The sequence below is a fragment of the Marinobacter sp. NSM genome (assembly GCF_052380025.1).
Lineage (GTDB): Bacteria > Pseudomonadota > Gammaproteobacteria > Pseudomonadales > Oleiphilaceae > Marinobacter.
The window spans coordinates 510,709-626,051 of record NZ_JBQTCK010000002.1 but is presented as its reverse complement, the minus strand read 5'-3'; the positions used below and the strand labels follow the sequence as shown (position 1 = coordinate 626,051).

Annotated in this window: 92 protein-coding genes, 1 tRNA gene and 1 riboswitch (2 of these 94 only partly in view); of the genes, 26 read left to right on the top strand and 67 right to left on the bottom strand. The window is 58.4% G+C overall.

Annotated elements, in window-relative coordinates:
* From ACTZWX_RS06890 to ACTZWX_RS06875, 4 genes are all read right to left on the bottom strand, one after another.
* Positions 1 to 130, bottom strand: the 5' portion of a protein-coding gene (locus tag ACTZWX_RS06890) for a CLCA_X family protein (protein WP_444713284.1). The gene continues 674 nt to the left of window position 1, outside the view; only the first 130 of its 804 coding nucleotides appear in the window; its start codon is at positions 128 to 130; its stop codon lies beyond the left edge, outside the window.
* Between the two features lie 44 nt (positions 131 to 174).
* Entirely contained in the window at positions 175 to 1,179 is a 1,005-nt protein-coding gene (locus ACTZWX_RS06885) for a 2-hydroxyacid dehydrogenase (RefSeq protein WP_444713283.1), read from the bottom strand.
* A gap of 130 nt (positions 1,180 to 1,309) precedes the next feature.
* Positions 1,310 to 2,491 (bottom strand): ribonucleotide-diphosphate reductase subunit beta, encoded by a 1,182-nt coding sequence (locus tag ACTZWX_RS06880; RefSeq protein WP_444713426.1) that lies wholly within the window; start codon positions 2,489 to 2,491, stop codon positions 1,310 to 1,312.
* Positions 2,492 to 2,574: 83 nt separating this feature from the next.
* The gene (locus tag ACTZWX_RS06875) at positions 2,575 to 5,331 is read right to left on the bottom strand and encodes a ribonucleoside-diphosphate reductase subunit alpha (RefSeq protein WP_444713282.1); all 2,757 of its coding nucleotides are present in this window, start codon (positions 5,329 to 5,331) and stop codon (positions 2,575 to 2,577) included.
* 190 nt (positions 5,332 to 5,521) lie between these two features.
* A riboswitch (cobalamin riboswitch) is annotated at positions 5,522 to 5,719 on the bottom strand.
* Between the two features lie 179 nt (positions 5,720 to 5,898).
* On the opposite strand from ACTZWX_RS06875, the gene ACTZWX_RS06870 reads away from it, so the two are divergent.
* Positions 5,899 to 6,561 (top strand): DUF3047 domain-containing protein, encoded by a 663-nt coding sequence (locus tag ACTZWX_RS06870; protein ID WP_416376927.1) that lies wholly within the window; start codon positions 5,899 to 5,901, stop codon positions 6,559 to 6,561.
* Positions 6,562 to 6,621: 60 nt separating this feature from the next.
* Here the strand turns inward: ACTZWX_RS06870 and ACTZWX_RS06865 are convergent, their stop codons facing one another.
* The 9 genes from ACTZWX_RS06865 to urtA form a co-directional block, all read right to left on the bottom strand.
* Positions 6,622 to 6,975 carry an FmdB family zinc ribbon protein gene (locus tag ACTZWX_RS06865; protein WP_444713281.1) on the bottom strand — a complete coding sequence of 118 codons (354 nt, stop codon included), beginning with the start codon at positions 6,973 to 6,975 and terminating at the stop codon, positions 6,622 to 6,624.
* 5 nt (positions 6,976 to 6,980) lie between these two features.
* Positions 6,981 to 8,213 (bottom strand): formamidase, encoded by a 1,233-nt coding sequence (fmdA, locus tag ACTZWX_RS06860; protein ID WP_444713280.1) that lies wholly within the window; start codon positions 8,211 to 8,213, stop codon positions 6,981 to 6,983.
* 101 nt (positions 8,214 to 8,314) lie between these two features.
* Positions 8,315 to 9,358, bottom strand: coding sequence for an AAA family ATPase (locus ACTZWX_RS06855; protein WP_444713279.1), 1,044 nt, complete (start codon positions 9,356 to 9,358; stop codon positions 8,315 to 8,317).
* A 15-nt stretch (positions 9,359 to 9,373) separates the two neighbouring features.
* Entirely contained in the window at positions 9,374 to 10,420 is a 1,047-nt protein-coding gene (locus ACTZWX_RS06850; RefSeq protein ID WP_444713278.1) for an aliphatic amidase, read from the bottom strand.
* A 173-nt stretch (positions 10,421 to 10,593) separates the two neighbouring features.
* Positions 10,594 to 11,283 (bottom strand): urea ABC transporter ATP-binding subunit UrtE, encoded by a 690-nt coding sequence (gene urtE / locus ACTZWX_RS06845; RefSeq protein ID WP_444713277.1) that lies wholly within the window; start codon positions 11,281 to 11,283, stop codon positions 10,594 to 10,596.
* Between the two features lie 2 nt (positions 11,284 to 11,285).
* Positions 11,286 to 12,044 (bottom strand): urea ABC transporter ATP-binding protein UrtD, encoded by a 759-nt coding sequence (gene urtD, locus ACTZWX_RS06840; RefSeq protein WP_068351485.1) that lies wholly within the window; start codon positions 12,042 to 12,044, stop codon positions 11,286 to 11,288.
* On the bottom strand, positions 12,044 to 13,255 hold the full coding sequence (gene urtC / locus ACTZWX_RS06835) for an urea ABC transporter permease subunit UrtC (protein ID WP_444713276.1): 1,212 nt from the start codon (positions 13,253 to 13,255) through the stop codon (positions 12,044 to 12,046). The genes urtD and urtC overlap by 1 nt, the downstream gene beginning before the upstream one ends.
* A 9-nt stretch (positions 13,256 to 13,264) precedes the next feature.
* A complete protein-coding gene (gene urtB / locus ACTZWX_RS06830) occupies positions 13,265 to 14,191 on the bottom strand; it encodes an urea ABC transporter permease subunit UrtB (protein WP_058090885.1) in 927 nt (308 codons plus the stop codon).
* An 80-nt stretch (positions 14,192 to 14,271) separates the two neighbouring features.
* Positions 14,272 to 15,540, bottom strand: a complete 1,269-nt coding sequence (gene urtA / locus ACTZWX_RS06825; protein ID WP_106694616.1) for an urea ABC transporter substrate-binding protein — start codon at positions 15,538 to 15,540, stop codon at positions 14,272 to 14,274.
* A 310-nt stretch (positions 15,541 to 15,850) separates the two neighbouring features.
* Between urtA and ACTZWX_RS06820 the strand changes: the two genes are divergently transcribed.
* Positions 15,851 to 19,234 (top strand): hybrid sensor histidine kinase/response regulator, encoded by a 3,384-nt coding sequence (locus ACTZWX_RS06820; protein ID WP_444713275.1) that lies wholly within the window; start codon positions 15,851 to 15,853, stop codon positions 19,232 to 19,234.
* Entirely contained in the window at positions 19,221 to 20,126 is a 906-nt protein-coding gene (locus ACTZWX_RS06815) for a response regulator (RefSeq protein WP_444713274.1), read from the top strand. The genes ACTZWX_RS06820 and ACTZWX_RS06815 overlap by 14 nt, the downstream gene beginning before the upstream one ends.
* A 17-nt stretch (positions 20,127 to 20,143) precedes the next feature.
* Here ACTZWX_RS06815 and ACTZWX_RS06810 read toward each other — a convergent pair whose 3' ends face one another.
* Both ACTZWX_RS06810 and nhaB read right to left on the bottom strand, forming a co-directional pair.
* Entirely contained in the window at positions 20,144 to 20,980 is an 837-nt protein-coding gene (locus ACTZWX_RS06810) for a substrate-binding periplasmic protein (RefSeq protein ID WP_444713273.1), read from the bottom strand.
* 83 nt (positions 20,981 to 21,063) lie between these two features.
* The gene (nhaB, locus tag ACTZWX_RS06805) at positions 21,064 to 22,569 is read right to left on the bottom strand and encodes a sodium/proton antiporter NhaB (protein ID WP_444713272.1); all 1,506 of its coding nucleotides are present in this window, start codon (positions 22,567 to 22,569) and stop codon (positions 21,064 to 21,066) included.
* A 388-nt stretch (positions 22,570 to 22,957) separates the two neighbouring features.
* On the opposite strand from nhaB, the gene ACTZWX_RS06800 reads away from it, so the two are divergent.
* Positions 22,958 to 25,033 (top strand): TonB-dependent siderophore receptor, encoded by a 2,076-nt coding sequence (locus tag ACTZWX_RS06800; protein ID WP_444713271.1) that lies wholly within the window; start codon positions 22,958 to 22,960, stop codon positions 25,031 to 25,033.
* A 30-nt stretch (positions 25,034 to 25,063) separates the two neighbouring features.
* Here the strand turns inward: ACTZWX_RS06800 and glmS are convergent, their stop codons facing one another.
* From glmS to ACTZWX_RS06720, 16 genes are all read right to left on the bottom strand, one after another.
* Entirely contained in the window at positions 25,064 to 26,896 is a 1,833-nt protein-coding gene (gene glmS, locus ACTZWX_RS06795; RefSeq protein ID WP_444713270.1) for a glutamine--fructose-6-phosphate transaminase (isomerizing), read from the bottom strand.
* A 30-nt stretch (positions 26,897 to 26,926) separates the two neighbouring features.
* A complete protein-coding gene (glmU, locus tag ACTZWX_RS06790) occupies positions 26,927 to 28,291 on the bottom strand; it encodes a bifunctional UDP-N-acetylglucosamine diphosphorylase/glucosamine-1-phosphate N-acetyltransferase GlmU (RefSeq protein ID WP_444713269.1) in 1,365 nt (454 codons plus the stop codon).
* Between the two features lie 150 nt (positions 28,292 to 28,441).
* Complete coding sequence (locus tag ACTZWX_RS06785; protein ID WP_061333192.1) at positions 28,442 to 28,864, bottom strand: F0F1 ATP synthase subunit epsilon; 423 nt, start codon at positions 28,862 to 28,864, stop codon at positions 28,442 to 28,444.
* Positions 28,865 to 28,902: 38 nt separating this feature from the next.
* Positions 28,903 to 30,297 (bottom strand): F0F1 ATP synthase subunit beta, encoded by a 1,395-nt coding sequence (gene atpD, locus ACTZWX_RS06780; protein ID WP_444713268.1) that lies wholly within the window; start codon positions 30,295 to 30,297, stop codon positions 28,903 to 28,905.
* 54 nt (positions 30,298 to 30,351) lie between these two features.
* Positions 30,352 to 31,212 (bottom strand): F0F1 ATP synthase subunit gamma, encoded by an 861-nt coding sequence (gene atpG / locus ACTZWX_RS06775; protein ID WP_444713267.1) that lies wholly within the window; start codon positions 31,210 to 31,212, stop codon positions 30,352 to 30,354.
* A 70-nt stretch (positions 31,213 to 31,282) separates the two neighbouring features.
* A complete protein-coding gene (atpA, locus tag ACTZWX_RS06770) occupies positions 31,283 to 32,827 on the bottom strand; it encodes a F0F1 ATP synthase subunit alpha (protein ID WP_058090903.1) in 1,545 nt (514 codons plus the stop codon).
* Positions 32,828 to 32,855: 28 nt separating this feature from the next.
* Positions 32,856 to 33,392, bottom strand: coding sequence for a F0F1 ATP synthase subunit delta (locus ACTZWX_RS06765; protein WP_444713266.1), 537 nt, complete (start codon positions 33,390 to 33,392; stop codon positions 32,856 to 32,858).
* 12 nt (positions 33,393 to 33,404) lie between these two features.
* On the bottom strand, positions 33,405 to 33,875 hold the full coding sequence (locus tag ACTZWX_RS06760; protein WP_058090905.1) for a F0F1 ATP synthase subunit B: 471 nt from the start codon (positions 33,873 to 33,875) through the stop codon (positions 33,405 to 33,407).
* A gap of 96 nt (positions 33,876 to 33,971) precedes the next feature.
* Positions 33,972 to 34,199, bottom strand: coding sequence for a F0F1 ATP synthase subunit C (gene atpE / locus ACTZWX_RS06755; protein ID WP_058090906.1), 228 nt, complete (start codon positions 34,197 to 34,199; stop codon positions 33,972 to 33,974).
* Between the two features lie 85 nt (positions 34,200 to 34,284).
* A complete protein-coding gene (atpB, locus tag ACTZWX_RS06750; RefSeq protein WP_444713265.1) occupies positions 34,285 to 35,154 on the bottom strand; it encodes a F0F1 ATP synthase subunit A in 870 nt (289 codons plus the stop codon).
* Between the two features lie 18 nt (positions 35,155 to 35,172).
* Positions 35,173 to 35,580 (bottom strand): ATP synthase subunit I, encoded by a 408-nt coding sequence (locus tag ACTZWX_RS06745; RefSeq protein WP_444713264.1) that lies wholly within the window; start codon positions 35,578 to 35,580, stop codon positions 35,173 to 35,175.
* 203 nt (positions 35,581 to 35,783) lie between these two features.
* The gene (locus ACTZWX_RS06740; protein ID WP_058090954.1) at positions 35,784 to 36,659 is read right to left on the bottom strand and encodes a ParB/RepB/Spo0J family partition protein; all 876 of its coding nucleotides are present in this window, start codon (positions 36,657 to 36,659) and stop codon (positions 35,784 to 35,786) included.
* Positions 36,660 to 36,719: 60 nt separating this feature from the next.
* Entirely contained in the window at positions 36,720 to 37,514 is a 795-nt protein-coding gene (locus ACTZWX_RS06735; protein ID WP_444713263.1) for a ParA family protein, read from the bottom strand.
* Between the two features lie 31 nt (positions 37,515 to 37,545).
* Complete coding sequence (gene rsmG / locus ACTZWX_RS06730) at positions 37,546 to 38,181, bottom strand: 16S rRNA (guanine(527)-N(7))-methyltransferase RsmG (protein ID WP_152439537.1); 636 nt, start codon at positions 38,179 to 38,181, stop codon at positions 37,546 to 37,548.
* 1 nt (position 38,182) lies between these two features.
* Positions 38,183 to 40,069: a tRNA uridine-5-carboxymethylaminomethyl(34) synthesis enzyme MnmG gene (gene mnmG / locus ACTZWX_RS06725; RefSeq protein WP_444713262.1), complete on the bottom strand. Its 1,887-nt coding sequence runs from the start codon at positions 40,067 to 40,069 to the stop codon at positions 38,183 to 38,185.
* Positions 40,070 to 40,419: 350 nt separating this feature from the next.
* Positions 40,420 to 41,715, bottom strand: coding sequence for an MFS transporter (locus ACTZWX_RS06720; RefSeq protein WP_152439539.1), 1,296 nt, complete (start codon positions 41,713 to 41,715; stop codon positions 40,420 to 40,422).
* 222 nt (positions 41,716 to 41,937) lie between these two features.
* On the opposite strand from ACTZWX_RS06720, the gene ACTZWX_RS06715 reads away from it, so the two are divergent.
* The gene (locus tag ACTZWX_RS06715; RefSeq protein ID WP_444713261.1) at positions 41,938 to 43,203 is read left to right on the top strand and encodes an EAL domain-containing protein; all 1,266 of its coding nucleotides are present in this window, start codon (positions 41,938 to 41,940) and stop codon (positions 43,201 to 43,203) included.
* A gap of 15 nt (positions 43,204 to 43,218) precedes the next feature.
* Here ACTZWX_RS06715 and ACTZWX_RS06710 read toward each other — a convergent pair whose 3' ends face one another.
* From ACTZWX_RS06710 to ACTZWX_RS06700, 3 genes are read right to left on the bottom strand one after another with little or no spacing between them, the layout of a single operon-like run.
* Positions 43,219 to 46,365 carry an efflux RND transporter permease subunit gene (locus ACTZWX_RS06710; RefSeq protein ID WP_444713260.1) on the bottom strand — a complete coding sequence of 1,049 codons (3,147 nt, stop codon included), beginning with the start codon at positions 46,363 to 46,365 and terminating at the stop codon, positions 43,219 to 43,221.
* A 3-nt stretch (positions 46,366 to 46,368) separates the two neighbouring features.
* On the bottom strand, positions 46,369 to 47,463 hold the full coding sequence (locus ACTZWX_RS06705) for an efflux RND transporter periplasmic adaptor subunit (protein ID WP_444713259.1): 1,095 nt from the start codon (positions 47,461 to 47,463) through the stop codon (positions 46,369 to 46,371).
* 29 nt (positions 47,464 to 47,492) lie between these two features.
* The gene (locus tag ACTZWX_RS06700) at positions 47,493 to 48,008 is read right to left on the bottom strand and encodes a DUF3833 domain-containing protein (RefSeq protein ID WP_228704025.1); all 516 of its coding nucleotides are present in this window, start codon (positions 48,006 to 48,008) and stop codon (positions 47,493 to 47,495) included.
* Positions 48,009 to 48,306: 298 nt separating this feature from the next.
* On the opposite strand from ACTZWX_RS06700, the gene ACTZWX_RS06695 reads away from it, so the two are divergent.
* Entirely contained in the window at positions 48,307 to 50,127 is a 1,821-nt protein-coding gene (locus ACTZWX_RS06695) for an acyl-CoA dehydrogenase C-terminal domain-containing protein (protein ID WP_342631485.1), read from the top strand.
* A 68-nt stretch (positions 50,128 to 50,195) separates the two neighbouring features.
* Here ACTZWX_RS06695 and ACTZWX_RS06690 read toward each other — a convergent pair whose 3' ends face one another.
* From ACTZWX_RS06690 to rpmH, 7 genes are all read right to left on the bottom strand, one after another.
* Positions 50,196 to 50,945: a substrate-binding periplasmic protein gene (locus ACTZWX_RS06690; protein ID WP_444713258.1), complete on the bottom strand. Its 750-nt coding sequence runs from the start codon at positions 50,943 to 50,945 to the stop codon at positions 50,196 to 50,198.
* Positions 50,946 to 51,127: 182 nt separating this feature from the next.
* Positions 51,128 to 53,320, bottom strand: coding sequence for a TonB-dependent receptor domain-containing protein (locus ACTZWX_RS06685; protein ID WP_444713257.1), 2,193 nt, complete (start codon positions 53,318 to 53,320; stop codon positions 51,128 to 51,130).
* A gap of 119 nt (positions 53,321 to 53,439) precedes the next feature.
* On the bottom strand, positions 53,440 to 54,810 hold the full coding sequence (gene mnmE, locus ACTZWX_RS06680) for a tRNA uridine-5-carboxymethylaminomethyl(34) synthesis GTPase MnmE (protein WP_342631488.1): 1,371 nt from the start codon (positions 54,808 to 54,810) through the stop codon (positions 53,440 to 53,442).
* Positions 54,811 to 54,883: 73 nt separating this feature from the next.
* The gene (yidC, locus tag ACTZWX_RS06675; RefSeq protein WP_444713256.1) at positions 54,884 to 56,578 is read right to left on the bottom strand and encodes a membrane protein insertase YidC; all 1,695 of its coding nucleotides are present in this window, start codon (positions 56,576 to 56,578) and stop codon (positions 54,884 to 54,886) included.
* Positions 56,579 to 56,583: 5 nt separating this feature from the next.
* The gene (yidD, locus tag ACTZWX_RS06670; RefSeq protein ID WP_152439547.1) at positions 56,584 to 56,838 is read right to left on the bottom strand and encodes a membrane protein insertion efficiency factor YidD; all 255 of its coding nucleotides are present in this window, start codon (positions 56,836 to 56,838) and stop codon (positions 56,584 to 56,586) included.
* A complete protein-coding gene (gene rnpA / locus ACTZWX_RS06665; protein WP_072675874.1) occupies positions 56,838 to 57,236 on the bottom strand; it encodes a ribonuclease P protein component in 399 nt (132 codons plus the stop codon). The genes yidD and rnpA overlap by 1 nt, the downstream gene beginning before the upstream one ends.
* A 15-nt stretch (positions 57,237 to 57,251) precedes the next feature.
* Positions 57,252 to 57,386: a 50S ribosomal protein L34 gene (gene rpmH, locus ACTZWX_RS06660; protein WP_008172542.1), complete on the bottom strand. Its 135-nt coding sequence runs from the start codon at positions 57,384 to 57,386 to the stop codon at positions 57,252 to 57,254.
* A gap of 654 nt (positions 57,387 to 58,040) precedes the next feature.
* On the opposite strand from rpmH, the gene dnaA reads away from it, so the two are divergent.
* From dnaA to gyrB, 5 genes are all read left to right on the top strand, one after another.
* On the top strand, positions 58,041 to 59,495 hold the full coding sequence (gene dnaA, locus ACTZWX_RS06655) for a chromosomal replication initiator protein DnaA (RefSeq protein ID WP_374814451.1): 1,455 nt from the start codon (positions 58,041 to 58,043) through the stop codon (positions 59,493 to 59,495).
* 53 nt (positions 59,496 to 59,548) lie between these two features.
* Positions 59,549 to 60,652, top strand: coding sequence for a DNA polymerase III subunit beta (gene dnaN / locus ACTZWX_RS06650; RefSeq protein ID WP_230713292.1), 1,104 nt, complete (start codon positions 59,549 to 59,551; stop codon positions 60,650 to 60,652).
* A gap of 18 nt (positions 60,653 to 60,670) precedes the next feature.
* Positions 60,671 to 61,942, top strand: a complete 1,272-nt coding sequence (locus tag ACTZWX_RS06645) for an ABC1 kinase family protein (RefSeq protein WP_444713255.1) — start codon at positions 60,671 to 60,673, stop codon at positions 61,940 to 61,942.
* A gap of 98 nt (positions 61,943 to 62,040) precedes the next feature.
* The gene (gene recF / locus ACTZWX_RS06640; protein WP_444713254.1) at positions 62,041 to 63,183 is read left to right on the top strand and encodes a DNA replication/repair protein RecF; all 1,143 of its coding nucleotides are present in this window, start codon (positions 62,041 to 62,043) and stop codon (positions 63,181 to 63,183) included.
* Between the two features lie 67 nt (positions 63,184 to 63,250).
* Positions 63,251 to 65,665: a DNA topoisomerase (ATP-hydrolyzing) subunit B gene (gene gyrB / locus ACTZWX_RS06635; RefSeq protein ID WP_152436929.1), complete on the top strand. Its 2,415-nt coding sequence runs from the start codon at positions 63,251 to 63,253 to the stop codon at positions 65,663 to 65,665.
* Positions 65,666 to 65,754: 89 nt separating this feature from the next.
* On the opposite strand, the gene ACTZWX_RS06630 is transcribed toward gyrB, so the two are convergent.
* The 3 genes from ACTZWX_RS06630 to ACTZWX_RS06620 form a co-directional block, all read right to left on the bottom strand.
* A complete protein-coding gene (locus tag ACTZWX_RS06630; RefSeq protein ID WP_444713253.1) occupies positions 65,755 to 66,516 on the bottom strand; it encodes a VC0807 family protein in 762 nt (253 codons plus the stop codon).
* A gap of 116 nt (positions 66,517 to 66,632) precedes the next feature.
* Positions 66,633 to 67,910 (bottom strand): 4-aminobutyrate--2-oxoglutarate transaminase, encoded by a 1,278-nt coding sequence (gene gabT / locus ACTZWX_RS06625; RefSeq protein ID WP_444713252.1) that lies wholly within the window; start codon positions 67,908 to 67,910, stop codon positions 66,633 to 66,635.
* An 88-nt stretch (positions 67,911 to 67,998) separates the two neighbouring features.
* Positions 67,999 to 69,759, bottom strand: coding sequence for an ABC transporter transmembrane domain-containing protein (locus tag ACTZWX_RS06620; RefSeq protein ID WP_444713251.1), 1,761 nt, complete (start codon positions 69,757 to 69,759; stop codon positions 67,999 to 68,001).
* Positions 69,760 to 69,982: 223 nt separating this feature from the next.
* Between ACTZWX_RS06620 and ACTZWX_RS06615 the strand changes: the two genes are divergently transcribed.
* Positions 69,983 to 71,779: an ABCB family ABC transporter ATP-binding protein/permease gene (locus ACTZWX_RS06615; protein WP_444713250.1), complete on the top strand. Its 1,797-nt coding sequence runs from the start codon at positions 69,983 to 69,985 to the stop codon at positions 71,777 to 71,779.
* Positions 71,780 to 71,930: 151 nt separating this feature from the next.
* On the opposite strand, the gene recD is transcribed toward ACTZWX_RS06615, so the two are convergent.
* The 4 genes from recD to ACTZWX_RS06595 all read right to left on the bottom strand — a co-directional run bounded on the left by recD (position 71,931) and on the right by ACTZWX_RS06595 (position 81,963).
* Complete coding sequence (recD, locus tag ACTZWX_RS06610) at positions 71,931 to 74,183, bottom strand: exodeoxyribonuclease V subunit alpha (RefSeq protein ID WP_444713249.1); 2,253 nt, start codon at positions 74,181 to 74,183, stop codon at positions 71,931 to 71,933.
* Positions 74,180 to 77,905: an exodeoxyribonuclease V subunit beta gene (gene recB / locus ACTZWX_RS06605; protein ID WP_444713248.1), complete on the bottom strand. Its 3,726-nt coding sequence runs from the start codon at positions 77,903 to 77,905 to the stop codon at positions 74,180 to 74,182. The genes recD and recB overlap by 4 nt, the downstream gene beginning before the upstream one ends.
* Entirely contained in the window at positions 77,902 to 81,495 is a 3,594-nt protein-coding gene (recC, locus tag ACTZWX_RS06600; RefSeq protein WP_444713247.1) for an exodeoxyribonuclease V subunit gamma, read from the bottom strand. The genes recB and recC overlap by 4 nt, the downstream gene beginning before the upstream one ends.
* A gap of 177 nt (positions 81,496 to 81,672) precedes the next feature.
* Complete coding sequence (locus tag ACTZWX_RS06595; RefSeq protein WP_444713246.1) at positions 81,673 to 81,963, bottom strand: DUF6482 family protein; 291 nt, start codon at positions 81,961 to 81,963, stop codon at positions 81,673 to 81,675.
* A 149-nt stretch (positions 81,964 to 82,112) separates the two neighbouring features.
* Here ACTZWX_RS06595 and ACTZWX_RS06590 point away from each other — a divergent pair, with 149 nt between their 5' ends.
* The gene (locus ACTZWX_RS06590; RefSeq protein ID WP_444713245.1) at positions 82,113 to 82,553 is read left to right on the top strand and encodes a DUF4864 domain-containing protein; all 441 of its coding nucleotides are present in this window, start codon (positions 82,113 to 82,115) and stop codon (positions 82,551 to 82,553) included.
* Positions 82,554 to 82,558: 5 nt separating this feature from the next.
* Here the strand turns inward: ACTZWX_RS06590 and ACTZWX_RS06585 are convergent, their stop codons facing one another.
* Positions 82,559 to 82,786: a hypothetical protein gene (locus ACTZWX_RS06585; RefSeq protein ID WP_444713244.1), complete on the bottom strand. Its 228-nt coding sequence runs from the start codon at positions 82,784 to 82,786 to the stop codon at positions 82,559 to 82,561.
* 16 nt (positions 82,787 to 82,802) lie between these two features.
* On the bottom strand, positions 82,803 to 83,273 hold the full coding sequence (locus ACTZWX_RS06580) for a hypothetical protein (RefSeq protein WP_444713243.1): 471 nt from the start codon (positions 83,271 to 83,273) through the stop codon (positions 82,803 to 82,805).
* Between the two features lie 102 nt (positions 83,274 to 83,375).
* On the opposite strand from ACTZWX_RS06580, the gene ACTZWX_RS06575 reads away from it, so the two are divergent.
* The 3 genes from ACTZWX_RS06575 to ACTZWX_RS06565 all read left to right on the top strand — a co-directional run bounded on the left by ACTZWX_RS06575 (position 83,376) and on the right by ACTZWX_RS06565 (position 87,858).
* Positions 83,376 to 85,088 carry a VRR-NUC domain-containing protein gene (locus ACTZWX_RS06575; protein WP_444713242.1) on the top strand — a complete coding sequence of 571 codons (1,713 nt, stop codon included), beginning with the start codon at positions 83,376 to 83,378 and terminating at the stop codon, positions 85,086 to 85,088.
* Positions 85,085 to 87,343, top strand: coding sequence for a helicase C-terminal domain-containing protein (locus ACTZWX_RS06570; protein WP_444713241.1), 2,259 nt, complete (start codon positions 85,085 to 85,087; stop codon positions 87,341 to 87,343). The genes ACTZWX_RS06575 and ACTZWX_RS06570 overlap by 4 nt, the downstream gene beginning before the upstream one ends.
* Positions 87,344 to 87,465: 122 nt before the next feature.
* Positions 87,466 to 87,858 (top strand): globin domain-containing protein, encoded by a 393-nt coding sequence (locus ACTZWX_RS06565; protein ID WP_152436942.1) that lies wholly within the window; start codon positions 87,466 to 87,468, stop codon positions 87,856 to 87,858.
* Between the two features lie 46 nt (positions 87,859 to 87,904).
* Here ACTZWX_RS06565 and ACTZWX_RS06560 read toward each other — a convergent pair whose 3' ends face one another.
* Positions 87,905 to 88,276 carry a VOC family protein gene (locus ACTZWX_RS06560; protein ID WP_354447008.1) on the bottom strand — a complete coding sequence of 124 codons (372 nt, stop codon included), beginning with the start codon at positions 88,274 to 88,276 and terminating at the stop codon, positions 87,905 to 87,907.
* Between the two features lie 136 nt (positions 88,277 to 88,412).
* Between ACTZWX_RS06560 and ACTZWX_RS06555 the strand changes: the two genes are divergently transcribed.
* Positions 88,413 to 88,925 carry a lipocalin family protein gene (locus ACTZWX_RS06555; RefSeq protein WP_444713240.1) on the top strand — a complete coding sequence of 171 codons (513 nt, stop codon included), beginning with the start codon at positions 88,413 to 88,415 and terminating at the stop codon, positions 88,923 to 88,925.
* 9 nt (positions 88,926 to 88,934) lie between these two features.
* On the opposite strand, the gene ACTZWX_RS06550 is transcribed toward ACTZWX_RS06555, so the two are convergent.
* The 10 genes from ACTZWX_RS06550 to def all read right to left on the bottom strand — a co-directional run bounded on the left by ACTZWX_RS06550 (position 88,935) and on the right by def (position 100,538).
* Entirely contained in the window at positions 88,935 to 91,145 is a 2,211-nt protein-coding gene (locus ACTZWX_RS06550) for a DNA/RNA helicase domain-containing protein (RefSeq protein WP_444713239.1), read from the bottom strand.
* Positions 91,142 to 91,462: a nucleotide pyrophosphohydrolase gene (locus tag ACTZWX_RS06545; protein WP_141066713.1), complete on the bottom strand. Its 321-nt coding sequence runs from the start codon at positions 91,460 to 91,462 to the stop codon at positions 91,142 to 91,144. Before ACTZWX_RS06545 ends, ACTZWX_RS06550 begins: the two co-directional genes overlap by 4 nt.
* Positions 91,463 to 91,585: 123 nt before the next feature.
* Positions 91,586 to 92,620 carry a Fic family protein gene (locus ACTZWX_RS06540; RefSeq protein ID WP_444713238.1) on the bottom strand — a complete coding sequence of 345 codons (1,035 nt, stop codon included), beginning with the start codon at positions 92,618 to 92,620 and terminating at the stop codon, positions 91,586 to 91,588.
* Positions 92,621 to 92,905: 285 nt separating this feature from the next.
* A tRNA-Pro gene (locus ACTZWX_RS06535) sits at positions 92,906 to 92,982 on the bottom strand.
* Positions 92,983 to 93,069: 87 nt separating this feature from the next.
* Positions 93,070 to 95,151 (bottom strand): glycine--tRNA ligase subunit beta, encoded by a 2,082-nt coding sequence (gene glyS, locus ACTZWX_RS06530; RefSeq protein WP_444713237.1) that lies wholly within the window; start codon positions 95,149 to 95,151, stop codon positions 93,070 to 93,072.
* 2 nt (positions 95,152 to 95,153) lie between these two features.
* On the bottom strand, positions 95,154 to 96,176 hold the full coding sequence (glyQ, locus tag ACTZWX_RS06525; RefSeq protein ID WP_444713236.1) for a glycine--tRNA ligase subunit alpha: 1,023 nt from the start codon (positions 96,174 to 96,176) through the stop codon (positions 95,154 to 95,156).
* 135 nt (positions 96,177 to 96,311) lie between these two features.
* The gene (gene trkA / locus ACTZWX_RS06520; protein ID WP_061331400.1) at positions 96,312 to 97,715 is read right to left on the bottom strand and encodes a Trk system potassium transporter TrkA; all 1,404 of its coding nucleotides are present in this window, start codon (positions 97,713 to 97,715) and stop codon (positions 96,312 to 96,314) included.
* Positions 97,712 to 99,013: a 16S rRNA (cytosine(967)-C(5))-methyltransferase RsmB gene (rsmB, locus tag ACTZWX_RS06515; RefSeq protein ID WP_444713235.1), complete on the bottom strand. Its 1,302-nt coding sequence runs from the start codon at positions 99,011 to 99,013 to the stop codon at positions 97,712 to 97,714. Before rsmB ends, trkA begins: the two co-directional genes overlap by 4 nt.
* A gap of 2 nt (positions 99,014 to 99,015) precedes the next feature.
* On the bottom strand, positions 99,016 to 99,951 hold the full coding sequence (fmt, locus tag ACTZWX_RS06510; RefSeq protein WP_444713234.1) for a methionyl-tRNA formyltransferase: 936 nt from the start codon (positions 99,949 to 99,951) through the stop codon (positions 99,016 to 99,018).
* 80 nt (positions 99,952 to 100,031) lie between these two features.
* Positions 100,032 to 100,538, bottom strand: coding sequence for a peptide deformylase (gene def, locus ACTZWX_RS06505; protein ID WP_152436951.1), 507 nt, complete (start codon positions 100,536 to 100,538; stop codon positions 100,032 to 100,034).
* A gap of 296 nt (positions 100,539 to 100,834) precedes the next feature.
* On the opposite strand from def, the gene ACTZWX_RS06500 reads away from it, so the two are divergent.
* From ACTZWX_RS06500 to ACTZWX_RS06465, 8 genes are all read left to right on the top strand, one after another.
* A complete protein-coding gene (locus ACTZWX_RS06500; RefSeq protein WP_444713233.1) occupies positions 100,835 to 101,851 on the top strand; it encodes a LysM peptidoglycan-binding domain-containing protein in 1,017 nt (338 codons plus the stop codon).
* 84 nt (positions 101,852 to 101,935) lie between these two features.
* The gene (gene dprA, locus ACTZWX_RS06495) at positions 101,936 to 103,081 is read left to right on the top strand and encodes a DNA-processing protein DprA (protein ID WP_072675836.1); all 1,146 of its coding nucleotides are present in this window, start codon (positions 101,936 to 101,938) and stop codon (positions 103,079 to 103,081) included.
* Between the two features lie 45 nt (positions 103,082 to 103,126).
* On the top strand, positions 103,127 to 103,699 hold the full coding sequence (locus ACTZWX_RS06490) for an L-threonylcarbamoyladenylate synthase (protein WP_444713232.1): 573 nt from the start codon (positions 103,127 to 103,129) through the stop codon (positions 103,697 to 103,699).
* Between the two features lie 8 nt (positions 103,700 to 103,707).
* On the top strand, positions 103,708 to 104,637 hold the full coding sequence (gene hemF / locus ACTZWX_RS06485; RefSeq protein WP_444713231.1) for an oxygen-dependent coproporphyrinogen oxidase: 930 nt from the start codon (positions 103,708 to 103,710) through the stop codon (positions 104,635 to 104,637).
* Entirely contained in the window at positions 104,627 to 105,454 is an 828-nt protein-coding gene (gene aroE, locus ACTZWX_RS06480; RefSeq protein WP_319636661.1) for a shikimate dehydrogenase, read from the top strand. Before hemF ends, aroE begins: the two co-directional genes overlap by 11 nt.
* Positions 105,455 to 105,489: 35 nt before the next feature.
* The gene (locus tag ACTZWX_RS06475) at positions 105,490 to 106,263 is read left to right on the top strand and encodes a motility protein A (RefSeq protein ID WP_072675832.1); all 774 of its coding nucleotides are present in this window, start codon (positions 105,490 to 105,492) and stop codon (positions 106,261 to 106,263) included.
* 3 nt (positions 106,264 to 106,266) lie between these two features.
* Positions 106,267 to 107,100 (top strand): flagellar motor protein MotB, encoded by an 834-nt coding sequence (locus ACTZWX_RS06470; RefSeq protein WP_444713230.1) that lies wholly within the window; start codon positions 106,267 to 106,269, stop codon positions 107,098 to 107,100.
* Between the two features lie 109 nt (positions 107,101 to 107,209).
* Entirely contained in the window at positions 107,210 to 107,527 is a 318-nt protein-coding gene (locus ACTZWX_RS06465; RefSeq protein WP_072675830.1) for a PA4642 family protein, read from the top strand.
* A gap of 20 nt (positions 107,528 to 107,547) precedes the next feature.
* Here the strand turns inward: ACTZWX_RS06465 and ACTZWX_RS06460 are convergent, their stop codons facing one another.
* The 6 genes from ACTZWX_RS06460 to ACTZWX_RS06435 all read right to left on the bottom strand — a co-directional run bounded on the left by ACTZWX_RS06460 (position 107,548) and on the right by ACTZWX_RS06435 (position 114,231).
* Positions 107,548 to 108,003, bottom strand: a complete 456-nt coding sequence (locus ACTZWX_RS06460; RefSeq protein WP_152436957.1) for an Hsp20/alpha crystallin family protein — start codon at positions 108,001 to 108,003, stop codon at positions 107,548 to 107,550.
* A gap of 155 nt (positions 108,004 to 108,158) precedes the next feature.
* Positions 108,159 to 109,727 carry a sulfatase gene (locus ACTZWX_RS06455; protein WP_444713229.1) on the bottom strand — a complete coding sequence of 523 codons (1,569 nt, stop codon included), beginning with the start codon at positions 109,725 to 109,727 and terminating at the stop codon, positions 108,159 to 108,161.
* Positions 109,727 to 111,304, bottom strand: coding sequence for a glucan biosynthesis protein (locus ACTZWX_RS06450; RefSeq protein ID WP_444713228.1), 1,578 nt, complete (start codon positions 111,302 to 111,304; stop codon positions 109,727 to 109,729). Before ACTZWX_RS06450 ends, ACTZWX_RS06455 begins: the two co-directional genes overlap by 1 nt.
* Complete coding sequence (mdoH, locus tag ACTZWX_RS06445; RefSeq protein ID WP_444713227.1) at positions 111,283 to 113,391, bottom strand: glucans biosynthesis glucosyltransferase MdoH; 2,109 nt, start codon at positions 113,389 to 113,391, stop codon at positions 111,283 to 111,285. The genes ACTZWX_RS06450 and mdoH overlap by 22 nt, the downstream gene beginning before the upstream one ends.
* The gene (locus tag ACTZWX_RS06440) at positions 113,384 to 113,629 is read right to left on the bottom strand and encodes a hypothetical protein (RefSeq protein ID WP_444713226.1); all 246 of its coding nucleotides are present in this window, start codon (positions 113,627 to 113,629) and stop codon (positions 113,384 to 113,386) included. Before ACTZWX_RS06440 ends, mdoH begins: the two co-directional genes overlap by 8 nt.
* Before the next feature lie 62 nt (positions 113,630 to 113,691).
* Positions 113,692 to 114,231, bottom strand: a complete 540-nt coding sequence (locus ACTZWX_RS06435) for a gamma carbonic anhydrase family protein (RefSeq protein ID WP_444713225.1) — start codon at positions 114,229 to 114,231, stop codon at positions 113,692 to 113,694.
* A 282-nt stretch (positions 114,232 to 114,513) separates the two neighbouring features.
* On the opposite strand from ACTZWX_RS06435, the gene prlC reads away from it, so the two are divergent.
* On the top strand, positions 114,514 to 115,343 hold the 5' end (the start) of the coding sequence (gene prlC, locus ACTZWX_RS06430; protein WP_444713224.1) for an oligopeptidase A. It continues 1,216 nt past the right edge of the window; only the first 830 of its 2,046 coding nucleotides appear in the window; its start codon is at positions 114,514 to 114,516; its stop codon lies off the right edge, out of view.

Genomic DNA, 115,343 nt, shown 5'->3' with positions numbered 1-115,343 from the left:
GCTTTTCCGGTTCGGTTACCCAGCGGCCGATCTCCACGGTTCGGAACTGGAAGCGGCGGCGTACATCAAGGAAGGTAACAGGCGCCCCGGCACGATGGTCGGGGCCCGTTCGATAAAACTGTCTGGACATGGTCGGATTGTACGAGTACGCGGCCCGCTTGTCTCAGTGCGCCGTTAACCGGCGGGTGCGGTTACCCGGTTTTCGCACTGCCCCGTGCGTGCCAGTTCCGTGAGGTTGCCCAGAGTCGTTCGGGCAATGCTCTCCAGGGCGTTGCGGGTGAAGAAGGCTTGGTGGCCGGTGATCACTACGTTGGGGAAGGTCAGCAAGCGCGCAAACACGTCGTCTTTCAGAACGATGTTGGACAGGTCTTCGAAAAACAGGTCGCCTTCTTCCTCATATACATCCAGGCCCAGGTAGCCAATCTGTCCGGATTTAAGGCCCTCGATGATCGCGGCGGTATCGACCATGGCGCCCCGGCTGGTGTTGATCAGCATCACGCCTGGTTTCATCTTGGCCACGGCATCCGCGTTGATCAGGTGGTGGGTGTCGGGGGTTAACGGGCAATGCAGGCTGACAATATCGGCCTGGCTGAACAGGTCGTCCAGTGCCACGTATTCACCGCCCAGTTGTTGGGCTTCCGGGTTGGCATGAAGGTCGTAGCAGAGCACACGGCAGCCAAAGCCACGCATGATGCGCACTACCTCCAGGCCTATCTGGCCGGTACCCACCACGCCCACGGTTCGCCCTCGCAGGTCGAAGCCCAGCAAACCATCCAGCGCAAAGTTACCATCGCGGATGCGATGATAGGCCCGGTGAATCTGCCGGTTGAGCGTCAGGATCAGGGCAACGGTGTGTTCGGCCACGGCATAGGGTGAGTAAGCCGGCACTCGCACCACGCTGATCCCCAGGCGCTCGGCGGCTTTCAGGTCTACGTTATTGAAGCCGGCGCAGCGCAGGGCGACTGCACGGATGCCGCCTTCGGACAACTGCTCCAGCACCTCGCCGTCCAACTGGTCGTTCACGAACACACACACCGCATCAAAGCCTTTGGCGAGCGCTGCCGTGGTTGTATTCAACCGGGGTTCCAGAAACACCAGTTCATGTTCTTGGCTGTCCCGGCTGGCCTGCCCAAGGAATTGCTCGTCGTAGGGTTTGGTGCTGAAAACAGCCACTTTCATGGGCTTGGCCTCTTACTGAAAAACGCCCGGTTTCGGGCGTTCTGTGCGGTAGGAGTGTGCTGTCATTACACTCCCACCTGTGCCATAGATCAACCTCTGGCCACCCGTTGGCGCCGGTGCTCTGGCGCTGTTACCACTCCAGCTGCGCCCCGGTCTGGTATTCAATCACACGGGTTTCAAAGAAGTTCTTCTCTTTGCGCATGGTGGCCTGCTCATCCAGCCAGGGGGAGACGTTCTTGGCGCCCGGGAAAGGTTCTTCCAGGCCTACGGTTCTGGCGCGGCGGTTAGCCACGAAGCGGAATTGTTCGCTGTGGTATTCCGCCGAGTAGCCGAGGATGGGGTCACGCAGGATGTAGTTGGCGTAGGCCATTTCAGCGGCTTCGGATTCGTCCCACATGTCGCGGACGGCTTTGGGGTCGAAGCTGATGTTTTCTTCCTCCAGAATCTGGTTGACCACTTTCAGGCCGAAGGAGAAGTGCATGGCTTCGTCCCGCAGGATGTACTGCAGTTGCTCCCCGGTGCCACGCATCAGGCCCCGGCGTTGCAGGGCGAAGATGGGGCTGAAGCCGTTGTAGAACCAGCAGCCCTCAAATACAGCAGCGAAGAACAGGTAAGACATGATGAATTCCTGCAGGTCATCCGGGTTGCGCAGGTTCATGTCGGAGCGCATGACGGCGTCCAGCCGTCGGTTGGCAACCTGGATCTTGCCATTGATTTCCGGCACCACCCGGTAGCGGTTGTAGATTTCGCTCTGGTCTAGGTTGAGGGTTTCAATGCAGTGCTGGTAAGTCCAGGTGTGCAGGGCTTCTTCATACACCTGGCGGGCCTGGTAGATTTGCAGCTCCGGCGCGCTCATTTTCTCCATCACGGCCAGGCCGATGTTGCGCATGGCGAGGATGTCGGAGGTGGTGAGGTAGGCCAGTACGTTTTCGTACACGTGCTTTTCCGCCGGGCTCAGGCGGTGGTGGTAGTCGTGGACGTCCTGGGCCATGTTGACGTCCAGCGGGGTCCAGTGGTTTTTGTTGGCGTTCATGAAGTATTCCCAGGCCCAGGGGTACTTGAACGGTGCCAACTGGTTGATGTCGGTTTCGCCGTTGATGACGCGCTTGTCGTCTACGTTGACTGGCGCCGGGCCGGCGGTGGCAGCCGGCTTGTTTTCGGATTTTGGTTCGTCGTCCCAATCTAGCATTTGTCTTACCTCGGAGTTCTTGGTCGCTTGGCCTGCTTTGCTTGGTGGTGGAACCGGTCTGGTCTGGCTTCCCAAAAACCGCCCGTGAACCCATCCCTGGGGGGCTTGGCTGTAGCCATCCATGGCTACAGACATTTTTGGGAAGCCAGACCAGCCCGGTTCTTCAGGCTGTGGAGTAATCGCTGCTTATTCGGCAAAGCCTATAGTTACTGACAGGCTTCGCAGTCTGGCTCGTCGATGCTGCACACTTGCGGCTGGGGTGCAGCCACCGGGGCGCTTTTTTCGGCGCCGGTAGCACCCAGGGAGCGCAGGTAGTAGGTGGTTTTCAACCCGCGCTCCCAGGCCAACTGGTACAGAGCATCCAGTTTCTTGCCGCTGGGTTCGGCCATGTACAGGTTCAGGCTCTGGGCCTGGTCGAGCCATTTCTGGCGTCTTGCGGCGGCTTCTACCAGCCATCTTGGGTCGATTTCGAAGGCGGTGGCGTAGCGGGCTTTCAGTACCGGTGGGATGCGGTCGATCTGTTGCACGCTGCCGTCGAAGTATTTGAGGTCGTTGACCATGACGTTGTCCCACAGGCCTTCGGCTTTGAGGTCGCGCACCAGGGAGGGATTGACCACGGTGAATTCGCCAGAGAGGTTCGATTTCACGAACAGGTTCTGGTACGCCGGTTCAATGGACTGAGACACACCGACGATGTTGGAGATGGTGGCGGTGGGGGCGATGGCCATGACGTTGCTGTTGCGCATGCCGTGTTTGGCAATCAGCTCGCGCACCGGGGTCCAGTCCAGGCGGCTGTTGGTGTTGAGCGACAGGTCCCCTTCCCGGCGGTTCTCCTTTAACAGGTTGATGGAATCGATGGGCAGGATGCCTTGCTGCCAGAGGGAGCCTTCGTAAGTTTCATAGGCACCCCGTTCGCCGGCCAGGGTGGCGGAGGCGCGGATGGCGAAGTAGCTGAGTTGTTCCATGGCCACATCGGCAAACTCGACCGCTTCCGGGCTGGTGTAGGGCAGGCCCAGTTGGTAGAGGGCATCCTGGAAGCCCATCAGGCCCAGGCCCACGGGGCGGTGTTTGAGGTTCGAGTTCTTCGCCTGGGGTACGGCGTAGAAGTTGATGTCGATGACGTTGTCGAGCATGCGCACGGCGGTGGTCACGGTGCGTTCAAGGCGTTGTACGTCCAGCTCACCGTTGTGAATGTGGGCAGCCAGGTTGACCGAGCCCAGGTTGCATACCGCGATTTCGTCGGCGCTGGTGTTCAGGGTGATTTCAGTACACAGGTTGGAGCTGTGCACCACGCCCTGGTGCTGCTGCGGTGAGCGCAGGTTGCACGGGTCTTTGAAGGTGATCCAGGGGTGGCCGGTTTCAAACAGCACGGTGAGCATTTTGCGCCACAGCTGTTTGGCGGGGAGTTTTTTGAACAGTTTGATCTTGCCCTGCTCCGCCAGCGCTTCGTAATGCTCGTAGCGTTCCCGGAAGGCGTTGCCGTAAAGGTCGTGCAGGTCTGGCGCATCGCTGGGGGAAAACAGGGTCCAGTCCCGGTCTTCGCGCATGCGTTCAATCAGCAAATCCGGCACCCAGTTGGCGGTGTTCATGTCGTGGGTGCGGCGGCGTTCGTCGCCGGTGTTTTTGCGCAACTCCAGGAATTCTTCGATGTCCAGGTGCCAGCTTTCCAGGTAGGCACACACGGCGCCTTTGCGCTTGCCGCCCTGGTTCACCGCCACGGCGGTGTCGTTGACCACTTTCAGGAAGGGCACTACGCCCTGGCTCTGGCCGTTGGTGCCTTTGATGTGGGAGCCCAATGCCCGCACCGGGGTCCAGTCGTTGCCCAGGCCGCCAGCCCATTTACTCAACAGGGCGTTGTCTCTGATGGCACCGTAAATGCCTTCCAGGTCATCGCCGACGGTGGTCAGGTAACAGGACGACAACTGGGAATGGCGGGTGCCACTGTTGAACAGCGTGGGTGTGCTGGCCATGTAATCGAAAGATGACAACAGGTTGTAGAATTCGATGGCGCGGGCATTGGGGTCGTCTTCCCGCAGGGCCAGGCCCATGGCGACGCGCATGAAGAATACCTGGGGCAGTTCCAGGCGCGCCTTGTTCCAGTGCAGGAAGTAGCGGTCGTAAAGTGTTTGCAGGCCGAGGAAACCGAACTGGTGGTCGCGCTCGGGGATGATCGCCGCACCCAGGCGTTCCAGGTCAAAAGCGGCCAGGGCTTCGTCCAGCAATTCGTAGCGGATACCGGCGTGGATGAACGCGCTCAGGGCCTGTGGATAAACCTCTGCCAGCGGCTGGTTGCGGGGCAAGTCCAGGGCCTCGGCGGCTTCCAGGCGCAGCTGCTCCAGCAACAGGCGGGCGGTGACGGCGCTGTAGTCCGGTTCCTGCTCGATACGGCCACGGGCGGTCATCACCAGGGCAGAGAGCACTTCGGTTTCTGCAATGCCGTCGTACAGGTTGCGCAGGGCTTCGTCGACCAGGGATTCGCCGTCAATGCCGTCCAGGCCGGTGGCGGCCTGTTCTACCTGCAGCTTCATCAGGCCCAGGTCCAGCGGCGCCACGCTGCCGTCGGCTTTTTTCACGGTCAGGTGCGGGTGCGCTTCCATGGGCTCTTCGATGGCGCGCTTGCGGGCGTGCTCTTCCCGGTAGAGCACGTAAGCCCGGGCCACCTTTTGCTCTTCGGCACGCATCAGGGCCAGTTCCACCTGGTCCTGGATGTCTTCAATATGCACTTTGCCACCGGCTTTCAGGCGCCGGCTGATGGCTTGCACCACCTGTTCGGTTACCCGGTGCACGGCATCGTTGATGCGGGCCGAACCGGCGGCTTTGTCGCCTTCCACGGCCAGGAACGCTTTGGTCACAGCCACACCAATTTTGGCGGGATTGAATCCAACCAGGGTGCCGTTGCGTTTAATAACTTGAAGGGATTGGGTATCGGCGGCCGGGGCTTCGGCCAGAGCGGTGGCAGACATGGGGCTTCTCCTTGTGCACGCGTTGTTAGTGCAACCTTCGCGTTCACAGGAGAAAAGGCACTCTGGCCACGGACGACACGGACTTTCACGGACAAAAAATGGGGCTGCCATCTTTTGAATATTTGTAGTCCGTGGGTATCCGTGTCGTCCGTGGCCAATAATCCTTACCTGCTCACCTTGAAACGCGAAGGTGCAGTGTCTATCCCTGGCAGGTCTTCGGACTCAGGGGCGTGAACCTGTTGGTTCGGCCTTGCGTGGCGACTTCCCGGCGCTTGCCAGTGTCTTGATGCCACGCTCGTTCCCCAATACCGCTGCGCGTCAGTTCCGGATTCTCACCGGATTCCCGACTACCTTTACGAGTGAAGTGATCAGAGAATGATCACAACATATGGTAGTCAACCAAGGATTTGGTCACTATATACGGACTAATAGCCACTGACAAGGCACTTTATTGCAGGCCCGCTGTCTGCCACTACAGTGGCCCGAAAACAAAAGGACAAGTCTATGAAGCGTTCATCACTGGCAGGCACTGCATGGGTGTTGGCTCTGCTATTGGTCAGCCCGGCGATGATGGCACAAGCGCCTTTACTGCAACCCTTCTCCACCATGAGTTCATTATCTGATGGTTGGGAACCTCTGGAATTTCCCAGAATCGACCGGCACACGCGCTACGAGCTGGTCACGGACGACGGTGTTCAGGTGGTCAAGGCGACTGCTGATAACAGCGCCTCCGGCCTGATTGCCCGATTGTCGTTAGAACCCGGCGAATCGCTGATTCTGCGCTGGCAATGGAAGGTGTCCAATGTGTTCGACCAGGGTGATGCCCGGAAAAAGTCCGGCGACGACTACCCGGCGCGAATCTACGTGGCCTTTGAATTTCAGCCCGACAAAGCAGGCTTCTTTGAACGGGCCAAGCGCAAAACCGTGGAGGTCATGTTTGGCGAGTCCCTGCCGGGTAATGCCCTGAACTACATCTGGGCCAACCGGCTACCAGAGCAATCCATTGTCGCCAATGCCTTCACCGACCAGACCATGATGGTGGCGGTCAATTCCGGCCCGGAGCAAACCGGTGAGTGGGTCACCGTGGAGCGGGATATTGTGGCGGATTACCGGGAAGCGTTCGGGGAGAACCCCCCGCGCATTGTTGGCGTGGCCATTATGTCAGATGCGGATAATACCGGTGAACGGGCAACAGCGTGGTATCGGGATCTGGTGCTTGAGCAGCCCTGAATTGTGGATCGAAAAAAGGCCCCGTATCGGGGCCAAACACGTGAAACGTCGAACCGGTTGTCAGTGGCTGATCATCCACGGCCGCATTGAGGGAAACATTTTCTTACCGTCCGCGGTGTAGAACAGCATGGATTTGCCCGGCTTCGGTGAGCCACAACCACAACTTCGGCTGTGTTCCTTGTCGTGTGCCCTGCGATCGGCAGTCGAAAACATTGGTTCGTGTTTCGAGCGCTCGTTCCGGTCCTGAGCCGATCGTTTGGCCGGGTCCATGGCGGCAATCTCCGGGGGCAGCAATATGACTCGGGGTGACAGCGCCTGACAGGTCGGGCACTCCGCCGGCTTGGCACAGTCTTCCATGGTGGCCAGCTGGTGGAACAACCCGTGTTCCCGACATTTGTAGTCATACACAGGCATGTTGGTTACTCCTTGTCTTTCGACAGAGGCACGTCCATGCCGCCACTGACTTTCTTCTGTGGGCCATCCGCTGACGGGTTGATGTCGAAATCAAAGATGCCGGTTGGCAGCCAGAGCGTTGCACAGGCGTTGGGAATATCAACCACACCGCTGATATGCCCCTCCACCGGCGCACACCCAAGGATCGCGTAAGCCTGTGCCTTGCTGTAGCCGAACTTGGTCATGTATTCGATGGCATTCAGGCAGGCCTGGCGATAGGCCACATGCACGTCCAGATAGTGCTGGCCGCCCTCTTCATCCACCGAGATGCCCTCAAAGATCACATAATCGTCGTAGCGGGGCTTGATGGGGCTGGGCTTGAACACCGGGTTCTTGATGCCGTATTTTCGCACGCCGTCTTTGATCAGGTTCACCCGCAAGTGGATCCAGCCGGCCATTTCGATGGCCCCACAGAACGTAATCTCACCATCCCCCTGGCTGAAGTGCAGGTCGCCCACAGACAGTCCCGCGCCGTCTACGTAAACCGGGAAATACACTTTGGAGCCACGGGAAAGATCCTTGATGTCGCAGTTGCCGCCATGCTCCCTCGGTGGCACGGTTCGCGCGGCCTCAGCGCCAGCCGCCTTGGCCTCGTCCCCTCTCATCTGGCCCATGTGGGCCGTTTCACCGTTAGGCAGAGTAGCCAACTCCGGCACACGGTCAGGGTCCGTTGCTACCAGGCCCGCTTCCCGCTTATTCCATGTATCCAGAAGTTCCTTGGAAGGCAGGCAACCAATCAGCCCTGGATGTATCAACCCGGCAAACTCCACGTTAGGAATGTGCCGTGACTTGGTGAACATGCCGTTGAAGTCCCAGATTGATTTCTGGGCTTCGGGGAAATGTTCCGTCAGAAAGCCACCGCCGTTCTGCTTGGAGAAGAAACCGTTGAAGCCCCACTGGCTCTCCTCAAACGTACCTATGTCCAGAATGTCGACTTCCAGCAGGTCACCCGGCTCTGCGCCTTCGACGCCAATGGGGCCCGACAGGAAATGCACCTGGCTGAGGTCTACATCACGCACGTCGTCGGCGCTGTCGTTGTTCTTGATCTGGCCGCCGGTCCAGTCGTAACACTCCACGATAAAATCGTCACCGGGTTTAACGGTGGCCACCAACGGAATATCCGGGTGCCAGCGGTTGTGGACTTTGTCGTTCTCGTAGGCCGATTTATTCAGATCGATCTTGATGATGGTTTCAGCCATAGCGGGCGCTCCTGTACATTGGCTTGTCTGTTTGAATAACGCCTCTACTATCGGCTGCACGGCATGCCGGGGGTATTCGCCAAATACCCCCGGCGCCTACGTCATTCGACGTATTGGCGAACCTTTATCTCGCCGTTTTCAATGTCTGCGGCGAACTGCTCCGCCTCAGGATGGGCCAGCAACGCCCGCGCAACCGCCGGCTCCAGACGCTGGCGAAATGCCCGTAACATCTCCCGTGCGCCATAACGGCTGTCGTAGCCTCGGCAGAGCTCCCGGCGCAGATTCTCGGACAGAGTCAGTTCTGCATTTTTGCGGGCCAGGCGCTTGTTCAGCCCCGCCAACTCGATATCCAGCAGCGCGTCCAGCCAGTTGTCGGTGAGGGTGTTGTAGTTCAGGATCTGATCAATCCGGTTAAGAAACTCCGGATCAAAATGGCGCCGAAGCGCAGCATCCCGAATGGTTTCGCCAGAGCCGGGTGACAGCCCCAGCCATCGGCGCCAGCCTCGCTGATAGCGGTGATGGTGAGCCTCCGCATCCAATGCGCCGGCGTTACTGGTCATGAAGATCAGGGTATTGCGGAAGTCGATTTCCCGATTGCCGGAGGGGAATACCAACCGGCCAGTATCCAGCACATTCAACAGGGTACGGACTACTTCCTTGCTGGCCTTTTCAATCTCGTCGAACAACACGATGCCGGGCTTGCTGAACGAGCCCTGAACCTTGTCCAGATCGAACAGGCTATGGCCTTCCTTGCTGCCCACGTAACCTGGCGGTGCGCCGGTGAGCGCCGCCGAATAATGTTCCTGTGCCAGGGTATTCATATCGATGCGGCACAGGCCATCGCGGTGGCCATGAATGGCCTCGGCAATCAGCCTTACGGTTTCGGTTTTGCCCACACCGGTCGGGCCAAGAAACAGGTGCACCGCCAGCGGCCGGTTGTCCTCACCGATGTCGGCTTTTACCCGCACCAGCATCGACTCCATCGCCGTGAGCGCCTCATCCTGGCCCACAATGTTTGCTCGCAAACGGGCCATCACAACCTCAGGCTCGAAGCGAAACCGGGAAGCACGAACCGGGCCTGAAGCGGCCCGGTTCTTGTCGTTGGTCTCCCGGTTGGCTTCCAGCCGTTCGTTGATAAACGGCATATGTGCCTCCCGGGCTTAAGCCCCTGCGGATTTTTCCTTGCCGTCAAACGGCAGCTCGCCCACCGGGCACTCAGCCGTGCCCACGGTTTTGCGGGTCATGGCTTCGACATTCTCCTGCGCCTTCTGCGCATCCATCACCCAGGTGCGGTAAAACTCAAACGGGCAATCGGCAATGCCCTTGTCGCCATCGCCGGAGGCATGCACGCCGGTGTAACCCCGATGCAGCAGCTTGAACAGATGGTTCTGGGACTGATCGTTCTGGCGGGCATCGCGAATCTGACTGACCGAGAGCTGGGCATACTGAATGCCCATGTCTTCCTCACCGCACTCGCCAAGAGTACGGCCATCAAACCCGATGATCGCGGAATGGCCAAAGTAGGAATACACACCATCAAAACCACTGGCGTTGGCCACAGCCACATAGCAGTTATTGGCCCAGGCCATGCTCTTGGCCATCATGATCTGCTGCTCCTTGGCCGGGTACATATAGCCCTGGCAGCGCACAATCAGCTCCGCACCCTTCATGGCACAATCCCGCCAGATCTCCGGATAGTTGCCATCGTCACAGATGATCATACTGATCTTCATCCCCTTGGGCCCCTCAGTCACATAGGTGGTGTCGCCAGGGTACCAGCCCTCAATCGGACACCAGGGAATGCACTTGCGGTACTTCTGAACAATCTCGCCTTCATTGTTGATCAACACCAGCGTGTTGTAAGGCGCCTTGTTGGGGTGATCCTCATGCCGCTCCCCGGTCAGGGAAAACACCCCCCAGGTATTGGCCTCACGACACGCCGCCGAGAAAATCGCCGTCTCGTCACCTGGGATGGCTGCAGCGGTGTCCATCATCTCGTCGTTGTCGTACATGATCCCCATGGTGCTGTATTCCGGAAACACCACCAGATCCATCCCCGGCAGCCCCACCTTCATACCTTTGATCATGTCCGCAATCTTACGCGCGTTGTCCAGCACCTCGGCCTTGCTGTGCAGCCGAGGCATCTTGTAGTTCACCACCGCCACACCGACGGTATCGTTACTGCTGGAAATATCACCGTGTCTCATTCTGCTTGCTCCTCACCGCATAGCGGTTGTCACCCATGTCCGGGCCGATGGGGCGGGGGCAGCCTTCCGAAACCGTATGCGCCAGGGATGGCGCATCCGAGCCTACATGGACGTATTCACGGCGTGTTTCGGAAGGCTGCCCCCGCCTCAGCGGCTTGCACCAAACCCCAGAATTAAACGGCCAGATAACTGGCAATCTTGTCCTGATCCGCCTCCTCCCGAAGCTCCTCGTGAACAATCTCCCCCTTCTCGATCACCAGAATCCGGTCCGCCGCATCCATCACAAAACTCAACACCTGCTCCGACACCACAATCGACAACCCTCGCTCATCGCGAATCCGCCGAAGAGTCTTGGCAATGTCCTTGATGATGTTGGGCTGAATACCCTCGGTTGGTTCATCCAGCAGCAACACCTTGGGCCGGGTGGCCAGCGCCCGGGCGATCGCCAGCTGTTGCTGCTGTCCACCAGACAGGTTGCCACCCCGGCGATGCAGCATTTCCTTCAGCACCGGAAACAGCTCGTAAAGATCCTCGGGGATCTTCTTCTCCCCGACAGCAGCCAGGCCGGTCTCAATGTTCTCCTTCACGGTCAGAGTCGGAAAAATCATCCGGCCCTGGGGTACAAAGCCGATCCCTGCCCTCACCCGCTGGAAACTCTTAAGGTTGGAAAGATCCGCACCATCCAGCTGGAGCTGCCCACCTCTGGTCGGCGTCATACCCACCAGGGACTTCATCAACGTGGTCTTGCCCATACCATTGCGGCCAACCACGGCAACGATCTCATTCCTGCCAATCTCAAGGTCTAGGTTCTCAATGATGTTGCTCTGGCCGTAGGCCACCGAATGTTGTTTGACGCTCAGCATGATCAATGCCCCAGGTAGACTTCGATGACTTTCGGGTCCGACTTCACGTGCTCGATGGACCCCTCCGACAACACCTTGCCCTGGTGCATCACCGTTACCCGGTCAGCAATGTCACCCACAAACTGCATATCGTGTTCGATCACCAGAACCGTGTGTTCATGGGTAATCACTTTCAGTAATTCGGCAGTTTTCTTGCGCTCCACCACCGACATGCCCGCTACGGGTTCATCCAACATGATCAGCTTCGGCTTCTGAATCAGCAGCATGCCGATTTCAAGCCACTGCTTCTGACCATGACTGAGCAGAGACGCCGGCTGCTCAAGCATGTCTTCAAGAAAAATGGTCCGGGCAACCGCTTCAATTTCCTCTACCACCGCAAGATCCCGCTTGAACGCCAGGGCGCCCATCACCGAGTGGCCCTGCGGATAAGACACTTCGAGATTCTCGAACACGGTGAGGTCCTCGAACACCGAGGGGGTCTGGAATTTACGCCCAACCCCAGAATGCACAATCTGGTGCTCTTTCATCTTTGTCAGCTCCCGCCCCTGGAAGCGAATGGAGCCTGACGTGGCCCGGGTTTTCCCGCAGATCAGGTCCAGCACCGTGGTTTTACCGGCGCCATTGGGGCCGATGATCACCCGGATTTCGTTTGGGTCCAGGTAGAAGGACAGGTCGTCTACCGCTTTAAAGCCGTCGAACGATACCGTCAGTCCCTCTACCGCCAACAAAAAGTCCTTACTTTTGCTTTTGGCTGCTTTCATCAGGATTTCTCCGGGCTGTACTGGTCAATCATCGAGTCGTAATTACTGGCCTTATCCTCCAGATCCTTGATGTTGGCGGGCGCGGTTGCAGCGACGTTTCGGCCCTCAACAGAGCCTCGCTTTCGCCGAAACAACCGGTCTTCCAGGGGCATGACATAGGTCTGATAAAGACCGGCGAGGCCGTTCGGGAAGGCCAGAACAACACCGATGAACAGCGCACCCATGGCGAAGGGCCAGAGCTCCGGGAAGGATTCGGAAAAACCGCTCTTGGCGGCATTCACCAGCAGTGCGCCGTAGACCGCACCAAGGATGGATAGACGGCCACCCAGTGCGCAGAAGATCACCATCTCGATGGATGCCACGATGCCGATGAACGAGGGCGACATGAAGCCGACGCTCAAGGTAAACAGCGCGCCGCCGATGCCGGCAAAAGCCGCCGCCAGGCAAAACACGAAGATTTTGAAGGCGGCAACGTCGTAGCCGGAAAATCTGACGCGATTTTCCTGGGTACTCATCGCCACCAGGATTCGCCCGAGTTTGCGCTTCTGGATCAGGCGGGCAGCGAACAGACAGACGAACAACAGCGCAACCGTTACGAAGTAGAGGGCCGTTTTTGCTTCATCGGTGCGTATGTCCCAACCCATCAGGGTTCTCAGGTCGGTGATGCCGTTGATGCCGCCGGTGTAACCCTGCTGACCAATGATCAGGATGGTCAGGATGGCCGCGATGGCCTGGGTGATGATGGCAAAGTAGACCCCGCCCACACGCCGGGTGAACATGGCAACGCCGATAATGAAGGCCAGCAGAACCGGCACACCGATCACGGCAATCAGGGTGAAGGCAAAACTGTTGAACGGCTCCCAGAACCAGGGCAAAGCGGTAATCTGGTTCCAGTCCATGAAGTCCGGGATGCCGGGCGTTGACTGTATGGCCGTTGCTTCCGGCGTTGAGGCCTCAAGCTTGAGGTACATCGCCATGCAGTAGCCGCCAAGCCCGAAAAAAACGCCCTGTCCCAGGCTGAGAATGCCTGCTTTACCCCAACACATCACCAGGCCAATGGCCACAAAGGCGTAGGTCAGGTACTTGCCGACCATATTCAATCGGAAGGCATCGAGCATGACCGGCAAAACAACCACCAGTAACAGCGCCAACGCCAGGTAGTACAGCCCCTCTCGGGAGGTAAACCATTTAACAACGGGTGAGTCTTTCATGACGGTCTCCTAGCGACGAATCTTCAGGGCCATGAGTCCTTCCGGGCGCAGCATGAGAATGCCGACAACCACCAGAAGCGTAAGTACCTTGGCCATCGAACCACTCAGGAAGAACTCGAGGGTGGACTGGGCCTGGGAGATGCCAAACGCAGACACAATGGTTCCAATCAGGCTCTGTGCACCGCCAAAGACCACCACCAGGAAGGTGTCCACGATGTAGGCCTGGCCGGAGGACGGACCGGTGGAACCGATCATGGTGAAAGCCGCGCCGGCGATACCCGCAATCCCGCAGCCCAGGGCAAACGTGGCCCTGTCGACACCGGCACTGTTGATGCCCACGGCTTCGGCCATGGGCCGGTTCTGGACCACGGCCCTAACCTTTTTGCCCCAACCGGACCGGTACATCAGGAAGTAAACGGCTATGGCGATGGACAGCGCGATGATCATCACAAACAGCCCGTTGATGGGCAGATCAACCATGTCGGTGACCTGGATTGATCCCATCATCCAGTCTGGCAGCGTGACCCCCACTTCCCTGGCGCCGAAAATCGTGCGGTAGGCTTGCTGGAGAATCAGGCTCAGGCCCCAGGTCGCCAACAGCGTATCCAGCGGCCGCCTGTACAGATGCCTGACCATGGCCCATTCGATAAAGGCCCCCAGCGCCGCGCACACCAGAAAGGCGAAGAGCATGGCGACGAAAAAATAGCCCCCGAACAGACCCGGCAGATAACTCTGAAACGCACTGGAGGTCAGGTAGGTGGTATAGGCACCGAGGATCATGAACTCCCCGTGGGCCATATTGATCACCCCCATCTGACCAAAAATGATCGCCAGGCCGAGTGCCATCAGCACGAACACTGAGAACAGGGACAGCCCGGCGAACCCCTGCATGGCAAATATCGACATCAATTCACTGGTGGTGTAGCCATCAAACATGACCCTTACTCCCTAGAGATAACGCACCCAACCGTTTGGAAAACCGGCGGCCGGCGCCCCTTGGCACCGGCCAGCCGTGCTTACTGGTAACCTTCCGGGAAAGGATCTGGCTCCATCAGGTCTTCTGTTTCGTAGACCACTTTGTACTGGCCATTGCGCTGGGCGTTGCCGATACGGGTCTTGGACCAGAGGTGATGGTTTTCGTGGATACGTACATAACCTTCGGGGGCTTTGGTGAACTCAATGCCCGGTGAGGCTTCACGCACTTTGTCGACATCGAAAGAGCCGGCCTTCTCGACCGCCATCTTCCACAGCCAGGGGCCAAGGTAGGCAGCCTGGGTAACATCACCGATGACCATGTCATCACCCCAGGCTTCTTTGAACGCGGCCACAAATTCCTGGTTGTTGGGGTTATCCAGGCTCTGGAAGTACTTCATGGAGGCATAGATGCCCTCCACGTTTTCACCACCGATGCCCCGGATTTCGTCTTCGGTTACAGAGATGGTCAGCAACAGCGGGCTTTCCTTGGTGAAATCAATACCAGCGGCTTTCATCTGCTTGTAGAAGGCAACGTTGGAGCCGCCCACAACCGACGCAAAAATAACATCGGGCTTACGCAACTTGATCTTGTTGATGACCGAGTTGAACTGGGTATGACCCAGCGGGTAATACTCCTCGCCGACTACCTTCAATCCCAGCTTGTCGATGTGTTTGCGAGCGATTTTGTTGGAGGTGCGAGGCCAGATGTAGTCCGAACCCAGCAGGTAGAAGGTTTTGGCGCCCTTCTCTTCAACCGCCCAATCGATACTGGCCAGGATTTGCTGAGTGGCTTCCTGCCCGGTGTAGATCACGTTCGGTGATTGCTCCAGGCCCTCGTAGAACGTGGGGTAGTACAGCATGCCATTGAACTGTTCGATTACCGGCAGGATGGCTTTCCGGGAAGCGGAGGTCCAGGCACCAAAAATGGCCGCGACATTGTCTTGGCGCAGCAGCTTGCGGGATTTCTCCGCGAAGGTGGGCCAGTCACTGGCGCCGTCTTCCTGCACGAACTCGATCTGCCGGCCCAGCACACCGCCAGAGGCGTTGATCTGTTCAATGGCCAGTTTCTCGGCCTGTACTGAACCGATTTCACTGATCGCCATGGTGCCGGTGATGGAGTGCAGTATGCCAACCTTGACGGTGTCGTCTGTCACCGCAAGCCCGGTGGTATTCACCTCGGAGGTGGGGGGTGTGGCCGCCTGTGCCGATGTAGCTAGCATCATGGATGCTGCCAGCGTCATGAGCTTCTTGCGAAGCCCGGTTCCCTTGCCGAATGACCGCCCGTTGGCGGTTGAATCTGTCGTGCCCATGGTTATTCCTCGCAGTGTTGGTATGCCGGTACCGCACTTCAACAAACGAAGCACAGCGCCCACGACACACATTCTGCTCAGGCACTGACACAGAGCCCATTCGGCAATCACCCCAGCGGCCTACGTCATTTGACGCATTCCTGTCACAGGCTCAGCAGGCTAAAACGCGAATACGAAAGCAATAATGTCAGGCGCGATTCCTTATCCGCACCATCACATGGCATGGATCTTGTTCCAGCTGTCAAAGACGGTGCTGCCAACCCGGTAGTTGCACCAAAAAGTCGCGCTCTGTACCAGAAGGCAAGGCACTATGGCCGCAAGACAGAATATTTTTCGGGTCCGGCGACGTTACAACCAGTGGGTTGCCAACCAGACCCTGGAGGACTACGCGCTTCGCTTCACCGCCAAGAGTGCCCGCCGTTGGTCGGCTGCCAGGGTCAGTCATACCGCCCTGGGTGCCATATCCTTTCTGGCCATGGAAGCGATCGGCGGTGCCATTACACTGCACTACGGCTTCGACAATGCCGTTGCGGCCATCCTGGCGGTCAGCCTAGTGATCTTTCTGACCGCCATACCCATCAGCTACTACGCAGCCCGATATGGCGTCGACATTGACCTGCTCACCCGTGGCGCCGGCTTCGGCTACATTGGCTCCACCATTACCTCGTTGATCTACGCCAGCTTCACCTTCATCTTTTTTGCCATCGAAGCGGCCATCATGGCCATGGCGCTGGAAATGCTCTTCGGCATTCCTCTGGTGCTGGGCTACCTGATCTGTTCGGTGGTGATCATTCCCTTGGTTACCCATGGCATAACCACCATCAGCCGGTTCCAGGTCTGGACTCAGCCCGCCTTTATCGTGCTGCAACTGTTGCCCTTTATTTTCATCATTTTTGCCGATGCGTCATCGGTCAGTGACTGGACCCAGTTTGGCGGTGTCGGTGTATCGGAAGGTCAGGGTTTCAATGTGCTCATGTTTGGCGCTGCCGCCGCCGTGGTTTTCTCGCTGATTGCCCAGATTGGCGAGCAGGTTGATTACCTGCGTTTTATTCCCGAGCCCCAGACGCCAAAGGATAAACGCCGCTGGTGGATAGCGGTGATGGCCGGTGGTCCTGGCTGGATTGTGATCGGGATGATAAAAATCCTGGCAGGCTCTTTTTTGACCGTATTGGCACTGAATCAGGGCATTCCCGCCAGCGAAGCCGCCGACCCTACCCACATGTACCTGGTCGCGTTCAGTTACGTGACCCATTCCCCGGAAATCTCCCTGGCGTTCGCGGGTATTTTCGTCATTCTGTGTCAGATCAAGATCAACGTAACCAACGCCTACGCCGGCTCCATTGCCTGGTCGAATTTCTTCTCCCGGCTCACCCACAGCCACCCCGGCCGCGTGGTCTGGCTGGTGTTCAATGTGGCTATCGCGCTGCTGGTGATGGAACTGGGGGTGTACCGGGCACTGGAAGAGACGCTGGGGTTCTACGGCATCGTCGCCATTGCCTGGGTAGGTGCTCTGGTGGCCGATCTGGTGATCAACAAACCGCTTGGGCTAAGCCCCGCCCACATCGAGTTCAAACGGGCACACCTTTACGATATCAATCCGGTGGGTGTCGGGGCGATGATCACCGCCTCCCTGGTAGGTGTTGTCTGCCACTCCGGCGCGATTGGCCTTTATGCCCAGGCACTCTCGCATTTCATCGCCCTGGCGGTCGCCCTGGTCATGGCCCCGGTTATTGCCTGGCGAACCGGCGGCCGTTTCTATACCGCGCGCCCATTCACACCGATCGCTACCGATCACCAGCTGGTGCAGTGCAGCATCTGCGAGCACGGCTTTGAGCCGGAAGACGTAACCCACTGCCCCGCTTACGCGGGCACCATCTGTTCCCTGTGTTGCTCACTCGACGCACGATGCGACGATGTCTGCAAACCCGGCGGGGGCTATAAGGAACAGCTTCAGCTGTTCCTGGGCAAATTCGTTCCCGATTATCTGCTGGTCCGCCTGCGATCACGCCTCGGTCATTTTCTGAGTTTGTTGCTATTGATCAACGGCTTGTCGGGCCTGCTGCTATCTCTGATCTATTTCAAGACCCCAGTCGCGACGAGCGCGGAAGGCATCCTGCTGTCGGTAACGCTCTGGAAGGTCTTTTTCATTCTGGTCATCGTGACCGGTGTGATTTGTTGGCTGTTCGTTCTGGCCCACGAGAGCCGGGTGGTCGCAGAAGAGGAATCCCGGCGCCAAACCCGATTGCTGACCGAAGAAATTGTCGCGCACGAGAGAACCGATCAGGCACTGCAGCAGGCCAAGGAACAGGCCGATGCGGCCAACCTGGCGAAAAGCCGTTACCTCACGGGCATCAGCCATGAGTTGCGCTCTCCGCTCAATGCCATTCTGGGTTATGCCCAACTGATGGCGAACGACGACGACATCCCCGCCCACCGCAAGGAAGCGCTGGGTGTGATTCATCGTAACGGCGAACACCTTGCCGATCTGATCGAAGGTCTGCTGGATATCTCCAAAATCGAGGCCGGACGGCTGGACTTGCACCGGGACCAGGTGCGGATTGAAGTTCTGATGGAGCAGTTGGTCACGATGTTCCGTTTGCAGGCCGAAGAAAAAGGACTGGCCTTTGAATACCATTGCCCGTTGCCACTTCCTGAGCGGGTAACCGCCGATGAGAAACGTCTACGCCAGATCCTGATCAATCTGCTGTCGAATGCCATCAAATACACGGATCACGGCCGGGTGTGCCTGACACTCCGCTATCGGAGCCAGGTGGCAGAATTCACCGTGCAGGATACCGGTGAAGGCATTGCCGAAGCCGACATCGAACGGATCTTCCGTCCGTTCGAGCGGGTTCGTTCCGCGGGGCAGAGCCGGATAGGAACAGGGTTGGGGCTGACCATTACCCGCTTGCTGACCGAAATCATGGGGGGAGACATATCGGTTACCAGCACCCCCGGAAAAGGCAGCACCTTCAAGGTCAGCCTGATGCTATCCAGCCTGCACGATGTTACTCCCCGCTCCATAACCGCACCTGCCCGTCGGATCTACGGCTACCACGGCACCCGGCGTAAAGTTCTCATCGTGGATGATGACCTTTCCCACCGCCAGGTCATTCGAGCCATGCTGTCGCCTCTTGGGTTTGACGTTGGCGACATGGGGAATTCCCTGTTGGTCTCACAACAGGTCAGCAGCGACCGGCCGGATCTGATCCTGCTTGATGTATCCATGCCTGGGCTTAACGGTTGGGAGATCCTTCAACAACTCAGAGATGCCCAACACCACATGCCAGTCATCATGATCTCCGCCGACGCCAACGAAGGCCAGCACTCACCGGGTTCACCCAACCTGCATGATGGCTACATCATCAAGCCGGTTCGCCTGAATCTGCTGCTGGATACTATCGGCAAAGTGCTAAACATAGCATGGCGCTTCACACCCAGCCCGGACCCGCTCGCTGCACTTGAGCCTCCGGCGCAAGCTGAACTGACGTTACCAGGATTCGAGGAATGCCAGGCGCTGATGTCGCTGGCCCGAATCGGTCACCGCAAGGGGCTGCTTGAGGCCTTGAACGAGCTTAAACACAGCGGTAAAGCCGACAGCCATTTCACAACCGAACTGACAAAACTCACCAACGAATTTCAGTTTGAGAAAATTCTCGCGTTACTTGAGGTACCCGAACATGAGTCTGCCTGAACAGAAAAAAACCGTGGTCATGGTCGTGGATGATGCCGTCGATTCGATCCGGATGATCAGTGACGCCCTGGAGGAAGCAGGCATGACGGTTCTTGTAGCGTTGGAAGGTGGACAGGCACTTACAATCAGTCAGAACATCGTGCCAGACATCGTTCTTATGGACGCCCTGATGCCCCACATGGACGGCTTTGAGACCTGTCGCAGGCTGAAGGAAAATCCGGCGTTCGCCGACATTCCGATCGTGTTCATGACCGGTCTCAGCGATACCGAACACGTAGTGATGGGGCTTGGTTCCGGCGGAGTCGACTACATTACCAAACCCATCAATACCACCGAATTGCTGGCCCGTATGCAAGTGCATCTGGCGAACGCACGCATGACACGAAGTGCTCGCTCAGCACTGGACCGGGCCGGCCAGAATTTGTTTTCCGTCAATGCCAGCGGTGAATTGCTCTGGGGAACGCCCCAGGTTTACCGAATACTGCCGGGCAACGAAGACCCGGAACAGGAGTCCCTGCGAAAACAGATTGAAGTCTGGCTTACTCGCCAACCGGAACCGAGGCATGCCCTACCCATCCGGCTTGCGGATACCCCGCGTTCCATCGAGTTCCTGGCGCTGATTGATGAGAGAGAATACCTGCTGCGGATTAAAACGCCTCAGAACCCGCACAGTTCGGCGACGGCACTACGAGCGGCCTTTGAACTCACACTCAGAGAATCCGATGTGCTGTTGTGGATTGCCAACGGCAAAACCAATCGGGAAATCGGTCAGATCCTGGAGATGAGCCCACGCACGGTGAACAAACACCTGGAACAGGTTTTTCGGAAGATGGGCGTGGAAAACCGGACGGCCGCAGCGGCAAATGCGATACGAGTGCTGGCCATCAGCTAGTGTCCCGTCCTGATCACTCAACGATACTCGTCAGGAAACCCCGGCAATACAAAGGTTTTCTCGAACCGGCGCACCGGCGGCACTTCACCACGCTCGGCCAACCGCAGATAGGCATCATCAAACGCCTCCCGAAGAATGGCGGCCCGGGAGCTGGCCAGCGAGAACATCCAGGCGCTGTTGCGGCTTCGCACTTCCGATTCCCGGATGATGGCATCTGAGGGATGGGTCAGGATTTCTCGCACCGGTTGGCGGTAATCGAGCAGGTAATCACCCCGTTTTCGTTTCAGCATGTCCACTGCTGAACGATGGTTAGGCGCCTCGGTGATGCGAATGTCTGGCTGGTCTTCCAACCAGTACCGAAGGCCACCATAGGTGTAGCCACCGATCAATATCACCATACTGCCATGCAACTGATCCATGTGTTCAAGCGGTTCTGTGTCTTGGCGATACCAGGCACTCAACTCTACGGGAATCGGGCTGATCCAGCTTTCCAGAACCGCATCTTTCAATACTGGCGTGGCGGATAATCCCAGCCAGAGATCAACGGTGCCATCTTTCAGGTAGAGGTAGGTTCTCGCCACCGGCAGGTAAAAAAACTCCAGCTCATAGCCGGCCTCGGCGGCCACCTTTTTGGTGATCTCAACAAACTCGCCGGCTGGTTCACCCTCGGCATTGCGGTAAGTGATCGGGGGAAACTCGACATAGGCCACCCTGACAACCTTCTTGCTGTAGGGGCCTTGGTCTTCGGCATGCGCCAGGGCGGCATAGAAAAGGCTGATCAAAACAACAAAAAGCCCCGTCAGCGCCCAGGCGCCACGAGGCAGATCAGTGGAGTAACGTTGGCAACTGCGCATGTATACCGCTTATCGTTATCTGTTTCCCTAGAGAGTAACAGATAGGCGAAACACTGTGGGGCCAAACGCTAAAAAACGTGTATTCAGAATGAATGGGTAACCATATAAAGACCCACTCCTCCCATCACGATGGTGTAAGGAAACGCCATGATCACCATTTTCCCGTACGACAGCCGCACCAGTGGTGCAATGGCCGAAGTCAGCAGGAACAGAAACGCTGCCTGGCCATTAGGGGTGGCCACGCTGGGCAGGTTGGTGCCGGTGTTGATGGACATTGCCAGGGTCTGGAAATGCTCGTAGCTGATAGCCCCCGCGTCCAGCGCCTGTTTGACCTCACTGATATAGACCGTAGCGACAAACACGTTATCACTGATCATCGACAACAGGCCGTTGGCGATAAAAAACATGCCCGGCTGCTGGTGCTCCGGCAGGCTGAGCACGTAATCAATGATCGGTTTGAACAGATGCTGCTCATGAATCACCGCCACCACGGCGAAGAACACCACCAGCAGAGAGGTGAACGGTAGGGATTCCTGGAAGGCTTTGCCAATCTGGTGCTCGTCTGTGACGCCTGTAAACGAGGTAATCAGGATGATCACCAGCAGGCCAATCAGGCCCACTTCCGCAATGTGAAACGCCAGGCCGATAACCAGAATGGCGGCTGCGATGGCCTGAATCCACAGGGATGCCTGGTCGGCCTTGGTGCGGCGGGCCCGCTCATTTTTTGCGAACTCTTCGAGCACCTGGCGAACCGGCTTGGGCAGGCGGCCGCCGTAACCAAACCAGCGCAGTTTCTCCAGCGCCCAACAAGTCGCGAGGCCCGCGAACAGCACCGGGATACTCACCGGCGCCATGTGCAGGAAAAAGCCCACGAAATCCCAGCCCACCACTTTGGCAATCAGCAGGTTCTGGGGTTCACCCACCATGGTGGCGACCCCACCAAGGGCAGTACCGATGGCACCGTGCATCAACAGGCTGCGCAGAAACGCCCGGAAGTTTTCCAGGTCTTCCCGGTGCAGCTCGATCACTTCTTCATCACTGCCGGCATTGTGGTCTTTCTGCTGGTAGCCTTTGCCAGAGGCCACTTTGTGGTAGACCGAGAAAAAGCCCACCGCCACGCTGATAATAACGGCGGTCACCGTCAAGGCATCCAGAAACGCTGACAGCAAGGCGGCCGCACTGCAGAACAGCAACGACAGAGCCGACTTGGAGCGAACCCCCACCAGAATCTGGGTGAAGGTCACCAGCAGCAGGTCTTTCATGAAGTAGATGCCCGCCACCATGAACATCAGCAGCAGAATCACCGGGAAGTTCACCAGAACCTCGTGATACACGGCGTCTGCCGTAGTGAGCCCGATCAGCAACGCCTCCACCGCCAGCAAACCGCCCGGCAACAGCGGATAACACTTCAGCGCCATGGCCAGGGTGAAAATGAACTCACCAATCAGCAACCAGCCTGTCACACCCGGCCCAAACACGTACATCACGATGGGATTGGCAATAAGAAACAGCAGAATTACCTGTTTGTACCAGACAGGCGCTTTGCCAAGAAAATTATGGGTAAAGCCAGACAGGACGGTGTTGGGCATTGCGATGGTCTTCTGAGAAAGCGGGTTATTGGAATAGTGCGCCGGAGGATCAGCATCTTCCTTGATATTTGCGTACCGGGGTATGGTCCGAAGGTACAAACGTAAGACCGCTTTTGGTCTTAATAATAAAAAGGAGAGAGTATGCGCTCGGGCTTCACAATAATTTTCGTAATACAACTTAATTAGCCCTGGACGGGCGGCGGCATTTTAACCGATTTTCAGTCGTATAAGGTGGTTTCATGAAAATTTAACCCATCATCCCAGGCAACCGGCAATAAACGTTAATGATATTGGTTTGCATTAAGATTATTTAAGGCATAATATTCGGCGAATTTCGGTGATGTTTCACCCCGTTCTCGTTACTTACAGCCGTTACAAAGGTGCCGTTATGCCCTCCGTTTTCCTGACCAAGCCGTTGACGCAAGCCATACGCCTGACCCTGGCCGTTGGTATGGCAACCACCTCGGCCCCGCTTCTGGCGCAGGATGCCGAACCCGCCAGCCTGGAGGCCCTGGTGGTCTCGGCCACAGCACTCAAGGTGGAGACACCGCTGGTAGAAACCCCACGACCAGCATCGGTAGTGGAGGAAGAGGAGCTCAGGGAGCGTAACGTTCAGTCCCTTGATGAGGCCTTCCAGTACCGCGCCGGTGTGTTGTCGGGTCACTACGGTGATGACAACGACACCGACTGGCTGAAAATCCGCGGCTTTGACCAGGCCACCTACCAGGACGGCCTGCGAATCTATCGCGAGGGCTTCTACCAGTGGCTGCCTGAGACCTACGGCCTGGAGCGGGTTGAACTGCTGAAGGGACCGGCGTCCATCCTTTACGGTGAAGCGCCTCCAGGCGGTGTGATCAACGCCATCAGCAAGCGCCCGACCGATGACAGGCGAGGCGAGGTGCTGGTGCAGGCAGGTACCGGCAAGCACCGCCAGCTTGGTGTTGACACCTCCGGCCCGGTCGCTGGAACCGATAACCTCCGCTACCGGTTGGTGGGCCTTTATCGCGACGGCGAAGGCGACCTGGACTTCACCGAAAACGAACGCTACTACATCGCGCCCAGCCTGGCCTGGGACATCACCGAAGACACCAGTTTGACCGTTCTGGCCAGCTTTCAGAAAGACGACGCCATCCCGACCAACCCGTTCAAGTTAGCCTACGGCACCGTGCAGGACACGCCGTTTGGCAAGGTGGATCCCTCCACCAATTACAGTGAACCTGGTTACGATACCAACGAACGCACCCAGACCTCTCTGGGCTATGCCCTCAGCCACCAGATCAACGATATCTGGCGGTTCGAACAGGATTTACGCTACAGCGAGCTGGATCTACTGTTGCGCAGCAGCTACATCTTTTTCCAGACAGGTCCGCGGGAAGGCCAGCGTTACCTCACCTATCGTGACGGCAAGATCGACAGCTGGACGGTGGATAACCGTGTGGTAGGCAACTGGTACACCGATCGTACCGAGCATACGTTCCTGGCAGGTGTCGATTACCAGGATCTGAATAACAAGGGACAACAGAACGGTGCGGGTGGGTTCTCAATATTCGGCGGACCCATTGATCTTTTCAATCCGCAGTACGGTAACTTCACACCAGTCTCGCCCGCCGATCTGATCGTTACCGAGATCGACAAGCAGCAGACCGGTTACTACCTCCAGCACCAGCTGCGCCTGGATGACCGCTGGGTCTTCCTGGCCGGCGCACGCTATGACCAGGCGAAGGTGGACAACATCAACCGCGATGCCAATACCCGCCAGAAAGCAGACGATGATCAGCTGTCGCTTTCGGGCGGTGTGATGTACCTGGCCGAAAACGGCGTCAGTCCCTACGTATCCTATACCGAATCCTTCCAACCCATTGCCGGTACCGACGGCAACGGCGATCTGTATGAGCCGCGCACCGGCGAGCAGATTGAGCTGGGCGTGAAAATTGCCCCCCGCAATCTGGACGGTTACGTAACCGCAGCGGTGTACCGCATCGAAGAGGAGAACTCTCTAGGCACCAGCCAGGGTGGCTTCCAGATCCAGGACCGCGAACGTACCACTGAGGGCTTCGAGCTGGAGAGTGTCAGCTACCTCACCGAGCAGCTCGAGCTGACCGCCGCCTACACCTACAACAGCGCCAAGGTTCGCGACCAGGCCACGGCCGGCAGCGAACGCCAGGCCCCCTTGATTCCACGCCACCAGGCCTCGGCGTGGCTGGACTACAGCTTCAACGATCTGGCCCCGGGCCTGAAGATCGGCGCCGGCGCCCGGTTTGTGGGCGAAACCAAAGACGGCAACACGGAAGTGCCCTCCTACACCGTGTTCGACCTGATGGCCCAGTATGCCTTCGCACCCCAGTGGCAAGCCCAGTTGAACGTCAGCAACCTGGCCGACCGTGAATACGTGGCCAGCTGTGACTACTGGTGCTATTACGGCGCCGAGAGAAGCGTAGTAGCCAGCCTCAGCTATCGCTGGTAACCGGCAGCTACATTGGCGAGGCGGTCAGGGCTACTCGACCGTCACACTCTTGGCCAGATTCCTCGGCTGATCCACGTCGGTGCCCTTGAGTACCGCCACGTGATAGGACAGCAACTGTAGTGGCACCGTGTAGACGATGGGCGCAATGATTTCGTGTACCGAGGGGATCTGCATCACGTGCAGGCCCTCCTCCGGCTTCACATCTGCGGCCTTGTCGGCGAATACAAACAGTTCGCCGCCGCGGGCCCGTACTTCTTCCAGGTTGGACTTCAGCTTTTCCACCAGGTCGTTGTTGGGGGCCACGGTCACCACGGGCATTTCGCTGTCTACCAGGGCCAGCGGGCCGTGTTTCAGCTCGCCGGCCGGGTAAGCTTCGGCGTGGATGTAGGAAATTTCCTTGAGCTTGAGAGCCCCTTCCATGGCCACCGGGTACTGGGAACCCCGGCCCAGGAAAAGACTGTGGTTCTTGTCCATGAAGGCTTTGGACATTTCCTCGATTTCACCATCCAGGGCCAGCACATCGCTGACTTGGCCAGGCAACAGGTGAATGGCCTTCACGATGTCGGCTTCCCGCTCGGCATTCAGGCCGTTGTGGCGGGCCAGGGCCAGGGAGAAGATCAGCAGGGCGGTCAGCTGGGTGGTGAACGCTTTGGTGGAGGCTACGCCGATTTCAGGGCCGGCCTGGGTCATGATCACCAGGTCGGATTCCCGCACCAGGGAACTGCCCGGTACGTTGCAGATCGCCAATGCGGCCCGGAACCCGGCTTTCTTGGCCTGGCGCAGGGCGGCCAGGGTGTCGGCGGTTTCACCGGACTGGGAAATGCACAGGAACAGGGTATCGGGCTGGATCACGTGCTTGCGGTAGCGGAATTCGGAGGCCACTTCCACGGAACAGGGTACGCCGGCCAGGTCTTCAATCCAGTAACGGGCCACCATGCCGGCATGATAAGAGGTTCCACAGGCGATGATCTGGACGTGGCGCACGTTCTCCAGCAGGTTTTCGGCATCGGTACCCAGGGCTTGCTCCAGCACCCGGGTAGCGGTAATCCGGCCTTCCATGGTGGCCTTGATCACTTTCGGCTGCTCGTAGATTTCCTTAAGCATGTAATGGCGGTACTCGCCCTTGTCGGCGGAATCGGCACCGTGTTCGAAACGGTTGATGGCGCGCTCAACCGCCTGGCCTTCGCGATCGTGAATCTCGATCTTGTCCTTGCGGATATCGGCGATGTCGCCTTCTTCCAGGAAAATGAACCGGTCGGTGACCGGCAGCAGCGCCAGCTGGTCAGAGGCGATGAAGTTCTCGCCGATACCCACGCCCACCACCAGCGGGCTGCCTTCACGGCACACCACCAGGTGGTCCGGCTCGTCGGCATGGACAACCGCCAGGGCAAAGGCACCGCGCAGGCGGCTGATAGCGGCTTTCACGGCGTCGTGAAGCCTGCCGCCGGCCTTGTAGTTCTTGCCAATCAGATGGGCAACCACTTCGGTGTCGGTCTGCGAGGTGAACTCAAAGCCTTCGGCTTTCAACTCTTCGCGGAGTTCCTGATAATTCTCAATGATGCCATTGTGGACGATGGCCAGGCGGTCGCCAGACATGTGCGGGTGGGCGTTCACCTGGGACGGCTCACCGTGGGTGGCCCAGCGGGTATGGGCGATACCAAGATGCCCGGCCAGGGGATTGGCACTGATGGCATCGGCCAGGGCGGCAACCTTGCCAACTTCCCGGGCACGCTGCACTTCCGGCTTGCCGTTGATCACGGCCATACCGGCCGAGTCGTAACCCCGGTATTCAAGGCGGCGGAGCCCCTCCAGCAGAATACCCTGGACGTCCCGTTCGGAAACCGCTCCTACAATCCCACACATGCTGTTATCACCTGTCAGTTAATTCGGTTGTTACGATTTTTTCGGCCGTTCCCAGCCCGCGATATTCCGTTGCTTGCCCCGGGCCACGGCCAGTTCGCTTTCCGCGACGTTGCGGGTGATGGTAGACCCCGCACCAATGGTGGCCTCGGCCGCCACCGTCACCGGTGCAACCAGCGAGGTGTTGGAGCCCACAAACACACCGTCGCCTATCTCGGTTTTGAACTTGTTCACCCCATCATAATTGCAGGTGATGGTGCCTGCACCCACATTCACATTACGACCTAGAGAGGCATCGCCCACGTAACTCAGGTGGTTGATCTTGCTGCCCTCACCCACTACCGCTTTCTTGGTTTCGACAAAGTTGCCCACCTTGGTGTTGGCGGCCAGTTCGGTACCCGGGCGCAGGCGTGCGAACGGGCCAATCTGGGCATTGGCGCCTACAATCGCGCCTTCAAGCACGCTGTTGGCTTTGATTTCAGCACCATCAGCAATGGTGGAATCTTTGATCACACAGTTCGGACCGATCACCACGTTGCTGCCAAGGCTGACTTTGCCTTCAAACACCGCGTTCACATCAATCCACAGGTCGTTACCAATGGTCAGCTCACCGCGTACATCCAACCGGGCAGGGTCTGCCAGGGTAGCTCCTTCGGTCATCAGCCTTTCTGCCTGCTGGCGCTGGTACCAACGCTCCAGCTCCGCCAGTTGCAGGCGGTTGTTCACGCCCTGCACTTCAAACGGGTTCAGGGGCTGAGACACCGTGACGGACAAGCCATGGTCAACAGCCATAGCGATGATGTCGGTCAGGTAGTATTCACCCTGGGCGTTGCTGTTGGATATCGTGGGCAGCCAGCTTTTCAGGTGCCGGGCAGAAACGGCCAGGATACCGGTGTTTACCTCCTGGATATCTTGCTGCTCGGCGGTGGCGTCTTTCTGCTCCACAATCGCCTGCACCTGGCCCTCGGCGTTACGAACGATCCGGCCATAGCCGTGAGGGTTGTCCATATCCACAGTCAGCAGGGCCAGATTACCATCGTCCAGGTCACTGACCATGGCGTCGAGGGTGTCTTTGCGGGTCAACGGCACATCGCCGTAGAGCACCAGTACCCGGGCGTCGTCCGGCAGATCCGGCAAGGCCTGGGCCACGGCATGGCCGGTACCCAGTTGCTCGGTCTGCATCACCCAGTTCACCGAGGGTTCGTGCAGTGATGCCCGCACCCGATCTGCACCGTGGCCGATTACCGTGTGAATTTTCTCCGCCCCCAGCTGCTTTGCGGTATCAATCACGTGATGCAGCATGGCCTTGCCGGCCACCGGGTGTAATACCTTGGGTAGCGTCGATTTCATTCGGGAGCCCTGGCCGGCCGCCAGGATCACAACGTGTAATGGGCTCATGGGGCGGTACGCTCCAATCTGGTGGTGAATCTCAAAATAAAAAACCGCGTCCCGGTGAATAACCGGCCTTGCCCTTGCGGGTGTGGCTGGTTATCCACCTGCGGATGCGGTTCACGGTCAGGCCAGTCCGGGCCCTGACACAAACCCTGCTTAGCGCAGGTGCTTGCGCAGTTTCTGGATGGTGCGCAGCTGAGCGGCGGCTTCTGCCAGCTCGGCGGCAGCACGGGAGTACTCGAACTCGCCTGTCTTGTTCGCCAGTGCCTTCTCGGCTTGCTTCTGGGCTTCCAGGGCTGCCGCTTCGTCCACATCCTTGGCACGAACTGCGGTATCAGCCATCAGGGTCACCAGGTTCGGCTGTACTTCCAGATAACCACCGGATACGTACAGAATCTCCTCGGCGCCACCCTGCTTGATGATCCGCACTGAGCCGGGCTTGAGCTCGGTCAGCAGCGGAGCATGGCCAAGCTGGATGCCTAGCTCACCCTCGGTTCCGGTGGCGATCAGCATCTCCACCAGGCCCGAGTAGATTTTTTCTTCGGCACTTACGACGTCACAATGTACGGTCATAGCCATTTCTTACGCCTCTTGGGTCAGAAAGGGAAGAAGGTAATTTACTTGCCTTCTTTCTCTTTCATTGCCTTAGCCTTCTCGATTGCCTCTTCGATGCCACCGCACATGTAGAAGGCCTGCTCCGGCATGTCGTCGTAGTCACCGTTCAGGATGCCTTCGAAGCTGGCGATGGTTTCCTTCAGAGACACGTATTTACCCGGAGAACCGGTAAATACTTCCGCTACGTGGAACGGCTGAGACAGGAAGCGCTCGATCTTACGGGCACGGGCTACGGTCAGCTTGTCTTCTTCAGACAGCTCGTCCATGCCCAGGATCGCGATGATGTCTTTCAGTTCCTTGTAACGCTGCAGAACGTTCTGAACACCACGGGCAACGTTGTAGTGCTGCTCACCGATCACCAGCGGGTCAAGCTGACGGGAGGTGGAGTCGAGCGGATCGATCGCCGGGTAGATACCCTTGGAGGCGATGTCACGGCTCAGTACCACGGTCGCGTCCAGGTGCGAGAAAGTGGTGGCCGGAGACGGGTCAGTCAAGTCATCCGCCGGTACGTAGACCGCCTGGATAGAGGTGATAGAACCGTTCTTGGTAGAGGTGATCCGCTCCTGCAGCTGACCCATCTCTTCCGCCAGGGTCGGCTGGTAACCTACCGCTGAAGGCATACGGCCCAGCAGTGCAGATACTTCGGTACCGGCCAGGGTGTAACGGTAGATGTTGTCAACGAACAGCAGTACGTCACGGCCTTCGTCACGGAACTTCTCGGCCATGGTGAGACCGGTCAGGGCCACACGCAGACGGTTTCCCGGGGGCTCGTTCATCTGGCCGTAAACCATGGCAACCTTATCGAGAACGTTAGACTCCTTCATTTCGTAGTAGAAGTCGTTACCTTCACGGGTACGCTCACCAACACCGGCGAATACGGAGAGACCAGAGTGCTCTTTCGCGATGTTGTTGATCAGTTCCATCATGTTAACGGTTTTGCCTACACCGGCACCACCGAACAGGCCAACCTTACCACCCTTGGCGAACGGGCAGATCAGGTCGATTACCTTGATGCCGGTTTCCAGCAGGTCCGCAGAGGCTGCCTGGTCGGCGTAGCCCGGTGCTTTACGGTGGATAGCCCAGCGCTCTTCTTCACCGATGTCGCCCTGCTCGTCGATCGGACGGCCCAGAACGTCCATAATCCGGCCCAGCGTCTGGGTACCCACGGGTACGGAGATCGGCTTGCCGGTGTTTTCTGCTTTCAGGCCACGCTTCAGGCCCTCGGTGCTGCCCATGGCGATGGTACGAACAATGCCGTCACCCAGCTGCTGCTGGACTTCCAGAGTTGTTTCGCCACCTTCAAGCAGCAGTGCGTCATAAACGCTTGGCACGGAGTCACGTGGAAATTCCACGTCGATAACCGCGCCAATGATCTGAACGATGTGTCCGCTACTCATGCTCGGTTCCTCGTTATCTAGTAGTCAATAAAACCAGTAGGTTTGTGAGCGTTATCAAACAGATGCCGCGCCGCTCACAATCTCCGAAATCTCTTGGGTGATGGCTGCCTGACGGGCCTTGTTATAGGCCAGCTGAAGCTCATCAATGATGCCACCGGCGTTGTCTGTCGCGCTCTTCATGGCAATCATCCGGGCAGCCTGTTCACAGGCCAGATTCTCTACCACACCCTGATACACCTGGGATTCGATATAACGTGGCAGTAGCCCGTCAAGAATCGGACGCGAATCCGGCTCATAGAGATAATCCCACTGGTGACCTACATCCTCGTCATCACCTTCCGGCAATGGCAGCAGCTGCAGCGATGTCGGGCTCTGAGTCATGGTGTTCACAAACTCGTTGCTCACAAGGTATAGACGATCGATCTTGCCCTGCTCGAAACCATCGAGCATTACCTTGACACTACCAATCAGCTCGCTCGCAGACGGGTTATCACCCATGTGGGTGATGGCCGCTACAACGTTGCCACCGTAGTTACGGAAGAAAGATGCGCCTTTTTGCCCAATGGCGCAGATGTCGGTCTCAACACCCTTTTGTTTCCATTCACGCATTTCGCGAACGAGCAGTTTGAACACGTTGGTGTTCAGACCACCACAAAGGCCACGGTCGGAGGAAACTACAATGTAGCCTACCCGCTTGACCTCACGCTCCTGCATGAACGGATGACGGTAATCCTTGTTGGACTTGGCAATGTGTCCGATTACCTGCAGCATCTTTTCGGCGTATGGGCGTGTTGCCTGCATACGGTCCTGAGCTTTACGCATTTTACTCGCCGCCACCATTTCCATGGCGGAGGTGATCTTCTGCGTGCTCTTGATGCTTCCGATCTGGTTACGTATTTCTTTTCCGACGGCCATAAGTCACTGCCTTTTCAAGTTAGACACTCAAAGGGACCAGCAGGCCCGCACATTGGCGGGCCCAGTGGATTTACCAGCTCTGAGTGGTCTTGAATTTCTCCAGAGCAGCTTTCAGGCCAGCGGTGATGTCGTCGTTAAAGTTGCCCTCGGGGCCGATCTTGTCGAGAAGCTCTTTCTGCTCGGAACGCATCCAGTCCAGCAGCTGTGCTTCAAACTTCACAACCTTGTTTACATCAACATCGTCCAGGAAGCCTTCGTTTGCTGCGAACAGTACGGTACCCATTTCCGCAACGGTCATCGGGCTGTACTGGTTCTGCTTCATCAGCTCGGTAACGCGCTGACCGTGCTCCAGCTGACGACGGGTTGCTTCGTCAAGATCGGAAGCGAACTGGGCGAATGCCGCCAGTTCCCGATACTGGGCCAGGGCCAGACGGATGTTACCGCCGAGCTTCTTCATGATCTTGGTCTGGGCTGCACCACCTACCCGGGATACAGAGATACCGGCGTTCATGGCCGGACGGATACCGGAGTTGAACAGGTTGGTTTCCAGGAAGATCTGACCGTCGGTGATGGAGATCACGTTGGTCGGTACAAACGCAGAAACGTCACCAGCCTGGGTTTCGATGATCGGCAGCGCGGTCAGAGAGCCGGTCTTGCCTTTCACTTCGCCGTTGGTGAACTGCTCAACGTAGTCAGCGTTAACGCGGGAAGCGCGCTCCAGCAGACGGGAGTGCAGATAGAAAACGTCACCCGGGAATGCTTCACGTCCTGGCGGACGACGCAGCAGCAGGGAGATCTGACGGTAAGCAACAGCCTGCTTGGACAGGTCGTCGTATACGATCAGAGCGTCTTCACCGCGGTCACGGAAGAATTCACCCATGGAGGTACCGGAGTACGGAGCCAGGAACTGCATGGCGGCAGGATCAGCGGCACCGGCGGCAACCACGATGGTGTGGTCCATGGCGCCGTGCTCTTCCAGCTTGCGCACAACCGCGGCAATGGAAGACTGCTTTTGGCCGACGGCAACGTAGATACACTTGATGCCGGTATTCTTCTGGTTGATGATCGCGTCAATCGCCACAGCGGTCTTACCGATCTGACGGTCACCGATGATCAGCTCACGCTGGCCACGACCGATGGGAACCATGGTATCGATGGCTTTCAGACCAGTCTGTACCGGCTCGTCAACGGACTGACGGGCGATAACGCCAGGTGCAACCTTCTCAACCGGAGAGGTCAGGCTGTTACCCAGCTCGCCTTTACCGTCGATCGGGTTACCCAGGGAGTCAACCACACGGCCCAGCAGTTCGTTACCAACCGGCACTTCCAGGATACGGCCGGTACAACGAACTTTCTGACCTTCGGCCAGACCTTCGAAGTCGCCCAGTACCACTGCACCAACAGAGTCACGCTCCAGGTTCAGAGCCATGCCGTAGGTGCCGTTGGCAAATTCAATCATCTCGCCGTACATAACGTCGGCCAGACCGTGGATCAATACGATGCCGTCAGATACTGACAGGATCGTACCTTCGTTCTTTGCTTCGGAAGAGATGTCGAGTTTCTCGATTCTCTTCTTGATGATGTCACTGATCTCGGATGGATTCAGTTGCTGCATGCCTTTGTCCTCAAACCTTTTGCTGAAATCAGGAGCCCAGAGCCTTGGCCATTCTGGCCAGCTTGCCACGGACTGAAGCGTCGATAACCAGGTCGCCTGTGCGTACTACCACGCCGCCGATCAGGGACTGATCCACCGCGGTTTCAAGCTCAACCTTGCGCTCCAGCTTTTCGGACAGTGCTTTGATCAACTTCTGCTGTTCGTCGTCAGACAGTTCGAACGCTGTGTTCACCGCCAGTTTGACGGTGCGCTCGAGATCGGCGCGATACAGACTGAACAGCGTAGCAACTTCCGGCAACAGCGCCAGACGCTTGTTTTCAGCAAGAATCAACAGGAAATTTCTGAGTGCTTCAGGCAGGGGCTCTTCGAAACAATCGGCGAAGAGTTCCGCCTTGCGTTGCTCAGACAGGCCGGGATTGGCCAGGATGTTCGCTACCTCTTGGTCAGCCGCGACCAGACCTGCAAAAGCCAGTGCCTGATCCCACTGATCAACGGCATTCTGTTCTTTAGCGGCATCGAATACGGCTTTCGCGTAGGGTCGGGCTAACGTAGTCAGTTGTGCCATGATGACCCTCGTTTAGAGTTCTGCGGCCAGCTTGTCCAGCATCTCGCTGTGAGCTTTGGCATCTACAGAGGTTTCCAGGATCTTCTCGGCACCGGCAACGGCAAGAACCGCTACTTCTTTGCGCAGTGCGTCGCGAGCCTGAACACGCTCCTGTTGAATTTCGGCCCTGGCCTGCTCAATAAGCTTTTCGCCTTCTTTGCGGGCATCGTCTTTAGACGCTTCCACAATCTGGGCGGCACGCTTGTTGGCCTGGTCAATCAGGGCTGCAGCTTCCTGTTTTGCTTTTTGCAATTCTTTGGAGGCTTTTTCCTGCGCGAGTTCCAGATCGAGGGAAGCCCGATCTGCGGCAGAAAGGCCGTCGGCAATTTTCTTCTGGCGCGCTTCCATGGCAGCCGTGATGGGCGGCCACACATATTTGACGCAGAACCAGACGAAAATAGCGAAGGCAATCGCTTGCCCTATCAACGTAAGGTTTATATTCACGGCAATATACCTCTTGCTATTCGTTGCGTCCTGGTTTCCGGAAAACCGGGCGCGTCCTCAACTCAAGTGAGCAGCGCCCTGGCTTCTCGGGTGTTATTAACCAGCTACAACGAAGATCAGGTACATCGCGATACCAACACCGATCATCGGAACAGCGTCAAGCAGACCAGCCATGATGAAGGTCTTGGTTTGCAGCTGCGGAGCCATTTCAGGCTGACGAGCAGAAGACTCGAGCAGTTTGCCGCCCAGCAGAGCGAAGCCAATACCGGTGGCCAGAGCGCCAGAACCCAGGATGATAGCAGCTGCGATGAATACGATTTCCATTTAAAACTCCTTAGCTTTCAGTTTATTAAAGGTTAATTTGGGATTTCACAATCCAGGTTTTACGAAACGTCTTCTGTACTGTCCGTTAATGATCTTCATGTGCCTGGCTCAGATAAACCACCGCCAGCGTTGTGAAGATAAAGGCCTGCAGCGTTACCACCAGGATGTGGAAGATCGCCCAGGGCACGTTCAGCGTCCACTGCACCCAGAACGGCAGAATCGCGATAAGAATGAACACTACCTCACCGGCGTACATGTTACCAAACAGACGCAGTGCAAGGCTCAGCGGCTTGGTCAGCAGGCCCAGGATTTCCAGTACCAGGTTAAAGGGTACCAGCGCCCAATGGTTGAACGGTGTGAAGGACAATTCCTTGGCGAAGCCGCCAGCACCTTTTACCTTGATGCTGTAGAAGATGATAAGCAGGAACACACCGATGGAGATACCGAAGGTACCATTGGGATCGGTGGTCGGTACAATCTTGAAGTATTCCAGCCCCAAGGACTTGGCAATCACCGGTATGAAGTCCACCGGGATCAATTTCAGGCTGTTCATCAGGAAGATCCAGACAAACATGGTCAGGGCCAGCGGCGCGATGACCGGGTTCCTGCCGTGGAAGCCATCACGAACGATGGTCTGAACAAATTCGACGGTCATTTCGACCACATTCTGCAGCCCGGAGGGCACGCCGCTGGTGGCCCGCTTGGCAACCATACGGAAGATGGTCAGGAACAGGATGCCCATAAAAATGGACCAGCCCAGGGTGTCCACGTGGAACGCCATGAAGCCCATGTCGGTTGCTTCGGCCGAGGTACGCGCGAACGTCCAGGAAGCCTCCTGCAACACGGTGACATCGTTGGTGTAGGGGTCGACCCTCTCATAACCGGCGGGGAGCTTGCCGTAAGTGAGGTTCTGAAGGTGGTGTTGTATATATTCTACTGGGGTATCAGCTGCCATACTGCTCTCACGTCCAGTCTATAGCTGTCTTTGAGGTTGAATCAGGAAGCGCAGCACGCCACTGAGAACAACCATTACAGCAAAAGTGAATAACAGAGCCGGTACATGTACTGGCTCCATCAAGATGAAAACTGCCGCAAAACCCACTGCGGTAAGGGCGAGCTTGATGCCTTCTGCCCTGAACATGTTGCCCACCATCAGGCGCGCGTGTCGGGCGCCTTGGTACCGGTACATCCGGTGAGCAAAATACGCGTTTGGTATGACAAAAATAAGACCGCCGATAAATGCGGAATACCCGGCCAAACGACTTTCAAACAACCACAACAGACTGATAGTGACCAGAGCCGCCATCTCGATAACCAGCCACTTCAGCAGCGGCAAATGCATGATGGCTTTCTTCGAACGTGTCATGTCACCAGCTGTCATTCCAAGCGCGCGGAATTATATGTGTTAACCGATAGCTGTTCAACACAACTCGAGCGAAAAATTGGCCAAGTTTTGACCAATCTAATTGGGTAAATGATGGCAGATAACACAAGTTGTGTTCTGCAACCTCTGAAGCAACCACATGTGGTGTTTAATGGGAAAAGCGGGACTTTAGGATGATTTTTCCCGATTATCCGGTTGTCTTAGCGGATATGGCCCAGAATACCATCCAGCTCGTCCAGTGAGCTGTATTCGATCACCACTTTGCCTTTGCCCCGTTTGCCGTGATTGATCGCTACCCGGGCACCAAGGCGATCGGAAAGATCATCCTGCAGGGCGCGAATATTCGGGTCCAGGCCTTTGCTTGGGGTGTTTTCGGCCTGCGGTTTTTCCTGTTGAATCCGGCGCACCAGGGCTTCGGTCTGGCGGACTGACAGCGACTTGGCCACCACCTGTCGGGCCACCTGCATCTGCTGTTCTGGCGGCAGGGTGAGCATGGCGCGACCATGGCCCATTTCCAGGTCACCGTGTTCCAGCATGGTGCGGACATCTTCGGTAAGGCCAATCAGGCGCAGCAAGTTGGTGATGGTGGTGCGGGATTTACCCACCGCTTCTGCCACCTGGGCCTGGGTCAGGCCAAATTCTTCCTGCAGGCGTTGCAGGGCGAAGGCTTCTTCGATCGGATTGAGATTTTCCCGTTGGATGTTCTCGATCAGCGCCATGGCAATGGCGGCTTCGTCGGGGACATCGCGGATAATGGCGGGAATGCGGTCCAGTTCGGCGATCTGGGTGGCGCGCCAGCGGCGTTCACCGGCAATCAGTTCATAGCGGCCTTCAGCGATGGGGCGAACCACCACAGGCTGCATCACACCCTGTTGGCGAATGGAATCAGCCAGCTCCTGCAGGGCGGCCGGGTCCATGTCACGGCGGGGCTGATAACGCCCGCGCTGGATCAGATCCACGGGAATGTCCCGCAGCTCGCCATCGTGATTGCTGGTTTCCTGGTTCAGGTTAACCTTGGAACCCTGAAGCAGTGCTCCCAAACCGCGTTCGCCCAAACCTCGTTTCTTCGCCGCCATGGTGGTTGTCATTCTTCCTGTTGAAATGGTGGATGCATGGTCGCCTGACGGCGAACTATGTTACACCGCAACCGCGGCGGATGTCTTTTTCGATCCGTGCCGGCGCACCATCTCTCCAGCCAGGGCCAGATAGGCTATGGCGCCTTTGGAGGCCCGGTCGTAGGCCAGCGCCGGCATACCGTAACTCGGCGCTTCGGCCAGGCGCACGTTGCGGGGAATCACCGCCCGGTAGACCTTGTCACCAAAATACTCGTTAAGCTGCCCGGAGACATCCAGGGTCAGGCTGTTGCGTGGGTCGTACATGGTGCGCAGGATGCCTTCCACCTCAAGATTCGGGTTCACCGTTTCCTTGATCTGCTCCACGGTGTTCATCAACGCAGCCAGGCCTTCCAGTGCGTAGTATTCGCATTGCATGGGGATGAGCACCGAATCCGACGCCGACAGGGCATTGACGGTCAGCAGGTTCAGGGACGGCGGGCAATCAATGAGTATGTAATCGTAACTCTCGCGAACGGTGTTAAGAGTCAGGCGCAGCCGGTGCTCCCGACCGATTTCGTTCATTAGTTCCACTTCCGCCGCGGTCAGGTCGCCGTTGGCGGGCAGTATGTCAAAACCGGAGGCCTCAGCCCTGACAATCACTTCGGCAGCGCTGCCACGTTTGGTGAGCACGTCGTAACCGGACAACTGCAGGCTATTCTTGTCGACACCGCTGCCCATGGTGGCGTTACCCTGGGGGTCCATATCCACGAGCAGCACCCGGCGTTTGGTAGCGGCAAGAGACGCGGCAAGATTGACGCAGGTGGTGGTTTTGCCCACACCGCCTTTCTGATTGGTCACAGCAATCACGCGCGCCATGCTTTGCCTCCTGCTCTTGGGGTTAGCGGGTTTACTCAGCCCGGGTGACGATCAGCAAGTGCCTCTCGCCATCTGCACCGGGCACCTTCAGGGAATGGCTGGATTCTACCTGCCAGCCGGCCGGAAGGGCAGCTACTTCATCATCCGGATACTGGCCTTTCATGGCAAGGAACTCACCCTCACTCGCAAGCAACGGGCCACACCAGGTCACCAGGTTCTCCAGGGCGGTAAAGGCCCGGCTGCTGATCTGGGTGAATGGCTGATCCGGCTGGCAGTCTTCCGCCCGGCCATGAATTACCTCAACGTTGCCTAGCCCCAGTTCAAGCACACACTGGTTCAGGAACCGGGTTTTCTTGCCATTGCTGTCAAGCAGGGTAAAGCGTTTTTCCGGGAACACAATGGCCAGGGGGATACCCGGCAGACCGCCACCAGCGCCAACATCCAGTAAATGGTCGGTGGTCACCCAGGGCAGGATACTCAGGCTGTCGAGCAACTGCCGCGACACCATCACCCGCTCATCCCGCACGGCGGTGAGGTTGTAGGCCTTGTTCCATTTGTTCAGCAGAGCCAGAAAAGCCAGCAACTGTTGCTGCTGGCCTTCGCTGAGAGACAGATTCATCGCCGCCAGACCATCGCTCAGCTGGCGTGGCCATTGTGGATAAGTCATCTCAGGCGCTCTGCTTTCTGAGCAGGTCCCGCTTTTTCAGGTGCACCAGGATCTGGCTCACCGCGGCCGGCGTGACCCCCTGGATTCGCGAGGCCTGGGCGACGGTTTCCGGCCGTACGGTTTGCAGCTTCTGTTTGATCTCGTTCGACAAGCCCCCAATCACCTCATAGTCCAGGTCTACCGGCAGTGCGGTGTTCTCATTCCGGCGCAGGCGCTCGATTTCATCAGCCTGGCGGGAGATGTAGCCTTCGTACTTGATCTCGATTTCCACCTGCTCGGCCACCGTCGGGTCGTCGGCCTGTTCGGCACCTATCTCGGCAATGTGCTGGTAGGCGATTTCGGGGCGGCGCAGCAGCTCGGCCAGGGACTGGTCCCGGGTCATCGGCTGTTTCAGGTAACCGTTGGCCCGCTCACCGGCCTCGGTGTTCGGGTGAATGCGGGTGGTTTCGAGGCGGCTGCGCTCTTTGGCGATGCCTTCGCACTTGTCGCTGAACTTCTGCCAGCGTTCGTCGTCCACCAGGCCCATCTGTCGACCGGTTTCGGTCAGGCGCAGGTCGGCGTTGTCTTCCCGCAGGATCAGCCGGTATTCGGCGCGGCTGGTGAACATACGGTAGGGCTCGCTGGTCCCCATGGTGATCAGGTCGTCCACCAGTACGCCCAGGTAGGCTTCGTCCCGGCGCGGGTACCATTCGGCTTTTTCCTGAGCCCGCAAGGCGGCGTTGATGCCCGCCAGCAAGCCCTGGGCGCCGGCTTCTTCATAGCCGGTGGTGCCGTTGATCTGGCCGGCAAAGTACAGGCCCTGGATGAACTTGGTTTCCAGGGTGTGGCGCAGGTCCTGGGGGTTCAGGTAATCGTATTCAATGGCGTAACCCGGGCGCAGGATGTGGGCATTCTCGAAGCCGGGAATGGAGCGCACAGCCTTGAGCTGGATATCGAACGGCAGGCTGGTGGAAATGCCGTTCGGGTACAGCTCGTTGGTGGTCAGGCCCTCGGGCTCCACAAAAATCTGGTGCGAATCCTTGTCGGCAAAACGGTTGACCTTGTCCTCGATGGACGGGCAATAGCGCGGGCCCACGCCCTCGATGTTACCGGCGAACATGGGCGAGCGGTCAAAACCACTGCGGATGATGTCGTGGGTTTCTTCGGTGGTGCGGGTGACATAACAACAGATCTGCTCCGGATGCTCGTCACGGCTGCCGATAAAGGACATCACCGGTGTCGGGTCGTCGCCCCACTGCTGCTGCATCGCTGAAAAATCCACGGTACGGGCATCAATGCGCGGCGGCGTACCGGTTTTCAGCCGGCCAACGTTGAACGGCAACTCCCGCAGGCGCTTGGCCAGGGCATTGGCCGGCGCATCGCCGGCGCGACCACCGGCGTGGTGCTGCATACCGATGTGGATAACGCCGCCCAGGAAGGTACCGGTGGTCAGCACCACGGTTTTGGCGTTGAAGCGGATGCCGGTCTGGGTAACCACACCCACCACCTGATCGTTTTCCACAATCAGGTCGTCTGCTGCCTGCTGGAACAGGGTCAGGTTGGGCTGGTTTTCCAGAGTATGGCGAATGGCTGCCTTGTACAGAATCCGGTCAGCCTGGGCGCGGGTGGCACGCACTGCAGGACCCTTACGGCTGTTCAGTACCCGGAACTGGATACCTGCCTGATCGGTAGCCCGGGCCATGGCGCCGCCCAAGGCGTCGATTTCCTTCACCAGGTGGCTCTTGCCGATCCCCCCGATGGCGGGGTTACAGGACATCTGCCCCAGAGTCTCAATGTTGTGGGTCAGCAGCAGGGTTTGCGAACCCATGCGCGCGGCTGCCAGGGCGGCTTCAGTACCGGCATGGCCACCACCAATGACAATGACATCGAAACGGGTCGGAAACTCCACACTACACCTCGGAAATCGGACTATAAAAAAGGTATAAAAACAGGGCGGCGAGTATAACGCCTCGCCGGCGAAATTGCAGTCTGAATGTGCAAATTTTAACCAGATATCGCCGCGGCGAAAAGCATCCCGGCGGTGGGTGCCCGGAAATCCGGTGAATAAACCCGGGGCTCAGGCTAGGTAAAAACCGAAACTTTTTGCTTTTCAGTCAGTTGTCAGCAGCTTCTCAGAAAAGTTTTCAAGAAAGTTATCCACATCCCTGATCACTTTTTCAACGCCTGAAAGTCATCATAACTACTTGTTTTTAAATGCAATGAAAAGTTTTACTCGGAGCTTATCCGTAGGTTTTCCAATTAATTATCCACAGATTTTTCGGCCCGGCGCCGCAACCCCAGCACACTCATCCACACCAGGGCGTTAAGCAGTGACAACATCAGGAAAAACCCGGGGATTCCCAGCTCCAGCACACCCAGAACCACAATGCCTGCCAGGGCACTGCACACCATGAACAGCGAGTTGATCACGTTCAGGGCGGCAATGATGCGCGCCCGCTTGTGATCCGGGGTTTCATGCTGGATAAAGGCATACAGCGGCACTATGAACAGCCCACCACAGATGCCGATCCCCACCAGATCCAGCAATACCCGGATATACACAGGCTCGGTGATCAGGCTGAGCCAAGTAGAGGGGCTGGGGTCTGCGGGTACCGCGAAGAACAGGTCGATGCCCAGCAGCGTCAGGCCCAGCGCCCCCCAGGGTACCGGCGACAGGGTGATCCGGTGTTTGGTCAGCCGCTCACACAGCATGGAGCCGATGGAAATACCCACGATAAACATCGCCAGCAAAAGGGTAACCACGGTTTCATCCCCGGCCAGCCAGGTTTTGGCGAAGTTGGGGAACTGGGTCAGGTAGGCGGCACCCAGAAACCAGAACCAGGAGATGGCCAGAATCGCCCACAGTACCTGGCGCCGTTCCGCCGCCACCGACATCAGCCGCCAGGTTTCCAGCAACGGCCGGAACCGCACCCGTACCCCCGGGGATTCATCCCGGGTATTGGGTACTTGCCGGGCGGCCAGATAGCCCAGCACCGCCATCACCACCACACCAACCGCGGTCACCCTGGCGGCCTGTTCCGCCCCCATGATCAGGCCCGCGGCAATGGTACCCAGCAAGATCGCGACAAAGGTGCCCATGCTGACCAGGCCATTGCCGCCGACCAGCTCGTCGTCGGTTAGCACCCTGGGCAGAATCGAATACTTGACCGGACCGAAGAAGGTGGACTGCACCCCCATCAGGAACAACAACACCAGTAGCAGCTCGTACCAGCCAAACCAGAGCCCCGTGGCCGCCACCAGCATGATGCCGATTTCCGCCGCTTTGACATTACGGATGATCACGGCCTTTTCATAGCGGTCAGCCATCTGGCCGGCGATACCGGAAAACAGGAAGAACGGCAGGATGAACAGGAACGCGGCGATGTTGACCACCACATTCACCGACAACCCCATCAGACCACCGGCCTGAAAGGTAATCAGAAGCAACAGGGCGTTTTTGTAGAGGTTGTCGTTGAAGGCGCCGGAGAACTGGGTCAGGTAGAACGGCAAAAACCGCCGTTGGCCCAATAACCGGAACTGACTGTGTTGACTCATAGACTGTTGTTTCCTGGTGCGAATAACTGCCGTTGTCTGATATTTCAGCACCCTTATGGTGCGAACCGTGACAAACCCCGGAGCACTTGTGCCTCTTAAAGCCAGGCCAAGCCTCGTTTTTCTCAAACCAGATACCAATGGCACGGAATTGGCTTTAGCTTTTCCCAGTGACCTCATCAACGGCCAGGATGGCTACGCCATAGCAGTATAGGGCTCCTGACCATGAAAAGCGTGTTAAGCCTTGCAGACCATCGCGGCAAGGTAGCTGGCAAATGTGCCAGATTTATAAAGCATCATGATTTCCAGTCTGTGTATCAACCCATTCTCAGCCCGACCCACCAGAAACTGGTGGGTTACGAGGCGCTGGTGCGGGTTCATCGGGATAACCGGCCGATTGCCCCGCCTGAATTGTTTGAGCAGGCGTCTATTCAGGGCGTCACCACCGGTGTCGACCAGCACCTGCTCAAACTGCACCTGACCAACTTCGGCCTGAAACACGAACCGGTCTGGCTGTTTATCAACATCAACCCGGACACCTTGCTGCACCATGCGGGTTATCTTGGCCAGCTAGCGGACCATTGCCACAGCGCCGGGGTTCCCCCGGAGAGGATCGTGCTGGAGCTGGTGGAAACCGCCACACGCGACACCAATGCCCTGCTGGAGTTCATTCAGGAAGCCAAAGATTTCGGTTTTCAGATTGCCATCGACGACTTCGGCATGGGCGATTCCAACTTTGAGCGGCTGTGGCGTATCAATCCACTGATCGTGAAAATTGATCGCAGTCTGTTAGCCAATGCGGAAACACACCAGCGTGCCCGGGTATTGCTGCACAGCCTGGTCAGAATGATCCGAGAAAGCGGCAGCCTGGTATTGTTGGAGGGTATCGAGAGCGAGAACCAGGCACGGATTGCGCTGGATACTGAAGCGGATCTTTTGCAGGGGTTTCTGTTTGCCCGGCCCAAACACAGTACCCGGGAATACACGGTCAATGCCGAAAACGCCCTGCAGCAGGTGATGTCCCGGTCCCAGCAGTGGAGCCTGAGGGATTATCACAGCCAGGAAACCTACCTGAAACTGCTCCGCTTTGAAATCATGGATGTCTGCCATCAAATCGCCCGGGGCGAGCCCTTTGAACGCGTGTGCAGAAACCTGCTGCTCATGGAAGGCGTCAAACGCTGTTTCATTCTGGACAGCCATGGCGTCCAGCAGGGCCGGCTGGCGCAGGTGGATATGGTCAGTGGCGACCGCTTCAACCCGCTTTACTACTCGGCGGGCGCCCGCTGGAGCCACCGGGAATACTTCCGGAATGCCCTGGAAAGGCCGCAACAAATCAACAGTTGCCGCCCTTACGTTGCGCTTCCGGATGCACGGCGAACCGTCACGTTATCCACAGGCCTTGCCGGTTCGACGGGCCAGCACATTTTCTGTATTGATATCCACCCGGACGAGGTTCTGGATGGACATCTGGTGTTCCCGACAGTGCTGTAACCGAGAACGTTCTGATCATAAGTCATCAGCCTTGCTTGCGGGTGAGCCAGCGGGGCTGGAGCCGCCAGCCGAACCGGACGCCAGGCGCTCCAGCTCCTTTTCCACCGCGTTGGACGACTTGGCGAATCGCGCCAGGAGGTTGTACAACACCGGAATAATGAACAGTGTCAGCGTCGTGGCAAACACCAGCCCACCAAGAATCACCATACCGATGGCGGCCCGGCTTTCGGCGCCGGCGCCGGTGGCAATGACCAGTGGTACGGCGCCGAACACCGTGGAAATGGTGGTCATCAAAACCGGACGGAAACGCAAGGTGGCACCCTCAAGAATCGCGTCTCGCACCTCATAACCCTTGTCCCGCAGCTGGTTGGCAAATTCCACAATCAATATGCCGTTCTTGGCCATCAACCCAAGCAACATGATAATGCCGATCTGACTGTAAATGTTCAGACTGATGCCGGACCAGGCCAGCGCAATCAGCGCCCCGGTCACCGCCAGCGGCACCGACAACATGATGATCAGCGGGTGAATCCAGCTCTCAAACTGGGCCGCCAGCACCAGGAACACAATGACAAAGGCCAGGCCGAAGGTCAGATAGATAGCCGCGGACGAATCCTGGAATTCCCGAGACAGGCCCTTGTAGCTGAGCCGGGCCTCTGGCGGCAGGTTATCCACAGCCAGATTATTCAGGTAGGTCAGCGCCGAACCGAGGTCATAGCCATCGGCCAGGGAGGCGCTGATGACCACCGCCGGCAACCGATCTATACGCCGAAGGTCCGGATTGGCGCCAATTTCCTCCACCGACACCAGGGCCTTGATCGGGATCAGCTCGCCGCCTTCTCTCGGTCGCAGAAAGATCTGTTCAAGATCCCCCGGCGTCGCCCTGTTGGCGTCGTCAGCCTGGATGATGACATCGTACTCGCGACCCCGGTCCACATAGGTGGTCACGTTGCGGGAGGCAAGCATGGTTTGCAGGGTCAGGCCCACATCCTGAACGGTGATGTCCAGGTCCGCCGCCCGGTCCCGATCAATGTTCAACCGTAACTCCGGTCGGGTCAGCTCAAAATCGGTATCCACATTGATCAGGTTCGGGTTCTCTTTCGCCCGTTCGACGATCTCTTCACTCCAGGCCTGTACCGATTCGTAATCCGGCCCGGCCACCACAAATTCAACAGGCTGATTGAAGCCTCGCTGGCCAAGGCCCGGCGGGTTGATCACGTTAATCCGTACACCGGAAATATCCGCCAGCTTCTGCCGGATTTCACTGGTTACCTGTTGCTGCTTAATGTCGCGGTTATCCCAATGGGTCAGGCCCATGATCATAAAGGCGTTATCTTCTTCCTCCCGGAAACCGACAATCGACAGGAAACGCGCGGCAATTCCTTCGTCCAGGTAGGGCAGCAGTTGTGTCTCCGCCTGGCGGACAAAGTGGTCGGTATACTCAACCGTTGACCCCCTGGGTGCGCTGGTAGGCATGATAATCACGCCCCGATCTTCCGTGGGCGCAAGTTCCTGCGGCAGGCGCGGGAAAATGACGGTGGCTATGATCAGGCCGGCCACACCTAGCCCCAGCAGCAAACCCGGCTGATTCAGGGAGAATGTCAGCAGCTTTTTATAGCCATTAGTCAGGCCATTGAGCACCTTCTCACTGAACGCCCACAAGCGGTGGCCTTCCTCGGATTCCGGGCTGTGCTGGAGCCACTTGGAGCACAGCATAGGGGCCAGCGTCAGCGCAACCAGACTGGAAAAGATCACGGCAGCGGCCAGGGTAAAGCCAAACTCGGCGAACAGCCGGCCAACGTTGCCACCCATAAACGAAATGGGCACGAACACGGCAATCAGTGTCAGTGTGGTGGCGATGATGGCGAAGGCCACCTGCTTGGCACCGCGATAGGCTGCCAGCAGCGGCGGTTCTCCTTCATCGATGCGCCGCTGGATGTTCTCCAGCATCACAATGGCATCATCCACCACCAGGCCGATGGCGAGGATAATCGCCAGCAACGTAAGCACGTTGATGGAAAAACCGAGGAAGCCCAAGCCGATAAACGCCCCGATCACCGCCACCGGTATGGTCACGGCTGGTATCAATGTGGCCCGCCAGGATCTCAGGAACAGGAAAATCACCAGAATCACCAGAGACACCGCGATGCCCAGGGTGATCAGAACCTCTTTGATGGAGGCACGGATAAAGATGGATTCGTCGTAGCTTTCCGCGAGCGAGACTTCCGGTGGCAGCGTATCCCGAATCCGCTCAAGTTCGGCACGCACTGCATCCGATACCGCCACGGTATTGGCTTTGGATTGCCGGATAATGCCCAGGCCGATGGCAGTTTTCCCATTGGCCCGCAATCGGCTGATGTCAGATTCCACACCCACCTGGATATTGGCGACTTCGCCCAGCCGCAGCAAATCATTGCCGTCACGGCGCACCACCAGGTTGCGGAACTCTTCAACACTGGACAAGCGACCTTCCGCCCTTACCGTGAAGTTGCGGGTAGACGAATCCACCTGCCCCGCCGGCAATTCAACGTTGTTGTCCCGGAGTGCGCGCTCTACCTCCGCCACCGTGATATTTCTGGCCGCGAGGCGCTCCCGGTCTAGCCACACCCGAATGGCGTATCGGCGCTCGCCACCAATCCGAACATCGGCTACGCCATCCAGCACAGACAACCGGTCGACCAGCACCCGATCGGCGAAATCGCTGAGCTCTGCGCTGTCCCATACATCACTGAGCAGCGTTACCCACATCATCGGCCGGGCATCGGAGTCCGCCTTACGAACCCTGGGGGCATCTGCTTCATCAGGTAACTGGTTGGCCACACGGGCAACCGCATCCCGAACATCGTTGGCGGCAACGTCGATATCGCGAGAGGTGTTGAATTCGATGGACGTTCGGGATTCACCTTGCTCAGTGGATGACTCGATGGAACGAATACCCTCAATGCCACTGATCGCCCCCTCAATCACCTGGGTGATCTGGGTGTCCACGACTTCGGCGGCAGCGCCAGTGTAGTCGGTCGATACCGACACAATGGGCGGATCGATGTCCGGATACTCCCGAACGGGCAGTCCCATCAGTGCCGCCACCCCAAACACCACAATCAGCAGGCTCAGGACCGTGGCAAATACCGGGCGCTTGATGGAAATATCGGAGAGGACCATAGATCAGGACTCCCGGCTGGAAATAAACCGGTTATCCGGTATTGCCAGATCAGACTCCAACAGCCTGAGCCGGTCACCGGTACTCAGGCGATCCTGGCCTGTGACCACCACCTGGTCCTCGGCCTCCAGGCCATCCACCACCTCAACCAGGCCGGGCATTCGCGAGCCCGTGTGCACCGACACCCGGCGGGCAACACCATCTTCTGCCACAAATACATACTTCTGATCACCCCGGATCATGACCGCCTGTTCCGGTATGACCAGGCCTTCTCGCTCCTGCAGTGTCAGAGACGCCGACATGAATTGGCCGGGTCGTAAACGGCCCTCAGAGTTGTCGATCAGTGCCCGAACGGACAGCGTCCGGCTCAGCTCATTGATCCGGGTAGCCAGTTCAATCAGCTCTCCCTCAAAGGTTTCTCCGGGAAACGCAGGGGACGTTGCCCGCACTCGTTGACCAATCCTGACCTGGCCAATGAATCGTTCAGGAACGGCAAAGTTGAGCTCCATCCGATCATTGGTGTCCAGTGTCGTGATGGTGGTGCCCACCTGGAGAAAAGCGCCAACGCTGATGTCTGAGAGCCCGACAACGCCGGCGAACGGCGCTTCGATCCGATGGTTCTGTAACCGGACCCTTGCAGCTTCTCGCTGAGCAATGGCAACGTCGACGGCGGTTCTGAGTTCATCGACCTGGGACTGGGAGATACTGTTATTGGCTCGCAGCCTCTGAGCCCGTTCATACTGGCGGCGGGCGTCAGCCAGCTGAGCCTCAATAACGGCAAGGTCAGCCCGGGCTTGGCGATCATCCAACCGGAGCAGAACAGCCCCTTGGGCTACCGCAGCACCTGGCTGCAGGTTCAGCTCCATCACTCGACCGCTCACCTCAGTAGTCAACTCTACCGAGTTCAGGGCTCGCAGATTTGCCACGGCGCCAACGGTGTCACGAACCCGTTGCCGTTCCGGTGTTACCACATTGACGGCACTGGCCTGAGCCTCGCCACCGCTCTGGCCACTGTCTCCTGACTCCAAGTTCAGGTAAATACCAACCCCTGCAGCCACCACCGCAACCACAACCACAGCGATCAGCCATTGTTTCCACATGGGTATTGCTAACCTTTCAGATATAAATGTTACGAGTCGTCCCCGTACCCCAGTTTCTGGATAACCAGTACCACCTCACCAACCTCGACGCCCCATTTGCTCATGGTGGTCTGGTTGATCAGGGTGTCTGGTGTGATCAGGTACATCCAGTCATCCATCCGGACGTCTATGGTGCCATCGCCGTATGACACCCTTAGTACATAATTCATATGGATGGCGTTGCCCTGCCAGCGCATGGTGCCGGGTTTGACTACGTCGCCAGCCTCGGCATGGTAGCTGTCGCCGGCCGGCGTCAGCGTCCAAACCCGGGTTTGAACCTCTCCGTCGTTGAACCGGAATACTTCATCCAGAGTGCCAACACCCTCATCGTTCCAGGTGGCCACAATATCGGCGTCAAAGGTACGAATGACCTTACCGGAGAAGTTCTTGACTACTCCACGGGCAGAAAGTTCGCCCTGGAAAAATTCCCGGGGGATCAGCTCCGGTTGTGCGTCGCGATAATCGTCCAGTGAAGGGCCAGCACAGCCTGCCAGCACAGATACCATCAACAGTATAAGAGCAACTGACCAGACACCACCGGCTTTAAGTCGAATTTCCCTGTTTTGCATGGCTTTTACACTCCGCTAGATGGCCTTGGCTAAGGCGTCGTCGAGTTGTGATTTACGGGCCAGGAGCAATATCCGATCAGGCAGATATGAAATGCGTCATTTGAGCCAATTGTCCATTCTGACATGCAGACAAGCGCTTTCCGTCAATGGCAGCCGCAAGTGAATGCCGTAAAACAGCAGTCATAACGGGCCTCGGGCCCGACCGGATTGCGATAACAGACTGTGAGGATGGGTTATGCCAGTGTACAAAGCGCCATTGCGTGACATGAAATTTCTGCTTAACGACGTGTTCGACTACCCGGGCCACTACCAGACCCTGGCCTCTGGAGAGAACGCAACACCGGATATTGTAGACGCCATTCTGACCGAGTGCGGGCGCTTCTGTGAGGAAGTGCTGAGCCCAATCTACCAGACGGGTGATGAAGAAGGCTGCCGCCTGGAAAACGGAGAGGTCACCACGCCCAAAGGCTACAAAGAAGCGTATGACCAATACGTGATGGGCGGCTGGCAGGGCTTGTCAGCCCCCGAGGAATACGGCGGCCAGGGCCTGCCGGCGTCTATGGGCTTATTCAAACAGGAAATGATGGGCACCGCCAACTGGTCGTTCTCCATGTACCCGGGGCTGTCACTGGGTGCCATGAACACCATTTTCCTGCACGGCTCCGAAGACCAGAAGCAAACCTACCTGGTTCCCCTGACCGAGGGCCGCTGGGGCGGCACCATGTGCCTCACCGAGCCCCAGTGCGGCACCGACCTGGGCCAGGTGAAGACCAAGGCCGAACCACAGGCGGATGGCAGCTACAAGCTGACCGGTACCAAGATCTTCATTTCCTCCGGTGATCACGACCTGACCGAAAACATTGTTCACATTGTACTGGCACGTCTGCCGGATGCGCCTAAAGGCACCCGGGGCATCAGCCTGTTCATCGTACCCAAGTTCCTGCCGGCCGCAGATGGCAGCGTGGGCGAACGCAATGGCGTGAACTGCGGCAGCCTGGAAAAGAAAATGGGTATCAAGGCCTCGGCCACCTGCGTGATGAATTTCGACGGTGCCACCGGCTACCTGATCGGCCCGGAAAACGAGGGCCTGGAGTGCATGTTCACCTTCATGAACACCGCCCGTATCGGCACTGCCATTCAGGGCGTTGGCCCGGCTGAGCTGTCGTACCAGTGGGCGCTGGACTACGCCAAGGAACGCCGTTCCATGCGCGCGCTGTCTGGCAAGAAAGAGCCAGACCAGGTGGCCGACAGCCTGATTCACCACGCGGATGTAAGACGCATGCTGCTGACCCAGAAAGCCATCGCCGAAGGCGGCCGCGCCATGCTGTATTACGCCGCCAGGCTGGCAGACCACATGGTTGAGGCGCACACCGTGGGCGATGACGAGAAGGCCGAGAAATACGACGACAAACTGGGTTTCCTGACCCCAATTCTCAAAGGTTTCCTGACCGAACTGGGCAATGAAGCCGCCAATCTGGGTGTGCAGGTGTTCGGTGGCCACGGATACATCCGTGAGCACGGCATGGAACAGATCGTTCGTGATACCCGGATTGCCACGCTTTACGAAGGCACCACCGGCATCCAGGCACTGGACCTGCTGGGCCGTAAAGTGTTGCTGATGACCCAGGGCGGCGCGGTAAGGGAATTCACCCTGAAAATTGCCAACTTTGCCCGCAAGCACCTGACCAACAAACAGCTGCGCCCGATGGCCATCGAGCTTCTGAAACTGACGGCCCAGTGGAACCTGCTCACCGTCAGGGTGATGCTGGCGGCCCGCAAAGACCGCGATGTGGTCAGCGCTGCCGCCCACGACTTCCTGATGTACAGCGGTTACGTGACCATGGCCTATATGTGGTTGCGTCAGTCCGCGGTGGCCGCCGACAAGCTGGAGAACGGCGGCGACGAGTCTGAAGCCTTCTATCAGACCAAGCTGGCAACCGCCGAGTTCTACTACGAGCGCCTGCTGCCACGGGCCCAGGCCCACGCCACCAGCATGCTCAGCCCGACTCGCAACCTGATGCAGGTGGAGCCGGAAAATATGGCCTTTACCGGGTAATTACCCGGTAACTTCCAGTCCCGGGCCTGGCCCGGGACTTTTTCTTTCTGTCAGCGATCAAATGCTGCTTACAGCCCCCACTTGGTCTCGATGGCCTCGTACATCCCGTTGTTGCGAATGGTCTCCAGTCCCTGGCGCAGCCTGCGAATCACTTCCTCTGAAGTCTCGAGGTTCATTGCCAGGTACAGTTCGGTGTTATTGAACGAAAACACCGGTTCCAGGCCTTCAACGTCCTGTTGAGAGGCAAAGTAAGGTCCCGCCAGCCGGTCTGCAATCCAAAGATCAACCTGGCCCAGTTCCAGTCGCTTGGGGTTGAGGTCATCGCTGTCCATGGCTGAGACCCGGAAATCGCGCTCCAACAGGTACTCGGTCATCACATCACCACGGTAGCCGGCGTACAGCATGCCGCGGGTATCTTCCAGACTGTCAATTTTCAAATCGGTACCTGGGGGGGCAAAAATCGTCCACAGGTTGGTGGTCAGCGGCCCTACCCACTTGAACTGGGAAGCCCGGTTTTCCGTGTAGGTGGTGCAGTAGATGCCATGATTCTTCTTGTTCAGCGCACGGTTATAGCCGAAATCCCAGTTGCGCAGCTTGATCACGTAATCCAGCCCGGAGTGCTCGAGAATGGCCTTGACCATTTCTGTGCACAGACCATCAATGCCATCTTCGTTATGCTCGAAGGCACGACCCGTGGCACTCATGTTGTAGGGAGGGAAGTTCTCGGTATAGATATAGATACGCTCAGACGCCACGGCCGGCAATGGGGCCGTAAACAGGGCAAAAACGACCGCAGTAACGCACAGCAGGTTACGCACAGGTTATCTCCTTTAACTCGAATGGCATGAAACCGCCAAACTGGCGGCACCAATAGACGTAGGCGGAGTTTACCCGACGCTTTGACGTTGTTTTACAACTAAACTATCTGTTTTTGTAAGGGAATTCGTCAGGCCGCCGGGCGAATGCCGGCGGTCTGGGGTTGTGGATAATTGTGGATAACTCAAAAATCAAAGGTGGCGGAGAGCCACAGGCGGCGGCCCTCTTCGACGGTTCCACCGCTGGCCATGCCACGGAAGATATAGACATAATCCGAAGCCCAGGCATCCACCTGATTGCCGTTGTTATCCACATAAGAATACTCGCTGCCAGACAGGAACTCCTTGTCGAACAGGTTGTAGATGGTGGCGGTGAGTTTTACCCGCTCGCTGGCTTGATAGGCGCCACCCAGGTGGAAGAGCGCATAGGCGCTCAGGTCACCTACCTGGTCAAACACAGCCGCTTCTTCGGCGGTGAAATTGTCCCGGTTCTTCAGGTAGCGGGTACGCTCACCCCGGTATTCGCCGGACAACCAGAGATCCAGCTGTGGCGAAGCCTGCCAGTTCAGCCGCGCATGCACAACATGCTCCGGCGTGTTGGTCAAAGGTGCGCCCTTGTTGTCACCGCTCTTCTGCTCTGTGTCGGTATAGGTATAGTTGCCGCGAATACTCCAGTCCGGAGCAAAGCGCCAGCTGGACGCCAGCTCGATACCCCGGGTCTCAGCCTTGCCGATGTTATCCAGCTGATCGTAAGTGCCGTCCGGAATCCTCGGGTCACCACTGATGGTCACCGGCGCACCGCTGTCGATCTTGTCCTTGAACTGGGTGAAGAACACCGTGGCGTTGGCTTTGAAACCTTGCAGGTTATCAAAGTAGGCCCCTACCTCGTAGTTGGTGCTTTTTTCCGGTTCCAGGTCCGGTGTGCCTATGGTCAGCACCTCACCCTGGCTGGTGACGCCGTTGATGCCATTGTGCAGATCGTTGATATCCGGCGTTTTATAGCCCTGACTGACACCACCCTTGAAGGTCCAGCTGGGTGACGTGTTCCACACCAGATAAGCCCGAGGCGTAAAATGGCCGGAGAAAGCGTCATGATCTTCGTAACGCCCTCCCAGCGTCAGGGCCAGATCGTCTCTCAAATACCATTCATCCTCGGCAAACACCGCCCAGGATTCCTGTTTGAAAGTGGTGTTGGCAACGCTGTCTTCCAGTCTGGTATCACGGTACTGCGCCCCCAGCGTTACGATGTGGTTGCTGGTGACGGGCGCAACCAACCGGGTATCAAACACCGTATCTTCCGATTCCAGCTTGCGATCCTGGCCACCAATCAGGTTCTGATAGGGCGCATCGTAAGGCGTACCTATGGTGCCCGGAATCGTCCGGCCTTTGGTTTCGGTCACGTTGTACGTCAGATCACTGCTCCAGGTGCCAAAGCCCAGCTGGCTGGCATGGCCCAGGGCAATCTGGTCACGGTTGAACCGCAGCTCGTCCCGATAGCCATTGGCGGTGTTGGTGTCAGCGTTGCAGGCCCGGTTCTGCCCATCCAGGGTACCCAGTTGGCAACGGTCATTGTTGTACACCTGGCGCCCCTGTTCGGCATCCAGATAAAACTCCTGCCCCTGGACCGGCACCAGCGTCAACCGTGCACCAAGGTTATGATTACGACCGTCCACCGGTGCAACACCCCGCTTGGGCGCCTCACTACCGTCGTCGAAACTCAGATCCGCCGCCGACCGATCAAACACACTGCCGCGCACTGCCAGCCCGAGCAGATTGTCGATCAGCGGTCCACTGGTGTAGAAACTGGCTTTACCGTTATCGCCGTATTCCCGGTGTTGCTGGAAGGTATGTTCGAGCGTGACCGAGCCACTCCAGTCATCCGACACCTTCTTGGTAATGATGTTGACAACACCCCCGATCGCATCAGAACCGTACAGCGTCGACATGGGTCCACGGATCACTTCAATACGCTCAATCGCAGACAAGGGCGGAATGAAGCTGGTGGAGGTATCACCAAAGCCATTGGGAGTGACGTTGCCCGGAGGATTCTGGCGGCGGCCATCAATCAGGATCAGGGTGTACTCGCTCGGAAGGCCTCGAATACTGATGTTCAGCCCACCAGTCTTGCCGGTGCTCTGGCGCACATCCACACCTTCCACAGTTTCCAGGGCTTCCGCCAGATTGGAGAACTGGCTTTGTTGCAGGTTCTGCTGGCTGATCACACTGATGCTGGCCGGAGCATCCGTCACCTTTTGCTCAAAGCCCGATGCCGAAACAACCAGCTCATTCAGTTGCGTCGGTTGGGCAACACTGTGTAGAGAAAAGGTGCTGCTAACAGCCGCAACAGACACGGCCAGAATTGAGGGCCTGAATACCATGAGTCACTCCTTGAAGACCAAGACTGAAAATCAGGAGCGAATGATATTATTTCTCATTTGATAATTAAAACGATTTAACCGGGACGATGCGTCCCGGAAAATGGAACCCTTAGCCGGGGCTACTTACCGATGCAGAAACTGCTGAAGATCTTGCCCAGAAGGTCATCGGGCGTGAGATGGCCAGTGATTTCACCCAGGGCGTCCTGGGCCGCCCGAAGATCCTCAGCCAGGAGTTCCCCGGCACCATAGCCTTCCAGTTGGGTCTGTCCCTGAAGCAGGGAATCCCGAGCGCGTTCCAGGGCATCCAGGTGGCGGCGGCGGGCCAGAAAGCCGCCTTCGGTGGTACTGGCAAAGCCCATGCAGTCCTTGAGGTGGTTACGGAGGACATCCAGGCCTTCCGCCCCCTTGGCCGCCAGACGAATAACCGGTGCGGTCTGATGGGGTTCGGCGCTTATGCCAACCCGTTCGCCGGTAAGGTCTACCTTGTTGCGAATAACCGTGACCGGCGCACTGGCCGGGAGCTGATCAATAAAATCAGGCCAGATTTCGTGGGGTTCGGTTTTGTCGGTGGTGGTGGCATCCACCATCAACAGGATGCGGTCAGCCTGGCGTATTTCATCCCAGGCCCGGGCGATGCCGATTTGCTCTACTTCATCCGGGCTGTCCCGGAGGCCGGCGGTGTCGATAATGTGCAACGGCATGCCATCGATGTGGATATGTTCCCTCAGAACATCCCGGGTGGTGCCTTCAATCGCAGTCACAATGGCCGCTTCCCGGCCGGCCAGGGCATTAAGCAGGCTGGATTTACCGGCATTGGGACGGCCTGCGATCACCACTTTCATACCGTCTCTCAGAATCGTGCCCTGTTGGGCTTCCGACAGGATCTGTTTTACCTGTTGCAACAATCCATGCAGATCATCCGCCACTTTGCCGTCGGCGAGAAAATCGATTTCTTCCTCCGGAAAGTCGATGGCCGCTTCCACGTAGATACGCAGGTGAGTCACCGCATCGACCAGTTCATCAATCCGTCTGGAAAATACACCTTGCATGGAGCGCACGGCGCATCGGGCTGCCTGCTCGGAGCTGCTTTCAATCAGGTCGGCAATGGCTTCAGCCTGGGCCAGGTCGAGTTTGTCATTCAGAAACGCCCGCTCGGAAAACTCGCCGGGCCGTGCCAGACGGGCGCCCAGACTGCAGACTTCCCGCAACAGCATGTCCAGGATCACGGTGCCGCCATGGCCCTGCAACTCGAACACGTCTTCACCGGTGAACGAGTGAGGGTTCGGAAAATACAGCCCGATGCCCTCGTCGATCAGTTCGCCCTGGTTATCCCGGAAGGGACCGTAATGGGCATAGCGGGGCCGGGGCTCAAAGCCGAGCATTTTACTGGCAATGTCCAGGGCTTTCGGCCCTGAAACCCGAACAATACCCACACCCGCCTGGCCCGGTGCAGTGGCGATGGCCGCGATGGTGTCTGTGGTTGCCTGCATGGTGTGTTTTTCCTGATTAGAAATGACAAAGGCTCCACAGGGGAGCCTTCGTCAGGTCAGTGCAACTGATTGCTCAGTGTTTCTTGCCTGCCATTTCCACTTCGATCTTGCGGGTAATGTACCACTGCTGAGAGATCGAAAGAATGTTGTTCACCAGCCAGTACAGTACCAGACCAGCCGGGAACCACAGGAAGAACACCGTGAAGACTGGTGGCATCAGCTTCATGATCTTCGCCTGCATGGGGTCTGGTGGTGTCGGGTTCAGGCTCATCTGGATGAACATGCTGATGCCCATCAGGATTGGCAGGATAAAGTACGGATCCATCTGGGACAGGTCGTTTATCCACAACATGAACGGCGCATGGCGTAGCTGCACACTCTCGAACAGTACCCAGTAGAGCGAAATGAACACCGGCATCTGTACCAGTATCGGCAGACAGCCACCCAGCGGATTGATCTTCTCCCGCTTGTACAGGGCCATCATCTCCTGGGACATCCGCTGGCGATCGTCACCGTAGAGTTCTTTCAGGCGCGTGAGTTGTGGTGCCACTGCGCGCATTTTTGCCATGGAGCGATAGCTGGTGGCAGACAGGTGGAAGAACACCGCTTTGACCAGCACCGTCAGCAGGATGATCGCCACACCCCAGTTGCCCACCAGGCCATAGAACCATTCCAGGATATAGAACAACGGCAGGGAGATGAAAAACAGCCAGCCAAAGTCTACGGTACGGTCCAGGTTAGGAGCCAGGGCTTCCAGGCGATCAATGATCTTGGGGCCCACGTAAGCAGTGGCACCTACCTCAACAGTCTGCCCGGGGGCAACCGCGGTTGCCGGATAGACAAAACCCATCACATGCAACTGATCCCGGCGGGTGGTCTGGAATTGTGCTGTTTTATCACGGTCCGGAACCCAGGCGGTAATGAAGTAGTGCTGCAGGAACGCCAGCCAGCCATTAGTGACCGGTTCGTTAACCCGTTGTTTGCCCAGGTCGCTGAAATCGTATTTTTCATAGGGATCGTCAGGCGTGCTGATGACCAGGCCAAGGTAGGCCTTGATACCCATGGTGGTCTGGGAGGTTGGGTCTGGAGCCTCGTCCCTTACGATCTTACCGGTGAAGTTACCTTGCCAGTCGGAATCGGACTGGTTGTTGATCAGGTAACGGATATCAATCTCATAGCTTTCCCGGGCAAGGCGGTAGCGTTTGGTGATATCAACGCCATCCTCTGTGGTCAGTTTGAGGTCAATGATCAGTTCATCCTGACCATCGGTCAGCTCGAAACGGGAAGCTTCTGCCTGGTAAACCGGCGCCTGACCGGCACTGCGACCGTCGGGACCATTGCGGCCGATCAAACCACTTTCCAGAATATAGGTACGGTTCTGGGTGTTGGTCAGAAGGGTCAAGGGTTGTTCGCTGTCGAGCGATTCATCGTACTGAAGAAGGGAACTGGCAATGACATTGCCACCAACACGGTCGATGGTCAGTTCCAGTACGTCGGTTACTACCGTGATGAACTGGTCGCCGACACTTTGTTCGCCGTCAGAGGAGGTGGATCGGAGTTCGCCGGTTTCAGGTGTGACAAACTCATCGTCTGTCCGGGAAGCACTTTCCGGTAAAACCATGTCATCAACAGATCCGTCCGACCCCGAGGTTTCTACCTGGGTGACCTGTTCAGTAGGGGGCTGGTTGTAGTCCTCATTCCAGGCAAGCACCATCAGATAACTGACAATAGCCAGGCCGGCAAACAAAACGATGCGTTGAATATCCATAAACGTTAGTGTCTGGTTTGAGTGTTGGTCGGAGAATGTTGGGTCTCTGTGCCCGGTACGGGATCATAACCGCCTTCGGCCCAGGGATGACATCTTAATAATCGGCGGGTTGCCAGATAAGAGCCTTTGGCTGCTCCGTGGTGTTGAATCGCTTCAACCGCGTATTGGGAGCAGGTTGGGAAATGCCGGCAATGGCTGGCCATCATGGGACTGATAGCGTACTGATAGAACCGGATAGGCAGTAACAGAATCTGTCGCATTAACCCGTACCTTTTGAATTCACAGTTGTTTGATCAACTGAGGACTGATGGTACTTCTTCCTGAGACGGCGCCAAAGATCGTTAAGCGACGATATAACTGAGGCGTTATCCAGTTGAGCGAGTCCTTGCCGACCAAGAACAATAATGTCGAGGTCCGGTAGATCCGTCTGATGCCTGAAAGTTTCTCGAACCTGGCGTTTTATCCGATTTCTCTGGACCGCCAGTTTGAGATTCTTTTTGGAGAAAATGAGTCCGACCCTGGCGTGGCCCAGATTATTTGGAGCTGCCAGGATCAGAAAATTCCTGTGCGGAACTTTCAGCTGCACATCATCGAAGACCTTGCTGTAGTCCGAAGGCCGCAACAGTCTGTGTGACTTCGGAAACGTCAAGGCCTTCATGAGGCAAACATCAGGTTACGCTGACAGGCGTGCGCGGCCTTTGGCACGGCGACGAGAGATTACCTTACGGCCGTTAGCAGTCGCCATACGGGCACGGAAGCCGTGAACACGCTTGCGCTTCAGGACGCTCGGTTGGAATGTTCTTTTCATGGTGATGTTCTCACAAATTCGTCAATGGACATTGGTCGTTGGCTGGAAAATAGACAGCCAAAACAGGAGCGGCATTCTAGTCAAATCTGCTAGCAAGTTCAATGACTGTGCATCGGGGAAGTGAATTTTTCGGTATGGGTACAAGCCGAAGGCCTGACTAATAAAATCTATAGGTCTTTTTTAAATTCTTTCAAAGATTATTTATTACTGTTATTAGGCACCTTGATATCTGTGGGAAAGTCTTTTTTTTCTTTCAACAACAGATACTTGAATTAATGACAAGTACGGTGACAGGTCGCTGTGAGCCCTGTGGACGAGAGGGCATGGAATTGTGAATAACCCGCTGTTTCGAGGAAGGCCCGAGTTATTCATGGTTTGGTCCAAGGCTTTCACACAGGGTTGGGGGCGGTCTGTGCACAAGGACCTGTGGGTAACTTTTTTTCAGGGCATTTCTGTACACAAGCCTGTAGATAGGTCTGGAACGTTCTGAAAGATGGAGAGAAATGTTTCCACAGGCTGTTTATGACAGTGATTGTTGGCCTTTTACTGTGGGCCACGGCGGGGTAGAATCCGGGGTCACCTTGAGCGTCGGGAAAAGCCTTTTCCGATGTGAGAACAGTCAGGTTTCGGGAGCAGGCGGTCGTGCCTAACAGTATGTGGCATCAATGTCTTGAAGTACTCCGGGATGAGTTTCCCGCGCAACAGTTCAATACCTGGTTGAGACCCCTCCAGTCGGATCTCCGAGAGGGGCAGCTGATGCTGTTTGCGCCGAACCGTTTTGTAATGGACTGGGTTAATGAAAAGTATCTGCGCCGTATAGAGGAAGTCCTGAAGGACCTCAATGGTGGTCAGGCGCCGCGGGTTCAGATGAAAGTAGGGTCGGCGCCCCGGGAAAGTGAACCGGTGGTGCGCTCGGTGGCTGAGCCAAAGCCGGCTAGTCTGGCCGACGAAATCGGGCAGCGGGTAACCGAGGAAGAGAAGAGTGTCGCGGCAACTGTGGCCGGTTCTACCTCTGCGGGTGTCAGCCGCAGTGCGCAGAAAATAAATGGCGAACGCCGGCCGGTACAGGTGGAAGGTGACATCAAGCACCAGAGCTTTCTGAATGAGACCTTCACCTTCGAGACCTTTGTTGAGGGTAAGTCCAACCAGCTGGCCCGTGCGGCCTCAATGCAGGTGGCTGAGAACCCCGGCGGAGCCTATAACCCGCTGTTCCTGTACGGCGGTGTCGGTCTTGGTAAAACCCACCTGATGCACGCCATCGGTAATGAAATCGTCCGCCGTAATCCCAAGGCGAAAGTCGCTTACCTTCGATCTGAACGGTTCGTTGCGGATATGGTCAAGGCTCTGCAGCTAAACGCCATCAACGAGTTCAAACGTTATTATCGGTCCGTGGATGCGTTGCTGATTGACGATATTCAGTTCTTTGCCCGTAAAGAGCGCTCACAGGAAGAGTTTTTCCATACCTTTAATGCGCTGCTTGAAGGTGGCCAGCAGGTCATCGTGACCTGTGATCGGTTTCCGAAAGAAATCGTCGATATGGAAGAGCGATTGAAATCGAGGTTTGGCTGGGGTCTGACGGTAATGGTGGAGCCGCCGGAGCTTGAAACCCGTGTGGCGATTCTGATGAAGAAGGCCGAGCAGGCCAATGTGAAATTGAGCAGCGAGGCGGCATTCTTTATTGCTCAGAAGATTCGATCAAACGTTCGAGAGTTAGAGGGAGCGCTTCGTTTGGTGATAGCGAATGCTCACTTCACTGGGTCTGAGATTACCCCTCCGTTTATCCGGGAAAGCCTGAAGGATCTGCTGGCGCTGCATGAAAAGCAGGTCAGTATCGATAACATCCAGCGCACGGTGGCGGAGTACTACAAGATCAAGGTGGCCGATCTGTTGTCCAAACGCCGCACCCGGACGGTGACCCGGCCCCGTCAGGTGGCCATGTCCCTGGCCAAGGAGTTGACCAATCACAGCCTGCCAGAAATCGGCGACGCCTTTGGCGGCCGTGACCACACCACGGTGTTGCACGCCTGTAAGAAGATTGTGGAACTCCAGGAAACGGACCCTGGAATCCGCGAGGACTACCAGAACTTTATGCGATTGCTGACCACCTGACCGGGTGGCGATCAACCAACAACATTCACTTCCGACAACTGAAGCCGAGTGCCATGAAACTGACCATAAGCCGTGAATCCCTTCTTACTCCTCTGCAAAGCATTGCTGGCGTTGTGGAAAAGAAACAGACCATGCCGGTTTTGTCCAACGTGTTGCTGGAAGCTGAAGACAACACACTGACACTCACCGGTACCAATATGGAAGTTGAACTGGTCGGGCGGGTTACGCCGGTCCACGTGGACCAACCGGGCAGGATCACGGTACCGGCCAGGAAGCTGTCTGATATCTGTCGAGCACTGGGTGACGAAGCCCCGATTGATCTGGCGCTGGAAGGTGACCGTCTGCACGTGCGAGCGGGCAACTCCCATTTTACCTTGTCGACCCTGCCGGCTGAGCACTTTCCCAACGTGGAAGACGAGCCGGAAAGCTTCCGCCTGGAGCTGCCGCAGAAAGAACTGGGCCGGATGCTGGACGCCACGGCGTTTGCCATGGCCCAGCAGGATGTTCGTTATTACCTTAATGGCCTGTTGCTGGAAGTAGACAGTAGCCATGTGCGGGTGGTGGCGACCGATGGCCACCGCCTGGCCATGGCCCATTCCGACCTGCAAACCGGTTGCCCGGAACCCCGGCAGGTGATTGTGCCCAGAAAAGGCGTGTTGGAGCTCGCCCGCCTGCTAGACGATGTGGAATCGCCGGTCACTCTGGTGATTGGTGACAACCACCTGCGTGCGACGGTGGGCGCGTATACCTTTACCTCCAAACTGATCGAAGGCAAGTTCCCGGACTACAACCGGGTTATCCCCAGGGGTGGGGATAAGGTGGTGCTCGCTGACAGGGCAACGCTGAAGAACACCTTGCAGCGGGCCGGTATTCTGTCTCACGAGAACATTCGCGGGGTACGCTTGAACCTGGCACCGGGGGAGCTGCAAGTGTTCGCCAACAACCCGGACCAGGAACAGGCCGAAGACGCGCTGCCGGTGGAGTATCAGGGCGAATCCCTGCAGATCGGTTTTAATGTAGGCTACCTGATCGATGTGATGAATGCGCTGGATGAGGCTCAGGTGAAGATTACCCTGTCGAACCCCAACAGCAGTGCATTGATCGAAGCAGAGAACGACAACAGCTGCCTGTATGTGGTCATGCCGATGCGGCTGTAACCTTTCCGGAGGAATTTAATGGGTGCCGTAACCAACGGAATCAAAGGTGCTTTCAGGGTTGGTCAGACACTGTCGGTGCTTGGCCGTACCGGGCTGAACTGGGTTCGGGGCGATCGCCCCCCTACCCCGAAACTGCTGCGCCAGACGTTTGAGAATCTTGGGGCCACCTATATCAAGCTTGGTCAGTTTATAGCGAGCTCCCCCACGTTCTTTCCAAAAGAGTATGTGGAAGAGTTTCAGTATTGTCTTGATAAAACCCCCAGTCTTCCATTCGGCGTGATCAAGCGCATTATCCGTGAGGAACTTGGGCGGCCGATTGATCAGGTGTACTCGGAAATCGATCCGGTGGCTCTTGCGTCGGCATCAATTGCGCAGGTTCATGCGGCGAAACTGGTGACTGGCGAAGACGTGGTTATCAAGGTTCAGAAGCCTGGCGTGGAAAATATTCTGCTGACCGACCTGAACTTTCTGTACCTGTCGGCGCGGATTCTGGAAACCCTGGCGCCGAAGCTGTCGTGGACATCCCTGTCTGGCATTGTTGAAGAAATTCAGCAGACCATGATGGAAGAATGCGACTTCATCAAGGAAGCCAATAATCTGAAGGTGTTCCGGGAATTCTTGCTGAATACCCATAACGACGACGCGACCGTGCCCCGGGTATATGAGCAGTGCACTACTCGCAGAATCCTGACGATGGAGCGTTTCTATGGCGTTCCGCTGACGGATCTCGACAGCATTCGCGGTTTTTCCAAAGATCCCGAACGTACCTTGATCACCGCCATGAACACCTGGTTCGCCAGTCTGACCCAGTGTGAGTTTTTCCACGCGGATGTGCACGCTGGCAACCTGATGGTGCTGAAGGACGGGCGCGTCGGGTTTATCGATTTTGGTATTGTCGGGCGCATCAGGCCGGACACCTGGCAGGCGGTCAGCGATTTCATATCCGCGATTATGGTCGGTAACTTCGACGGTATGGCCGATGCCATGATCCGGATTGGCGTCACCCGTCGCACGGTGAGGGTGGATGAGCTCTCTGCCGACCTGCAACGTCTGTATCGTCAGATGGACGGAATGGTCCCGGACGACGTTCCCTATGAAATGGGTCAGGCGGAGGATGACGTTAACAATATTCTCATGGATATGGTGAAGGTGGGAGAAAGCCATGGGCTGCACTTTCCCCGAGAATTTGCGCTGTTGCTGAAGCAGTTCCTCTATTTCGATCGGTATGTGCATATCCTGGCACCGGAGATGGATGTGTTTATGGATGAACGGTTGACCATGCTCCATTAACGAGCGTCGCCGCCACGCATCTTGTACACTAAGGCAATGTCGTGTTCCGGCATTGCCTTTTTTTATGCTCCGACCCCGGTGATGAGAATTCCTCCTTTATGGCGCTTGTGAAAATCCAGACCCAGAATTTCCGAAACCTGGCGCCGGACCCTGTCGGTTTTTCACCTTCCTTTAATCTGTTGTACGGCGCTAATGGCAGTGGTAAGTCCAGTGCCCTGGAAGCGATTGCTTATCTGGGATTGGGGCGGTCTTTTCGGGTGAGTCGGCATCAGGCGGTGGTCAGCCATGGTCACAGCAAGTTAACGGTGTTTGGCGCTCTGGACAGTGGGCTCAGCAATAGTGAGGACCAAAGTGGTACGGCGGAAGGCAGCACCGGCATCGCCCATCGGCTGGGAATATCCCGGGATGTATCCGCCAAGGAAACAGCGTTAAGGGTTGATGGCGAAGCTGTACGCAGTTTGTCATCCCTGGCCATGCATTTGCCCGTGTCGGTGATTGACCCAGGGGTATTCGACATTGTGGCTGGTGGTCCCGGAAAACGGCGGCAGTTTCTGGACTGGTTAGTGTTCCACGTGGAACCTTCCTTTTCGGTAATGTGGCAACAGTGCCAGAGAGTGACATCACAGCGGAATCAAACGCTCAGAAATGGTAGACTGGACGAATCGCTGCTCCGGGTCTGGGACAGTCAGTTCGGTGCCCTGGCGGAAACCCTGAGCGATGTCAGAGAGCAGGTTTTCAGGCAGTTCAAAGCGGCGTTCGATGCCGTGCTTCAGGAGCTGGATGCCAGCTGGACGGAAGGTCTGAAACTTGAGTTCTATCCTGGCTGGGATCGGTCTCGCTCGCTAGTGGATATACTGGCAAGCCACCGGGAGCAGGAACGCCGGATGGGGCATACGTTGTATGGCCCTAATCGTGCAGATATCCGTCTCAAGTTAGGTGGTCGGCCGGTTGCGGAAACCTTTTCCCGGGGGCAGCAGAAGACACTGGTTATTCTGATGAAAATTGCCCAGGGAAAGGTGTTGAGTGATCTTGGTAAGCAGGTGACTTTCCTGCTGGACGACATTAATGCCGAACTGGATGTGCGCCATCGGATCATGCTGGCGCATGAGCTTCAGGATTTGCGTTGTCAGGTGTTTATCACCTCTATTGAGCATCCGGAACCTGACGTGCTCTGGGGCGAGCGTGATGCACCGGAATACAGAATGTTCCACGTGGAACATGGAAAATTGACGGAAGAATAGACTGGCATTGGCGGCGTGTACCGTTTTCCGCTGAACCTCGCCAGTATCACCTTCAGGAGTCTCATTAATGAGTGAATCGAACTACAATTCCTCCAGTATCAAGGTCCTTAAAGGACTGGATGCGGTGCGTAAGCGCCCGGGCATGTACATCGGTGATACCGATGACGGCACCGGCCTGCACCACATGGTCTTTGAATTGGTGGATAACTCCATCGATGAGGCTCTGGCTGGCTACTGTTCCGAGATCGGGGTCATTATTCACCCTGACGAGTCTATCAGCGTTAAAGATAATGGCCGCGGCATTCCGGTGGATCTCCACGAAGAAGAGGGTGTTTCCGCTGCCGAAGTCATCATGACGGTTCTGCACGCTGGTGGTAAGTTTGATGACAACTCCTACAAGGTCTCCGGTGGTCTTCACGGTGTGGGTGTTTCGGTGGTTAATGCCCTGTCCTCTACCCTGACCCTGACGATCCGGCGTGAGGGCAAGGTTTACGAGCAGACCTATACCCACGGCGTACCTAACGCACCCCTGGCAGAAGTGGGTGAAACAGAAGCGTCCGGCACCAAGGTGCACTTTATTCCCTCACCGGAAACCTTTACCCATATTGAGTTTCACTACGATATCCTGGCCAAGCGCCTGCGGGAACTGGCGTTCCTGAACAGCGGCGTGCGTATTCGCCTGACCGATGAACGCAGTGGCAAGGAAGAAGTGTTCGAGTATGAGGGTGGTTTGCGGGCCTTCGTAGAACACCTGAACACCAACAAGACGCCAATTAACCGGGTGTTTCATTTCACCCGTGATCGAGAAGACGGCATCTCGGTTGAAGTGGCGATGCAGTGGAACGACGCCTTCCAGGAGAACCTTTACTGCTTCACCAACAACATCCCCCAGCGGGATGGTGGTACGCACCTGGCGGGCTTCCGCGCCGCCCTGACCCGTTCCCTGAATAACTACATCGATCATGAAGGTCTGGGCAAAAAGGCCAAGGTAGCCACCACCGGTGACGATGCCCGTGAAGGCCTCACCGCCATCATCAGTGTGAAAGTACCCGACCCGAAATTCTCCTCTCAGACCAAGGACAAACTGGTCTCCTCTGAGGTGAAAACCGCCGTTGAGCAGGAACTGTACCAGAGCTTTGCCGAGTACCTGCAGGAGCAGCCGAACGAGGCCAAGCTGATCGTCAACAAGATGGTTGAAGCAGCCCGGGCGCGGGAAGCCGCCCGCAAGGCTCGGGACATGACCCGCCGCAAAGGCGCCCTGGACATCGCCGGTCTGCCCGGCAAGCTGGCGGACTGCCAGGAAAAAGACCCCGCCCTGTCCGAACTGTTCATAGTGGAGGGTGATTCTGCGGGTGGCAGTGCCAAGCAGGGTCGCGATCGTAAAACCCAGGCCATCCTGCCCCTGAAAGGTAAGATCCTGAACGTGGAGAAAGCCCGTTTCGACAAGATGCTGTCGTCTGCGGAAGTGGGTACCCTGATTACCGCACTGGGTTGCGGCATCGGCCGGGAAGAGTTCAATCCGGACAAGCTGCGCTACCATTCGATCATCATCATGACCGATGCGGACGTGGATGGTTCGCACATCCGTACCCTGCTGCTTACGTTCCTGTTCCGTCAGATGCGGGAAATCATCGAGCGCGGTCACGTGTTCATTGCCATGCCGCCCCTGTATAAGGTCAAGCGCGGCAAGCAGGAGCAGTATCTGAAAGACGAGAAGGCGAAAGAAGCTTACCTCACCCAGACTGCCCTGGACGGCGCTCAGCTGTTCGTGAATCCGGAGGCTCCCGCCATCAAGGATTCCGCCCTGGAAACCATGGTCAAGGACTACCAGGCGGTGATGGCGATGATCGAACGCCTGTCCCGCGCCTACCCCGCGAAGGTATTGCAGCAGATGGTGTACAACACCACCCTCAAGCCGGAGCAGCTGAAAGACGAGGCGGCGGTTGCCAAGTGGGTTGCACATCTGGGTGATGGTCTTGAACTGGATACCCGCACCGGCACCAAATACGTATTCTCGGTCACCCGGGACGAAGAGCGTGGCTTGTATCTGCCGATGGTTACCATCTATGTGCATGGTATTCCCCATGAGCACATCTTCAGCCATGACTTCTTTGAATCATCCTCCTACAAGGCCATTGCCCGCCTGGGTGAGACCCTGGAGGGGTTGATTGACGAGGGTGCCTACGTGCAGCGTGGCGAGCGCAAGCAGGTGGTGTTGTCGTTTGAGGGTGCTCTGGACTGGTTGATGAAAGAGGCCCAGCGTGGTCTGAACATCCAGCGCTATAAGGGATTGGGTGAGATGAACCCGGAACAGCTGTGGGAAACCACCATGGACCCGGAAAGTCGCCGCATGATGAAGGTCACCATTGAAGACGCCATCGCTGCCGACCAGATCTTCACCACCCTGATGGGTGATGACGTCGAGCCGCGCCGGATCTTCATTCAGACCAACGCCCTGGAAGTGACCAATCTGGACGTATAACCACGCTGACAGACTGGCATAAAAAAAACGGTGGTACCCGACGGGGCCACCGTTTTTTGTTATCAGTCAGGAATTTTTATTCCGAGATATTACTTCGAGGATTCCGCGCGTTTTTGTTCTTTCTCTTTCTCCTTCTCCACCAGGTGCTGAGCCATCACCTCTTCCAGGGTATACCCGGTCAGGCGGCGAATGGTGCGCCACAGGTAGTAGAAGATCAGCATCATCATGATCATTGATGGAATGGCGATCATCGGATAGCTCACCAGGGTCATCCGTCCAAGCTCTTCGTTGAACGCCTGAGTGCCCGAGGGGCTGACCACGATCCACTTGGCCAGCACATAGTTCATGATGGAGGAGAACAGGAAGGTACCGGCAAAGAAATAGCTGGCGTTGAGCAGCCGCGCCTCGAACTGGTCAACACAGCCCTTCTCTTCCAGCGAGGCGTGGATCTTATCCACATCCAGAATGTTCGGGTTGTACAGCAGCGTTCGTACAAGTGGGTACTTGGTCCGGGTGGATATCAATACCGCAAGACCAATCACTGCCGGTACTGCCGCCTCCTTGATGGCCAGCCAGCCGGCGTCCAGCTCCAGTAACCCGATACCGCCAGTCAGGCCAATGCTGATCAGGCCCAGCAGGGCGATGAAGTTCTTTTTGCGGTAACGGATGAGCTCGAACAATCCCCAGCCAAGAGGAAACGCGAGGCCAATGACCAGTGCGTTGACACTGCCAAGATGCTCGTCACCACTGAACTTCATCAGTATGACCGAGGGAATGATGATACTGACCAGAAGGTCAACCCACGGTCTGGGTTTGTGGTCGGGAACGGAAGGGTTAGTCTGGGACGTCATGGTTACCGCCTATCGAGGAATCGACGGCAGGTGCCTGAAGAGGCACTGCCGGAGAGAGCTTTCCGGCAGTATACGATGAATTGGAGGGGGAACGTAACCGGGCCCGGAGGCCCGGGTCAGGCAGCCACTTCTCTCAGGCATTCTTCAACAATGGTAAGCCCTTCCTCCAACACCTCATCTTCAATGGTTACTGGCATCAGGAAGCGCAGGGTGTTGCCGTACATACCACAACTCAGCAAGATCAGCCCTTTCTCTTTGGCTTTCCTGGTAATCGCCGCTGCCAGCTCGGGCTTTGGTGTGTGGTTATCTTTGCTGTCCACCAACTCAAAAGCTGCCATGGGGCCCAGATTACGAACGTTATCCACATGGGCAAACTGCTCCTCCCACTGGTCGAAGCGCTGTTTCAGTTTTTCGCCCAGGCGCTGGCTTTTTCCGAGGATGTCTTCTTCTTTGAACACGTCAAACACTGCCAGGGCAGCGGCACAGGCTGTCGGGCTGCCGGTGTAGGTGCCACCCAGGGAGTTAGGGCCGGAGGCATCCATGTGTTTGTCCGTACCAACGATGGCCGAGATTGGCATGCCATCCGCCATACTCTTGGCCATGGTCATCAAATCTGGCTCAATGCCACTGTGTTCAATCGCGAACATCTTGCCGGTGCGGCCAAAGCCACTTTGAACCTCATCCACCACCATGAGGATGTTGTTCTCATCGCAGATCTTGCGAATTTCCTTCAGGAAACTGGTGGGTGCTGCATAGAACCCCCCCTCACCCAAAACCGGCTCGATAACGATGGCCGCGGTGTTGTGGGCGGGTGAGTCGGCTTTCATGGTCATTTTGAGACCACGCAAAGCCTCTTCTTCACTGACGCCATGGTACGGGACGGGATACGGTGCCCGGTAAACATTGCCGGGCATGGGGCCAAAATCTGTTTGATAGGGTGCCGCTTTACCATTCATCGCCATGGTGTAGAACGTGCGCCCGTGGTAACCGCCGTCAAAGCAGATCACGTTGGTTTTCCCGGTTGCAGCCCGGGCGATTTTCATGGCGTTTTCCAGTGCCTCGGCACCGGAATTGGCGAGCATCACCTTGGCGTGGCCCTTCACTGGAACCACTTCACTCAGCTTCTGAGCCAGTTTCACATAGCCTTCATAAGGCATGACGGTCTGGCAGGTGTGCATCAGGTTGTCGAGCTGGGCCTTGACCGCCTCAACCACCTTGGGGTGCCGATGGCCGATGTTCAACACGCCAATGCCGCCGGCGAAATCGATCATGCGTTTGCCGTCGGCGTCCCAGACTTCTGCATTCAGGGCGTGGTCTGCAAATTGATCATTGGGGCTTGCTGCGCCCGCGGCGACGTATCGCTCTTTGAGTGCCTGCAATTCTTTATTGCTCACTTTGCTGTTCTCCCTGGTTCAGGATTGAGGATTTCTCCTAACAGTGTAGGGAGTACGCACTCAACACACAAACCGACCAGAATGGGCGCTAGCGACTGGCGTCCCGGAATTGCAGGCTGGCCAGGCGCTGATACAGTTCGTTATCGCGCATCAGTTCATCGTGGCTGCCGACCGCCTGCAGCCGACCCTGCTCCAGTACCGCGATGCGATCGGCGTCTCTTACAGTCGCCAGTCGATGCGCAATCACCAGCGTGGTGCGCCCGGCGGTGAGCGCCGGCATGGCTTGCTGGATCAGGTGCTCGCTCTCGGCATCCAGGGCGCTGGTGGCTTCATCCAGTAACAGAATCGGGGCATCCGCCAGCAGTGCCCGGGCAATGGCCAGGCGCTGCTTCTGCCCGCCTGACAGCCCCAGCCCGGCATCGCCTAACGGCGTGTCATAGCCCTGTGGCAGTGCCTGGATAAACTCATCGGCATGGGCGATCCGCGCTGCCTGCTCCACCTCGGATTGCTCAGCGCCCGGGCGGGCATAGCGAATGTTGTCCGCCACGGTGCCATGGAACAACGCCGGGTTCTGGGGTACCAGGGCAAAGCAGCGTCTTAGCGCTTCCAAAGTCAGCTCGGCGGAGTCTACCCCGTCGATCAGGATCCGCCCGGAATCCGGTTGATAGAAATGCAGCAACAGGTCGAACAGGGTGGACTTGCCCGCCCCGGAAGGCCCCACCAGGGCCAGGGTCTCCCCGGGGCGAATATGCAGCGACAGATCCGAGATCGCCGGCAGGGCCTGCCGGCCTGGATAACTGAAGCCCAGATGCTCGATGGTGATCTCGCCGGTGACCGGCCCGGTAAAAGACCGGTTCTCCCCTTCCCGCACAAACGCCGGCTCGGTCTGCAGCAGCTCAAACAGACGGGCCGCAGACCCGGCTGCCCGTTGCAGTTCACCAATCACCTCACTGATAGCCCCCGCCGCAACGCCAACCAGCAGGCTGTAGAATACGAATGCCGCCAGTTCACCGGGGCTTATCCGGCCGTGAATCACATCCAGCCCGCCAATCCAGATCACAATGCCGACCGCCCCCATCACCAGGGAAATCGCCAGAGTAGTCAGCCACGCCCGCTGCCGGATGCGCTCGCGGGCAATGTCGAACGCCTTCTCGGACACCTCCGAGAAAAACCGCCGGTCGTGGGGCTGGTGATTGAAGGCCTGAACGGTTTTGATCTGGGAAAGGTTCTCCCCCACGTAACTGCCTACATCCGCCACCCGATCCTGGCTCAGCCGCGACAACTGCCGAACCCGGCGGCCGAAGAACAGGATCGGCGCAATCACCAGGGGGAACCCCAGCAGAATGATGGCCGCCAGCTTGGCGTTGGTGACAAACAGCAAAATCAGCCCGCCGATAAGCATCAGCGTATTGCGCAGGGCAATGGACACCGTGGAGCCGATCACTGATTGCAGCACCGTGGTGTCGGCGGTAAACCGGGACTGGATTTCCAACGCCCGGTTCTGCTCGAAAAAGCCGGGGTGGAGATCAATCAGGTGGTTGAACACCTTCTTGCGAATATCCGCCACCACCCGTTCGCCAATCCAGGACACCAGGTAGAATCGGGCAAACGAACCAAAGGCCAGGCCGAGCACCAGAACAAAAAACAGACCAATGGCTTTGGCCAGGTTTTCCGGTGATTGCGTGGCGAGGCCCTGATCGACCAGAATGCGCAGGCCCTGGCCCAGACCCAGGGTTATGCCGGCAGTGATGACCAGTGCCAGCAGTGCCCCGGCCACGGCGCGGCGGTAGGGGCTGATAAACTCGATGACGAGTTTTAATGCTTTACGATGATTGGGGCTGATGACCACTCTCCTTGCCAGATTTAACGAATTCCGGTGTTTTACGGTTTGTTCTCGATTCAAGACGTATCATAGCCTCTAACCTTGGAGTTTTAGCACTTGGGGCTGGTAGGGCTTTCCGGGACACGCTGTAAATACGTCCATGTACGCTCGACAAAAGCCATCCCTGGCTTTTGACGGTCCCGGAAAGCCCTACCAGCCCCAAGTGCTCCCTGACCATGGAGATTGCTGTTTGCGCGCATACGCTGATAACGACTACCCCGCTGACCACAAACCCGATTGGTCCATCATTTCTGGATTATGGCCCTATTTGCTGGAATTCCGTGGCCGGGTGGTGCTGGCGCTGTCATTGCTGGTACTGGCGAAACTGGCCACCGTCGCCACGCCGGTCGCCCTGAAATACATCGTCGATTACCTGGACCAGAATCGCGGCGCCGACATGCTGCTGTGGATTCCGGTTGTGCTGGTAGTGGCCTACGGTTCGCTCAGATTTGGCGCCACCCTGTTCAGCGAACTGCGGGATGCGGTTTTTGCGCGGGTGGCGGAACGGGCCATGCGGCGGGTGTCTCTGCGGGTGTTTGAACACCTGCACCGGCGGGAGCTGGGTTTTCACCTGGACCGCAAAACCGGTGGCCTGGCCCGGGATATTGAACGGGGCACCAACGGCATCAGCTTCCTGCTGCGCTTCACCTTGTTCAATATTGTGCCCACTATCCTGGAAATCCTACTGGTAGCGGGCATCCTGCTGGTGGTGTTCAACGTGGGTTACGTCCTCGCCATTCTGGTGGCGGTGGTGGTTTATGTGGTGTTCTCGATCAAGATCACCGAGTGGCGAACCAAGTTCGTGCGGGAAGCCAATGCAAGGGACAACCAGTCCAACTCCCGAGCCATCGACAGCCTGCTGAACTACGAAACGGTCAAATACTTTAATAACGAACGCTACGAAGCCGAACTGTACGACCAGGACCTGGACGAGTGGGAAAAGGCCCGGCTGAAGAACCGCTTGTCCCTGGCCACCCTGAACGCCGGCCAGGCGCTGATCATCGGCGTGGCGCTAATTGTGATCATGGCCATGGCGGTAGGCGAAGTGGCCAGCGGTGAAATCACCCTGGGCGACTTCACCATGATCAACGCCTACCTGATCCAGCTGTTCATCCCCCTGAACGCATTGGGCTTCGTTTACCGGGAAATCCGCCAGGCCCTGGTGAACGTGGAGCGGTTGTTCAAATTGTTGGGTGATGAGCCGGAGATCCTGGATGCAGCGGATGCCAAACCCCTGGCTGTGGATAACGGCGAGGTACGGTTCGAGCACATTCACTTCGCCTACCGGCCAGACCGCCCCATTCTGCAGGATGTGAACTTCACCATTCCCGCCGGCCACACCGTGGCAGTGGTGGGTGCCAGTGGTGCCGGTAAGTCTACTCTTGCCCGGTTGCTGTTCCGGTTCTATGAGGTGGATCAGGGCGCTATCCGTATCGATGGCCAGGATATTCGGTCAGTCACCCAGGATTCCCTGCGCTCGGCCATTGGTGTGGTGCCGCAAGACACCGTACTGTTCAACGACACCCTTTACCGCAACCTGGCCTATGGCCGTCCCGAGGCCACCAAAGAAGAGGTGTATCGGGCGGCGAAAATGGCTCACCTGGAAAACTTTATCCACAGCTTGCCGGAGGGCTATGACACCAAGGTGGGTGAGCGCGGGCTCAAGTTGTCCGGCGGCGAAAAACAGCGAGTGGCGATTGCCCGAGTGATCCTGAAGAACCCGCCTTTATTGATTCTGGATGAGGCAACTTCATCGTTGGATTCGCTTTCCGAGCAGGCGATTCTAGGGGCCTTGAAAGAAGTCAGTCGCCAGCGTACCACCCTGGTAATTGCTCACCGGCTATCTACTATTCGAGACGCCAATACCATTCTGGTGATGGACGGTGGCAGGATTGTGGAAAGTGGTAGTCACAACGAATTGTTGGCTGCAGGTGGCCACTATGCCCATCTGTGGGAGCAGCAGCACCGGAGTGAGGACAACTCCTAGCTGAGCCAGTGAGCGGAGGGCCTTGCCAAAACTGTGCGGAGCCATGGATGGCGGAGCTCAAGCGTCACAGGGACGTGCCGAAGGAGCGTGTTTTGGCAAGGCCCTCCGCTTACTGGCGTCCCGGAGCCCCCAAAATCCGGAACACCTGGGCCTAGTTATCCCCAAGCCGAAGCGCCAGGCCAGACGCCCGCACCACCTGCTGGCCCACACTATCTTTGAACACCTGAGCATCGCCGGTAATCAGGCTGAACCAGTTCCTGGCCCGGGTGATGCCGGTATATACCAGTTCCTTGGTGAGTACAGGGCTGAGTCTATCGGGTAGCACCAGGCAGGTGTGGTTGAACTCCGAACCCTGGGACTTATGCACCGTCATGGCGTAAACGGTTTCCAGTTGCTGCAGGCGACTGGGGGAAATCCAGCGGATGCCGCCGGAACTGTCCCCGCTGGGGAAAGCGACCCGAAGGGTGTCTTTGGGCTCGCCATTAGCGGCTTTATCCCAGGGCACACTGAAGGTGATGCCGATATCCCCGTTCATCAGGCCCAGATTGTAGTCGTTGCCGGTGACCAGTACCGGCCGGCCGGCATACCAGCCTTCGGTTTTGTCGATCAGTTTTTCAGCCAGCAGCTTTTGGGCGATTTGCTGGTTTAAGCCTTCGACACCCCACGGGCCCCTGCGCAGGGCACACAGAACCTGGAAGTCGTTGAAGGCTTCCAGCACGTTTGAGGCGTGGGCATCCCAGGCTTCCCGGGGACTGTCTGCGGTTAAACCGGAGTTGTGGATAACTTCCAGGTAGTGGCGATAGCCCACTGGCGGTGGCAGCGCTTTGTCATTCACCACCCGCCCCTGCCCGGCGTTGCGGAAACTCTCCGGAGTGCCAGTGATGGCGTGGTGGCAAATCAGCTCCAGGGTCTGTTCCGGATCGGGTTTCGGAGTGTGGCCGTTCAGCCAGATGACATCCTCAAACTCGGCACCTCGGATCTGCCCCAGTACTTGGCTGGTGAGCGCGCTGGTGTTGACGGCTTCTGCCAGCTGGCGGATACCGCTGTCCTGCCCGAAGCGGTAGCTCTTGCGCAGCATGGCCACGGCCTGGTCCAGTGCCTGCCCCGAGTTATCCACAAGGCTGGCTGGTACCTGGGCGCCGGTGATGGCGGCCAGCCAGCTGGCGGTTTCCGGGGTGTAGTGGGCGTCGAAGGCCCGCTGGCACAATTCGCCCAGCACCGCCCCGGCATCCACCGAGGCCAGCTGGTCTTTGTCGCCCAGCAGGATCAGCTGGGCGTTGGCGGGCAGGGCGTCGAATACCGAGGCCATCAGGTCGACATCCACCATGGAGGCCTCATCAATCACCAGGATATCCACCAGCAGCGGATTGTCCCGGTTATGGCGGAACTGGCGGGTGTCTGGCCGGCTGCCCAGCAACCGGTGCAGGGTGGTGACCTTGGTGGAGATGTCGTCCAGTTGCACGGAGCCGGGCAGGTCTGCCAGTGGCAATTTGCTGACTGCGCCGCCAATAGATTCGTTCAGGCGGGCGGCGGCCTTGCCGGTGGGCGCCGCTAGGCGAATGCGGTACTTGCGCCCTGCCCGCTCCGGGCTTTCTCCGGCCACGGCCTGCAGGGCCGCCAGAAGGTTCACTACCGTGGTGGTTTTGCCGGTGCCCGGGCCGCCGGTGATCACCGCAAAGCGGTTACGCGCGGCCAGGGCGCAGGCCAGTTTCTGGTAATCCACCGGTTCGGTGGACCGGAACAGCTTATCCAGGGCCTGGGACAGGGTTTTCGCCGCCGATGATTGCGGGTCCGCCAGGGTTGAGGGCAACGCCAGCCTTTGCTGGATGCCGTCGGCAATGCGCTGTTCATAGCGCCAGAACCGGCGCAGATACAGCCGGGTGCCGTTGAGCGCCAGCGGTGCCGGCACCGAGCCGTCACTGACCGCCAACGACCCTTGCAGAGCCGCCAGGCAATCGGCCAGTTGAACCCGCGCCAGCAGTTCCTGTGGATAAAGCCCTTGCAGGTTGGCCACCTCGGCGTCGGACATGCTGGTATGGGCCGGTTCTTCCGGCGGCAGCGCCAGGATATGGCCAGCATCATCCAGCAACCTGGCCAGGTCGATACACACGTGGCCCCGGCCCACCTGGTGGGAGGTCAGTGCCGCCATTAGTAGCACCAGGGGGTGCGGGCTTTTGCCCTGCTCCTCGCTGAGCTCCCGGATCAGCCGGGCAAAGCCGGTATCCAGCGGGCGAATCCAGCCGGCCTGTTGCCATTGCCCTAACAGCGCCTCGGTGTCGGTCAGACTGGTCAGGAGGTGTGAGTTATCCACAGCCTCCGGCGATTCCGTGGCTGCCAGGTTCACTGGCGTGTCGTCGCCCAGGTCCAGGGCAAACTGGTTTTCAGTGTGGCGGGTACGGCTCATGCGGCCACCTCCCCGGCAACCGGCTCGCCATCGAACAGGGCATCCAGCTGTTCGATCAGCACTCTGGGGGGCTTGTCGGTAAAGGCGCCGCCGCTGGCGGAATTTACCCCGCGCAGGAACAGGTACACCGCGCCGCCAATGTGCTGGTCGTAGTCATAGCCGGGCAGCCGGGCCTTCAACAGCCGGTGCAGGGCCAGCAGGTAGAGGATGTATTGCAGGTCGTAGCGTTTGTCCAGAATCGCCTGGCCCATGGCCTGGTCGGTGTAGGCGGCGTCGTCCTCGCCCAGGGTATTGGATTTGTAGTCCAGCACGTAATACTGCCCCTTGTGTTCGAACACAAGGTCGATAAAGCCTTTGAGCATGCCGTTGAAGCGGTTGGCCTCGGCCCGGGGCCGGTCGGCGCCGTTCAGGGTGTGGTCGGTGACCAGCTTGTCCAGTGTCTGGATGCTGACGTTGCGGCTTTCAAACCAGAACTCAAGTTCCGGGCGCAGGCTGTCCAGTTGCGCCAGGCTGGCGCTTTCTCGGCCGTCGCGATCCAGTTGCAGAGGCTTCTGGATCAGCGCCAGCAGCCACTGTTGCAAAGGTTCCACCCAGTCGCCCCAGCCCCGGGTACCGCAGCGGCGGGCCAGTTGCTCGTGCAGCAGCTCGGGGTTATCCACAACCCGCTGGAAGCCTTGGGCCGTGCACCACTCCAGCAATTCGTGCAGGAAGGTGCCGGGGCCGGCGCCTTTGGGGAAATGGTGGTGGTTGCGCGCCGCGGGCACGGCGGGTGCCTCATCGGTGTCGTCCTGGGCACTTTCTTCCAGCAGGTTCTGGGTCTGGGCGTCTTCCACCTCGCCGGTGAAGGTAATGCCGGTGCCGGCCATACCGGTGTATTCGATGGTGGAGTAACTGGCAATCCACCAGTCCTCTTTCGCCTCCCGGCTGGAGATCAGCGCCGGCCCCAGGGCTTCCGGGGCGGTTTCGGTGAATATCGTGCTTTCGGCTTCCGGCAGCGGGGTAATCTGGATTTCAGAGCGGCCGAGCGCCAGCGGGGCCAGGGCCTCGCTGATGGGCTGCTCCGCTGTTCCGGCAATCGCATAGCCCAGGCCACTCTGGAGCCAGTTATCCACAGCCGCCGCGCCCACCCAGGTGGCAAACCGGGCCCGGGTCAGGGCCACGTAGAGTTTGCGGATATCTTCGCCCAGGCGTTCCTGATCGGCTTTTTCCAAGTCTTCCGGGGTCGGATCGAACACGGTGACCAGCTTGCGGGTGTCGTCGTGGTAGCGAACGTACGCCTGTTTCGGGCTCTCCGCCCGGAACGCGGTGCCGAATGGCAGGAACACCAACGGGTATTCCAGGCCCTTGGATTTGTGCACGGTGATCACTTTCACCAGCCCGGCGTCGCTTTCCAGGCGCAGGGTTCGGTGTTCGTCTTCCTCATCCGCGGCCCGCAGGATCTGGGTGAAGTGGTGCACCAGGGCATGTTCGCCATCCAGTTGCAGGCTGTCCTGCTGCAGCAGCTCGGCAATGTGGAGGATGTCTGTCAGTCTTCGCTCACCATCCGGGCGCTGCAGCAGGCGGCCCGGCACTTCGAAGTCCATCAAAAAGCTGCGCAGCATGGGCAGTACGCCCTGGCTTTGCCATTGCTGCTGGTAACCCTGAAAACGCTCGATTTCCCGTTCCAGCACCAGTTCGTCGGTCAGCAGCAGGTCGAGCGCTTGCCAGCTCTGGCCCAGGGTGGGTGTGGCCAGCGCTGTGCGGATGAAGGCCAGTTGCCGGGGTTCGGCGAAGGCCCGCAGCCAGCACAGTACTTCTTTGGCTTCCCGGGAGGTCAGCACCGAATCCCGGTCGGACAGGTACACGCTCTTGATGCGTCGGCGGCCAAGGGCGTCCCGCACCGCAGCCGCTTCGTTGCGGTTGTTCACCAGCACGGCGATGTCTTTGGGCTCCACCGGCTCGAGGTCAGTCGGGTTATCCGCCAGCACAAAGCCCGCCTGCCCGGCCTGGCCCAGGGTCAGCAGCCGGGCAATTTCACTGGCGCAGGTTTCGGCCACCTCGGCGGTGGCGGTGCCCTTGGCGAGGCCTTTGGGGTTGCCGTCCTTGTCGGTTTCATCGGATTCATGAGTCCAGAACACCAGGCTTGGCTGGATCTCTCCGTTTACGGCCCACAGCCGCTTGGTGCCGTTGGCCTCTACGCCCTGGAATGGCAACGGGGTGCTGTCGCCCTTGCCGAACAGGAAGGCTCCTTTCGGACTGTGCTGGTCGCTGTACTCGAACACCCGGTTGACGGAGCTGACCATGGCCTCGGCGGAGCGGAAGTTCTTGCCCAGAGTGTATGTGCGGGCCTGCACACCCAGGCGGGCCTGCAGGTAGGTGTAGATATCGGCGCCCCGGAAACCGTAGATGGCCTGCTTCGGGTCGCCGATCATCAGCAGGCAGGTGTCCGGTTGGTTGGCTTCGACGTTGTAGATCCGGTTGAAGATGCGGTATTGCACCGGGTCGGTGTCCTGGAATTCGTCAATCAGCGCTACCGGGAACTGGCGGCGGATGGTGGCGGCCAGTTGGTCACCCCGGGGGCCATGCAGGGCGTCGTCCAGGCGGGTGAGCAGGTCATCAAAGCCCATTTCCGAGCGCTGCTGCTTTTCCGCTTCCAGCCGTTCGGCAATCCAGTGGCTGGCGTGGCGCAGGATGTCGGACATGGCGCTGGGCTGGTTCTGGCCGAATTCCAGCAAGGCTTCGATGGCCTCAAAGGCCGGGTGATGGGGCGCCGGGTCGTCCCCTTTCAGGATGTTGTCCAGGCCCTCGGGGGTCTGGTTCCTGTAACCGGCGGCGCTGTCCAGCTTCTCCGGCAGCAGCTCGTCGGATTCCGCCCAGGCAACCAGGAACTCCCACACCTTGAGCATGGCGTTCTTGCTGCCGCCGTGCAGGCGTTTGCTTTTGTTCAGATCGTTCAGCAGGTCGGTGACTTCCTGCTGCCACTGGACCCAGGGGTGAGCTTTCAGTTCATTGGCCCGGGCCAGCCGCTCGCTGACTACCTGGTTGATGGCCTGGTGCACACTCTGGGGCGGGGTGCCCAAGGCATCCGGGTCGTCAATCAGGTTACGCACCGCCTTGCGCAGATCGGTGGGGGTTTTCCAGTGGCTCAGGGCTTCGTCCATCAGTGCCGGTGGCAATGGGTAAACAAAGGTGCGCCAGTAGTCCCGGGCCACGTCCTCCAGCAATTCGCTCTGGTCGGTTTCCAGGGCGAGCTTGAACAGGCTGCCGCTGTCGAAGGCGTGTTCGCTGAGCATGCGGTTGCAGAAACCGTGAATGGTGGACACCGCGGCTTCGTCCATCCATTCGGCGGCCAGCAGCAGTTTCTTGCGGCAGTCGGGCCAGGTAGCCGGGTCCGGGTAGCTGTTATCCCGCAACTTGTGGATAAGTGCGGTTTCCGGGGTGGGTTCGAGGTGGTCAGCGGCGTCGGAAAACACCTCGGCGGCCTGGGTCAGCCGGGTGCGGATGCGGTCTCGCAGCTCCTTGGTGGCGGCGTCGGTAAAGGTGACCACCAGCAGGTTTGGCGGCAGCAGGTTTTGCAGCGGGCTGTCTTCTGCCTGGCCATGGCCCAGCACCAGGCGCACATACAGGATGGCGATGGTGAAGGTTTTGCCGGTGCCGGCACTGGCCTCAATCAGGGCACTGCCATTCAGGGGCAGCGTCAGCGGGTCCAGGTTCGGGTTTCGGTTGGTCATCTGGTCAGTCATTCCATGCTCCCGATCTGCTCCGCCGCCGACTTGCCCTGCTCGGCTTCCCACAGCGGCACATAAAGCTGGTGCAGCAGGGCCTCAAACTCGCCGCCGGCCATCAGCGCCTCGGGGCTTTCGAAGGCGCCCAGCAGGTAGCCGGTGTCCCGGTCCAGGGCCGTGGTGTAGGCCTGTTCTGCTTCACTGATGGCCCGTTCGTGGTCGCCGATGAATTTCTTGCCGCCATAGTAACTGGTAATCCAGGCGAAACCGGCCTCACAGTGCAGCGGCAGGGCCCGGGTGGTGGCCTCCATCCAGCGGCCCAGAATGGCCTCGAAGTGTGTTCGTGCCTGTTCGGGGGCCATTATCGGGAAGTGGAATTTGCGGCCTTCTTCTTTACCGAGGATCAGGGTTTCAAACGGCTGGCCGCTGAGCTGCCCGGCCAGGTGAATCAGCCAGTCCCGCAGCAGGTTGGCGTAGCGGACTTTTTTCGAGTAGCCGGAGCCGGTAAGCAGGCCGGAGCTGGCGATCACCAGCCGGCACAGCTGCCCTGCGGGGTTGCAGCGCAGGTTGTCGATTAAATCGGCCACCTCCACCGCGCCGGTGCTACCGGAATAGCGAAACTCGAACGGCAAGGGTTCGGCCACCGCTTCAGGCCACTCGGCCAGGGTGCTGCGATAGCGCTCGAACAGATCGGGCAGCCGGCCGGCCAGCTCGGTGCGCAGCCGGTGTTCGGTGACGCCCATGCCCAGGTCGCCCCGCCGGGCCATGCGGTCCAGGGTGGTTTCCAGCCGTTCGTGCAATTCTTCTTCGCTGGCGGCTTTGACGACACCCTGCTGAATCAGCTCGTTGTCCAGGCGCCAGCGGTCCAGGCCGTTCAGGTCGAAGTTTTCGTTGTCGGTGTCGTCGTCTTCCACGGCTTCAAAGCGCACCTGCAGCCGGCGCTGGTAGAAGGTGTCGATGGGTTTCTTCAGGAAGTTCGCCAGATCGTTCAGGCTGATGGGCTCTTCCGGTGCCTGGTACGGCAGGGCTTGCCGGTCCTGCTCCGGGTTATCCACAGCATGGGCACTGCGCCACTCCCGTTCGTAGGTGAACAGGCCGCGGGCCTGCAACACCTCGGCCAGCGGTTTAGGTTGGGCCTCGTCGCCCTCGCCCACGCCGTTGGCTTTCGGGAAATAGCTCCGGCTGAAGGGTTGCAGCGGGTGCTGGGTGGTCAGTGCCTTGGTTACTGCGACGTCCGGTTGCCCTGCCACTGCCCACAGGCTGTCCAGGTGGTCCTGCAACTGGCCGATAAGCACCGAGGGTGGCCGTTCAGAGTCGTCCTTGATACTGCGCCCCACCCAGCTGATGTACAGCTGTTCCCGGGCCGACAGCAGGGCTTCCAGGAACAGGTAGCGGTCGTCTTCCCGGCGGGAGCGGTCGCCGGGCCGGTAATCCTGGGCCATCAGGTCGAAATCCACCGGTGGCCGGGAGCGGGGGTAGTCGCCGTCGTTCATGCCCAGCAGGCACACCTTGCGGAAGGGAATGGCGCGCATGGGCATCAGGGTGGCGAAGTTCACCTTGCCGGCCAGGAAACGCTGGTTCAGGCCGCCTTCGTCCAGGCCCTGCAGCAGCACATCCTTGACGATGTTCAGGGGCAGCGGTTGCTGGTCCAGCCCGGCGGCCAGGGCATCGTCCAGCCATTGCTCTAGCTGGCGGCGGAAGCGGTTCAGCAACAGCAGGTCTTGCCCTTCCACCTTGTGGAAAAACTGCTCGAGCATGGCGGAGAACAGGGCCTCCCAGTCACCGGGCGTGCGGGTGATTTGCAGTGCCTGCCACAGGGTTTCCAGCTGGTGCACGAACTCGCCTAGCCGCCCGGCCAGGCTGGCTTGCAGCCCGCCGATTTCTCCGTAAGGTTCCACCCCACCCCAGGGCTCGTCATCGCCCATGCCGTAGCCAAGCAGCATGGCCCGCAGGCCGGACTGCCAGGTGTTGCGATCCAGCTCTGCCGGCAGGTCCAGGCTCTCCCGGTGTGTGCCGTGCAGGCCCCAGCGGATGTTGGCGCCTTCCACCCAGCGCCGGGCCAGGGGGATCTCGTCTTCGCTGATGTCAAAGCGGTCGCGAATGCCGGGCACTTCCAGCAGGCTGATGATTTCGCTTACGCCAAAGCGGCTGCGGGGCAGCGACATCAGGGTTTCCAGGGCAATCAGCACCGGCTCGTGGTGGCGCTGGCCCTGGTCGGAAATGGTGAACGGAATGTGGCGCTTGCGGCCCGGTGAATAGCGGCCGAACACTGCCTGGATGTGGGGCGCGTACACGTTGATGTCCGGCACCATCACGATCACATCCCGGGGCCGCAGGGTGGGGTCGGCATTGAACGCTGCCAGCAGCTGGTCGTGCAGGATTTCCACTTCCCGTTGGGGGCCGTGGGCATCGTGGAACACCACGGAATGGTCGCGGGCCAGGTCCACCGTGCGTTGCTGCTGGCGGATTTCCTGCAGTGGCGTCAGGTTGTGGATATCGTTCTGCAACTGGTGCAGCAGGCAGGGCGCGTTGGCATCGCCGTGATCGGTGAAGATGTCGATCTTCTGCCCAGGGGTCTGGAAGCTGGCGCGGTAATCGTCCGGGTTGTCGAATTCATCCAGCAGGCGGATGTAGTCCCGGCCCTGTTTGCCCCAGGCGGCCAGCAGCGGGTTGGCGTGCTGGTGCAGCTGGTCCGGGTCGTCAATCTGCGACAGCACCGGATGCGCCGAACCCCGTTTGCGCTCGGCCTTCAACAGCTCGCGGTCACTGATGATGTCGGCCCAGTAGAACTGGCAGGGGTTGTGGACGCACAGCACCACCTGGCTGAACCGGCTCAGTACGTACAGGGCTTCCAATGCCTGGCGGGGCAGGGAGGATACTCCGAACACCACGATGCGTTTGGGCAGGCGGGCCGGATTGGCCGGTTCGTGGACGCGCTGGCCTTGTTCCATAAAGCGGGTGTGAATTTGTGAACGGCTGGTGTGGGCTTCCGCGCCAACGTCTTGCACCAGCGCCCGCCAGAGCAGCGGCTGCCAGCGGGTTTCCGCATCCAGGGTTTTCTCCTCGCCCCGGGCGGTAATCACCACATCTTTGCCCTGCTCCCAGGCCGCCAGCCAGTCGGCCCGGAACACCTGGTACTGATCGAACAGGTCTGCCACTTTTTCGGCCAGCTGGAAGTTGCGCAGGTCGGTGTCGCTGCCATCCAGAAACCGCGCCAGTGGCGTGAAGGCCTCATCTTCCCCCACCAGTTCCGGCAACAACCGGTACAGCCGCCACACCAGCCGGCGCTTGTCGAACGGCGACTGCTCCGGCACTTCGCCATCGGGCAACACCGCCCGGTAGGCCTGCCAGATAAACCGCGCGGGAAACAGGAAATCCATGCCGGCGGCAATGCCTAAGCCGCCTTCCACCCCATCCTCGGTGCGCTTTTCCGCCAGTGCCAGCTTCAGCCACTGGGCGATACCGTTACTCTGCACTAGAAAGGTCTCGCTCTGCAGCGGCGGCATGGGGTTCTGCCGACAGATATAGACCACGGCCCGGCGCAGGTCTTCCAGATGATTGGCGTGTATGGCGTGAAAGCCGGGTTCGATGGTGGGTGCAGCCGCCATGGGATTCCTTGTCTGGTGTTCGAGTCAATCCTGAGGGTACAGGTTACCTTATGTGACCACAGATGCGGACAGTCTGTAACGGCAGAACGCAGGGAATTATAGATGGCGGGGACGACAACCTGCGTCGCAGGTTGTCGGGAGGTCAGTGAGGGAGCTCAGTTGGCCGAAGTTGCTCGCTTATAACGGCACCCTCATGGTTTCGCCATGGCAGTCCGGCATGCCGATCATCTCGTCGGTGCCGGTTGGCGGAATTATTTCCACATTCTCCACATGGAAATCCCGGAAAAAGTCCCTTGCCGCGGCGGCACCGGTAAACAGAACCGCTTTTTCGTATGGATCGCTCAAAACATAGCCCTGGCCGTCCAGATAGAACCTGGCCATGTAATATCGCCCCTCCATCGATACAAGCTCCAGCGAAGCGATCGTGTCGTGCTTGTGGGATCTGAGTTCAAGCTCGGTCATCTGCATGGCAGTCTCCATTGTCTTTGTTGTCGTAGTAAGGAATACGACGCCGGGCGTCTGGCAGGTCAATTAGTGAGCAGCAAAAGTGATGGATCAATCCGCAGCCGCAGTGGTAGCGTATTGATTAAAAGTTGAACAGAAAATGGGTGGTCGTCATGGGGATTAACATCGTTAACATTAAAACCGTCGTTATCCTGACCCTTACGATGGCATTGGTGCTGGCCCTGTCCTGGTCTTCCAGGCCGCTGGCGGACGACGCGGATGCCGATATCCAGGATGCCATCCTCAGCCAGATTGAAGCTTTCGCTAATGACGATGAGGTACAGGCCTGGGAGTATGCCTCAGAAGGGATCAAACGGCGATTCGGCACCTCCGAAGGGTTTCTGGCGATGGTGCGCGAGGCCTACCCCGCCGTTCACAGCGCCACCGCCATCGAGTTTGCCCAGCGGGTGCCCCATGATGGCTTTGATATTCAGGTGGTTCGACTGCAAGGCCCTGAGGGCAAACGCTGGGACGCCTATTACCGCATGGAGATGACGGACGGAGCCTGGAAGATCGCCGGAGTTCGCTTGCAGCCTGCGGACCTGGGTATCTGAAGGCTTCAGCGTACCCGCAGACAATCCAGCAGCAGGCCCCTGACAATCTGTTTTGAGGCCTCGTCGGCGCAGGAAAAGTCCTGAATGTGCAGCTGTTTTTTTGCCATCAGTCTGGCCAGGCAGTCGACATCGATACTGATACAAACCTGACTACCGGGTTTCCAATCCAGCCACGATACTTGTTCTGCCCGATTCGTCCGGGACGTTTGCGGGATATTGAATACCATTCCCATAACCCCCTCCTTAGCGTTAGTGAGCGACCATTGCCGAACGTTGTGCCCGAGGTGCCAGTGGCGTGGCGGGCCAGTTAAGGTATTCTGCAAAAAAGCTGGCTTGCCGGGAGGTATCCAGCAGCACTTCAATACACTGATCGGTGCTGCAGCCACCGCTGGGGCTGCCACAGCAGGGCTCGGAAGACTGCAGGCTTTCCAGAGCACTGAACAGCACGTAATCTGCGGCGTGGTAATCGCCACGGTCGCGCAGGGCACGGCACACCAGAATGGCGGAAAGCGTGAGTTCCACGTGCATGCATTCCGGGTGGCCCACCCTGGCCAGACAGGCCAGATCAAAGGCACTGCCGGTGGCGGCGATCATCTTTTCGGTCTGCTCGGTTTCGCAGAACGTGAAAGCGTATTCCATCCAGAACAGCCATAGATCGTTCTGTTCGTTGATGGAGAGGCGGGCAAACATTTGGCGATGGCGCGGGCAGAGAAATTTCATGGCGTCCTCCTTGTTTTGATGCAAATGATAATAGTTATCATTAGAGGAGTTGGCAAGGCGTGTGATGATTAATTTTTGTGCATGGATTACAGTTCCAGCCCTATGACGACAGAATTCACGGGCCAGCGCCCGCAAACAGCAAACCTTGAAGACCCCCTGTATTACCTCAGCAATATGGACACCATCGTGTCCTGGGTGGCCGATCATCACGCAGATTTGTTGACCGAACGGGAGCAAACCCGGCTGGCGACGTTTGCCAAACTGGCGACTGGACCAAGAGCGTTACTCACGCGCATGGTGATGCGCACCGGTGAGCTGTTTCGGGCTGACAAGCTGCGCTACCCGGAACTGCAGGTGCCGGAGGCCGAGGCACTCAGGGAGCTGGTGCAGGATGGTTGGCTCGACAATGAGCCGGCCCTGAGCCTGGAGGATTTATTCCGGCTGTATACTCTGGCGGAGCTGCGGCCGGTGTTCGGCCCCTGGTTGCAGTCCCAGGGCCACCCGAAAAACCTCGGCAAGGCTCAAATGCTTGAGCTATTGGCGGAACCGTTCGGTACGCCAAGGCCCTTGCCGGAATGGTTACTGGATGACAGTGCGGCTTCGGAAGTCGTCCAGCTCCAGGATATGGCCCTGTTCGATCGCATCCGCCTGATGTTCTTCGGCAACCTGCGCCAGAGCTGGACCGATTTTGTGCTGGTGGAACTGGGCGTACAACAATTTGAGCCGGTGCCCTTCACCCCGGAATCCCGGGCCTTCCAGCAGCGGGCAGAGGTGGATTGTTACCTACAGATGCATGAATGCCGGGAACGGCTCGACAACGGCGAACCGGCAGCGGACGTCTGGCCCGATGTTCCCGGCCCTGTGGATAACCCCTGGCTTACCAGCCGCCGGGACAGGTTGTTGCTGGAGCTGGGCCGGCAGGCGGAGCGTCAGGGCGAGCGGGAACTGGCACTGGAGGCCTGGGAGAACAGCGGCCATCGGGAAGCACGGCTTAAACAGCTGCGGCTGCTGGAACGGATGAAGCGGTTTGAAGAAGCCTGGGCCATTGTCTGCCAGTGGAATATGGCCGAGTTAGGTGATGCCGAAGCCCAGGGCCTGGCCCGCCTGCTGAAACGGCTGGCGCCCAAGGTGGGGGCCGACAAGCCCGAGCCTGTGGATAACCCACCACTGCAGGAATTCACACTCACATTGCCGAAACCGGAAGCCGGCAGCGTTGAGTGGGCGGCTCTGATGCATTTGGGCACAGACGCGGCCCCGGTGTTCTATGTGGAAAATACATTGATCAACGCCCTGTTCGGGCTGCTGTGCTGGCCGGTGATCTTCAAGCCTTTGCCTGGTGCTTTCTTCCACCCTTTCCACATTGGTCCGGCAGACCTGACCCGGGACGATTTTGTGGCCCGGCGCCAGCAGGCATTCGAGCAACGGTTCCGTTTGCTGGAAACCGGCGCCTATCGCCGGGACATTCTCGACACCTTTCAGACCAAGCAGGGCATCGCCAATCCCTTTGTGTTCTGGCAAGTTTTGGATGAGGCTCTGTTGGAGCTGGCCCTGCACTGCATTCCCCCAGGGCACCTGGAGGCCTTGTTCCGCCGTCTGCTCAACAACATCAAGGAACACCGCAGCGGCTTCCCGGACCTGATCCGGCTGGTGCCGGAGGCTGACGACCCCGAACAACGCTATGAAATGATCGAAGTGAAAGGCCCCGGCGACCGCCTGCAGGACCACCAGGTTCGCTGGCTGCAGTTCTTCGCCCGGCAGGGCATCCCGGCCAGTGTCTGTTATGTGCGTTGGCAGGACGACGAGGCAAGCCTGTGAAAGTCGCCGTCCGCACCCTGTGTGAATTCGCGGCCCGCCACGGCGACCTGGACTTCCGCTACACCCCGGCGCCAAGTGCTGAGGAGGGCATTGCCGGCCACCAGGCGATACAGTCAAAACGTGGCTATAGCTATAAAAGCGAGTATTCACTTACCGGCAACGTGCTGGGGATGGAGCTATCCGGCCGGGCCGATGGCTACCACCCCCACAAGAACCGACTGGAAGAAATCAAGACCCACCGGGGTGATGTGTCCCGAATTCGCCCCCACCAGCGCGCCCTGCACCGGGCCCAGTTGCGGGCCTACGGCGCTTTGTTGTGCCGGCAGGAAAACCGTAAAAGCGTGGAACTGGCTCTGGTGTATTACGACACCGGCCGGGACAAGGAAACACTGCTCACCGAAACCGCTAGGGCAGACGAGCTCTGGCAGGAACTGGAAACCCTGTGCCGCCTTTACAAGGCCTGGGCTGAACAGGAAGAACACCACCGGGAACAGCGCGACGTCCTGCTGGCCAATCTCACCTTTCCTTTTCCGGATTTTCGCCCCCGGCAACGGCAACTGGCGGAGACGGTGTACAAGAACTCGGTGAAAGCCGGCACCCTGCTGCTGGAGGCGCCTACCGGTCTGGGCAAAACCCTGGGCACCCTGTTCCCCGCCCTGATGGCGATGCCCGCGGCGCGGCAGGACCGGCTGTTCTACCTCACCTGTCGCAACACCGCCCGGCAACTGGCGCTGGATGCTGTGGATAAGTTGCGACACGCCCAGGATGAGCTACAATCCTGGCCGCTGCGCACCCTGGAACTGGTGTCGAAAGACGACGCCTGCGAACACCCGGACAAAGCCTGCCACGGCGAGTCCTGCCCCCTCGCCGAGGGCTTTTTCGACCGCCTGCCCGACGCCCGGGCCGAAGCTGCTCAAAGCAAAGAGCCGTTAACTCAGGATAATCTGGCGAAAATCGCCGCCGGTCACGACATTTGCCCGTATTTTCTGGCCCAGGAAATGGCCCGTTGGAGTGACCTGGTGATTGGCGACGTGAACCGGCTGTTCGACCAGTCGGCCCTGCTGCACGGCCTTACTCGCCAGAACAACTGGCGGGCCAGCGTTTTGGTGGACGAAGCCCACAACCTGGTGGATCGTGCCCGGGGCATGTATTCGGTGCAGTTGGAGCAACAGCGCTTACTGAAACTGAAGAAGACCGCCCCGAAACCGGTGAAATCGGCCCTGGACCGCACCGCCCGAGCTTGGCAGGCTCTAATCCGGGACCACGGCGAACAGGCGCAACCGGTGTTCCTGGCCACTCTGCCGCCGCAATTGCTGGGCGCACTGCAGGCCATGGTCTCGGTGATCACTGACTACCTGGCTGACAACCCGCCGGACCTGGCCCTGCAGGAGGTGATGTTCGAAAGCGTGGCGTTTATGAAGCTGGCAGACGGCTTTGGCGACCATTCCCTGTGTGAGTTTCAGCGCAGCGGCCGGGGCCGGGCGAGCCTGACCATCCAGAACCTGATCCCGGCGGATTTCCTCACCGAGCGCTTCAAGGCCGCCCACTCGGTACTGCTGTTCTCCGCTACCCTCAGCCCGGGCGTCTATTACCGGGATTTACTCGGCCTGCCGGAAGACGCCCGCTTCACCTCCCTGCCCAGCCCGTTCAGCGCCGAGCAACTCAAAGTTGAGTTCACCCCAGGCATCAGCACCCGGCAGGTACACCGGCAGGCCAGCCTGCAACCCATCGCCGAACTGATCGCCAGACAGTACCGGGAGCGGCCGGGCCATTACCTGGCTTTCTTCAGCAGCTTCAAATACGCCAAACAAGTGAGTGATGCGCTGGCGGAACAGGCACCGGATATCCCGCAGCGCTCCCAACAGCCGGGCATGAGCCCGGAGCAGCGCCGACAGTTTTTGGTGGAGTTCCAGAAGCCCGAAGGCACGGTCGCCTTTGCGGTACTCGGCGGCGTGTTCAGCGAAGGCATCGACCTGCCCGGTGACCAGTTGATCGGCGCCTTCGTGGCCACCCTTGGCCTGCCACCCTTCGACCCCTGGCACGAAATTCTTAAAGGTCGCCTGCAGGAACGCTTTGGCGAAGGCTACAACTACACCTACCTGATCCCCGGCCTGCAGAAAGTGGCCCAGGCCGCCGGCCGGGTGATTCGCACGCCGGACGACCGGGGCGTGATCTGGCTGATTGATGACCGGTTCCTGCAGAGGCAGGTGCGCAACCTGTTACCAAAGTGGTGGTTCAGCAATTCGGAGCCTTGAAGCGTCAAATTGTCGCGGTCGGCGTCAGTTGTTACATATCGCAATGGAAAAACCTGTTCGCTTGCTTAGAATGCGTGGCCTTTAATGACATTCCGCCAGATGATCAAGGACACAGGTTGCAAATGACTCCCACGGATCTCGTATTTCAGAGCTATGGCCGCTGCTGCCGGAAAGATGAATTCTTCGTCGATTTCTACGACTTCTTCATGTCCAGTTCCGACGCCATCCGCAACCGGTTTGTCGATACCGATATGTCTGCCCAGCGCCACCTGCTGCGCAACGGAGTGATGCAGATTATCCTGGTGGCCCGTGGTATGTCAGACCGCAAATTGAAGGACCTTGGCCAGAGCCATAACCGCCACAACTACAATATCCAGCCCGAGTGGTACGGTTTGTGGGAAGAAGCCCTGCTGAAAACGGTTCGGGTACACGACCCGGAATACACGCCGGAGCTGCGGCAAGCCTGGCGTGACGTGCTGAAACCGGGGATTGATCTGATTCGCGGCGCTTACTGAGCTCCGTAACCAACAAAAAGGCCCCGATGTGGGGCCTTTTGCATGCTTAGCCGAACTCGAAGAACGCCAGCTTGTTGCCGTCCGGGTCCCGCACATAGGCGCCGTAGAACATATCCGGAATACGTTGTCCTGGCTCTCCATCGCAGGTTGCGCCCAGTTCAATGGCCTTGTGATAGAACTTATCCACAGCTTCTTTGGACCCCGCCGGGATGGCCACCATGTTGCCATTGCCCGGATGATTGGGCTCACCGTTGAACGGTACGCACACCGCCAACATGGGCTTGGCCATGCTCTCGCCAATGAACGCAATGCGCTCCATATCCAGCAACACCTTGCCGCCCAGCTCCCCCAGCAGGTCGCTGTAGAACTGCTTGGCCTTGCCCATATCGCTGACACCGATGGTTACGTATCCGATCATGCCTGTTCTCCGTGATTGGTTGAGGTTCAGTATACGTCGTATTTGGCATTTCAGAGCTCAGGCAATCACAGCAGTGTTTTCGCCGGCGCTTTGTTATGATTGTTGCTGCATCTCCCTGAATCAAGGACAGCGCCTGATGAAACCCTTTGCTCTGCTGACCACCCTACTCCTGTTGCTGGCCGGTTGCACCGGCCTGCCCAAAGGCATCGAACCGGTCACCGGATTCGACCTGGATCGCTACCTGGGTACCTGGTACGAGATCGCCCGGCTGGACCACTCCTTCGAGCGCGGGCTGAGCCAGGTGACTGCCGAGTACACCCTGAATGATGACGGTAGCATCAAAGTGATCAACCGCGGCTACAACGCAGAAAAGGGCGAGTGGAAAGAAGCCCAGGGCCGGGCAAAGTTTGTGGGTAACAGCGATGTGGGTCACATGAAAGTGTCGTTCTTCGGGCCGTTTTACGCGTCTTACGTAGTGTTCGAGCTGGATGACGACTACTCCACGGCCTATATCACTGGCTACAACCGGGATTACCTGTGGTTGATGTCGCGCACGCCGGAGGTGAGTGATGAGGTGTTGGAGGCGTTTAAGGCCCGGGCCGAGGCGGAGGGGTTTGAGCTTGGGGAGTTGATTGTGGTGGAGCAGTGAGCTTTCGCATTACTGATCAATCAGACAAATAAACTCTCCTACCACCCGGTATTGTTGATCTTCATCCCCCGACAGCTCGATGAACTGAAAACCGTTATCGTATGAGTTGGGTTTCAACTGAATACAGGTGTGGTACCAACCGTCTTCATCTTCAACTTTGAAGCTTTCGTAAACCTTCACGGTGTAGCGTGAATCGGAGTCCGCATCAACGCTGTCGATGCATTCCACCAGCACAGTCCTGCCATTTCGGGAGCCGCCGCGGTCGGTCCGAAACAGACACAAGGCTCCATTGGGAATAACCCGGTTCATGGATTCGCCGAATACCCGGCAGGCGAACATGCCTTTACGCACTCGCACTCCTTCGGGCACTCCGACCCAGTCTGGGTGCCTGCTAGGGTCAATGTAGCTGACGTCAATGAGTGCTCCGAAATCCCCTGCAGCCGCTTGCAGATCGAACAGCGGCACGGCGTTTACATAAGGCTCGAGCTCCAGCACGTTTGTGGCTTCAGGCGTTTCGACGTGAGCGCTATAAACCGGAATATGCTGTTTCAGATATTCGCGCAGCGCATCGTCACAGGCGTAGACAAAGGTGCCACGGATGCCGCGCAGCATGATGGTGCGGTAGATGTTGATGATGTACTGCTTCAGTTCTGCCGGGTCTTTGATACCCTGGCCGCCGGTGCGGTCGTGGTAGTTGCGCTTGTCGATGACGATGGACTGGCTATCCGGGTCATACCGGATCTCCTCTCCGAAGATGATGCCGGCATAGTTCAGGTCATAGCCCTGAGTGGTGTGAATGCAGCCAACCTCCCGGTGTGATCCTTCCTTGTTGATCCAGTCGGTATTGGTGCTGTTCCAGCGTAGCTGAACATCGTCGATCACGATGTCGTAAGCCTCATCGTCCTTCTTCGAGGCCCAGGGCCAGGAATAACCGGCGATCAGCCGTGACAGCCCGACCTGTTCCTCTTTTTCGTTGATGGTATGGACCAGGTCTTTGAGGGAGTCGAACACCTCAAACTCGTAGTTCCTGGCGGTGAATACCACGCCGTCATCAACACGGCCGTTCAGTAACTTATCCACAAACTCGACATAGGGTTGCCCGGCCTTTACCCGGAACTGGGACAGCAAGCGATGAGTGACCGAGCCGCTGGCAGCTTTCAGGCGCTGGAACACTTCAACATCGGCATCGGAGGGTTTGATGGACTGGCCTTCGTCGTAGAAGAAGATCGCCTTATCCGCCTGCTGGCAAACCCAGTCCACTTCGCAGCAGCTGTGCTTGTCCATGCCCAACGCGGCGCAGGCTTTGTCGAAACTGCCGAAGTAAGCGCCGAGATTCTTCCGCTTGCGCAAACGGTGGGACTCGTCCACCAGCACAATATCGTAGTGTTGTTTGGTGAGCTCTGACGGGCTGATGACCATATCAGGGCTGAGTCCCGAAACGTGCCGAAACGCCTTCTTAAGGGTGGTTCGGAAGGAGGTCATCGGAACTACCAGCGCCATTGTCGGTTCGGGCATGAGGGCTTTGAGCGACGAGAGCAGAGAATGGATCTCAGCTTCTTCTTCAGAGAATTCCCTGAGATTGATCTGGTGTGCTTCCGAATGCAGCAGTTTGAACAGAAAGATGGCCAGCACCGATTTTCCGGTTCCGGCTCCACCCTCCACAACGATGTTCTTCACACCGGGATTGAGCAGCTCGTGCATGATGGTGAGCAGACCCTGGCGCTGATCGAAGGACAGGGATTTGTACGGGGAGTATTTAAAGACGTCGGAGTTATCAAGGTGGTCCAGGGTGCGGGACACAACCCCCTTGGCAATCAACCGGTTCCAGATTTCCCGGAATACCTCTTCATACAGGGCGCCGCGCTGGTAATAGTTGTGGTCAGCCAGCCCCAGGTTGCCGTTCAGCAGGGTGTACTTGCCATCGGCGGCCATGTACTTGATCAGCAGGGATTCCACATCCAGGGTGGCGGATTTATTGAAATACTCGCTGGTGATCAGGTGAACCGCGGTCAGCAGTTGCTTTTCGTCATGCTTGAGGTGGGTGCTCATGCGGGTGAGCGTGTCGGTGGTTTCGCCAATGTAGGCGCGCCGGTGCTTTTCGTCGCTGAGCACGTAGACCAGAGGCCAGTTACCCACGGCAAATGCATTATCCCGCAAGTCGTTCAGGGCGTCCCGGCTGAAGGGGTAGCGCTGAATCTCTACCATCGGCGAATGGCTCATAGTTCGGTGTACTTCTTCGCCGTTCCCCGGGCTTTGCTGACCGGGTACTTCTTTTCGTTCAGGGCAATCTTGTCGAGAACAATCTGTTCCACGTCCAGCTCATAGCTGTCTGCCAGCAGCAGCGCATAGGCAATCACGTCGGCCAGCTCTTCCTTCACTTTGCTGACATCGGCTTGTTCGGGAGATTTCCACAGGAACAGCTCCAGCAGTTCCGAAGCCTCAATACTGAGGGCGAGGGATAGATCTTTCGGGTTGTGGAATTGTTTCCAGTCTCTGTCATCCCGGAACTGACGTAGCCGGGCTATCGCCTCATTCATCAAAATAACTCCCTTAATCTCTGGCAGATTAATCAACGATGCAGAAATCCGCGCGTCTCACCGCTACGATAACAAAGCCTGGCAGATGCTTGTGGTTATTTGATGGATTTTTCCAGTAACGTTTCAGGATTGATCCTGATTGAGAATCTGGATGTAAGCGCTGTATGCGTAAACCCGGTTGCGCTTCTTACCGGTGATCTCCCGCACAATATCCAATTGATCTTCCAGGCTGGAAAGTACCTTATTGATTGTGGCGTGGGTCAGGCCGGTTTTGCTGGCCAGCCGGTTTATATTGGCAATCGGCATTTCGAACATGGCATCCAGAACCTGCTGGGCAGAGGCTGAAAGCCGGCCAAGACCCCCCAGGGTTTCACGGTCTTTGGCTCTGAGTTGCTGAAGCTGCTGGGCTGTCGCTACGGCTTGAGTGGCGGTTTGCGCAACGGCATCGGCAAAAAATAGTAACCAAGCCTCCCAGTTGCCCGTTTCCCTCACTTGCTGCAAGCGCTCGTAGTAAACGTGTCTGTGTTTTTTGAAGAATACTGAGAGATACAGCAAAGGGTCTTGAAGCACTTTGGTTTCTGCCAATATCAGCGCGATCAGTAATCGCCCCACCCGGCCATTACCATCCATGAACGGGTGGATGGTTTCAAACTGAACGTGGGCAAGCGCGGCCTTAATTAGTGGATCAGTGGCTTCCGGTATATCATTAATGAACTTCTCCAGCTGCCCCCAGCATTCCGCAATACGGTTGGCTGGCGGTGGCACGAAGATAGCCTCGTCTGGTCTGTGCCCGCCAATCCATACCTGGTTCTGGCGAAACTGTCCGGGGCCCCGGTTAATTCCTCGCCCGGATGTCATAAGTGCCTGATGAACTTCAGTCAGTAACCGGTAAGAAATAGGGTGGCCACTCCGGATTCGTTCGACCCCCAGGTTCAGTGCATGCACATAGCAGGACACTTCCTGCACATCGTCCATAGGCACGCCGGGTTGCGCTTCCATTTCGTAAAGCATGAGGTCACTGAGCGAGGATTGAGTACCCTCGATCTGGGAAGACATGACCGCCTCTTTTCGAACGTAGCTGTAGAGAAACAAAGGGGCATCCGGCAGCAATGTAGACATAGCGTCCAGTCTGCCGAGGGCTAGCATAGCAGCGTTCATTCGACTCTGAAGCTTTGTGCCGATAGACAGGGGTGGCTGTGGTGGCAACGGGAAGGGTATGAAAGCTTTGCACTCAACGCCGCCTGCAATGCTGGAAATGGTTTGTCCGGTGAGCCCTCTGTCCATAGAGAAATTCCCCTTATCGTAAAATAAGAACGCTGATTATTTTATTTTATGGTCAAAAGTAAAATAGTCTGAGAGATATGTAAAGATTTTGGGTGTAAGCATCCGCAATGAACGAGTCTTGGGGGAAATAAAACAGGAAGGGTAAAACAGGAGGGAAAATGGTCGGCGTGAGAGGATTCGAACCTCCGACCCCTTCGTCCCGAACGAAGTGCGCTACCAAGCTGCGCTACACGCCGATCAACCGCCGGTATTATACGGATTGCCGGCCGTTTTACTACCCCCATCCCTGGGGAAATTCATCCTTATAACTACGGAGCGGTTCCTCAGCTGGCCGTCGGCAGCAGGGAAATATCCGCTACTCGCAGGAACAGGTTGCGCAGGCGGTTGAGCAGTGCCAGGCGGTTATTGCGCACGGCTTCGTCGTCTGCCATCACCATTACGTCGTCAAAGAAGGTGTCCACCGGCTCGCGCAGGCTGGCCAGGGAGGTCAGTGCGCTGGCGTAGTCGCCCTGCTCGAACAGCGGCAGCACTTTCTGCGCCTGCTCTTCTACCTTGGCGGCCAGGGTCTTCTCGGCGGCATCCTGCAGCAGTGAGTTATCCACAGCCTCGCTGATGCTGTCGCCACCTTGCTTGGTAAGGATGTTGGACACCCGCTTGTTGGCGCCGGCCAGGGCCAGTGCTTCCGGCAGCTGGCGGAAGGCTTCTACGGCCTTCACCCGGCGGTCGAAGTCCAGCGGGCGGGTTGGGCGGCGGGCGTGTACGGCCAGGTACACTTCGGCGCCGATGCCCTGCTCGTCGTAGTGGGCACGGAAGCGCTCAAGCATGTAGTCCACCACGGTGCTGGCGGTGTTTTGCTCGGTCAGCACAGTGAAGTTCTGCTCGGCCCACTCGCACACGGTTTGCAGGTCCAGGGGCAGTTCCCGTTCGATGATAATGCGCAGCACACCCAGGGAGGCCCGGCGCAGGGCAAACGGGTCCCGGGTGCCGGACGGCGGCTGGTTGATGCCGAACAGGCCCACCAGCGAGTCGATGCGGTCAGCGATGGCCACCGCACAACCGGTCAGGGTGGTGGGCAGGTCGTCGCCGGCGAAGCGCGGCATGTACTGCTCGTTCAGGGCCTTGGCGACGTCGGCGTGTTCGCCGTCGTTGCTGGCGTAGTACTGGCCCATGATGCCCTGCAGATCGGTGAACTCCAGCACCATTTCGGTGACCAGGTCGGTCTTGGCCAGCATGGCGGCGCGCTCGGCCAGGGCCGGGTCGCTGTTGATCGCTTCGGCGATTTTCTTCGCCAGCGCAGCCACCCGTACGGATTTGTCGTAAAGGCTGCCGAGTTTGTCCTGGAACACGATGGGCTTGAGGGCCTCGATGCGGTCTTCCAGTTTGGTCTTGCGGTCGGTTTCGTAGAAGAAGGCCGCGTCGGACAGGCGCGGGCGAATCACCTTCTCGTTACCGGAGATGACCTGGGCCGGATCTTTGCTTTCCAGGTTGGCCACGGTGATGAACAGCGGCAGCATCTGGTCGTTGGCATCCACCACGTGGAAGTATTTCTGGTGCTCCTTCATGGAGGAGATCAGCGCCTCGGCGGGCACGTCGAGGAAACGTTCCTCGAAGCGGCCCATCAGCGGTACCGGCCATTCGTTCAGGGCAGTGACTTCGTCCAGCAGGTCTTCGTCGATCACAGCCTTGCCGTTGGCTTCTTTCTCCGCCAGTTGAGCAACGCCCTGACGAATCTGTTCACGGCGCTCGGCGAAGTCGGCCAGTACGTAGCCCTCCTGTTTCAGCACCACTTCGTAATCGGCGGGTGTTGGTACGATCAGCTCTTTCGGGCAATGGAAGCGGTGGCCGCGGGTTTTGTTGCCGGGCTTGAGGTTCATCACCGGAGTGTCGATGACACTGTTGCCGAACAGCAAAACCAACCAGTGTACCGGGCGCACGAATTCGGTTTTGTGGGCGCCCCAGCGCATGCGCTTGGGTATCGGCAGCGCCGCCAGGGATTTTTCCACCAGCTCTGGCATCAGTTCGACCGTTGGCTTGCCTTGCTCCACGGTGCGGTACACCAGCCAGGCACCCTTGTCGGTTTCCAGAGTGTCGAGCTGGTCCGGGGTAATGCCCAGTGAGGTGGCAAAGCCGGTCAGGGCCCGGGTCGGGTTGCCGGCGTCATCAAAGGCGGCTTTGACCGCCGGGCCGCGTTTCTCGACCGGTTTGTCTAGTTGGGCATCGGCCAGGTCGCGAATGCGCACCGCCAGGCGACGGGGAGCCGCGAAGGCTTCGACCCTTCCAAATGCCACGCCAGCGTCTTCCAGGCCTTTGACAATGCCCTGGGTGAAGGCGTCAGACAGCGGTTTGAGGGCTTTCGGAGGCAGCTCTTCGGTGCCCAGTTCGACCAGAAAATCCTGTGTTGCCATGATTATGCGTTCCCCTGTTCCTGCGGTGCCTTGTTGGCTTTTTTGCCCTTCTTGCTGGCCTTGGCCTCAGCAGCCTCAGCGGCGGCCAGCACTTCCTTGCGAAGATGCTCAGGTGCCAGCGGGAAGCCAAGTTTGCGGCGGCTCTCGAAGTAGGCCTGGGCAACGGAGCGTGCCAGGGTGCGTACACGCAGGATGAAACGCTGGCGCTCGGTCACGGAAATAGCGTGGCGGGCGTCCAGCAGGTTAAAGGTATGAGAGGCCTTGAGTACCTGTTCGTAGGCGGGCAGTGGCAGGCCGGCTTCGATCAGGCGGGCGCTTTCCCGCTCGTACACGTCGAAGCTGTGGAACAGGAACTCGGTGTCGGCGTGTTCGAAGTTGTAAGTGGATTGCTCCACCTCGTTCTGATGGAACACGTCGCCGTAGGTGACCACGCCATCCGGGCCTTTGGTCCACACCAGGTCGTACACGCTGTCCACGCCTTGCAGGTACATGGCGATACGCTCAAGCCCGTAGGTCAGCTCGCCGGTGACCGGGTAGCATTCCAGGCCGCCGACTTGCTGGAAGTAGGTGAACTGGGTCACTTCCATGCCGTTCAGCCAGATTTCCCAGCCCAGGCCCCAGGCGCCGAGGGTGGGGGACTCCCAGTTGTCTTCCACAAAGCGGATGTCGTGCACCAGTGGGTCCAGGCCCAGGGCACGCAGAGAATCCAGGTACAGTTCCTGAATGTTGTCTGGTGACGGCTTCAGCACCACCTGGAACTGATAATAGTGCTGCAGGCGGTTCGGGTTCTCGCCGTACCGGCCGTCGGTTGGGCGGCGGCTGGGCTGGACGTAGGCGGAGTTCCAGGTTTCCGGGCCGATGGAACGCAGGAAGGTGGCCGGGTGGAAAGTACCGGCGCCCACTTCCATGTCGAGGGGCTGGAGAACCACGCAGCCGTGCTGCGCCCAGAAATTCTGCAGTGCCAGGATCAGACCCTGGAAGGTCTTGATGTCTGGCGCGGAGTTGTTGGTTGCCTTGTCTGTCACGACGTTTGCCTGCTGGTCAGTCTGTGTGTGGCGCCCCGCTTTGCGGGGCACTCCGAAATTTGAAAACGCGCATTATACGCTGGCTGGCGTTGCATTTCTAAGTGCCAGCCAGGGTGTTGTTTTGCTTGAGATCAATCAGAAGAAGGTGAGGCCCACCTGGAACAGCTTTTCCACGTCCCTGATACGGGTTTTGTCCACCAGGAACAGGATGACGTGGTCATCGGGTTGTACACGAATATGGTCGTGGGCGATCAGCACTTCGTTATGGCGAACGATGGCGCCGATGGTGGTGCCCGGCGGCAGATTGATCTCGTCCAGGCGCTTGCCCACTACTTTGGATGACCGGTGGTCACCGTGGGCGATGGCTTCGATGGCTTCCGCAGCGCCCCGGCGCAATGAGTGAACGTTCACCACATCGCCCCGGCGCACGTGGGTGAGCAGGCTGCCGATGGTGGTCTGCTGGGGCGAGATGGCGACATCAATATCGCCGCCCTGGATCAGGTCCACGTAGTCCGGGTTGTTGATCAGGGTCAGTACCTTGCGGGCGCCCAGCCGCTTGGCCAGCAAAGAGGCCATGATGTTGGCTTCGTCGTCGTTGGTGACGGCGCAGAACACATCGGTGTTCTCGATGTTCTCTTCCAGCAGGATGTCCTTGTCGGCGGCGTTGCCTTCCAGCACCACGGTTTTGCGTAAACGTTCGGACAACATCACACAGCGGTCGTGGTCCCGCTCAAGAATCTTCACCTGGTATCGGCTTTCCAGGGTATTGGCCAGCCGGTAACCAATGTTGCCGCCACCGCAGATAAAGATGCGTTTGTAGGGCTTGGACAGGGGTTGAAGCTCGCTCATCACCGAGCGAATGTGATCGGAGGCGGCAATAAAGAACACCTCGTCGCCGTCTTCGATAACCGTGTCGCCCTGGGGCATGATGGCCCGGTCTTTGCGGAAAATCGCGGCTACCCGGGTATCGATCTTGGGCATATGGGTGCGCAGGTAGGACAACTCATGGCCTACCAGTGGCCCACCCTTGGTAGCACGTATGGCCACCAGCCTGACCAGGCCCTTGGAGAACTCGAGCACCTGCAAGGTGCCCGGGTACTCGATCAGCCGGGTGATGTGTTTGGTGACCAGGTGTTCCGGGCTGATCAGTACGTCGATGGGAAAGCCCCGGAGGCTGTCCAGGTCTTTGTCCATATCCCGGCGGTAGAACAGCTCGGATTTCGCCAGATAGGCATTGGCCCGCACCCGGCAGATGGTGGTGGGCGTCTTGTACAGCAGCTTGGACACCTGGCAGGCCACCATGTTGGTTTCGTCGCTGTTGGTCACAGCGATCACCATGTCGGCGTCTTCCGCGCCGGCCTGGCGCAGCACCGTGGGGTAGGAGGCACGGCCGTGCATGGTGCGGATGTCCAGCCGGTCCTGAAGCTCACGTAGGCGGGCGCTATCGCTGTCGATCACCGTAATGTCGTTGGCTTCATTGGCGAGGTTTTCCGCCAGGGTGCCGCCTACCTGGCCCGCACCGAGAATCAGGATTTTCATAGTTCAGGTTTCTCCAGCACGGCGTAGAAAAAGCCGTCATGGCTGTCCGGGACTGGCAGTAACTGGCGCCCGGTGTTCATGTTCTGACCCCAGTCGGCATCAATTTCTATCAGCCGGGCTTGGTCCTGCTGTTTCAGGAACCGCTGGATTATACGGTGGTTTTCCTGGGGAAACACCGAACAGGTAGCGTATACCAACTGCCCACCGGGTTTCAGGATAGACCACATAGCGTCCAGCAGGCCAAGCTGAATGCTGGCCAGGGGTACGATGTCGGATTCACGGCGCAGCAGCTTGATGTCCGGGTGCCGGCGAATCACACCGGTGGCGCTGCAGGGCACGTCCAGCAGGATACGGTCAAATTGGGCGCCATCCCACCAGCTGTCAATGTCGGCGGCGTCGGCCTGTGTCAGGGTGGCGCGCAGGTCGAGCCGGTCTAGGTTCTCCTGTACACGGGGCAGGCGCTCGGCGGATTCGTCGATGGCAATCACTTCGTCCAGTTCGCCACAGGCCTCCAGAATGGCGCAGGTCTTGCCGCCGGGAGCTGCGCAGGCGTCCAGTACACGCTGGCCTGGTTGCAGGTCCAGCAGGGTGGTGCACAGCTGGGCGGCTTCGTCCTGCACACTGGCACCGCCGTCTTCGAACCAGGGCAGGCGTTCTACCGGCACCGGGCGTTCAAGCTGAATGCCGTGGGGGGCGAAGCGGGTGGGATTCGCCTCAATACCGGCTTCTGCCAGCAGCTCCAGGTACTCATCGCGGGTAAAGCGCAGGGCGTTGACCCGCAACGTCATGGGAGCCTGCTGGTTATTGGCATCGAGAATGGCTTGCCAGTTATCGGGCCAGTTGTGGCGCAGCTTTTCCACCATCCACACCGGATGGCTGTAGCGGCTGTTGTCGTCTTTCGGCTCCGGCGCCCCTTCCCTTTCCGCGGCCCGCAACACGCCGTTGACCAGACCGGTCAGGTGCGGCTTGTCCAGCGCCCGGCAGGCTTCCACGGTTTCGTTCAGCACGGCATAGGTGGCCTGCTCACTGAACCGCAGCTGGAACAGGGCGACCAGCATCAGGTGATGAACAACCCGGTCCGGTTTGCGCAGGGGCTTTTTCAGGCGCTGGTTGAGCTCGCCCTCGAGCCGGTGAAACCAGCGGCAGGTGCCGTAGCAGATCGCTTGAAGTTGCGGCCTTTGTTCCGGGGGTAACTGGTTCAGGGCTGGCGGCAGGCATTGGGTCAATGACTGGCCGCTTTCCACTGCCAGCAACACATTGGCAGCGACGGCACGGAATGGCAGGGGCTGGTAAGCCATGGTCAGTTCAGCTCCTGGCCGGGCAGCAGCACCTGCTTGCCGCCGTTGATCAGGTCGGTGATGCTCTGGGCTTTGCTGCCGGGCAACTGGACCGAAGTGACTTTCAGGGTGCCGGTGCCGCAGGCGACTTCAACGCCTTCTCTCTCGCGACTGATCACGGTGCCTGGCAGCTTGTCGCTGCTCTGATCCAGTGCGCTGGCCTGATGAAGGCGGATGCGTTGCTCGCCGAGATCGGTAAAGGTGCCGGGCCAGGGGTTAAAGGCACGAATCAAGCGTTCGATCTCGATGGCGCTGCGGGACCAGTCGATGTGGCCTTCTTCCTTGGACAATTTGTGGGCGTAGTTGGCGTCAGCATCGTTCTGTGGGTCAGGGGCCAGCTCGCTGTTTGCCAGTTGCACCAGGGCTTCCACAATAGCTTTGCCGCCCATGTCCGCCAGGCGGTCATGCAGGCTGCCGCCGGTGTCGTCGGCATGGATCGGGGTGCTGGTTTTCAACAGCATATCGCCGGTATCCAGGCCTTCGTCCATCTGCATGATGGTAATGCCGGTTTCGGCGTCGCCAGCGGCAATGGCGCGCTGGATCGGGGCGGCACCTCGCCAGCGTGGCAGCAGGGAAGCGTGGATGTTCAGGCAGCCGTGGGTGGGGATATCCAGCACGGCTTTGGGCAGGATCAGGCCGTAAGCGGCCACAATCATCACATCTGGCTTTAACGCAGCAAGTTCCTGCTGGGCGTCTTCCGGTTTCAGGCTGACCGGTTGGAACACCGGAATGCCGGCGTCCAGGGCGACCTGTTTGACCGGGCTGGGCATCAGTTTGCGGCCCCGGCCGGCGGGGCGGTCTGGCTGGCTGTAGACGCCCACCAGGTTATAGCCGGCTTCCAGAAGGGCTTTCAGGGCGGTGGCGGCAAAATCCGGCGTTCCGGCAAAAACAATGCGCACGGTGGTTGCTTCTCTGTGTCGTTGATACGAAAAAACCGGGTCGTAACCCGGTCTGAATTCGGTTCTGTGCTGTTGGCGCCTCAGGCGCTTTGCTTGTGGAGCTTTTCCAGCTTCTTGCGAATGCGGTTACGCTTGAGCGAGCTGAGGTAATCCACGAACAACTTGCCGTTCAGGTGGTCCATTTCATGCTGGATGCATACCGCCAGCAGGCCGGTAGCCTCAAGCACAAAGTCTTCACCGTTACGGTCTTTGGCGGTAATCCGGCAGTGTTCGATGCGCTTCACGTCTTCATAGAAACCGGGAACCGACAGGCAGCCTTCCTGCATGGCTTCCAGCTCACCGTCCAGCACTTCTACTTTCGGGTTGATGAACACCCGGGGCTCGCTCTTGTCTTCCGACAGGTCCATGACGATGATCTGCTTGTGCACATTGACCTGAGTAGCCGCCAGGCCAATGCCGGGGGCATCGTACATGGTCTCGAACATGTCGTCGATCAGCTTGCGGATGTCGTCGGTCACTTCGTCCACCGGCTTGGCGATGGTGCGAAGGCGCGGGTCCGGATACTCAAGAATCTCTAAAATCATAATGCTTTGGCTTCTCTGAAATGCGACGGCGGTCTGCGCAAATTTTCTCCACGAATCTATGATGGGGAGAACGTAATGGCTCTATTATCCGATAAATTGTCGATTGAGTACAAACTGATCAGTTAATAGTTAAAATCTTTCAGCCATACTGAAGAATTTACTGGAAGAACAAAAGATAACATCACAAATACCCGAACATCTTCTATAGTAACGGGAATAACAACGTAATAAGCTGCGGGGATACCGCTGCGACGTTACCCAACGCAAAGATTCAAGGCACGCGATCAAGGATATAGACAATGAGGAAATTGTTGTACGCTCTGGCAGCGACGGCGCTGCTGTTTACTTCTTGGGCTCAGGCACAACCGGAGCTCAGGTCTGATCATCCTGAGCGTTACACTGTCGTCAAGGGGGACACCCTTTGGGACATTTCAGCGCGATTCCTGAACAACCCCTGGTACTGGCCGGAAATCTGGCACGTTAATCCGCAGGTTGCCAACCCCCACCTGATTTACCCGGGTGATCGCCTGGCGCTGGTGTACATCGATGGCAAGCCCCGGATTACCAAAGTGTCCACCAGCGATGTCGTCAAGCTGTCACCGCAAATCCGTTCCGAAGCAATCGATACCCCGATTCCGGCCATCCCGGTGGATGCCATCAGCAGTTTCCTGACCGACACCCGTATTGTTTCACCCGATGAGATCAACGGTGCGCCCTATGTGCTTGAGGGTGAAGACGGTCGCATCATCACCGGTGCCGGTGACCGTGTATACGCCCGTGGTGATAAGCCGGCCGACCGGGTTGGCGTTTTCCGCCGCAGCAAAGAGTTTGTCGATCCGGAGACCGGTGAATTCCTGGGGCTGGAAGCACGCAGCATTGCCAAGGGCAACATCACCGCTGAAAACGGCGATGTGCTGACCATGACCCTGACCCGCTCCAGTGAGGAAGTGCGCATCGGAGACCGTCTGCTGGTCAACGAAGACCGCCGCCTGACCACCAACTTCGTGCCCAGCTCTCCGGATGAGGAAATTGAGGGCCGGATGATTTCGGTCGATGGCGGTGTTAACCAGATCGGCCAGTACAATGTGGTAGCCATCAACCTTGGCGAGCGCGAAGGCCTGATGCCGGGCCACGTGCTGGCAGTGATGAAGAGCGGTAACATTGTCCGTGATCCGGTGACCGGTGAAACCATTGAGCTGCCGTCCGAGCGAGCTGGCCTGCTGATGGTGTTCCAGTCTTACGAGAAGATGAGCTATGGCCTGATTCTTCAGGCGACTCGCCCGCTGGCGGTGGGTGATCGGGTCAAGAACCCCTGATCACCCCTGTATGGGCTTGTCGGTAATGAGATAGAATGGCCGGGCCGGAGCGCCCGGCCATTATCGTTTTCAAGGATGAAAAAGATGTCTGCACCTACCTGCCTGGAATCGGCCAGTGACCGCTGGCTGCTGTTGTCTCTTTTGCCCCGGTTTGGCCTTCGCCTGCGTGAGCGGATACACGCGAATACCGAACAGCTGACCGATATTCTCGACATGAATGCCGCCACCCTGAAGGCCCTGGGCCTGACCACCGATGCCATTGAAGCGGTGATGGCCTGGCAGGCCGACGATTCCGGGCACCCGGTCATTGTAGAGGCCGGCCGCATACGTTCGGCCAGTATGGCCTCCGGGATCTTCCTGATGGGCTATGGAGAAGCCGGATATCCGGATGCACTCAGGCATATTCATAACGCCCCGTTGTTGCTGTACGGTCGGGGTGATCCCGACTTACTGCGCAAAGACCAGCTTGGCGTTGTCGGCAGTCGCAATGCCACCCGGGCCGGACTTGAGCATGCTCGGCAGTTTTCCGCAGAACTGAGCCGGCGTGGACTTCTGATCACCAGCGGCCTTGCCCTGGGTATTGACGGAGCCGCCCACGCCGGCGCTCTGGATGCTGGTTTTCAGACCATTGCCGTGGTGGGCTGTGGTCTCGACCGGTTGTATCCGGCGCAGCACCGAAAACTGGCCGAGCGCATTATTGAGCAGGGGCTTATTATCTCGGAATACCCGCCCGGCACACAGGCCCGGGCCGCCCATTTCCCGCAGCGGAACCGGATCATCAGTGGCCTGAGCCGCGGCGTGCTGGTGGTTGAGGCAAGCCTCCGTAGCGGCTCGCTGATAACGGCCAGAACCGCGCTGGAACAGGGGCGCGAGGTGTTCGCCATTCCCGGCTCGGTGCACAGCCCGGTGGCTCGGGGTTGTCACCAGTTGATCAAACAGGGCGCAAGGCTGGTGGAGACCGCTGATGACGTTCTGGAGGAACTGGGCACCTGGTGGTCGATGCAGCCCGCATCGGAATGTGATCAAACCGGCCCTGCAGAGCAGGATTTGTCCGGGTTGGACAGTCGGGAAATCGCGGTGCTTGAGGCTTTGGGGTATGATCCACAATCTACCGATGCACTGAGCCAGGCTACGGGTCTGCCAGCGGATCAGCTGATGCAGTCTTTGTTGCTGCTGGAGCTGGAAGGGTTGGCTAATTCCGCTCCCGGTGGTTATCTCCGGGCGGGCTGACGGTGCATTATTTGGGTTCGACCAACCGGATAGTACAATTTCGTTATGTCAGCGACGTCTCCCCTGCATTCATGGCAGATCCATTGTGCCCGCCGCACCGTTCTGGCCGGCGGCGTTATTGTCTATCCCACCGAGGCCGTCTGGGGGCTGGGATGTGATCCCTGGAACCGCGAGGCGGTTGAGCGCATCCTCGAATTAAAGCAGCGCCCGATGCACAAGGGCATTATTCTGGTGGCTGCGTCTATTAATCAGGTGCGCTTTCTGCTTGATCCTCTGCCCCGGGTACTGCAATGGGAAGCCGAGCAGCACTGGCCAGGTCCGATTACCTGCCTGGTACCGGATGTGCTCGAGCAGGTGCCGGACTGGGTGCGCGGCAAGCATAGCACCATTGCGGTTCGTGTCAGTGACCATCCGGTTGTTCAGGCTCTGTGTAATGCCACTGGTATGCCGCTGGTGTCCACGTCCTGCAACCCCGCTGGCCGAGCGCCGGCCCGCAGCATCTGGCAGGTACGCCGTTACTTTGGTGGTGAGCTGGACCGCATTGTGCCTGGAGCACTGGGTGGCAACCGCAAGCCCAGCCGAATCATCGATATTGTTACCGGAAAACAGTTTCGCTAGGAGATTGCATGTCACAGCAGCCGGATACCCAAGCCGTTAAAGACTATCTGATCGGGCTTCAGGAGCGCATCTGTCAGCGGCTTGAGGCGGTTGATGGCGGGGCAGCGTTTATCCGTGACAGCTGGCAGCGCCCGGAGGGTGGCGGCGGTATCAGCCGGGTGATCAGCGGTGGCAAGGTGATCGAGAAGGGTGGTGTGAATTTCTCCCACGTGATGGGCGACACCATGCCGGCTTCGGCCACCGCGCATCGACCCCAGCTAGCCGGTGCACCCTGGCAGGCCATGGGCGTGTCACTGGTGATCCATCCGGAAAACCCCCACGTGCCGACCTCCCACGCCAATGTGAGATTCTTCATCGCCACGCCGAAAGATGCCGAGCCGGTGTACTGGTTTGGCGGTGGCTATGACCTGACGCCCTACTACGGCAACCAGGAAGACTGCGTGCACTGGCACCAGACCGCCCGCAACGCTTGTGCCCCGTTTGGGGATGACGTTTACCCCAGGTTCAAGCAATGGTGTGACGACTATTTTTATCTGAAACACCGGCAGGAACCCCGGGGTGTGGGTGGGTTGTTCTTTGACGATCTCAACACCGGAGATTTCGCCCGGGACTTTGCCTTTATGCAGGCCGTGGGCGACAGTTATATCGAGGCTTACGAGCCGATTGTACGGCGCCGGATGGCCCAGCCCTGGGGCGAACGGGAACGGGAATTCCAACTCTACCGCCGCGGTCGCTATGTGGAGTTCAACCTGGTGTATGACCGGGGCACCTTGTTTGGCCTGCAGTCTGGTGGTCGCACGGAGTCCATTCTGATGTCACTGCCGCCGCTGGTGCGCTGGGATTATGACCGGCAGCCGGAACCCGGCAGCGAAGAAGCCAGGCTGACAGATTACTTCCTTACTGGCCGTAACTGGCTGGAGGACACCAATGACCAATGAGCTCTACGCGGTGGTGGGTAACCCCATCAGCCACAGCAAGTCGCCGAGAATTCACAGCCTGTTTGCCTGCCAGACCGGCGAGCCGGTGGAGTACACCGCCATTCAGGCTCCGATTGATGAGTTTTCCGGCACTGTGCGGCATTTTTTCGAGCGGGGCGGCAAGGGGCTGAATGTGACCGTGCCGTTCAAGGAGCAGGCCTGGACCCTGGCGGACCATCGGACGCCGCGGGCAGAGAAGGCCGGCGCCGCCAACACCCTCTTCCTGGATCAAGAAAACGAGCTGGTGGCCGATAACACAGATGGTGTCGGTATTGTCCGTGATCTGCAGAATAATCACGGGGTGGCGCTGAAAGGCTTAAAGGTGCTGGTGCTTGGCGCTGGCGGTGCCGTTCGGGGCGTCATTGGGCCGATACTGGCCGAGCAGCCGGCAGAGCTGACCATTGCCAACCGGACGGTGGCCAAGGCGGAGGCGCTGGTCAGGCTGTTTGCGAAGGATGCCGGTGCAACGGTATTGAGCGCCTGTGGTTTCGAGGCGCCGGATCAACCGTTTGACCTGATCATCAATGGCACCAGCGCCAGCTTGCAGGGAGACTTGCCCCCGGTGTCTGCAAATGTGATCGGACCGGCTACGGTGGTGTACGACATGATGTATTCTCTGCAGACCACCACCTTCAATCAGTGGGCTCTGGATAATGGTGCCCACCGGGTGCATGACGGCTTGGGAATGCTGGTGGAACAGGCCGCAGAATCTTTTTTTGTGTGGCGGGGCGTGCGCCCGGAAACCGCGCCGGTGATTGAAGAATTGCGAACCGATTGAGGCCGCGGGTTCCGGCCGTTTCATAAGGGTTGTTCATGGACATTCTCACGCTTGTCGGATTGCTTGCCGGAATCCTGATTGTTGTCCTGGCGATGCTGGCCAACGCCACGGTCATCACCTTCCTGAACCTGCCCGGACTGGCGATTGTTCTGGGTGGCACCTTCGCAGTGACACTGATCAAGTTCCGGATGCCCTCGGTAGTCAGCGCCTTCCGGTTGGCTTTTCGTACGGCTTTTACTGACCGGTTACCCCGCCCGGCGGAACTGATCCGGGAAGTGGGTGTACTGGCTCGGGTGGTTCGCAAAGAGGGCATCCTGGGCCTGGAGAACCACGAAACCGACGATGAATTCCTGCAAAAAGCCATCAACCTGTGTGTAGATGGCCACCCGCCGGAACTGGTAGAGGAGGCTCTGCTACAGGAAACCCAGCAAACCGCAGAGCGCTATGAAGTGGCTGAGCGAGTGTTTCGGGGTATTGGTGAATCCGCGCCGGCCATCGGGATGCTGGGTACCCTCGTGGGGCTGGTGCAGATGCTGAACACTCTGGACGACCCTTCGTCCATTGGCCCGGCCATGGCCATTGCTCTGCTGACCACCCTCTACGGGGCTTTTATTGCCCAGCTCATTGCCCTGCCCCTGGCGGATAAACTGCAACTCAAGGCGGAAGACGATTCCCGCAACCAGATGCTCATTATCACCTCCATCAAGAGCATCATGCGTGGCGAGAACCCCCGGGTTATGACGGAGCTGCTGTCGTCTTACGTAACACCAGAGCACCGGACCAACCTGGAACCGGAGCGGGAGGCCTGAGGTTTGCAGCCGGCGCGGCCACTGAAGAAAAACGCCCTTAAAAAGCGAACGCCCGACTGGATTGTCACCTTCGCGGATCTGGCAACCCTGCTGCTGACGTTTTTTATCCTGCTGTTGTCGTTCGCCGAGATGGACATCGAGAAATACCGGGCCATGGCGAACTCCATGTCCCTGGCCTTTGGCTCCAGCAATGTGGTGGCCGAAGACATCGGCGGTACACCCCTGACCCTGATTGAAGCCGATACCGTATCGCTGCCGAAACCTTCTGAAAACCTGCAGGACCAGCCGGAGTTCATTGACGAGCGAACCGAGCGTTCGGAAACGCGACAGATTCCCGGTGGCGTTCTGGACCTGGCCGGTCGCTTGATCCAGGAACTGGAAGCAGAGGTGGCTGCGGATACCTTGCACGTAAACTATGACGAAGATCAGGTGGTAATTCGGTTTTCCGAGGAGGCCACCTTCCGTTCCGGCGATGCTGCCATCATGCCCGGAATGATTCCGATCATTGAACGTGTTGTTGAGGTTCTGGCGTCTTGTACCGGTGATGTGGTGGTATCAGGCCACACCGACGATGTGCCGATTTCCAGCGGCATGTACCGATCTAACTGGGATCTGTCGGCGGCTCGCGCCGTGTCTGTGGTGCACGAGCTGGTATTGGACCGCCAGATTCCAGCAGATCGTGTGGTGGCTGCTGGCCGTGCAGAAACTCGCCCTCTGATGCCCAACGATAGCGCTGAAAACCGCGCGGTTAACCGCCGGGTCGAAATTGCTGTTCGTAACCCGGAGTGTGACGCCGCCGTCCCTACCCGTGATTTGCCTGTGGAAATCCTGCCCTGATTGCTTATAGCTTGAGCGCAGATTCTCATAGTGCATTCATATAAGTGATGCAGATTCAAAGCCTTATACTGTGCCGCTCAAACCTTGGCAGATAACGGGAGTTTTCAGCATGAGCGGACCAGATAAACCAAAGGTTATTGGAGAGGAGTGGAGTGACGAGCGGGTTAAAAGCTTTCTCGATCTGTCACCCTGGGACAAGAACCTGAACCCGGATCATTTCGTGCTGATTCGGGCCTATGAGTCCATGCGTGCAGGTGATTTCGAACGGTTTTTGGCATTCTTTGTGGAAGCCGGCCGCGACCTGAACGCCGAAGATGAGCACGGCCAGACTATCCTGGACCGGGTGTCACAACACCGTCGCAGCGGTGATTACGCTCAGGCTCTGGAGAAAGCCGGCGCAAAACAAAAGGCAACGGCCGGGAACTGAGCCCCGGCCCGAACATCGCCTTACTGCACTTCTACTTCGATGGCTTTGGGCTCTTTGGGTTCGGCCTTTTGGATGCTCAAAGTCAGTAGGCCGTCCTTGAAGCTGGCTTTCACGCTGTTCTCGTCCACATTGTCCGGCAACGTGAATCGGCGCAGGAAGCTACCATAGACCCGTTCGATGCGATGGTGCTTCTTGTCACTGGACTCTTCCTCATGCTTGCGCTCGCCCTGAATGGTGAGCACGCCATCGTGTACTGTCACCTTCACATCGTCCTTGTTCATGCCGGGTAATTCGGCTTCCACAGTGAAGGCTTCGGCCGTTTCCTTGATATCCACAGCCGGAGCCCAGTCGCTGCGACTGAACAGGTCTTTACCTTCCCGTTCGCCATTGGTGCGTGCTACCCCAAACATCCGGTTGTAGCGGTTCATCATGTCCTCGAATTCGCCGATCGGATTCCAGCGGGTCAGATTGCTCATAGGGAACTCCTCCTTTAACGGTGTCGAACCTGAGATTGTCTTCAGCTTCGCTCGCGGAACAGCTCCAAACCGGTGGCGCCAGCCGGATGGACTCCGTGAACTTCTGCTATTCACGAATATAGGTTCGGCCGGTACCTTTTCAAGTGCTCTACTGGTTACTTTTTGACCTGCATCAAGGGCGCTCCGGGTTCGCCAAACTGGGTCAGCAGAAATGCCCGAAATCGGCTCATGGGGGCGCCATCGGTGTGCTCGTCCGGCAGGGTGCCCGGTTGGAATCCTGGCAGGTCTCCGTTCAGAAAGGGAGCTACCAGCGTCGGGTTGCGGCTGATGACGTGAATGATCACATCCCTGCTGGCATCGTCTCCGGTGATGAGCGGCGCCGGCTGGTGATCACCCAGGATGAACAGCAGGGTCTCGTCCGTCAGGTAGCGAGCGGCGTAGTCTCCGGCGACGGCCAGGGCGTAATCGATGGCCTGGATGTAGTGCTCCCGTACCCGCTCCGGATCTCGCCAGAGCGAGGCGGGGGCTTCGCCAGCGCCTTCCCATTGCTGGAAAACCTGGCCATCCCCGATGCTGTCCCAGTCGTCCAGCACCGGAAGTATCGGGACCCAGGGTGCGTGGCTGCTAATCAAGGCCAGCTCCGCAAAAATCGGGGCTGGGGTTGCCTGTCGTAGCTGTTCGAACCGGTGCCAGGTGAACTGATCCGGCATGGTGACCCAGTTAAAGGCTGGCCCCTGGTAACCCAACGCGTCTTCATCGTAAATGCGGTGGTAGCCGAACAGTTGCCCTTCTGGCCATTCGCGGGTGATGGCAGGCATGACCGCCATGGTCTGATGCCCGGTCACCCGGAAGTCATCAATCAGCGTGGCGTAATTGCTGCTCAGGAGTGCTTCATAGGCAATCTGGGTATTGATCCACTGCCCGCTGAGCACAGACAAATGACCCAGCCAGGACTGTCCGCCCTGGATAGGCGCTTTAAGCCGCCCCGTGGCGACGGTCAGGCCGGCGTTATCGAGCTGTTCGGCCAAGGTGGCCAGCCTGGGGCCCAACACCGGCCGGTAACGTTCGTCGGTAAGCCCGGAGATGCCGTAGGATTCCACGAAGGCCAATACCACATCTGTATTGGCCAGGCCCGGCAGTGCGCGGGGTTGCCGGCTGGCGGTTGGTTGTTGTTCCAGGCCGGCACGAAAAGCCGAAGTGGCCTGGTGTGTGTGCAGGATCAGCGATCCCTGGTTGGCAACGAAAGCCAGGGCTGGGCTTCCCACCCAGGGTGTCAGCACCGTCAGTGTTAGCAGTGTTACGGCGCTGACCCAGAGAGCCCGCCCCCGCACGGGAACCGCTCGGGCAAGGTGCAGTCCGAGCCAGCGAAACAGCCAGGCCACCAGGGCTGCGGCAAAGATCAGTGCGATAACAACCAGCACGGCGCCCGGAATCCCCAGATTGGTGCGGAACAGATGCCAGGCGGCATCCAGCAAACCCGCTTCCAGATACAGATTCAGGCCCCGCCCCAGGCTCTGACGGACCAGCGCATCGGCCGCAATCAGCCAGATCATCAGGGCGTAAATGCCTGAAAACAGCATCGCCAGTCGGTCACGTTGGTTGGGTAGTTGGTGTAACAGCCACCACATAATCAGGGCTTCCAGCGCGAGCCATGGCGCTGGGCCCGGAAGTGCCAGGGCGGGCAGCAGCAACAGCCCGTTGAGCAGCAAAAAGGCAGCCAGCATCAGAACGATCGAGCCTCCGGCGGTGGTGGCGTGTACTGGTACAGCCAGGTTTCAGTCAGTGCCTGGGGGCCTAGTCTCAGGTACAGGCGCAGGTCTATGGGGCTGGTGTCGTCATCCGGCACCAAATCGAACATGGCACGGAAGCCATTGATGGCGTGCAGCGGTCTGGCCGATACCAGTTCTACCTTGCCACGGCTGGCACTCACCACCGCCTCGACTCCGGCATGACGGTCGATCATTGACAGGTTCCCGCCGGCAAAATCCACCGCAAAACGTCGGGAAAAGTAGGTCCTGGGCTTACCGATGACGCCGCCAATCCCGGTGCGGGTGGCCACAACGGTTCCCAGTTCCAGGTTCTGGTCTGGCATGGTCTCGCCCCAGCTCAGGCGGTAGCTGACCGGGTAGGCTTCCCCTGGCTGCCAGGGTTCAGACGGGTTCCAGAAGGCGACGATGTTGTCGAAGGTTTCATCCTGGGTAGGAATTTCCACCAGCAGCATTGCGCCCTTGCCCCAGTCACCTTCGGGCGTGACCCACAGGCTGGGCCGCTGTTCGTAGAACACGCCGTCGTCCTGGTAGTTGCTGAATTCCCGATCCCGTTGCAGAAGGCCAAATCCCCGGGGCTGGTTATCGACAAAATGGCTGACCGTCAGTTGCTGTGGATTGGTCAGGGGGCGCCAGATCCGTTCGCCGTTGCCGGTCCAGATCGCCAGGCCATCCGAATCGTGGATTTCCGGGCGCCAGTCATTGGCCATGCGCCGATCGTTTTCGCCGGTCTGGAACATACTGGTAAGTGGTGCGAGCCCGAAGCGTGTCAGCTCCTTGCGGGGGTAGAGGGTGGCTTCCACGTCCATGGTCAGGTTGGCGCCAGGATGAATCACAAACCGATAGGCGCCGGTCACACTGGGGGAATCCAGCAGGGCATGGACCGTGAGTGACAGGTCGCCTTCGGCTGGGCGTTCAAGCCAGAAGGTAGTGAAGCGAGGAAATTCCTCGGGCTGCGGCAGCCCGGTATTGATCGCCAGGCCGCGGGCTGACAGACCGTACTGGCGGGACTCGCCCACCGCCCGAAAGTAGCTTGCGCCCAGAAACGCTGCGATGTCCCGGCTGAAGTCCTGGTGGAAATGCACGCGGAATCCGGCGTAGCCGAGGCTGTCCGGCAGGTCATCAAAAGCGTCATTGTCGCCATAGTCGAAGTTTTCGTTCTGGTAGGGCAAGGCGTGGGCCCCGCCATCGACCACTTCGTAGAAGTGCACGGGCTCTTGGAAGAACAGGCCCAGATGAAAGAATTGCAGCTGAAACGCACTGTCCCGGTGGCGCCATAGTGCCTGGTCTGGCCGGTAACGTATGGCCTGATATTGGTCCCAGTTCAGGGATTGCAGGCTTGGGGGCAAGGGTTTCTGGGGCGCGCGGTACGGTTTGGCCGCCAGTGCCCGGGCGTGTTCCCGGAGCCAGCGGGCACTGAAATCCTGCCCGTCGGAGCCGGCGAGGCTGGCCAGTGCGCGCCCGGTGCCAGACAGGGCAAGTGGCGCTCCGGTTGCCAGCGCGAGGCCGAATTTCAGGAGGCGACGCCGATCCATGGGGAGTGCTCCGGTTGGGTTCTGTGGGTGTGGGTAGCGGTTTGAATCGGGCCCAGGTTCAGGCTCAGACGGGCAAGGGCCGCGCCCCAGGGTGAGTCGGGCTCAGCCTGCCAGGCCTTGAGGTGCAGCGATTGCATGGCCTCCGGGTGGTCGCAGAGCAGGCTGATCTCACTGCCGGTGAGCGCACCGGGGCCTTGCACTGCACACCGGTCAACCAGGGACTTCAGCGCTCGTTGTTTGCAGCCGTGGGAGGGGCCGGTTTGCCGATGTCGCCAGCAGCTGTAGTGGGGCGATAGCACTGCCTGTTCAAACCAGCTCAGCGATGGCAGGCGTTTGCCCAGCCGGTGAGCCACCGAAGCGCGAGTAATAACGGGCACGGCGGAAACCTGCTCCGGAACGATCATTCGTTGACCTGTGCCAGCGCCGGCCAGCCAGACGTTGAGCAATGGGGCAATCAGCACCGGAATGGTTACCGGCAGGGCCCAGGGTGTCAGGTTCGGGCTGTACCACTGGATCATTGCCAGTACGCCAGCGCACACCAGTGCGGGCCAGGCAAAATGCTGCAGCGCTTGTGCCATCCCACCGGCCCCGGTTCGATTCTGGCTCTGCCAACGCAGGCTACGGTTCAGAAAGGCGCCGGCCACATGGCCGCTGTGGGCGATCATTCGGATGGGTGCCAGTATCAGCGATACCGGGGTTTCGCCAACGGTGTTGGCCGCCATCCGCCAGCCGCCACCAAACAACGTCTCCCGCCCGGCGAGTCCCTGGTCCACCAGGGCCAGAACTCGTGGGCCCAGGAGCGTTGTTACGGTGAGCCCGATCAGGCAGGCGCCGGCAAGGCTCCAGTTGGCGGACGACGCCCCGATCAGCCCGGGCAAAGGTTGGCTGCCCGGTGTTCCCGCCATGGCGAGGTAGCCAGACAAGCCAAGGAACGCCAGCCACAGGGGTGAAGCCAGATAACACAGAATGCCGGTGAGTAGAGCCAGGCGGTGGGAAAAACGCAACTTGGCCATCGTCAGCAGCGGGACCAGATGCTGCAGGTTGCCCCGGCACCAGCGACGATCGCGAATCAGGTCGTCTTTGAGGGTGGGCGGCGATTCCTCATAGCTGCCTGCGATGGCCGGTTCCAGCCACACCTCGAAACCGGCCCGGCCCATCAGCGCAGACTCAAGATAGTCATGGCTTAACACCGGGCCACGAAACAGTCCCCAGCCCCGCAACCGGCGCAAACCGCAATGAGCCATAAACGGTGCTACCCGGATAATGGCATTGTGGCCCCAGTAGTTAGCATCCCCCAGTTGAATCGCTGCCAGGCCGGCACTGTGGATTCGGCCATAGCACCGGTTGGCAAACTGCTGCAGCCGGGCAAAGCGGGTTTCCGCCCGTGCCAGCCTCGGTGCGGTCTGGATAATGCCAGCCTGGGGACGCTGCTCCATCAACTGAACCAGCTTTTCAATGGCGGAGGCTGTGAGCAAGCTGTCGGCATCCAGCACAACCATGTAACGGTAGCGGGCACCCCATCGGCGTAGGAAATCGGCGATATTGCCGCTTTTGAAGTTCAGGTTCACCCGACGGCGGCGATAGAAAAGCCGGTTGCCGTCAGCCATACCGGCGCTCAGCTCGGCACAGGCCGCCTGCTCCTCTAGCCAGACTTCCGGATCCTGGCTGTCGGATAATACAAAAACATCAACCTTGTTTCGCCAGCCCTTGTCTTCAAGCTCTTTATACACCGCCTGAAGATTGCCGAGCGAGCGTTGTACCGGTTCGTGACACACCGGCATCACCAGCGCCAGCCGCCCTTCGAAGGACTGAGTGCCCGGCTCCTCGGACAACTGTTGGCTAAGACTGAAGGGATCGCCTCCACGCCTGAGCATCACAAAGCCGAACACGGCGGTCCAGAAGCCCAGGCCTATCCAGGTAAACAGAATGGCGAAAAGGCTGACCAGCAAAATCGCCGGCCACCCTTCATGGGCCAGGGACAGGCTGTGGGAAAGCAACCAAACGCCGAGAAACGTTTGCCCCAGCACCAGTAGGGCGAGCAGACCGCGCCGTCGGTAGGCGACCGGTTGCCAGCGGAGTTCAGTCACCTTGGTACCCGATCCGGCCCCGGGATAGCTTGGGCGGGGTAGCCTGGTGTTGGTCAGGGTTGATGCCAAGAGAACGCTGTATAGCAGGCAGAACATGGCTCAGCTTTGCACTGCCCGCCTCGTAACGGTGCCGAGCAACCTCGTCTTGCAGGTGAGACACTGCGACGGGGCCGGTGCCGTATTTTGCGGTGCGCAGATACAGCAACGCTCGTTGTTGGTTGGTGTCTGTCAGATCCACGGTTGTCTCCCGGCTTGTAACGGCACGGAAACATACGGCAGTGCTCCGGTAATCAGACCACTTTATGACTCGTCGTTAAGATACTGGTCTTTGAGCTTAACGTAGTTGGCTGCGGTGTATTTGAAGAACGTGCGTTCCTTTTCCGACAGCGCCCGGGCCTGCTTGCACGGCGAGCCCACGTAAAGGTAGCCAGATTCGAGCCGCTTGCCCGGTGGCACCAGGGTGCCGGCGCCGATAATCACTTCATCTTCCACGATGGCACCATCCATCACCGTGCAGCCCATGCCCACCAGCACCCGGCTGCCAATGGTGCAGCCATGTAAAAGGGCTTTATGGCCAACGGTCACGTCATCACCAATGATTAACGGCCAGCCGCCGGGGTTGAAATCACTGGCGTGGGTGATGTGCAGCACCGAGCCATCCTGGATGCTGCAGCGGTCGCCGATGCGGATTTTGTGCATATCACCGCGGATGACGGTCATGGGCCAGACCGAGCAGTCTTCGCCCATGACCACATCACCGATGACCACGGCACTCTCATCCACCCAGGTCCGTTCACCAAATTGTGGTGTGATACCCTTGTGAGTTCGTACATTTACCATTACATATACCTCAATGCTGTCCAAATACGGTGCAAGGCGCCGGTGGGGGATGGCTTTCAGAAACACGCTCCTTCGGCACCCTTGCAGGGTCCGGCCCGCAATCACAGATTGCGGTCGCTCAGCCGTCGCATGAAGCTTTGCTTCATAAGCGCTCGGCTGAGCCCATGTGGCGCTTGGGCTCCGCCATCCATGGCTCCGCACAGTTTCTGAAAGCCATCCCCCACCGGCACCCCGTAGCTTGGTGCAAGCTATCTTATTCACGAACAGCTGAGAAGGGGACTTATGAATAACCCGCTTTTGACAGATGACTTGTTGCCGAAGTTCGGTCATATCCGCACCGAACACATGGAGACAGCCATTGACCAGATTCTCAGCGAGAATCGAATGAAAATTGCCGAGCTGTCCCAGCAGGAAGATCCCACCTGGGACACCCTGGCCCAGCCCATGCAGGCGCTGGAGAATAAGCTTAGCAACGCCTGGTCAGTGATTTCACACCTGAACGGCGTGATGAACAACGATGACCTGCGCAAGGTGTACAAGAACTGTCTGGAAAAACTGACGGAATACAGCACCGAAGTCAGCCAGAACGGTGCCCTGTGTGAGGCTTACAAGAAACTGGCCGCGCGGGAGGATTTCAAGGAACTGAGCGAACCCCAGCGTAAATCCATCGAGAACGTGCTGCGGGATTTCCGCCTGGGCGGGGTCGACTTGCCGGAGGACAAGAAGAAGCGTTACGCCGACTTGTCCCGGGAGCTGGCGGAGTTGTCCAACAAGTTCAGTGATAACGTGCTGGATGCCACTCAGCATTGGTTCAAGCAGATTACCGACGTGGACGAGTTGTCCGGCCTGCCGGAAACCGCCATTGAGGGTGCCAAGCAGGCTGCGCGGCAGAAGGATCTGGATGGCTATGTGATCACCCTGGATTTCCCCAGCTTCTTCCCGGTGATGACCTACTGCAACAACCGAGACCTGCGCCGGGAGGTATACGAGGCCTTTGTCACCCGAGCCTCTGACCAGGGCCCGGATGCTGCCACCTGGGACAACACACCGGTGATGGCGGAAATCCTCAAGCGCCGTCATGCCCTGGCCCAGTTGCTGGGTTTTGATAACTA

What these genes read in the sequence shown, in the direction of transcription:
- glyS (WP_444713237.1), bottom strand. Translation starts at nt 95,151, where the DNA reads ATGGCAACACAGGATTTTCTGGTCGAACTGGGCACCGAAGAGCTGCCT.
- recB (WP_444713248.1), bottom strand. Translation starts at nt 77,905, where the DNA reads ATGACTGACCAGATGACCAACCGAAACCCGAACCTGGACCCGCTGACG.
- nhaB (WP_444713272.1), bottom strand. Translation starts at nt 22,569, where the DNA reads ATGCCCAACACCGTCCTGTCTGGCTTTACCCATAATTTTCTTGGCAAA.
- recD (WP_444713249.1), bottom strand. Translation starts at nt 74,183, where the DNA reads ATGAGCCGTACCCGCCACACTGAAAACCAGTTTGCCCTGGACCTGGGC.
- dnaA (WP_374814451.1), top strand. Translation starts at nt 58,041, where the DNA reads ATGTGGCATCAATGTCTTGAAGTACTCCGGGATGAGTTTCCCGCGCAA.
- ACTZWX_RS06630 (WP_444713253.1), bottom strand. Translation starts at nt 66,516, where the DNA reads ATGACGTCCCAGACTAACCCTTCCGTTCCCGACCACAAACCCAGACCG.
- ACTZWX_RS06545 (WP_141066713.1), bottom strand. Translation starts at nt 91,462, where the DNA reads ATGAATGAGGCGATAGCCCGGCTACGTCAGTTCCGGGATGACAGAGAC.
- recF (WP_444713254.1), top strand. Translation starts at nt 62,041, where the DNA reads ATGGCGCTTGTGAAAATCCAGACCCAGAATTTCCGAAACCTGGCGCCG.
- atpB (WP_444713265.1), bottom strand. Translation starts at nt 35,154, where the DNA reads ATGGCAGCTGATACCCCAGTAGAATATATACAACACCACCTTCAGAAC.
- gyrB (WP_152436929.1), top strand. Translation starts at nt 63,251, where the DNA reads ATGAGTGAATCGAACTACAATTCCTCCAGTATCAAGGTCCTTAAAGGA.
- ACTZWX_RS06800 (WP_444713271.1), top strand. Translation starts at nt 22,958, where the DNA reads ATGCCCTCCGTTTTCCTGACCAAGCCGTTGACGCAAGCCATACGCCTG.
- atpA (WP_058090903.1), bottom strand. Translation starts at nt 32,827, where the DNA reads ATGCAGCAACTGAATCCATCCGAGATCAGTGACATCATCAAGAAGAGA.
- ACTZWX_RS06870 (WP_416376927.1), top strand. Translation starts at nt 5,899, where the DNA reads ATGATGGCACAAGCGCCTTTACTGCAACCCTTCTCCACCATGAGTTCA.
- aroE (WP_319636661.1), top strand. Translation starts at nt 104,627, where the DNA reads ATGACCAATGAGCTCTACGCGGTGGTGGGTAACCCCATCAGCCACAGC.
- rsmG (WP_152439537.1), bottom strand. Translation starts at nt 38,181, where the DNA reads ATGACTTATCCACAATGGCCACGCCAGCTGAGCGATGGTCTGGCGGCG.
- ACTZWX_RS06490 (WP_444713232.1), top strand. Translation starts at nt 103,127, where the DNA reads ATGTCAGCGACGTCTCCCCTGCATTCATGGCAGATCCATTGTGCCCGC.
- ACTZWX_RS06820 (WP_444713275.1), top strand. Translation starts at nt 15,851, where the DNA reads ATGGCCGCAAGACAGAATATTTTTCGGGTCCGGCGACGTTACAACCAG.
- ACTZWX_RS06460 (WP_152436957.1), bottom strand. Translation starts at nt 108,003, where the DNA reads ATGAGCAATCTGACCCGCTGGAATCCGATCGGCGAATTCGAGGACATG.
- dnaN (WP_230713292.1), top strand. Translation starts at nt 59,549, where the DNA reads ATGAAACTGACCATAAGCCGTGAATCCCTTCTTACTCCTCTGCAAAGC.
- urtD (WP_068351485.1), bottom strand. Translation starts at nt 12,044, where the DNA reads ATGAAAGCAGCCAAAAGCAAAAGTAAGGACTTTTTGTTGGCGGTAGAG.
- ACTZWX_RS06590 (WP_444713245.1), top strand. Translation starts at nt 82,113, where the DNA reads ATGGGGATTAACATCGTTAACATTAAAACCGTCGTTATCCTGACCCTT.
- mnmE (WP_342631488.1), bottom strand. Translation starts at nt 54,810, where the DNA reads ATGCAGGCAACCACAGACACCATCGCGGCCATCGCCACTGCACCGGGC.
- ACTZWX_RS06740 (WP_058090954.1), bottom strand. Translation starts at nt 36,659, where the DNA reads ATGGCGGCGAAGAAACGAGGTTTGGGCGAACGCGGTTTGGGAGCACTG.
- ACTZWX_RS06715 (WP_444713261.1), top strand. Translation starts at nt 41,938, where the DNA reads ATGAAAAGCGTGTTAAGCCTTGCAGACCATCGCGGCAAGGTAGCTGGC.
- dprA (WP_072675836.1), top strand. Translation starts at nt 101,936, where the DNA reads ATGTCTGCACCTACCTGCCTGGAATCGGCCAGTGACCGCTGGCTGCTG.
- ACTZWX_RS06720 (WP_152439539.1), bottom strand. Translation starts at nt 41,715, where the DNA reads ATGAGTCAACACAGTCAGTTCCGGTTATTGGGCCAACGGCGGTTTTTG.
- rpmH (WP_008172542.1), bottom strand. Translation starts at nt 57,386, where the DNA reads ATGAAAAGAACATTCCAACCGAGCGTCCTGAAGCGCAAGCGTGTTCAC.
- atpG (WP_444713267.1), bottom strand. Translation starts at nt 31,212, where the DNA reads ATGGCCGTCGGAAAAGAAATACGTAACCAGATCGGAAGCATCAAGAGC.
- ACTZWX_RS06700 (WP_228704025.1), bottom strand. Translation starts at nt 48,008, where the DNA reads ATGGTATCTGTGCTGGCAGGCTGTGCTGGCCCTTCACTGGACGATTAT.
- ACTZWX_RS06455 (WP_444713229.1), bottom strand. Translation starts at nt 109,727, where the DNA reads ATGCTGGCTGCCTTTTTGCTGCTCAACGGGCTGTTGCTGCTGCCCGCC.
- ACTZWX_RS06765 (WP_444713266.1), bottom strand. Translation starts at nt 33,392, where the DNA reads ATGGCACAACTGACTACGTTAGCCCGACCCTACGCGAAAGCCGTATTC.
- ACTZWX_RS06685 (WP_444713257.1), bottom strand. Translation starts at nt 53,320, where the DNA reads ATGGTATTCAGGCCCTCAATTCTGGCCGTGTCTGTTGCGGCTGTTAGC.
- rsmB (WP_444713235.1), bottom strand. Translation starts at nt 99,013, where the DNA reads ATGGCTTACCAGCCCCTGCCATTCCGTGCCGTCGCTGCCAATGTGTTG.
- ACTZWX_RS06565 (WP_152436942.1), top strand. Translation starts at nt 87,466, where the DNA reads ATGACTCCCACGGATCTCGTATTTCAGAGCTATGGCCGCTGCTGCCGG.
- ACTZWX_RS06555 (WP_444713240.1), top strand. Translation starts at nt 88,413, where the DNA reads ATGAAACCCTTTGCTCTGCTGACCACCCTACTCCTGTTGCTGGCCGGT.
- yidD (WP_152439547.1), bottom strand. Translation starts at nt 56,838, where the DNA reads ATGCGACAGATTCTGTTACTGCCTATCCGGTTCTATCAGTACGCTATC.
- ACTZWX_RS06560 (WP_354447008.1), bottom strand. Translation starts at nt 88,276, where the DNA reads ATGATCGGATACGTAACCATCGGTGTCAGCGATATGGGCAAGGCCAAG.
- ACTZWX_RS06875 (WP_444713282.1), bottom strand. Translation starts at nt 5,331, where the DNA reads ATGTCTGCCACCGCTCTGGCCGAAGCCCCGGCCGCCGATACCCAATCC.
- urtB (WP_058090885.1), bottom strand. Translation starts at nt 14,191, where the DNA reads ATGTTTGATGGCTACACCACCAGTGAATTGATGTCGATATTTGCCATG.
- ACTZWX_RS06580 (WP_444713243.1), bottom strand. Translation starts at nt 83,273, where the DNA reads ATGAAATTTCTCTGCCCGCGCCATCGCCAAATGTTTGCCCGCCTCTCC.
- ACTZWX_RS06745 (WP_444713264.1), bottom strand. Translation starts at nt 35,580, where the DNA reads ATGACAGCTGGTGACATGACACGTTCGAAGAAAGCCATCATGCATTTG.
- ACTZWX_RS06850 (WP_444713278.1), bottom strand. Translation starts at nt 10,420, where the DNA reads ATGAGACACGGTGATATTTCCAGCAGTAACGATACCGTCGGTGTGGCG.
- ACTZWX_RS06645 (WP_444713255.1), top strand. Translation starts at nt 60,671, where the DNA reads ATGGGTGCCGTAACCAACGGAATCAAAGGTGCTTTCAGGGTTGGTCAG.
- ACTZWX_RS06500 (WP_444713233.1), top strand. Translation starts at nt 100,835, where the DNA reads ATGAGGAAATTGTTGTACGCTCTGGCAGCGACGGCGCTGCTGTTTACT.
- ACTZWX_RS06710 (WP_444713260.1), bottom strand. Translation starts at nt 46,365, where the DNA reads ATGGTCCTCTCCGATATTTCCATCAAGCGCCCGGTATTTGCCACGGTC.
- ACTZWX_RS06585 (WP_444713244.1), bottom strand. Translation starts at nt 82,786, where the DNA reads ATGGGAATGGTATTCAATATCCCGCAAACGTCCCGGACGAATCGGGCA.
- yidC (WP_444713256.1), bottom strand. Translation starts at nt 56,578, where the DNA reads ATGGATATTCAACGCATCGTTTTGTTTGCCGGCCTGGCTATTGTCAGT.
- ACTZWX_RS06550 (WP_444713239.1), bottom strand. Translation starts at nt 91,145, where the DNA reads ATGAGCCATTCGCCGATGGTAGAGATTCAGCGCTACCCCTTCAGCCGG.
- glmS (WP_444713270.1), bottom strand. Translation starts at nt 26,896, where the DNA reads ATGTGTGGGATTGTAGGAGCGGTTTCCGAACGGGACGTCCAGGGTATT.
- ACTZWX_RS06465 (WP_072675830.1), top strand. Translation starts at nt 107,210, where the DNA reads ATGAGCGGACCAGATAAACCAAAGGTTATTGGAGAGGAGTGGAGTGAC.
- ACTZWX_RS06735 (WP_444713263.1), bottom strand. Translation starts at nt 37,514, where the DNA reads ATGGCGCGCGTGATTGCTGTGACCAATCAGAAAGGCGGTGTGGGCAAA.
- ACTZWX_RS06865 (WP_444713281.1), bottom strand. Translation starts at nt 6,975, where the DNA reads ATGCCTGTGTATGACTACAAATGTCGGGAACACGGGTTGTTCCACCAG.
- ACTZWX_RS06885 (WP_444713283.1), bottom strand. Translation starts at nt 1,179, where the DNA reads ATGAAAGTGGCTGTTTTCAGCACCAAACCCTACGACGAGCAATTCCTT.
- ACTZWX_RS06575 (WP_444713242.1), top strand. Translation starts at nt 83,376, where the DNA reads ATGACGACAGAATTCACGGGCCAGCGCCCGCAAACAGCAAACCTTGAA.
- atpD (WP_444713268.1), bottom strand. Translation starts at nt 30,297, where the DNA reads ATGAGTAGCGGACACATCGTTCAGATCATTGGCGCGGTTATCGACGTG.
- recC (WP_444713247.1), bottom strand. Translation starts at nt 81,495, where the DNA reads ATGGCGGCTGCACCCACCATCGAACCCGGCTTTCACGCCATACACGCC.
- ACTZWX_RS06855 (WP_444713279.1), bottom strand. Translation starts at nt 9,358, where the DNA reads ATGCCGTTTATCAACGAACGGCTGGAAGCCAACCGGGAGACCAACGAC.
- ACTZWX_RS06435 (WP_444713225.1), bottom strand. Translation starts at nt 114,231, where the DNA reads ATGGTAAATGTACGAACTCACAAGGGTATCACACCACAATTTGGTGAA.
- atpE (WP_058090906.1), bottom strand. Translation starts at nt 34,199, where the DNA reads ATGGAAATCGTATTCATCGCAGCTGCTATCATCCTGGGTTCTGGCGCT.
- rnpA (WP_072675874.1), bottom strand. Translation starts at nt 57,236, where the DNA reads ATGAAGGCCTTGACGTTTCCGAAGTCACACAGACTGTTGCGGCCTTCG.
- ACTZWX_RS06705 (WP_444713259.1), bottom strand. Translation starts at nt 47,463, where the DNA reads ATGTGGAAACAATGGCTGATCGCTGTGGTTGTGGTTGCGGTGGTGGCT.
- fmdA (WP_444713280.1), bottom strand. Translation starts at nt 8,213, where the DNA reads ATGGCTGAAACCATCATCAAGATCGATCTGAATAAATCGGCCTACGAG.
- ACTZWX_RS06540 (WP_444713238.1), bottom strand. Translation starts at nt 92,620, where the DNA reads ATGAACGCTGCTATGCTAGCCCTCGGCAGACTGGACGCTATGTCTACA.
- ACTZWX_RS06880 (WP_444713426.1), bottom strand. Translation starts at nt 2,491, where the DNA reads ATGGATGGCTACAGCCAAGCCCCCCAGGGATGGGTTCACGGGCGGTTT.
- urtA (WP_106694616.1), bottom strand. Translation starts at nt 15,540, where the DNA reads ATGGGCACGACAGATTCAACCGCCAACGGGCGGTCATTCGGCAAGGGA.
- urtC (WP_444713276.1), bottom strand. Translation starts at nt 13,255, where the DNA reads ATGAAAGACTCACCCGTTGTTAAATGGTTTACCTCCCGAGAGGGGCTG.
- hemF (WP_444713231.1), top strand. Translation starts at nt 103,708, where the DNA reads ATGTCACAGCAGCCGGATACCCAAGCCGTTAAAGACTATCTGATCGGG.
- ACTZWX_RS06475 (WP_072675832.1), top strand. Translation starts at nt 105,490, where the DNA reads ATGGACATTCTCACGCTTGTCGGATTGCTTGCCGGAATCCTGATTGTT.
- ACTZWX_RS06815 (WP_444713274.1), top strand. Translation starts at nt 19,221, where the DNA reads ATGAGTCTGCCTGAACAGAAAAAAACCGTGGTCATGGTCGTGGATGAT.
- ACTZWX_RS06450 (WP_444713228.1), bottom strand. Translation starts at nt 111,304, where the DNA reads ATGGATCGGCGTCGCCTCCTGAAATTCGGCCTCGCGCTGGCAACCGGA.
- trkA (WP_061331400.1), bottom strand. Translation starts at nt 97,715, where the DNA reads ATGAAAATCCTGATTCTCGGTGCGGGCCAGGTAGGCGGCACCCTGGCG.
- urtE (WP_444713277.1), bottom strand. Translation starts at nt 11,283, where the DNA reads ATGCTGAGCGTCAAACAACATTCGGTGGCCTACGGCCAGAGCAACATC.
- ACTZWX_RS06595 (WP_444713246.1), bottom strand. Translation starts at nt 81,963, where the DNA reads ATGCAGATGACCGAGCTTGAACTCAGATCCCACAAGCACGACACGATC.
- glmU (WP_444713269.1), bottom strand. Translation starts at nt 28,291, where the DNA reads ATGAGCCCATTACACGTTGTGATCCTGGCGGCCGGCCAGGGCTCCCGA.
- ACTZWX_RS06785 (WP_061333192.1), bottom strand. Translation starts at nt 28,864, where the DNA reads ATGGCTATGACCGTACATTGTGACGTCGTAAGTGCCGAAGAAAAAATC.
- ACTZWX_RS06695 (WP_342631485.1), top strand. Translation starts at nt 48,307, where the DNA reads ATGCCAGTGTACAAAGCGCCATTGCGTGACATGAAATTTCTGCTTAAC.
- ACTZWX_RS06810 (WP_444713273.1), bottom strand. Translation starts at nt 20,980, where the DNA reads ATGCGCAGTTGCCAACGTTACTCCACTGATCTGCCTCGTGGCGCCTGG.